The sequence below is a fragment of the Lederbergia citri genome (assembly GCF_018343625.1).
Classification (GTDB): domain Bacteria; phylum Bacillota; class Bacilli; order Bacillales; family Bacillaceae_C; genus Lederbergia; species Lederbergia citri.
The window spans coordinates 1,428,754-1,520,220 of sequence record NZ_JAGYPG010000001.1 but is presented as its reverse complement, the minus strand read 5'-3'; the positions used below and the strand labels follow the sequence as shown (position 1 = coordinate 1,520,220).

At 35.7% G+C, this 91,467-nt stretch carries 78 protein-coding genes, 1 pseudogene, 1 riboswitch and 1 other annotated feature (1 of these 81 only partly in view); of the genes and pseudogenes, 60 read left to right on the top strand and 19 right to left on the bottom strand.

The genetic code is table 11. From position 1 onward, the window contains the following. The first annotated feature begins 52 nt into the window (after positions 1 to 52). Positions 53 to 1,392 (top strand): IS3 family transposase gene (locus KHA97_RS07655; protein WP_213124094.1). Its coding sequence is split into 2 segments (ribosomal slippage): positions 53 to 512 and positions 512 to 1,392, totalling 1,341 coding nucleotides; the frame shifts between segments, so codons are not numbered across the junction. Between the two features lie 72 nt (positions 1,393 to 1,464). On the opposite strand, the gene KHA97_RS07650 is transcribed toward KHA97_RS07655, so the two are convergent. Continuing rightward, entirely contained in the window at positions 1,465 to 1,854 is a 390-nt protein-coding gene (locus KHA97_RS07650; RefSeq protein WP_213124093.1) for a sigma-w pathway protein ysdB, read from the bottom strand. A 94-nt stretch (positions 1,855 to 1,948) separates the two neighbouring features. On the opposite strand from KHA97_RS07650, the gene KHA97_RS07645 reads away from it, so the two are divergent. The 3 genes from KHA97_RS07645 to KHA97_RS07635 all read left to right on the top strand — a co-directional run bounded on the left by KHA97_RS07645 (position 1,949) and on the right by KHA97_RS07635 (position 4,510). Beyond that, a complete protein-coding gene (locus tag KHA97_RS07645; RefSeq protein WP_213124092.1) occupies positions 1,949 to 2,440 on the top strand; it encodes a dUTP diphosphatase in 492 nt (163 codons plus the stop codon). Positions 2,441 to 2,468: 28 nt separating this feature from the next. Continuing rightward, entirely contained in the window at positions 2,469 to 3,554 is a 1,086-nt protein-coding gene (locus tag KHA97_RS07640; protein ID WP_213124091.1) for a M42 family metallopeptidase, read from the top strand. A 113-nt stretch (positions 3,555 to 3,667) separates the two neighbouring features. Next, complete coding sequence (locus KHA97_RS07635) at positions 3,668 to 4,510, top strand: aminoglycoside 6-adenylyltransferase (protein ID WP_213124090.1); 843 nt, start codon at positions 3,668 to 3,670, stop codon at positions 4,508 to 4,510. A 57-nt stretch (positions 4,511 to 4,567) separates the two neighbouring features. On the opposite strand, the gene sspI is transcribed toward KHA97_RS07635, so the two are convergent. Then, the gene (sspI, locus tag KHA97_RS07630; protein ID WP_213124089.1) at positions 4,568 to 4,774 is read right to left on the bottom strand and encodes a small acid-soluble spore protein SspI; all 207 of its coding nucleotides are present in this window, start codon (positions 4,772 to 4,774) and stop codon (positions 4,568 to 4,570) included. Positions 4,775 to 4,872: 98 nt separating this feature from the next. Between sspI and KHA97_RS07625 the strand changes: the two genes are divergently transcribed. The 5 genes from KHA97_RS07625 to KHA97_RS07605 all read left to right on the top strand — a co-directional run bounded on the left by KHA97_RS07625 (position 4,873) and on the right by KHA97_RS07605 (position 11,078). After that, positions 4,873 to 5,628 (top strand): TrmH family RNA methyltransferase, encoded by a 756-nt coding sequence (locus KHA97_RS07625; protein WP_213124088.1) that lies wholly within the window; start codon positions 4,873 to 4,875, stop codon positions 5,626 to 5,628. A gap of 52 nt (positions 5,629 to 5,680) precedes the next feature. After that, positions 5,681 to 5,935 (top strand) — a binding site (T-box leader). Between the two features lie 49 nt (positions 5,936 to 5,984). Beyond that, positions 5,985 to 7,022: a phenylalanine--tRNA ligase subunit alpha gene (gene pheS / locus KHA97_RS07620; RefSeq protein WP_213124087.1), complete on the top strand. Its 1,038-nt coding sequence runs from the start codon at positions 5,985 to 5,987 to the stop codon at positions 7,020 to 7,022. 17 nt (positions 7,023 to 7,039) lie between these two features. After that, positions 7,040 to 9,457 (top strand): phenylalanine--tRNA ligase subunit beta, encoded by a 2,418-nt coding sequence (pheT, locus tag KHA97_RS07615; RefSeq protein WP_213124086.1) that lies wholly within the window; start codon positions 7,040 to 7,042, stop codon positions 9,455 to 9,457. Positions 9,458 to 9,958: 501 nt separating this feature from the next. Then, entirely contained in the window at positions 9,959 to 10,135 is a 177-nt protein-coding gene (locus KHA97_RS07610; RefSeq protein WP_213124085.1) for a hypothetical protein, read from the top strand. A 190-nt stretch (positions 10,136 to 10,325) separates the two neighbouring features. Continuing rightward, positions 10,326 to 11,078, top strand: coding sequence for a YheC/YheD family protein (locus KHA97_RS07605; RefSeq protein ID WP_213124084.1), 753 nt, complete (start codon positions 10,326 to 10,328; stop codon positions 11,076 to 11,078). Between the two features lie 428 nt (positions 11,079 to 11,506). Here KHA97_RS07605 and sat read toward each other — a convergent pair whose 3' ends face one another. Then, positions 11,507 to 12,646, bottom strand: a complete 1,140-nt coding sequence (gene sat, locus KHA97_RS07600) for a sulfate adenylyltransferase (protein WP_213124083.1) — start codon at positions 12,644 to 12,646, stop codon at positions 11,507 to 11,509. 197 nt (positions 12,647 to 12,843) lie between these two features. Continuing rightward, positions 12,844 to 13,476, bottom strand: a complete 633-nt coding sequence (gene cysC, locus KHA97_RS07595) for an adenylyl-sulfate kinase (RefSeq protein WP_213124082.1) — start codon at positions 13,474 to 13,476, stop codon at positions 12,844 to 12,846. Positions 13,477 to 13,883: 407 nt separating this feature from the next. Here cysC and KHA97_RS07590 point away from each other — a divergent pair, with 407 nt between their 5' ends. From KHA97_RS07590 to KHA97_RS07565, 6 genes are all read left to right on the top strand, one after another. Beyond that, positions 13,884 to 14,651 carry a sulfite exporter TauE/SafE family protein gene (locus KHA97_RS07590; protein ID WP_213124081.1) on the top strand — a complete coding sequence of 256 codons (768 nt, stop codon included), beginning with the start codon at positions 13,884 to 13,886 and terminating at the stop codon, positions 14,649 to 14,651. Between the two features lie 187 nt (positions 14,652 to 14,838). Continuing rightward, a complete protein-coding gene (locus KHA97_RS07585) occupies positions 14,839 to 15,510 on the top strand; it encodes a glycosyltransferase (RefSeq protein ID WP_213124080.1) in 672 nt (223 codons plus the stop codon). Between the two features lie 175 nt (positions 15,511 to 15,685). Beyond that, positions 15,686 to 16,456 (top strand): sulfotransferase, encoded by a 771-nt coding sequence (locus KHA97_RS07580; RefSeq protein WP_213124079.1) that lies wholly within the window; start codon positions 15,686 to 15,688, stop codon positions 16,454 to 16,456. A gap of 165 nt (positions 16,457 to 16,621) precedes the next feature. Further along, positions 16,622 to 18,946 (top strand): YheC/YheD family endospore coat-associated protein, encoded by a 2,325-nt coding sequence (locus KHA97_RS07575; RefSeq protein WP_213124078.1) that lies wholly within the window; start codon positions 16,622 to 16,624, stop codon positions 18,944 to 18,946. Beyond that, positions 18,912 to 20,252: a YheC/YheD family endospore coat-associated protein gene (locus KHA97_RS07570; protein WP_213124077.1), complete on the top strand. Its 1,341-nt coding sequence runs from the start codon at positions 18,912 to 18,914 to the stop codon at positions 20,250 to 20,252. Before KHA97_RS07575 ends, KHA97_RS07570 begins: the two co-directional genes overlap by 35 nt. Beyond that, positions 20,249 to 21,565, top strand: coding sequence for a YheC/YheD family endospore coat-associated protein (locus tag KHA97_RS07565; RefSeq protein WP_213124076.1), 1,317 nt, complete (start codon positions 20,249 to 20,251; stop codon positions 21,563 to 21,565). The genes KHA97_RS07570 and KHA97_RS07565 overlap by 4 nt, the downstream gene beginning before the upstream one ends. A 295-nt stretch (positions 21,566 to 21,860) precedes the next feature. Here the strand turns inward: KHA97_RS07565 and KHA97_RS07560 are convergent, their stop codons facing one another. Continuing rightward, complete coding sequence (locus tag KHA97_RS07560; RefSeq protein ID WP_213124075.1) at positions 21,861 to 22,262, bottom strand: hypothetical protein; 402 nt, start codon at positions 22,260 to 22,262, stop codon at positions 21,861 to 21,863. A 224-nt stretch (positions 22,263 to 22,486) separates the two neighbouring features. On the opposite strand from KHA97_RS07560, the gene KHA97_RS07555 reads away from it, so the two are divergent. Further along, complete coding sequence (locus tag KHA97_RS07555; protein WP_213124074.1) at positions 22,487 to 23,227, top strand: YheC/YheD family protein; 741 nt, start codon at positions 22,487 to 22,489, stop codon at positions 23,225 to 23,227. 89 nt (positions 23,228 to 23,316) lie between these two features. Here KHA97_RS07555 and KHA97_RS07550 read toward each other — a convergent pair whose 3' ends face one another. Further along, complete coding sequence (locus KHA97_RS07550) at positions 23,317 to 24,030, bottom strand: glycosyltransferase (RefSeq protein ID WP_213124073.1); 714 nt, start codon at positions 24,028 to 24,030, stop codon at positions 23,317 to 23,319. Positions 24,031 to 24,271: 241 nt separating this feature from the next. On the opposite strand from KHA97_RS07550, the gene rfbA reads away from it, so the two are divergent. The 10 genes and pseudogenes from rfbA (at position 24,272) to KHA97_RS07505 (ending at position 35,128) form a co-directional block, all read left to right on the top strand. Beyond that, positions 24,272 to 25,141 (top strand): glucose-1-phosphate thymidylyltransferase RfbA, encoded by an 870-nt coding sequence (gene rfbA / locus KHA97_RS07545; RefSeq protein ID WP_213124072.1) that lies wholly within the window; start codon positions 24,272 to 24,274, stop codon positions 25,139 to 25,141. Between the two features lie 27 nt (positions 25,142 to 25,168). Beyond that, positions 25,169 to 25,885: a putative nucleotide-diphospho-sugar transferase gene (locus KHA97_RS07540; RefSeq protein WP_213124071.1), complete on the top strand. Its 717-nt coding sequence runs from the start codon at positions 25,169 to 25,171 to the stop codon at positions 25,883 to 25,885. A gap of 102 nt (positions 25,886 to 25,987) precedes the next feature. Then, a pseudogene (locus KHA97_RS23925) lies at positions 25,988 to 27,280 on the top strand (UDP-glucose dehydrogenase family protein); the annotation flags it as partial. Between the two features lie 42 nt (positions 27,281 to 27,322). Beyond that, the gene (locus tag KHA97_RS23920; protein WP_233713415.1) at positions 27,323 to 28,057 is read left to right on the top strand and encodes a YheC/YheD family protein; all 735 of its coding nucleotides are present in this window, start codon (positions 27,323 to 27,325) and stop codon (positions 28,055 to 28,057) included. Positions 28,058 to 28,203: 146 nt separating this feature from the next. After that, the gene (locus KHA97_RS07530) at positions 28,204 to 29,061 is read left to right on the top strand and encodes a hypothetical protein (protein ID WP_213124069.1); all 858 of its coding nucleotides are present in this window, start codon (positions 28,204 to 28,206) and stop codon (positions 29,059 to 29,061) included. 574 nt (positions 29,062 to 29,635) lie between these two features. After that, on the top strand, positions 29,636 to 30,727 hold the full coding sequence (locus tag KHA97_RS07525; RefSeq protein WP_213124068.1) for a YheC/YheD family endospore coat-associated protein: 1,092 nt from the start codon (positions 29,636 to 29,638) through the stop codon (positions 30,725 to 30,727). An 11-nt stretch (positions 30,728 to 30,738) separates the two neighbouring features. Further along, entirely contained in the window at positions 30,739 to 32,127 is a 1,389-nt protein-coding gene (locus tag KHA97_RS07520; protein WP_213124067.1) for a Mur ligase family protein, read from the top strand. 59 nt (positions 32,128 to 32,186) lie between these two features. Then, the gene (locus KHA97_RS07515) at positions 32,187 to 33,302 is read left to right on the top strand and encodes a YheC/YheD family protein (protein WP_213124066.1); all 1,116 of its coding nucleotides are present in this window, start codon (positions 32,187 to 32,189) and stop codon (positions 33,300 to 33,302) included. Positions 33,303 to 33,525: 223 nt separating this feature from the next. Beyond that, positions 33,526 to 34,071, top strand: a complete 546-nt coding sequence (locus tag KHA97_RS07510; RefSeq protein ID WP_213124065.1) for a hypothetical protein — start codon at positions 33,526 to 33,528, stop codon at positions 34,069 to 34,071. Further along, positions 34,037 to 35,128, top strand: coding sequence for a PQQ-dependent sugar dehydrogenase (locus KHA97_RS07505; RefSeq protein ID WP_213124349.1), 1,092 nt, complete (start codon positions 34,037 to 34,039; stop codon positions 35,126 to 35,128). Before KHA97_RS07510 ends, KHA97_RS07505 begins: the two co-directional genes overlap by 35 nt. 24 nt (positions 35,129 to 35,152) lie before the next feature. Here the strand turns inward: KHA97_RS07505 and rnhC are convergent, their stop codons facing one another. Beyond that, positions 35,153 to 36,085 carry a ribonuclease HIII gene (gene rnhC / locus KHA97_RS07500; protein ID WP_213124064.1) on the bottom strand — a complete coding sequence of 311 codons (933 nt, stop codon included), beginning with the start codon at positions 36,083 to 36,085 and terminating at the stop codon, positions 35,153 to 35,155. 262 nt (positions 36,086 to 36,347) lie between these two features. Here rnhC and zapA point away from each other — a divergent pair, with 262 nt between their 5' ends. The 5 genes from zapA to KHA97_RS07475 all read left to right on the top strand — a co-directional run bounded on the left by zapA (position 36,348) and on the right by KHA97_RS07475 (position 41,876). Then, positions 36,348 to 36,608: a cell division protein ZapA gene (gene zapA, locus KHA97_RS07495; protein WP_213124063.1), complete on the top strand. Its 261-nt coding sequence runs from the start codon at positions 36,348 to 36,350 to the stop codon at positions 36,606 to 36,608. A gap of 7 nt (positions 36,609 to 36,615) precedes the next feature. Beyond that, positions 36,616 to 37,158: a CvpA family protein gene (locus KHA97_RS07490; RefSeq protein ID WP_213124062.1), complete on the top strand. Its 543-nt coding sequence runs from the start codon at positions 36,616 to 36,618 to the stop codon at positions 37,156 to 37,158. Between the two features lie 113 nt (positions 37,159 to 37,271). Next, positions 37,272 to 38,990, top strand: coding sequence for a DNA polymerase/3'-5' exonuclease PolX (gene polX, locus KHA97_RS07485; RefSeq protein ID WP_213124061.1), 1,719 nt, complete (start codon positions 37,272 to 37,274; stop codon positions 38,988 to 38,990). A gap of 17 nt (positions 38,991 to 39,007) precedes the next feature. Further along, positions 39,008 to 41,365: an endonuclease MutS2 gene (locus KHA97_RS07480; protein ID WP_213124060.1), complete on the top strand. Its 2,358-nt coding sequence runs from the start codon at positions 39,008 to 39,010 to the stop codon at positions 41,363 to 41,365. 103 nt (positions 41,366 to 41,468) lie between these two features. Then, complete coding sequence (locus KHA97_RS07475; protein WP_213124059.1) at positions 41,469 to 41,876, top strand: DUF350 domain-containing protein; 408 nt, start codon at positions 41,469 to 41,471, stop codon at positions 41,874 to 41,876. A gap of 324 nt (positions 41,877 to 42,200) precedes the next feature. Here the strand turns inward: KHA97_RS07475 and KHA97_RS07470 are convergent, their stop codons facing one another. Continuing rightward, a complete protein-coding gene (locus KHA97_RS07470) occupies positions 42,201 to 43,103 on the bottom strand; it encodes a Gfo/Idh/MocA family protein (protein ID WP_213124058.1) in 903 nt (300 codons plus the stop codon). A 173-nt stretch (positions 43,104 to 43,276) separates the two neighbouring features. On the opposite strand from KHA97_RS07470, the gene KHA97_RS07465 reads away from it, so the two are divergent. The 8 genes from KHA97_RS07465 (at position 43,277) to KHA97_RS07430 (ending at position 52,412) form a co-directional block, all read left to right on the top strand. Beyond that, the gene (locus KHA97_RS07465; protein ID WP_213124057.1) at positions 43,277 to 44,974 is read left to right on the top strand and encodes an AMP-binding protein; all 1,698 of its coding nucleotides are present in this window, start codon (positions 43,277 to 43,279) and stop codon (positions 44,972 to 44,974) included. Between the two features lie 171 nt (positions 44,975 to 45,145). Continuing rightward, positions 45,146 to 45,730, top strand: coding sequence for a TetR/AcrR family transcriptional regulator (locus KHA97_RS07460; RefSeq protein WP_213124056.1), 585 nt, complete (start codon positions 45,146 to 45,148; stop codon positions 45,728 to 45,730). 22 nt (positions 45,731 to 45,752) lie between these two features. Beyond that, the gene (locus tag KHA97_RS07455; protein WP_213124055.1) at positions 45,753 to 46,526 is read left to right on the top strand and encodes an enoyl-CoA hydratase; all 774 of its coding nucleotides are present in this window, start codon (positions 45,753 to 45,755) and stop codon (positions 46,524 to 46,526) included. Positions 46,527 to 46,564: 38 nt separating this feature from the next. Continuing rightward, entirely contained in the window at positions 46,565 to 47,329 is a 765-nt protein-coding gene (locus KHA97_RS07450) for an electron transfer flavoprotein subunit beta/FixA family protein (protein WP_213124054.1), read from the top strand. A gap of 13 nt (positions 47,330 to 47,342) precedes the next feature. Then, the gene (locus KHA97_RS07445; protein WP_213124053.1) at positions 47,343 to 48,326 is read left to right on the top strand and encodes an electron transfer flavoprotein subunit alpha/FixB family protein; all 984 of its coding nucleotides are present in this window, start codon (positions 47,343 to 47,345) and stop codon (positions 48,324 to 48,326) included. A 77-nt stretch (positions 48,327 to 48,403) separates the two neighbouring features. Next, positions 48,404 to 48,718 carry a thioredoxin gene (gene trxA / locus KHA97_RS07440; RefSeq protein ID WP_213124052.1) on the top strand — a complete coding sequence of 105 codons (315 nt, stop codon included), beginning with the start codon at positions 48,404 to 48,406 and terminating at the stop codon, positions 48,716 to 48,718. Positions 48,719 to 48,923: 205 nt separating this feature from the next. Further along, the gene (gene uvrC / locus KHA97_RS07435) at positions 48,924 to 50,696 is read left to right on the top strand and encodes an excinuclease ABC subunit UvrC (RefSeq protein ID WP_213124051.1); all 1,773 of its coding nucleotides are present in this window, start codon (positions 48,924 to 48,926) and stop codon (positions 50,694 to 50,696) included. A 46-nt stretch (positions 50,697 to 50,742) separates the two neighbouring features. Then, a riboswitch (Lysine riboswitch) is annotated at positions 50,743 to 50,929 on the top strand. Between the two features lie 253 nt (positions 50,930 to 51,182). Continuing rightward, a complete protein-coding gene (locus tag KHA97_RS07430) occupies positions 51,183 to 52,412 on the top strand; it encodes an aspartate kinase (protein WP_213124050.1) in 1,230 nt (409 codons plus the stop codon). A gap of 193 nt (positions 52,413 to 52,605) precedes the next feature. On the opposite strand, the gene KHA97_RS07425 is transcribed toward KHA97_RS07430, so the two are convergent. After that, positions 52,606 to 53,067 (bottom strand): YslB family protein, encoded by a 462-nt coding sequence (locus KHA97_RS07425; RefSeq protein WP_325167420.1) that lies wholly within the window; start codon positions 53,065 to 53,067, stop codon positions 52,606 to 52,608. A gap of 266 nt (positions 53,068 to 53,333) precedes the next feature. On the opposite strand from KHA97_RS07425, the gene KHA97_RS07420 reads away from it, so the two are divergent. The 5 genes from KHA97_RS07420 (at position 53,334) to KHA97_RS07400 (ending at position 59,204) form a co-directional block, all read left to right on the top strand. Further along, a complete protein-coding gene (locus KHA97_RS07420) occupies positions 53,334 to 53,966 on the top strand; it encodes a succinate dehydrogenase cytochrome b558 subunit (RefSeq protein WP_213124049.1) in 633 nt (210 codons plus the stop codon). 45 nt (positions 53,967 to 54,011) lie between these two features. After that, entirely contained in the window at positions 54,012 to 55,772 is a 1,761-nt protein-coding gene (gene sdhA, locus KHA97_RS07415; protein ID WP_213124048.1) for a succinate dehydrogenase flavoprotein subunit, read from the top strand. A gap of 2 nt (positions 55,773 to 55,774) precedes the next feature. Then, positions 55,775 to 56,542, top strand: a complete 768-nt coding sequence (sdhB, locus tag KHA97_RS07410) for a succinate dehydrogenase iron-sulfur subunit (protein WP_213124047.1) — start codon at positions 55,775 to 55,777, stop codon at positions 56,540 to 56,542. Positions 56,543 to 56,985: 443 nt separating this feature from the next. Continuing rightward, complete coding sequence (locus KHA97_RS07405) at positions 56,986 to 57,210, top strand: helix-turn-helix domain-containing protein (RefSeq protein ID WP_213110530.1); 225 nt, start codon at positions 56,986 to 56,988, stop codon at positions 57,208 to 57,210. A gap of 488 nt (positions 57,211 to 57,698) precedes the next feature. Beyond that, positions 57,699 to 59,204 (top strand): C40 family peptidase, encoded by a 1,506-nt coding sequence (locus tag KHA97_RS07400; RefSeq protein ID WP_213124046.1) that lies wholly within the window; start codon positions 57,699 to 57,701, stop codon positions 59,202 to 59,204. Between the two features lie 122 nt (positions 59,205 to 59,326). Here KHA97_RS07400 and KHA97_RS07395 read toward each other — a convergent pair whose 3' ends face one another. The 4 genes from KHA97_RS07395 to KHA97_RS07380 all read right to left on the bottom strand — a co-directional run bounded on the left by KHA97_RS07395 (position 59,327) and on the right by KHA97_RS07380 (position 63,609). After that, entirely contained in the window at positions 59,327 to 60,715 is a 1,389-nt protein-coding gene (locus KHA97_RS07395) for a Mur ligase family protein (RefSeq protein WP_213124045.1), read from the bottom strand. Between the two features lie 43 nt (positions 60,716 to 60,758). After that, positions 60,759 to 60,983: a hypothetical protein gene (locus KHA97_RS07390; protein WP_213124044.1), complete on the bottom strand. Its 225-nt coding sequence runs from the start codon at positions 60,981 to 60,983 to the stop codon at positions 60,759 to 60,761. Between the two features lie 331 nt (positions 60,984 to 61,314). Further along, positions 61,315 to 62,115, bottom strand: coding sequence for a YheC/YheD family protein (locus KHA97_RS07385; RefSeq protein ID WP_213124043.1), 801 nt, complete (start codon positions 62,113 to 62,115; stop codon positions 61,315 to 61,317). Positions 62,116 to 62,835: 720 nt separating this feature from the next. Further along, positions 62,836 to 63,609: a YheC/YheD family protein gene (locus tag KHA97_RS07380; RefSeq protein ID WP_213124042.1), complete on the bottom strand. Its 774-nt coding sequence runs from the start codon at positions 63,607 to 63,609 to the stop codon at positions 62,836 to 62,838. A gap of 931 nt (positions 63,610 to 64,540) precedes the next feature. On the opposite strand from KHA97_RS07380, the gene KHA97_RS07375 reads away from it, so the two are divergent. Continuing rightward, complete coding sequence (locus KHA97_RS07375) at positions 64,541 to 65,875, top strand: YheC/YheD family endospore coat-associated protein (RefSeq protein ID WP_213124041.1); 1,335 nt, start codon at positions 64,541 to 64,543, stop codon at positions 65,873 to 65,875. 1 nt (position 65,876) lies between these two features. Then, positions 65,877 to 66,578, top strand: coding sequence for a cysteate racemase (gene cuyB, locus KHA97_RS07370; RefSeq protein WP_213124040.1), 702 nt, complete (start codon positions 65,877 to 65,879; stop codon positions 66,576 to 66,578). A 559-nt stretch (positions 66,579 to 67,137) separates the two neighbouring features. Here cuyB and KHA97_RS07365 read toward each other — a convergent pair. Next, positions 67,138 to 68,583: a Mur ligase family protein gene (locus KHA97_RS07365; RefSeq protein ID WP_213124039.1), complete on the bottom strand. Its 1,446-nt coding sequence runs from the start codon at positions 68,581 to 68,583 to the stop codon at positions 67,138 to 67,140. A gap of 216 nt (positions 68,584 to 68,799) precedes the next feature. On the opposite strand from KHA97_RS07365, the gene KHA97_RS07360 reads away from it, so the two are divergent. Next, positions 68,800 to 70,020: an ATP-grasp domain-containing protein gene (locus KHA97_RS07360; protein ID WP_233713330.1), complete on the top strand. Its 1,221-nt coding sequence runs from the start codon at positions 68,800 to 68,802 to the stop codon at positions 70,018 to 70,020. A 24-nt stretch (positions 70,021 to 70,044) separates the two neighbouring features. Here KHA97_RS07360 and KHA97_RS07355 read toward each other — a convergent pair whose 3' ends face one another. From KHA97_RS07355 to KHA97_RS07345, 3 genes are all read right to left on the bottom strand, one after another. Then, positions 70,045 to 72,249: a YheC/YheD family protein gene (locus tag KHA97_RS07355; protein ID WP_213124037.1), complete on the bottom strand. Its 2,205-nt coding sequence runs from the start codon at positions 72,247 to 72,249 to the stop codon at positions 70,045 to 70,047. 148 nt (positions 72,250 to 72,397) lie between these two features. Beyond that, complete coding sequence (locus KHA97_RS07350) at positions 72,398 to 72,823, bottom strand: CotY/CotZ family spore coat protein (protein WP_213124036.1); 426 nt, start codon at positions 72,821 to 72,823, stop codon at positions 72,398 to 72,400. A 102-nt stretch (positions 72,824 to 72,925) separates the two neighbouring features. Further along, positions 72,926 to 74,125 (bottom strand): ATP-grasp domain-containing protein, encoded by a 1,200-nt coding sequence (locus KHA97_RS07345; protein ID WP_213124035.1) that lies wholly within the window; start codon positions 74,123 to 74,125, stop codon positions 72,926 to 72,928. Positions 74,126 to 74,289: 164 nt separating this feature from the next. Between KHA97_RS07345 and KHA97_RS07340 the strand changes: the two genes are divergently transcribed. The 3 genes from KHA97_RS07340 to KHA97_RS07330 all read left to right on the top strand — a co-directional run bounded on the left by KHA97_RS07340 (position 74,290) and on the right by KHA97_RS07330 (position 77,184). Further along, positions 74,290 to 75,258, top strand: coding sequence for an ROK family protein (locus KHA97_RS07340; protein ID WP_213124034.1), 969 nt, complete (start codon positions 74,290 to 74,292; stop codon positions 75,256 to 75,258). Positions 75,259 to 75,397: 139 nt separating this feature from the next. Beyond that, positions 75,398 to 76,546 carry a galactonate dehydratase gene (gene dgoD / locus KHA97_RS07335; protein WP_213124033.1) on the top strand — a complete coding sequence of 383 codons (1,149 nt, stop codon included), beginning with the start codon at positions 75,398 to 75,400 and terminating at the stop codon, positions 76,544 to 76,546. Then, positions 76,540 to 77,184 carry a bifunctional 4-hydroxy-2-oxoglutarate aldolase/2-dehydro-3-deoxy-phosphogluconate aldolase gene (locus KHA97_RS07330; protein WP_233713329.1) on the top strand — a complete coding sequence of 215 codons (645 nt, stop codon included), beginning with the start codon at positions 76,540 to 76,542 and terminating at the stop codon, positions 77,182 to 77,184. Before dgoD ends, KHA97_RS07330 begins: the two co-directional genes overlap by 7 nt. A gap of 50 nt (positions 77,185 to 77,234) precedes the next feature. Here KHA97_RS07330 and KHA97_RS07325 read toward each other — a convergent pair whose 3' ends face one another. After that, positions 77,235 to 78,221, bottom strand: a complete 987-nt coding sequence (locus KHA97_RS07325; RefSeq protein ID WP_213124032.1) for a LacI family DNA-binding transcriptional regulator — start codon at positions 78,219 to 78,221, stop codon at positions 77,235 to 77,237. Positions 78,222 to 78,679: 458 nt separating this feature from the next. On the opposite strand from KHA97_RS07325, the gene KHA97_RS07320 reads away from it, so the two are divergent. From KHA97_RS07320 to KHA97_RS07305, 4 genes are all read left to right on the top strand, one after another. Further along, the gene (locus KHA97_RS07320) at positions 78,680 to 79,447 is read left to right on the top strand and encodes a sugar phosphate isomerase/epimerase family protein (RefSeq protein WP_213124031.1); all 768 of its coding nucleotides are present in this window, start codon (positions 78,680 to 78,682) and stop codon (positions 79,445 to 79,447) included. 154 nt (positions 79,448 to 79,601) lie between these two features. Next, positions 79,602 to 80,558 (top strand): ABC transporter permease, encoded by a 957-nt coding sequence (locus KHA97_RS07315; RefSeq protein WP_213124030.1) that lies wholly within the window; start codon positions 79,602 to 79,604, stop codon positions 80,556 to 80,558. A gap of 28 nt (positions 80,559 to 80,586) precedes the next feature. Beyond that, positions 80,587 to 81,483, top strand: coding sequence for a carbohydrate ABC transporter permease (locus KHA97_RS07310; RefSeq protein WP_213124029.1), 897 nt, complete (start codon positions 80,587 to 80,589; stop codon positions 81,481 to 81,483). Positions 81,484 to 81,545: 62 nt separating this feature from the next. Then, positions 81,546 to 83,204 (top strand): extracellular solute-binding protein, encoded by a 1,659-nt coding sequence (locus KHA97_RS07305; RefSeq protein WP_213124028.1) that lies wholly within the window; start codon positions 81,546 to 81,548, stop codon positions 83,202 to 83,204. A gap of 197 nt (positions 83,205 to 83,401) precedes the next feature. Here the strand turns inward: KHA97_RS07305 and KHA97_RS07300 are convergent, their stop codons facing one another. Beyond that, positions 83,402 to 84,229 (bottom strand): sugar phosphate isomerase/epimerase family protein, encoded by an 828-nt coding sequence (locus tag KHA97_RS07300; protein WP_213124027.1) that lies wholly within the window; start codon positions 84,227 to 84,229, stop codon positions 83,402 to 83,404. 170 nt (positions 84,230 to 84,399) lie between these two features. Here KHA97_RS07300 and KHA97_RS07295 point away from each other — a divergent pair, with 170 nt between their 5' ends. The 6 genes from KHA97_RS07295 to KHA97_RS07270 form a co-directional block, all read left to right on the top strand. Further along, positions 84,400 to 85,479, top strand: coding sequence for an undecaprenyldiphospho-muramoylpentapeptide beta-N-acetylglucosaminyltransferase (locus tag KHA97_RS07295; RefSeq protein ID WP_213124026.1), 1,080 nt, complete (start codon positions 84,400 to 84,402; stop codon positions 85,477 to 85,479). After that, on the top strand, positions 85,466 to 87,853 hold the full coding sequence (locus KHA97_RS07290) for an alpha-L-rhamnosidase-related protein (protein WP_213124025.1): 2,388 nt from the start codon (positions 85,466 to 85,468) through the stop codon (positions 87,851 to 87,853). Before KHA97_RS07295 ends, KHA97_RS07290 begins: the two co-directional genes overlap by 14 nt. Next, positions 87,843 to 89,048 (top strand): Gfo/Idh/MocA family protein, encoded by a 1,206-nt coding sequence (locus KHA97_RS07285; RefSeq protein WP_213124346.1) that lies wholly within the window; start codon positions 87,843 to 87,845, stop codon positions 89,046 to 89,048. Before KHA97_RS07290 ends, KHA97_RS07285 begins: the two co-directional genes overlap by 11 nt. Positions 89,049 to 89,176: 128 nt before the next feature. Further along, complete coding sequence (locus KHA97_RS07280) at positions 89,177 to 90,001, top strand: sugar phosphate isomerase/epimerase family protein (protein ID WP_213124024.1); 825 nt, start codon at positions 89,177 to 89,179, stop codon at positions 89,999 to 90,001. 19 nt (positions 90,002 to 90,020) lie between these two features. Then, the gene (locus KHA97_RS07275) at positions 90,021 to 90,824 is read left to right on the top strand and encodes a sugar phosphate isomerase/epimerase family protein (RefSeq protein WP_213124023.1); all 804 of its coding nucleotides are present in this window, start codon (positions 90,021 to 90,023) and stop codon (positions 90,822 to 90,824) included. A gap of 27 nt (positions 90,825 to 90,851) precedes the next feature. Next, on the top strand, positions 90,852 to 91,467 hold the 5' portion of the coding sequence (locus tag KHA97_RS07270; protein WP_213124022.1) for a sugar kinase. Its footprint extends 341 nt past the window's final position; 616 of the gene's 957 nt are visible here — the first part of the coding sequence; its start codon is at positions 90,852 to 90,854; the stop codon falls past the right edge of the window.

The window sequence follows — 91,467 nt, the reverse complement described above, 5'->3', positions numbered from 1 at the left end:
TGAACTGCCCCGTAAATGTTAGACACTAAACTAACATTTACGGGGTGTTTTTATGTCAAAGTATACAATGGAAATAAAATTAGACGCAGTGAAACGTTATTTAAGTGGAGCTGATAGTTATAAAGATATTGCAGAAAGTATTGGTTCAACTAAGTCTCAAGTTATCAACTGGGTAAAGTTATTTGAGGCACAAGGAATCAAAGGTTTTGAAAAAGACTATACAGCTTACTCTATTCAGTTTAAACTAGACGTACTTAATTTTATGAACGAAACAGGCGCTTCTCTTCGAGAAACAGCGAGTAAGTTTAATATATCTTCTCCAAGTACTATTTATCATTGGGAGCAGATATTAAAAAAACAAGGGCTGGATGCGCTAGAACCAAGGAAAAAGGGGCGTCCATCCATGAAGAAGGAAACCAATAAAAACGAATTAAATAAATTGGCACCAGGTGAAGACTCAGTAGAAGCGTTACAAGCGAAAATCAAGCGTTTAGAAATGGAGAATGCTTACTTAAAAAAGTTGAATGCTTTAGTTCAGATGCAGGAAAAATTACAAACAAAATCAAAGCGCAAGTAATTTTTGAACTAAAGGATCAGTATGAAGTTGTGGATTTAGTTGAAGTCGCAGGCATTCCACGTAGCACGTACTATTATTGGGAAAAACGTTTAGATCAAGCAGATAAATATGGACAAGTAAAAGAAACAATCAAGATAATTTACCACGAACATAAAGGCCGTTATGGTTATCGCCGTGTCGCAAAAGAGTTGAGGAAACACGGTTATTCACACGATCCTAAAACAATTAATCGTCTAATGAATGAGATGGGCTTAAAATGTATGGTCCGCATGAAGAAGTATCGTTCTTATAAAGGGAACGTGGGTAAAATCGCGCCGAACGTGTTACAACGTGATTTTAACGCAGATAAAATGAATCAAAAATGGGTAACAGACGTGACCGAATTCCATCTATTTGGGGAAAAACGTTATTTGTCTCCTGTTCTCGATTTGTGCAATGGCGAAATTATTGCATATAAAGTCATGAATCGACCGGTCTATCAACTGGTGAGTGATATGTTAGATGAAGCGATTAAACGTATCCAACCAGAAGATAAAGTCATTCTTCATTCTGATCAAGGATGGCATTATCAAATGAAGAAGTATCAGAAAACATTACAAGAGCACCAGATTACACAAAGTATGTCCCGTAAGGGCAACTGCTTGGATAATGCCGTTATGGAGAATTTCTTCGGTTTATTAAAATCTGAACTACTGTATCTGCAAGAATTTGAAAGTATGGCGCACTTTGAAAAAGAATTAGAAGAATATATTAGGTATTACAATTACAAACGAATGAAGGCAAAATTAAAAGACTTGAGCCCAGTAGAATACTGAACTCAAGTCTTAGAAGTTGCCTAAAATTATTTGTCTAACTTTATTGGGTCAGATCATAAACAGGGGTTTTCATTACGACTTCTTTTTAGCCAACAATTCTTTAATAGGACTTTTCCAGTCAATTTCACTAACAGGATATCTAAGTTTAACCTCATTTTCGATATAGACAAAATCCTCATAGGACAAGCCTTTAAGCAGATCGGCATTGTGAGGCCATATAAAAATTGATACAACTTCAAATGAATCATCAGTCGTTCCTAAGTACTTTTCTCCCTCAAACATGACACCATTATATGTGATAAGAAAATTTTTTCTAATATTATCAGGAATATCATAGAAAAAATATTTTTTTTGTTCATGGGCACTTTCAAGTTTTCTCTTTGGATCGACGATAAACTTGACTATTTTATAAATGAGGTAAATAATAAATGCAAAAATTACGAGTCTCAGCAAGTAAATCATGAAGAGGCCTCCATTCAAGTAATCTTATCCACCTATACGTCTAATAAGTGAAAAGGTTTCAATTTCTGTTATAATTTTTTTGGAGGGATAAAAAATGAGATTAGAAGAATTGTTTTCTATGCAAGCTCAGTTAGATGAATACATTGAAAAAGAACATGGACTAGAGAATCATCAATTATTGGAAGAAAAAATTCTAGCCTTGCTCGTTGAAATTGGCGAACTAGCGAATGAAACAAGATGTTTTAAATTTTGGAGTAAAAAGCCTGCATCTGATAGTCATGTAATATTAGAAGAATTTGTAGATGGGATTCATTTTATTCTTTCAATTGGGTTGGAACTTGGATATTCCAACGAGCCTATATCAATCGTATCTGCTGATGGAAATGAGGATTTAGTACGCAGCTTTTTAAAAGTATTTTCCCTCGTAGATGATCTAAGACAAAAAAGAACGTTTGATATTTATGAAGAATTATTGCGTCAATATTTTATTCTAGGACAATCTTTAGGTTTTACGATTGATGATGTTCACAATGCGTACATAGCTAAAAATGAAGTAAACTACAAAAGGCAGCAAGAAGGGTATTAATTAAATTTTTATATATGGAGGTTTCAACATGCAAAAATTAGATGAAACATTAAAGATGTTAAAAGAGTTGACAGACGCAAAAGGCATTCCTGGAAATGAACATGAACCAAGAGAAGTCATGAAAAATTACATAACACCTTACGCAGATGAAATTGAAACAGATGGTCTTGGAAGCTTAATTGCCAAAAAAACTGGTGATGAAAACGGTCCGAAAATTATGATCGCAGGGCATTTGGATGAGGTCGGCTTCATGATTACGCAAATCGATAAAAATGGTTTTTTACGTTTTCAAACCGTCGGTGGCTGGTGGTCTCAGGTCATGCTTGCACAGCGGGTGACGATTGTAACAGATAATGGCGATATTACAGGTGTTATTGGTTCAAAACCTCCACATATTCTATCTGCAGAAGCACGAAAAAAACCAATAGACATTAAGGATATGTTCATCGATATTGGTGCTTCTAGCCGTGAAGAAGCAATTGAATGGGGAGTTCGCCCAGGAGACATGGCAGTACCGTATTTTGAATTTACGGTAATGAATAATGAAAAACATCTCCTCGCCAAAGCGTGGGATAACCGAATTGGCTGTGCCATTGCGATTGATGTATTAAAGAATTTAAAAAATGAAAACCATCCAAATGTCGTATACGGCGTTGGAACAGTACAAGAGGAAGTTGGATTAAGAGGTGCAAAAACAGCAGGAAACAAAGTGCAGCCTGATATTTCTATTGCAGTTGATGTTGGAATTGCAGGAGATACACCAGGAGTAAGTGAAAAAGAAGCAATGGGTAAGATGGGAGACGGACCACAAATTATTTTATATGATGCATCTATGGTTTCCCACAAAGGACTTCGTGATCTAGTAACAAAGACTGCAGATGAGCTCGGAATTCCATATCAGTTCGATGCGATTCCTGGCGGAGGAACAGATGCTGGTTCCACTCACTTAGTACATGAAGGAGCGCCTTCTCTTGCCATTACAATTGCTACTCGTTATATCCATACACATGCCGGAATTCTTCATCGTGATGACTATGAAAATGCGGTTAAGCTAATAACAGAAGTAGTAAAGCGTTTAGATAAGAAAACAGTTGATAAAATTACATTTGAATAAGGAGGAAATCCATGAAAAAGCAATTTTGCAAGCTATAACCTAGGCCACAAGCTCGTTCTCCTCCTCATAAATAAATAATAAAATTTATTAAATATTAAATGGAGGGGAAATTATTGAGAACTGAGCAGGAAATGATGTCTATAATCCTTTCAATTGCTAAAAATGATGAAAGAATCAGAGCAGTATTGATGAATGGTTCTAGAGTAAATCCAAATGTAAAGAAAGATCGTTATCAAGATTTTGATATCGTTTATTACGTACAGGAATTAAACTCTTTTTTAGCAGATCATTCGTGGGTCAATGCATTCGGTGAACGAATTATTATGCAAATGCCGGATACAATGTCCTTATTTCCATCAGATTGGCCGGGCTTTAGTTATTTAATGCAATTTGCTGATGGTAACCGCATTGATTTAACGTTGCTTCCATTAGAAGAGTTAGAAAAACAATCAACTTTCGATAGTTTAAGTGTGATACTCTTAGATAAAGATAAGCTTTTACCCCCTTTGCCGAAACCTAACGAATTTGACTATATTACGAAAAAACCAACGACAGAAGAATTTTTGGACTGCCAAAATGAATTTTGGTGGGTGGCAACATATGTTGCGAAAGGGTTAAAGCGCTTTGAACTTCCATATGCCAAATCGATGATGGAAGGTCCAGTGCGTAAAATGCTGGTGCTTATTCTTGATTGGTATATAGGAAGTAACCATTCATTTATGATTAACACTGGTAAAGATGGTAAATGGCTAGAAAATTATTTAGATAAGAAGTTGTGGGAAAAATTTGTTTCCACGTATTCTAACGGAGATTATCAAGATATTTGGAGAGGTCTTCACACAATGTGCTCACTATTTGAAGAAATAAGTGAAACTGTCGCTAAAAAAATGGGTTATCCGATTTTTTCTGATTATCCAAAAGTAATGGAGTATATAAATTTGCTTGAAAAACAATAAAAAAACATACTTTCTTACTTCAGAAACAAAGGCGCATGACTGTTCATGCGCCTGGTTTTATTTCAAACCTTGTTCCAATGTGTCCAGCATCGTTTTTTGCTCTTGTTCATCCGCATTTTGCCAAATTACTTCAAATAATACTCCTAGTCCAGGGAGAAGCTTTTCCTCGCCTCGCTGGATTGCATCTACGATCGTATCTCTCAATTGGTCTTGCGTATTTCCTGAAACATTGTGTATAACGGCGTTTCTTATATTAATATCCATAAATGTAAACCCCTTTCGTTTTAAGTTCAACTTAGTTTTTCGCAAATTCACAGGAATATGTATAATGGTATAAAGAAGAAATTGAAAGGACTTAACGAATGGAACATATTCAATCAACAAAAAATTCTCGAGTAAAAGAATGGAAAAAACTACTATCAAAAAAGGATCGAGATTTGACAGGGAAATATATTATTGAAGGTGAGCATCTTATTGAAGAGGCATTGAGGACAAATGATGTTATTGAAATAATGATTCAAGAAAACATTCAGATGCCAGACACTTGGATTATGAAAAATTCACCTTCAGTAACGATGATAACCGCTGATATTAGCAAAATCATTTCAGATACGAAAACTCCCCAAGGAGTATTTGCTGTATGCCGTAAAAATGAGCCAATCATCGATCTAACCAAACAAATAAAATTTTTATTACTAGATGGCGTTCAAGATCCGGGAAACATTGGTACAATGATTCGTACAGCAGATGCGGCGGGTATAGATGTTGTCATTATGGGAGAAGGATCAGGTGATATATACAACCCTAAAGTGATCCGTTCTGCACAAGGGAGCCATTTTCATTTGCCTATCGTAACAGGAGACTTACATACATGGATAGAAACATTTAAAAAATCCGGTATCCCAGTCTTTGGAACGTCTTTGGAAGGAGCGGTTTCCTACAAGGAAGTTTCGCCAACCGATTCTTTTGCCCTAATCGTCGGAAATGAAGGTGCGGGGGTAGCCCGAGAAATTCTTAACAAAACAGATAAAAATCTATTTATCCCGATCTTTGGGAAGAGCGAATCCTTAAATGTCGCTGTAGCAGCTGGCATTCTTTTATATTATTTAAGAAAATAGGTTTGAAATTGCGGAGCATACCATCTATAATGGATTGTATATCTAAATAAGGATAATGACTGTGACGGAGAAAAGTAACCGAGAGAAAGCTTTCAGGAAGAAAATGCCTTGACTGTGAGCATTTTCAGTGGAATCTAGGTGAAGTTCACCTCTTGAGTCGGTATCGGGACCGAAAATTCGTAAAGATACCCCGGCGATTGCCGTTATAACAATGAAGTGAACATGATTTGAAAAGCAGATGCGCTGAGTGCATAAGCTAGAAATATGTTTATAAGGGTGGTACCGCGACCTAAGCCTCGTCCCTTTCTGGGATTGGGGCTTTTTTGTATTCAGTTATATTGAAGGAGGAAATGATTGTGGAAGAAAAGCTAAAACAATTAGAAGCTGAAGCTTTGGCTAAAATCAATGAGGCTCATGATTTAAAAGCATTGAATGAAGTCCGTGTTGCCTATTTAGGAAAAAAAGGTCCGATTACGGAAGTTCTTCGAGGTATGGGGAAATTATCTGCAGAAGAACGTCCGAAAATGGGTGCTCTCGTTAATGTCGTGAGAGAAACTATCACAAATGAAATTGCGAAAAAGCAGCAAGAATTAGAAGAAGCTGCTGTTCGTAAACAGTTAGATGCTGAAACAATCGACATTACTCTCCCTGGAAGGCCAGTTAAAACGGGAAGCCGCCATCCACTAACCCAAATCATAGAGGAAATTGAAGATCTATTCATTGGTATGGGGTATAAAGTGGCGGAAGGTCCTGAAGTCGAAAAAGATTACTATAATTTTGAAGCGTTGAACTTGCCAAAAGGACATCCTGCTCGCGATATGCAAGATTCTTTTTACATTACAGAAGAAATTTTACTTCGCACACATACTTCCCCTGTTCAAGCAAGAACAATGGAAAAACATGAAGGCAAAGGACCTGTAAAAATCATTTGTCCGGGGAAAGTATATCGCCGCGATAATGATGATGCGACTCATTCACATCAATTTACTCAAATTGAAGGGTTAGTCGTTGATGAAAATATTACGATGGGTGATTTGAAAGGGACTCTGGAAGTATTTGCGAAAAAGATATTCGGAGAAGATCGCGAAATTCGTTTACGTCCAAGTTTCTTCCCATTCACAGAACCGTCCGTCGAAATGGACATCTCTTGTAAAATCTGTGGTGGAGATGGCTGCCGTGTTTGTAAGCAAACAGGCTGGATTGAAATTTTAGGTGCTGGAATGGTTCATCCAAATGTTCTAGAAATGGCCGGCTTTGATTCCAAAAAATATACAGGATTTGCTTTCGGAATGGGCCCTGAAAGAATTGCGATGTTGAAATATGGTGTAGATGATATTCGCCATTTTTACACGAACGACATTCGCTTTTTAAAACAATTTGATGTGGAAGAATAATTACGGGAGGGTAAAACATGCTTGTTTCATATAAATGGCTAAAAGATTACGTTGATCTTGATGGAGTAACAGCACGTGAATTAGCCGAAAAAATTACTAGAAGTGGTATAGAAGTAGATGGCGTAGAACAATTAAGTGCTGGAATAAAGGATGTAGTAGTAGGTCACGTACTTGAATGTGAAAAACATCCTGAAGCAGATAAATTAAATAAATGTCTAGTTGACATTGGTGAAGATGCACCTGTTCAAATCATTTGCGGTGCACCGAATGTAGCAAAAGGTCAAAAAGTTGCAGTTGCAAAGGTAGGTGCTGTCCTGCCTGGAAATTTCAAAATTAAAAAAGCAAAGCTTCGTGGCGAAGAGTCGAATGGAATGATTTGCTCACTTCAGGAGCTAGGAATTGAAGGGAAACTAGTTGTAAAGGAATTTGCAGAGGGGATTTATGTATTTCCGGAAAATACGGAAGTTGGTGCAGACGCTCTACAGCTTTTAAATCTAGATGATGAAGTATTGGAGCTTGATTTAACGCCAAATCGTGCAGACGCACTCAGTATGATTGGTGTGGCATACGAAACAGCAGCTATTTTAAATAAAGAAGTACAATTGCCGGAAATGACAGCAAAAGCATCGAATGAAAAAGCAGAAGATTATATTTCTGTAAGAGTTGATGCAAAAGAAGAAAATCCACTGTACACAGCAAAAATAATTAAAAATGTAAAAATTACTCCTTCGCCGCTTTGGCTGCAAACGCGTCTTATGTCAGCTGGAATTAGACCACATAATAATGTCGTAGATGTGACGAACTATATTTTACTTGAATACGGTCAGCCACTTCATGCATTCGATTATGACCGTTTTGGCTCTAAAGAAGTGGTAGTTCGTTTGGCAAATGAAGGGGAAAAAATAGTCACACTTGATGATACAGAGCGTACCTTAACTGCTGATCAGCTTGTTATTACAAACGGAACAGAACCCGTAGCACTTGCTGGTGTGATGGGAGGTGCAAATTCTGAAGTCGGGAATGATACAACGACCATTCTTCTGGAATCTGCTTATTTTACAGGCGGGTCTATTCGAAGTACGTCTAAACATCATGGATTACGCAGTGAGGCGAGCAGCCGTTACGAAAAAGGTGTTGATCCAGAAAGAGTTCGTCCAGCAGCTGAACGGGCAGCACAACTGATTGCGGAGCTTGCAGGTGGCGAAGTTCTGGAAGGAATGATTGAAGCTAATCATTTACGAATCGAACCAGCTATCGTATCTATTACGTTAGAAAAAATAAATCGTGTGCTTGGAACGAATATTAACAAAGAAACGGTCATGGAAATCTTCAATCGCTTAAAGTTCGAGGTTGCCGTCGAGGATGAAACGTTTATCGTTACTGTTCCAACTCGACGCGGAGATATTACGATTGAGGAAGATTTAGTAGAAGAAGTGGCACGACTTTACGGATATGATGATATCCCTAAAACATTGCCGAAAAGTGCTTCTTTACCTGGAGGACTAAACAAGGTTCAATCAAGAAGGAGAGCAGTAAGAGCTTTTCTTGAAGGGGCTGGCCTCTACCAGGCTATTACGTACTCTTTAACGAGTGAGGATAAGGCGACACGATTTGCGATTGAAACACGAGATCCTATAAAATTAGCAATGCCTATGAGTGAAGAGAGAAGTAGACTAAGACTGAGTATCGTCCCTCAGCTTTTAGAATCAGTATCTTATAACTTAGCTCGTCAACATGATTCCATTGCCTTATATGAAATTGGTTCTGTCTTTTTAAATAATGGGCAAGGCAATCAACCTGAGGAACGTGAACATATCGCTGGTGCCATAACGGGCCTTTGGGTAGAAAACGAATGGCAAGGTGAAAAAAAGCCAGTTGATTTCTTTGTAGCTAAAGGAATTTTAGAAGGCTTATTTAATAAACTTGGTGTATCAGAGAATATTGAATGGCGAAGAGCGGAACTTGATGGGATGCATCCTGGAAGAACAGCAGAAATTCTTCTATCAGGAGAATTCATCGGCTTTGTTGGTCAAGTGCATCCACATTTACAAAAAGCATTGGATTTAAAAAATACGTACGTATTCGAGATTAAAGCAGGACCCCTTTTCAATTATGAATTGCCGCCTCTCGTATACACACCGATTCCGCGATTCCCATCCATCAATAGGGATATTGCGTTAGTGGTAGATAAAGCTGTTAGTGCTGGAACATTGTCAGCTATTATTAAGGACGCCGGTAAAAAGTTATTAAAATCTGTCCGCGTGTTCGATCTTTATGAAGGCGAACATATGGAGGAAGGTAAAAAATCGATTGCCTTCTCCCTAACATATTCTGATCCTGAAAGAACATTGACTGACGAAGAAGTGGTAAAAGCCCATAATAAAGTTCTAACTGAATTAAAGGATAAAGCAGGAGCTGAATTAAGAGGTCAATGATAAAAACGCGAGCTAATTATGCTCGCGTTTTTGCATGTTGCGTAACTAGCAAGTCGATAATTTCTAGTTGATGAAAATCCCAGATGCTTGTTAAGGGATTTTGTCCTATAATTAGGGATTGCCTCCATATCCTAGTTGATTGTTCAAGAAAAGCTTTACCATTAATGTTGAAAATGATTATTTTCATGGCAGTGGTTCCCGCTGAAGGAGCTTTACTATTTTGTATGTAAATAGATTTATCTTGCTTAGGTAGACGTAGAAAGAGAGAGGAATTTTTCTCTCTTTTTCGTTAAAATTTCTTTCATATAATAACGGCACTGGTTATGTGGAATTGTCCACTTAACAGCCATTCCTTTAATACCAAGTAGTTTCTAATAAATTAACCCTGTCAATTTATGATTTTCTTTCATATGGTAATAAAGCTAGAAGAGAAAGGTGGGGGGATCTTGTAGAAAATGAAAAGTTGAAAAATTCGATAAATGCCAGCAATACCGAATTCTGATGGAAGCTTATAACGGATTTTCCGCAAAATTTGTGGAGAAAGTCAACGGAGAAACACGGCCCCTCGGATCGATTGAAGAATTTTACAGAAAAATAATAGCGATGATAGATAAGCAAGAAGTAGATTTTATTGTTATAGCTAGAGTTGGTGCTTTTATTGCAGGCTGGGGATATTAAGATGCACTTAAACGTACAGGAGTTTACAAGCAGGCAGGTGTCGCTTGCAATACTAATGCACAGAAAAAGTCTGGTTTTCAGGCATTTATCGGGTCCAACCTTGGTGACCTTAACAAGGATGATATTGAGGGATTTTAACTTTAGTGGAAAAATATCATAAGATCCATTCTAAAAAAGGAATTGATGGATAATGGCATATTTTGTTAACAATAAATGGAAAAAATACTCAATTCTGAAGGAAAATGAAGCATTACACAGTCATCTGCCAGATACACGTAAATTTTCGGAAAGTACCTTATGGGATATTGTCGATAAGGAAAGTAAAGTGATTTTAAAACCGTCTGGTGGGTTCAAGGGAAGAAACATTTACAAACTATCTTCACTGGGTGACGATAAGTACGAAATCCATTATAAAGATAGAAAGGACCTATTTATAGGAAGAGATCAAACTTACGCCTATTTAGAGGAGAAGATGGGGTCCCGTAATTATTTAATACAAAGTTACATTTCCCTACTAAAAATAAACCAATCCCCACTCGATATACGCGTTATTGTCCAGAAGTGCGAAGATTCGGGTTTATGGATAGTGACCGGGAAGGTGGCAAAATTGGCAGGGGATGGTTTCTTTGTGACCAATAATGGACTAAGTGGCGGTACTACACTCCCTATTGAAAAAGCGATACATGAGTCCCTCCTAGTTATTCCAGATAATAATCTTAATTCCTTGCTTTCCGAAATCGATCGAATAACCTTACTTGCAACCGATAGTCTAGGGCGCTACTACAAAAAGCAGCGTATTTTCGGATTCGATATTGGTTTAGACACACATGGTCATATTTGGATTATAGAGGCAAATTTACGTCCGTCTATGAGTCATTTTTATAAATTAAAAGATAAAACTATGTATTGGAAAATTAAAAACTTTCACAAAAATAAGAAGTAGCAATATTTAATAAAAATGGAAGAACAGAAATCATAATAGGGAATGATCCAAAGCGTCTAAGGAAGGAGTTTAGCTATTCCGCGACGCTTTAATTTGTTTTTCAAATTAACAATAGAATGCTTCGTGGCTTTTAAATATATACATATTCATAACTATTAAAAGAATCTACCATGTTTCGTTTCTGGAATACTATTGGCTGTTAAGGGATTTTGACGCAACAGAAAACTTTGATTCCCTTTTCCTAGTGGATTGTTCAATAAAAAATACCTCATTAATAATAAAGAGCGTAGGATTGGGTGGATTCGAATTCAAAAAAAAGAGCTGATTCAAAAAGAAAACAGTTCTTTTTTCATGGTTAGCTTATTATTAATTTCTGATTTGTTGATTATTTTTGACTAAGTTATTTCCATCCAATTACACTTTTGTTCTTATGAATTTTTTAAACCTTTTATTAAGATTTCAACCACTTCGGGACGACTAAATTCAGGAGGTGGGGTAATCCCAGTTCGAAGCATTTCTCGAACCTTTGTTCCTGAAAGGTGTATATGGTCTTTTTTGTCATGTGGGCACGTTTTACTTGAAGCCATATTTTTACACTTTGTACAATAAAAACTATGTTCAAAGGAGAGTATCATAATCCCAATCTCTTCCAAGCCGAATTGAGTAAAGATTTTTTGTGCGTCATAAGTACCATAATAATCACCGACTCCAGCATGATCTCTTCCAACGATAAAATGTGTACAGCCATAATTTTTTCGGACAAGGGCATGGAATATAGCTTCTTTTGGTCCGGCGTATCTCATGGACGCAATAAATACGCTTAAAAATACCCGGTCTTTTGGATAATAGTTTTTTAATAATGCTTCGTAACTATCCATTCGAATATTTGCTGGTATATCATCTGCTTTTGTTTCACCAACTAAGGGGTTTAAGAACAAGCCATCAACTATTTCTAATGCTGTCTTTTGAATATACTCATGGGCTCTATGAACTGGATTTCTTGTTTGGAATCCGACTACCTTATTCCAATGTTTTCTTTCAAATTCCTTTCTTGTTTCCGATGGAGTTTTGTAGTAGTGATTATAAATAGGATTTTTTGGTGGGATTTTTATTAATAATATAGGTCCTGCTGCATATACACTTGGACGTTCAAATAGTTTTTTGACACCAGGGTGATTGGGATCTGTTGTTTGATACACTTTTTCAGCTTCTAATGTTTTATTGGCTACATAAAGTTCTTGTAGTTCTAATACACCGTAAGTTTCATTATTATACACTAGCTTTACCATTTCACCTATCCTTAGTTTCTGTGCATCCTCTTCAGAAACGGGAAGGGTAATCGGGATACTCCAAACAACCCCATTTGCTAATCTAATGTTCTCTATTACAGATTCATAGTCTTCTTTTCCTAGAAAGCCAACAAGTGGACTATATGCTCCATTCGCAATTAATTCTAAGTCTGAAAGGGCCATTGAATCTATTTCAATTTCACTAGAAAGGGCAGAAGTATTGTAATCTAAATCTATTTGATTAACTAACGTTCCGCCATGAGGAACACTTAATGTCAAAATCAATCACTCCCTTGTATTTAGCGCAAGCATACCTATCGCAGATTATAGGGCAGTAACCCATTCTCAAGCAGTTATGGAACTGAAGGAGTAAATGTGTAAGGACCGTCAGTAAAGGATCGAACTTAGGGATATAGACTAAGGGAGCTACGTCATGGTGTCGTTGACTATGTGCTACTTCTCGTAAGCCCCTATTATCACTTAATAGACCCCACAATGTGAAGTTTCACTTTATCGAAAAGGTAAGATGAGAGGATTTCTACAGATTCATCAATCGATAATTCATTTGTATCAATGACGATTTCTGGATTTTGCGGTTCTTCATAAGGCTGATCGATTCCAGTGAAATTTTTTATTTCGCCTTTTCTTGCCTTTTTGTATAGTCCTTTTGGATCCCTGTTTTCACATTCCAGCAGTGAACACTTTATATAAACCTCAATAAATTCATCTGGTTTAAATAGTCTTCGTGCATTTAACCGCTCTTTTTCAAATGGAGATATAAGTGCAGCAAGTACGACAACTCCAGCATCTACAAACAATTTACCTATTTCTGCTGTTCTCCTCATATTTTCTTGTCTATCCTTAGCAGTGAATGAGAGATCTTTATTAATGCCATAACGGAGATTATCCCCATCCAATAAATAAGCATTGATGTTTTTTTCGAATAATTTATGCTGAAGAGCATTGGCTACGGTTGACTTTCCGGAACCTGATAGTCCAGTAAACCAAATCATTATACTTTTATGGTTATGTTGTTTTTCTCGATCTTCTTTTTTTATCGATGATTGATGCCAGACAACGTTACTCTCGGATTCCCCATCATTATTCAAGATACCATCCTCCTTTCAAATATGTTTTCCACATATTCAACTATAAAAATAGTAGTATACCGAATTTAATTTATGATTGGATTGTTGTAGTGGCAACGGCAAAAATAGAAAACAAGCATAAGCACAGGTATATAAGTATTAAAATTATTTTTTATTTCCGGGTTAAATTAATAAATCTTATAGAATTAGTAAATAACACGTATCTGATCAATGATTCATTATTATGGATAGTACTTTTGCGAATGGAGGCCGTTTTTCAGCAAATTAACTAGTCCAACTTAAATTCATTTTACATACTCTGTAAAAAGATAAATCACTAATAGCAAGACATGTTTTAAACGTTATTTACAATCTGTAAACATATTTAATCCGATGAGTCTGATAAGAACTCGATTGGGGAAGTGAAAATGGAAATAGGAATTATTGTTATGGGATTGGTTGTTGGATTTTTAGTTGGTTTGACTGGAGTAGGGGGAGCATCACTGTTAACTCCAACATTAATGCTAATAGGGATAAACCCTGTCGTAGCTGTTGGAACCGACCTTTTATATAATTCCGTAACAAAATTGTTTGGAACAATCCAACATTGGAGACAGAAGACTATCAAAGGTAGGTTGGTTTTGTATTTGTCTTTCGGAAGTATTCCTGGTGCGATAATTGCTATCGTATTACTAAAGTTTTTTGATTTTTATTTTCAAAATCAGGAACAGATTATCAAGCATTCTATTGGGTATGTTCTCGTTTTCGTTGCAGCTGCAATGATTTTTCAAAACTTTTTTAGTAATCACTTTAAAACTGAAATTAGGGAGTCAGATCCAATAAAAGGAAAAAAAAGGCTAACCATAGTGGTTGGTTTCTTATTAGGGTTTATCGTTGGACTTACATCGATTGGGTCAGGATCTTTATTTGCACTTGCATTTGTGTACATTTATCGAATAAGAGCATCGAAAGTCGTTGGAACAGATATTGCTCATGCATTTGCATTAGTCACTGTTGCAGGTTTACTACATGCAGGTCTTGGAAATGTAGATTATCTGTTGGCGGCTAATCTTTTAATAGGATCAATACCCGGAGTTATACTAGGAAGTAAACTTTCAACAAAAGTACCTGCAAAACCACTTAGAATTATTATAGGAGTGATTATATTCATAAGCGGTATAAAACTTATATTCTAGTAAAAATAGCTGAATATTTTGCGTAAAAGGGATAGCAAGCTATTCTTGCTACTGAAAATGTGAGCTTTTATACTGTCACCTTGCTCAACACGATAATATATTGGAAACGTCAAAAAAAAGTACACTTTTCTGATAAAACAATAAATTCAAGAAGGGCAAAAAAATTAGTTGAAAGGAGAATTGCAGTTTGGTTTCTATTGTTACCTGTACGAATAAACCGTTACTAATGGATAATATATTTAAAAATTATTCACGCCAAGATTGGGATAACAAGGAACTGATCATTATTCTCAACCGAGATGACCTGGAAATTAAAGAATGGGAACAGAAGGCCAATGAGTATTCTGATGTTTCTGTGTTTCAACTTCCTGAGAAAGTTACTTTAGGACAATGTTTGAATTTTGCAGTTAATCAAGCAAAATATGATATTATTGCAAAATTTGATGATGATGATTATTATTCTCCGTACTATTTAGCCCAAGCAATGCAAGTATTTCAGGATAAACAGGCTGATATCGTAGGTAAATCAAAAATTTTTACTTATTTTCCAATGAATAAAACTCTGTGTATCCGAAAAGCTGGCATGCTAATTGGTGGGGGGACCATTATTTTTAAAAAAAGAGTCTTTGAAACCGTTCAGTTTCCAGCAAAAAATACGGGAGAAGACTCGAATTTTTTAAGAAATGCAAAAAAAAATGGTTTTATTATCCATTCAACAAATCCATATAATTATACCTATTTAAGAAAGGACGTTAATGACCATACATGGAAAGTAACTGAAAAAAAACTTCTAAAAAAGTGTTCTAATTTAATGAAAACGGATAATTATGTACCTCATGTTATTCAAGCTCCCAATTGAGTATTTTATTATCGTGGGGTATATCAAAAGGAGATATTCTAACAAAAAAATGAATAAAAAAACTAGAAATATATTAGTAGATTACTATAGATCATATTACCTTCTCTAGAAAAGTTTGAAAAAATTTTTTTTGGGATCAATAGATTTTCAAACCTTAGAAAGTGGAGTGAAATAGATGGATGTTTTGATTTCTGCAGCTAATCATCGTTCAGGATCTACGCTGTTACAGCGAATATTTAATGTCAGAAAGAAAACATTAATTTGGGGAGAGCATAATGGAGTTTTAACAGATTTTTGTAAAATTCAAAAGAAGCTAAGCAATTTTTCAAGCAAGTATGAAAAACAAAGAAAATATTATTTTAATGAAAATGAAAATCCATCTAATTGGATTGCTTGTATGTCCCCATCCAATAAATTTATTAAAAATGCCGTTCATCATTCAGTGAAAGCTTTTTTAGATAATCTATATGAGGAACATAGTAAAACCCATGATATCATCGGGTTTAAAGAAGTAAGATACGGTCCAGCTGAACTGAAATTATTTAGAGAATGCTATCCTAAAACTAAAATTATATTACTTGTTCGTGATCCTAGAGACGTATGGAAAAGCCATTCCAAGAATTTAAGAAAGGAAATGTATAATAATTCCATAGATGAGTTTACACAGAAATGGATAGATCATGTAACATATTATATTGATTTTGCAAAAAAGGATCCTGAAACGTACTTTCTAAAGTATGAAGACATTATCGAGAAAAAACCGGAAGCTGTAAATATGCTCTTAGATGTAGCTGATATCACTATAGAAGAATTGAATAGTGTACTAAATGTTAAAATAAGTGGTGGTATTAAAAAGGGAACGACTGATCCAAATACTCTACATCATATTGGAATAAAATGTTGGAATGTTATGGAACAACTAAATTACCCTTTGGATAAAATTTGAAAAAAGGTGACAGCTGGTTTTCTAAGTTAGCTGTCATCTTTTTTCAAAAATATATAGATATTTACATCATGAAGTAATACAGGCTTTGCCTATACACTTTCTAAAGGGAATGAATATATATTTTATGATTAGGGACATAATAATTCACTCTAGGAGGCTCAGGAAATGCAAAAGGAATCCGTCGGGATCTTACTTTCCAAGCGGGAATGGAGACGGTTAATCCGCAATACTGGAAAGAGGGATGGATATATTTATCAATACGCTAAAAAAGGTGAAGAACTCAAGCTTAATATATTATTTTTTACAATACAAAATGTTTCTATAAATGACTTTAGGGCAGAATCGATTAAAATCGATGGAGATTCAGTATTCAAAGTTGGAAAGGTGGATCTTCCGGAAATCATCTATAGTACAAAGAAATATAACAAAAAAGAAAACATAAAAAAAATAAGGAAGCTTTCCCAGCATCAAGATTTACACATCATAAATGAACATCATTTAATAAAAAAGGAAGATCTATATGAATTAATTAAATCGTATTCAGTATTCGATAAATATATGGTAGAGGATGATACTAAGGAAACTTCTTCATCTACTATTTATTTATTGGGACAAAAATTATCAGATGGGAATTGGCAAATACCGGTTCTATTCGGCAAGGATGTAAATAATCAGAAATATTCGTTTTTGAAAGCAATGGAAATCGCAGTAGGAGAGAATAAGGTTCAGGAAGAATCGGAGGAAGAATTAAGGAAGGTTGCACAAGAAATATTAAGGATCATTCAATATTATTATCCAGGGATTTATGAAATAGGGCTTGAATTTATCATCACTAAGTCTGGAGAATTTCAATTAAATTCACTTTGTACCGTGAGAAGCATAATAAATGACCTTTCTGATTGGAATCCTGAATTATGTAAAAAAATTATAGAATGGCCAATCGAGCTGGCAAAGGACCTCATTATGAAAAATCGTGAAACGGTAGAGAATGAAATAGAACCAACCCCCTATGAGTATTCATTGCTTCCCGAAACAGACAGTGAACATTCAAAGGATTTAGATGAACAATCGGTTAATATCTGGGTAAAATTAAAAACATTTGATCATGATGAGATGATCATTAAGCTGCCAAAGGGGATTATCTCCTCTGTCCGGAATAATGATTTAATGACCATATTATTCGGAGTTAAAGAAGAAACATGTCGTCTTAAAATAAATGAAGAGTCGGTTGTTTTACGTAATAACTCTTTTAATTTTCCCGTTGAAATCTATTTATCTACTTCAGCTGTAAAAAAAATGCACATTCCTACTGATTTAGTGTATCAATTTAAAATTTCTAATGGGAAAATCGTTTTAGGACCTTCAATTGGCTTCCTATTAGGTGAAAAAAATCAGAATTATAACCTTGAATATATGAGAAAATATGAAGACCGCTTTGGAGAGTATGAAAGATATGGAGGATTAGTCATTGCTTTTTCCCCGCGCTCTATAGACTGGGATGAGAATATTGCTTATGGCATGGTCTATGATCCAGTCGCAAAAAGTTGGAGATATGATTCAGCTCCAATTCCATCTACATTATTCCGCAGAAATTTCCATCAAAAACAAGAGCGGATTAAACGGTTAGTTGAAATAACTAATAATAAATTGTTCAATTCCCACCACTTTAAGAAATCCGACCTTTATTTATTAAGGGAAGAACCAGAAATAAAAAAACATTTGCCTACCACTCATTTATTAAAAGATAAAAATGACATCTTGAAACTAATAGATTTTGTAAAAGTAAAACAAAAAATCATTATTAAGCCTGTTCACTTATCCCGTGGCCGTGGAATTTATATTCTTGAATATGAAAATAACAACCTAGAGAGGTTTATATTATCTGATTTTAGTAAAAGTATTCGAGTTCGACATTTTTTTAATGAGGCTAAATCGTTAGAAGAATTATTGAATCGGTTAGATGTAGTCAGCCCAAACTATTTGTATCAAACTTTTATCCCGCTGATTAAGGTAGAAGACAGGCCATTTGATGTTCGGGTAGTCATGCAAAAATATGATCCACAAAACTGGAGATGTTCTGGTATAGAGTGCAGAGTAGCTGGTGAGAATCAGGATCTGACCAATATTGCCCGTGGTGGAAAAGCAATGACCTTGGAAGAAGTGATCCAAGAGTCAGGTAAAGATTTTTCGTATACAAAGATTCAAAAAAATATAGTAGAGCTTTGCCGAAGATTTTGTCAATTAATGGACAAAAAAGAAGGTCATTTTGCTGAGTTTGGTTTAGATATTGCATTGGATGAAGAAGGGTTCCCGTGGATACTCGAGGCAAATATTTATCCGAGTTTCAAAGGGTTTAAAGCGATGGACTATAACATGTATTTAAAAATACGATACCAGCCTCTTTTTTATGCTGTTTGTTTACAGGGATTTAAATTGTTAAAGGAGGAAGGTATAGATGAAGTTTACAATCATAACCAATTATACATCTAGCCATTCTATCGCCCTTCATTCTAAAGTTTTGGATAAGTTATCCGTCTCTGAGTTTCAGTTGATTAACGTAAAGTTTGGAGTGATAGAAAAAAATGCAGTAACCCTGCTCAAGCATCAGGAAGAAGAATCGGTCATTCATATCTCAGCTGATCTTTTTACCGGTTTTTTACTTCCAGAATTTCTTGAATATGAAGTAACAATCGAGGAAGAAGCTTTATTAATCGGTCCTATAATTGGTCTCTTCATTTTAGGAAAGTTCGATGAAATGACGAGGCAAAGAATGAGAATCTATAAAAAATATTTAATTGATTACGAGCATTTAAACGGCCTTATTCTCTTGGTAACATCTGATGGAATTAACCAAGAGAACAAAATCGTAAATGGTTTTGCTTATAATCCAATTGAAGAAGAATGGATGAAAGGGACTTTTCCCTTTCCTTCAGTTATCTATTGTAGGAAGACAGTGAATAAAGTTGAAAGATTGATCTTAGAAAATCTAATTGGTAATAAATATTTTAACTCTCATGTTTTTAATAAATGGGAAATGTGGCAGTGGCTCTCTACAAATGCTGAATTAAGAAAATACTTGCCGGAGACCGGTTTAGCAGTGAATCTCCAAGAAGTAAAGAAACTATTAGACGAAAGTGGATGCATCTTCTTGAAGCCTATTTCAGGCATGAAGGGATCGGGAATTTATCAGTTGACGAAAAGCAGTCAAGAATATACGTTACAGTATCGGTTAAGCGGATTAAACATGCTCACAGTGTTAGATAACTGGGAAGCAGTAAAATATTATTTGGAAACAGAATTAAATCTAAAAAAATATATTTTTCAAAAAGGAATCCAATTACTGAAATATGATGATCGAGTTATCGATTTTCGAGCAATTGTCATTAAAGACCGCAATGGGTCCTGGGCTGTCCCTGGCATGGTAGCTAAGTATGGCGAAAAAAAAAGTATCGTCAGCAACATATCGAGTGGAGGATCTGCAGAAAAGTCATGGGAAACTTTAAGTGAAATGTATGGTGGAGATTTCAAAGAGGCCTATAAAAAATATAAAGAAATGGAGCAAATCTCCATTTTGTGCTGTAGATTATTGGAGAAAAGAGGGATCCATTTGGCCTATATTGGAATTGATATTGGTATGGATGAAGATAAAAATCTCTGGATTATTGAAATCAATAATCGGTCTCCGGATATGACCATTGCCCTTGATGCAAATGATTCCCAGCTTTATTACCAAACAAAAGCAGCACCGTTACACTATTCAAAATGGGTGGCAGGCTTTAGGGGTGAATTGAAATGACGCTTTATAATATCATACTAGGAAACTCAAATGAGCCTAATATATGTTTGGATGAAAACACGGCGAAAACGTTTGGAATCGTAGATAACGAAAGGATATTTATTTCATATGGAAAGAGAAAGACTGAAGCGGTTGTAAATATCAAAACATTAAGCGACCGATATACAATTCAACTTAGTGATTGTATTATACAAAAGCTGTTGGTTGATACGATAGTAAAATATGAAATTTTGTTTAAAAACAAAGAACTTATTATTGGTCCTTTAATCGGAATCCTTTTAGGAAAGCATGAACGAAAATTAAAAGAAAACTTGGAGCGATATCTAGTTTATACTTTAGCTTACAAACAAATTAACGGCGTTCTTTTTGTTTTTAGTGAAGACCAAATGGATTTTACTAATGATAAAATAACAGGTTATGTGTTTGATCCTGAAACTCATAATAATTGGAGAAGAGTTGTATTGCCTTTTCCTGGTGCGATTTTCAGAAGGATTGAACTTTCAAGAACTACTTTTCAAGCTCTTTCTTCAAAAATGGGTAAAAGTTTCTTTAATTCTAGTTATTTTGATAAATGGGAGTTTTGGAACTTGCTTTCCCAAAATAAAGAGTTAAGGGGTTATTTGCCTGAAACAACGAAGAAAATAAATAAAGAGTCTTTGGATACTTTCCTAAAAAAGTATAATGGGGTTTATTTAAAACCAAAAAGTGGTTCAAGGGGAAAAGGAATTCACTATATCGAGAAAAAGGATCATTATTATCAAATGATTAAGAATTATGACGACGAAATACGGTGTATGTCTGAAACTGAAATGATAAAATTTCTTTCAAATCACTCATATTATTTGTTGCAGCAGCCTATTAGACTACATGCCTTTGAAGATAGAAAGGTGGACTACCGGGTTATTTTGCAGAAAAATGAAACTGGGTTCTGGCAGTGTACAGGAATGATCGCAAGGTTTGGAAAAACACATGCCATTTCCTCAAACTTTAAAGCAAGCGGTTTTGCAAAAGAGGCGGTAGAAGCACTGAAAATGCAATTTGGTTATGATGAATTAAAGGCCTTTCAAAAATATCAAGAAATCATACGTGTATGCTGTAAACTCGCTTTCCATATTGAAAAGGATGTAGGTGCCTATGCAGATTTTGGTATAGACATTGGGATTGATGAACAGGAGAAAATTTGGATAATCGAGATCAACAAAAGACATGATCATGACTTTCCGCTGATGATAAAGGATCGAAAAATGTATTATCATGTTAAGTCAAATCCAATATTATATGCAAAGCATGTTGCAATGAGTTCCCTTTCTTAATTGCTAATCGGCTTAGAAGGAGATTTGCAACATTTTAATTTAAGTCAAAAAGAAAGCTCTAACTTAAGGAAAGTTAGAGCCATTTTTTTTATAAACAAAGTATAAGTTTATTAGCAGTCTTATTGATAGAACTAAGATTTTAATGAATAGCCAGCCGCCATCGGCTCGAGGTCCAATGGTTTTAAAAGCCAAAGTCATAAAGTAGACTTTTTCCTTCTCATAAAATATACCTGTCGCCAATAGGCGGGCGTCTTGCGGTTTTCTTTAGAGCTACCGATCCGATATTAGTTAGATGTTATGTGTTTATAACTGCTCCTGCAAAATCTCCTGTGCTAAATGTAAATTTTGTATTCGCATTAGGTCCAACTCCTGTCGCTTGAAGTTGGTAGGTATGAATCCCTGTAAGAGGCGCCTTATCACAACAAGTAAAAGCAGTAGTGAAAGTATCTACGCTAGCAGGATGATCGGTTGCAGTGCAGATTACTTTTCCATCATCACGTACAAAACTGAACTTAACGTCGTTAGAGGTATTTGAAGCAGACCAAGTTGCATAAGCTGTTAACCAAACTGTGTTACTACTCGATTCAACATTTAGGGTTACAGTCGCAAGTGTTACAGTCTGATGGCCAGTTAGAGAATTTGGTAGAACCTCATTACAATCAAAACCAATTAGTAAGCCAGGTTGAAAAATCCCCATTATTTCCCCTCCTTTCGTTTCATTCATAATATGTATATTAAAATGACGAAAAGTCGGACTAGGTGTATTCCTGTTATTTGCTAAAATAGTCAATTACATATATTATCTTAAATCAAGCAATAGGGGAAAGGTACAAGAAAATGCCCCCTCGTTTAAATAGGATAGTAACAACGATAGAGGTATATGTTTTTAAAGCTTCTTAATATACAAAAAGGGGAAATGAAATGAGCGTTTCTGTTGGGAAATGGACAAAACATAAACTGATGACACGAGAAGAGGAACTTTCTAGGCACTTGCCTGATACAAAGTTATTAACTGAAGAGTCGTTATGGAAAATGTTAGATCAATACGGCCAAATCATGATTAAGCCTTGTATTGGGTATCAAGGGAGAGGGGTTATCCAACTATCTTCTTTGCCAGATGAGAAAATTGAGATTCATAGCGGATATCAAAAAACTATCTTAAATGGAAAGAGGGAAACTTATCATTTCTTGAAGGAGAACCACATTTCAAAAAAAAAGCGCTATGTCGTACAGCAAAGAATCCCTTTGGCAACTATCGGGGAATCTCCATTTGATATTCGTGTAATGGTGCAACGAAAAAAAGATTCTCCCGAATGGAACGTCACGGGTAAACTTGTGAAAGTTGCTGCAAATGGCTTTGTTATTACAAATGCCGTTAAAGCTGTTTTGACTGTGGAAGAAGCGTTAGAGAAATCAACACTAAGCAATGACCAAATTGAGGGACTATTAGTGAAATTAGATCAGCTATCCTTAAAAGCGGTTAAAAAACTTACAAATGATTATCCAAAAAGGCTAACGTTTGGCATTGATATTGGGGTTGATCAAGCAGGTAAAATATGGATTATCGAAGTGAATCTGGCACCGAATATTTCTATGTTTAAAAAGCTGGCTAATGGTGATTATGAACGGATAAGAAGTTATAGAAAAGTGAAGGTTCAATAACTCAGACTAAATGATTATTAAAAATACCATAAAGGCTCTAACTTTTCATACAGTTAGAGCCTTTATGGTACACACATCGTTTTTAAAGTTTATGAATCGTTATTACTTCCAAAAGCTTTCGTAATAACAGGAATATAATCACTTATTTTTCCTATTATTTGGCTTTTTTGTTTTAATGTTTTGTTAGAGCGCTTATAAGTGTGAAAATTATTATTTGCCCTTCTTATATACACATAGTTATATCTGCTCGTTGTATGGATTTTGACGTTATTTCTTTTGCACATAACAACGAATTTGCTATCTTCACCAGAGCCTTTTATTGAAGGAAATTTTATTTTTGGATAGATTTCCTTCCTGAAAATGAGTGTTCCACCTTTAAGCCCACTCTTGCCTGCTTTATTTTCACTTCCTAAAATACGCAATGTTAATAGGTTATCTTTTTCAAAATACATAAAGGATATTCCTTTACCTACTAATTGAGCATTTGTTGTTGTAAATATTTCCATAGCTTCAGTTAAATAATACGGAGAATAGTAGTCATCATCATCAAATTTTGCGACAATATCATATTGAGCCATTTCGATTCCAAAGTTTAAGCAATCCCCTAAAGTCTTTTCTTCAGAAAGCTGGTAGATAGAAACATTTTCATAACACTTTGAGCGTTTCTGCCACTTCTCAATTTCCATATCATCTTTATTTAAAATTATGATTAGCTCTTTTTTTTCCCATTTTTGTCTTTCAAAATTCTCAAATATGTTGTTCATCATATTGTCCCTAATGGTACACGCAATTAAAGAAACCATCTCGATTCCTCCTAATCCTCATATTTTTATATTATGAGGTCTTGGGTGTGACGTGATTCATTTTGTAAATCTGTATTCTACCCTAAATTTAAGGAAGAATGATAGAAACCTATCCATAAAATTTGTAATTGAATACTATGTAGGACAACAGATGTCGGATCGATTGAATATGATTTTTTGCTATGTTATTGGGAAAATACCGCAGAACAAAAGAGGGTGAAAGGAAGAAAGGAGGGGCAATTTGAAAGGGATTATTGTTGCTGGAGGAACTGGGACAAGACTTAGTCCTTTAACTAGGGTAATTTCCAAGACATTGCTGCCTGTTTATGATAAACCGATGATTTATTACCCGCTTTCTGTATTAATGCAAGCGGATATAAATGAAATTTTAATCATTACCACACCAAATGATAAGCCTAAATTTATAGAGTTATTAGGAGATGGTTCACAATTAGGGCTTACTTTAAGCTATGAAGCAGAACCATCACCCAAAGGTATTGCCCAAGCTTTTATTATAGGAGAAAAGTTTATAGGTAACGATAATGTTGCCTTAATACTAGGTGACAATATTTTTTGTGGGTATGATCTGCCTTCATTAATAAGTAATGCTTTGAAAAGGAAAACAGGTGCAACTATTTTTGGTTATTTTGTTCGTGATCCTGAGCGTTTTGGAGTAGTAGAGTTTAATGATGCTGGAAAAGTAATTTCCATCGAAGAAAAACCAATAAATCCGAAATCAAACTATGCAGTTCCAGGGTTATATTTTTATGATCATCGTGTTGTTGAAATCGCAAAAAAACTTACGCCCTCTGAACGAGGGGAATTAGAAATAACTGATGTAAACAAGGCCTATCTAAATATGGACGAATTACATGTTGTGCTTATAGAGGAAGGACATTCTTGGTTTGATATGGGTACACATTGTTCCCTATTTGAGTCGGCACATTATGTAAAAGAAATCGAAAAACATCATAACTTGAAATTAGGATGCATAGAAGAAATTGCGTACAAAAAAGGGCATATCTCAAGAGAGCAATTAGAATTATTAGCTAAGCCCTTATTAAAAAGTGATTATGGAAAATACTTAATGAACTTAGTGAATACGAAATAAATTCGTTCAACTTAAAGGAGAGATGGAATGATTCCCTCGTATGAATTTTCTCTTACACCTAACAGTAATATGGTGATATGTTGTTTAGCAACAGGTAAGAATCATGAGGATTCACTTGATATTATGAAACCAACCGTCGAATATTACGGAAAGCTTCATAAGATTGATACTTTATTTTTTAAAGAAAAGCTGCTTCCAAACGAAACGGCTAAAAAACATAAAATAATATTATTATATAACTTATTAAAATTCTATGAAATTGTAATGTGGATGGATTCTGATACCATCTTTGTAGATCCAAGAGTAGATATTCGTAATGAACTAAATACCGATCATGTAGTCTATATGACAAGTTATTTTGGAAGGGTGCCGCTTTTTCCAAACTCTGGTGTTATCGTTGCGAAAAGGGACCCGAGAACACTAGAAATATTAGAGGAAGTTTGGAAATTTAAGAGAAAACATCGTCGTGGATGGTGGGATCAACAAGCTTTTTTAGAACTACTCGGTTTTAAAAATAATTATGTTCGTATTCTCTCCTATGATGGTCCTACGAAATATTCATCGCTTATCGGAGAGTTGCCTCTTAAATGGAATAGCCGACCAAATCGAAAAGATGTCGCTAAAAATCCACTTATTATGCACCATTGCGGGTTGGATTGGGGGTTACGGTTAAAAAGAATGAAAAGAAGCTATCGACAATTTTTAGAAAATATTAGGGGGAATAAAGCTGATAGTGGAAAATGAGTGCCATTATATTTGGAGGCACCATCGATATTCGGTTAATAAGTAAATCATATGAATGAAGGGAGCTAACTTTCATCCAAGTTTGTGAGGGGATCGATCAACATGAGGAATGTTGCCATAGTAGGCACGGGATATGTGGGTTTAGTTACCGGTGTATGTCTCTCAGAAATCGGGCACAATGTGATTTGTATAGACATAGACCAAGAAAAAGTAAAGAAATTAAAAGCTGGAAAGTTATCTATCTTCGAGCCAAATTTAGAAGAATTAATGATAACTAATATTGAAAGGGGACGTTTAAGCTTTACATCTGATCACGCGGAAGGCTTTAAGGATTCGGAAGTCATCTATATAGCAGTTGGAACTCCACAAAAGACAGATGGATCTGCAGATCTAACTCATATTGAACAAGTTGCAGTACAGATCGCTCTTCATGCAAAACGTGATGTCATTGTAGTGACAAAGAGCACGGTTCCAGTTGGTACAAATGAAAGAATTAAGGAAATAATCCATGAATATTTAGTATCCGATATAAAAATAGATATTGTTTCAAATCCTGAATTTCTGAGAGAAGGTTCAGCTATACATGATACTTTCAATGGGGACCGAATAGTTATCGGGGCAGAGTGTGAACACGCCGCTACCATCATTGAAGAAATCAACAAACCTTTTCAAATACCAGTTTATAAAACCGACATTCGCAGTGCCGAAATGATTAAATATGCATCAAATGCATTTTTAGCAACAAAAATAAGTTTTATTAATGAAATTGCAACTATATGTGAACATGTAGGTGCGAACGTTGAAGATGTCGCAATTGGTATGGGGCAAGATTCACGCATTGGTACTAAGTTTCTGAAAGCAGGAATTGGTTACGGGGGATCTTGCTTCCCAAAAGACACGAATGCCCTTTATCAAATAGCGGGGCATAAGGATTATTCATTCCACTTATTAAAAACAGTCATTGACGTGAATAACAAGCAGCAAACTCTTCTTGTTGATAAAGCGAAGAAACGATTTGGTTTTTTAAAAGGTAAAAAGATAGCCGTATTGGGTTTAGCATTTAAACCAAACACAGATGATATCCGTGAGGCAGCATCGATCTTCATTATAAATAGATTGATAGCGGAAGGAGCGGGGGTAACTGCTTATGATCCAATCGCAGTTAAAAAAGCAGAGAGAGTATTGCGGCCTGAGGTTCAATTTATGAGCAATATCGAGAAAGCCATTCATGGAACAGATGCAGTATTCATTGTTACTGAATGGAGAGAAATTATTGATTTTCCATTAAAAAAATATGTAGAGCTAATGAATCGTCCTATTATTTTTGATGGTAGGAATTGCTATTCGTTAAATGAAATGAAGAAGTTTCCAATTGAGTACTATTCGATTGGAAGGCCGATTATCAATGGAAAAACAACTAATAAGGGAGATACACATATGAGCGTTTCCGTTGGGAAGTGGACTAAATATAAGTTGATTTTAGAAAACGAAAATCTTGCACCTTATCTTCCTGAAACTAAATTATTTTCAGAAGGATCACTCTGGAAAATGATGGATCTGCATAGTGAAATTATGATTAAACCAAGCTTTGGTCACAAAGGAAAGGGAGTTATTCAAGTAACCTCATCCGATGAGGAAAAATTTGAGATTCAAGCTGGACTAAACAAAACTACTATTTACGGAAAAAAGCCATTGTTTAAATATTTAAGGGAGAATCATTGCTCTCCTAAAAGGCAGTATATCATACAGAGATGGATTTCATTGGCTAAAATTGATGATAGTCCTATTGATATTCGGGTAATTGTGCAACGTAAAAGAAATTCTTCAGAATGGATTGTTACTGGTAAACTTGCAAAAATTGCAAGGGACGGTTTTATCATAACAAGTGCGGCAAAAGAGCTTGTACCTGTAGAAGAAGCTATTGAAAGATCATCTTTAAACTCTCAGCTTATACAAAAATTAATATTTGAATTGGATCAGGTTTCTTTAAATACAGCTAGACAATTAGAAAAATATTATACGAAAAGCCGCCTTATAGGGCTTGATATGGGAATTGACCAAGAAGGTAAAATATGGATTATTGAAGCAAACTTGACGCCGAATATTGCTATGTTTAATAAGGTTGAGGACAAAAGTGACTATGAAACAATAAAAAGTTATAGAAAGGGTTAAAACAATTAGAGTTAAGCTCTCCGAATAGGAATGGTAGGTTAGCATAAAAATGAAGGCAAGAATAATAACAGATTTAAAAATCAGTCGCATCGGAAAGTTAATTAAAAAAGCTTTTCCTTAGCCAATCGATTCTAAAGGAGGTAAAAATGTCTAACTCACTTAGCTCTTTAAAAGAACAGTTAGACCAAGTTGAAGAATTTTTTCAGGAAACTGCTCATGAAACTCGAATAAATTCGGAAAGTGATAAGCAAAAGCCAGAAATAGCATTTGCTATTTCTTTTAAGAGTAAGAAGGTTTCCCATGATTGGCAAAAAGTTCAAGACAACTTGGGCTTGACATTAAGATCATTATTAAACAACACAGACCAAAATTTTCGTATTATCATTGCCGGACATGAAAAGCCAAATATTGAGGAACTAAATGATAAAAGGATTACATGGTTATCTGTAAAATTCCCTCCCCCATTAAATGCCAGAAGGGCAACTAGGGATAAACTTCGCAAACGCATGGTAATTGGTGCATTTTTAAGAAAAAATGGGTTTTCTGGCTACTTCATGCCTTTGGATGCGGATGATTGGATACACTATCGGTTCGTGGAATATATACGATCACTTCCTATTTCTAATGCATTGATAATAAATAAAGGATTTATGGTGAATGTATTACAAAGTGAGATTTGGAAACAGGATCAATTTTATAAATATTGTGGAAGTAGCACAGTATTTAACTTTTCCAATGGAGATTTTCCAAAGTCATCTAAAAGGTCAGATATAAATAAAACGGCTTTTAAATGGGCTACTAAAAATCATGTTAAAGTTCGGGAATTCGTGAAAAACCATACTTTGGTTGATTATCCGTTCGTTACCTATATTCTAGCGCATGGAGACAACCTTAGCATTATTCAAGGATTAAGAGATAATCGGGCATCTGCGGAACATCATAATGGTGTTGGGGAAGAACTTGGAGATTGGATTTATGAATATTTTAAAGTCTGGAAAGAATGAAGAAATACAGGAAGGTAAGCTTCTATGGAGCTTACCTTCTTTCACGTTTTCATAGGAAATTATAAATTTAAAACGTTGTGGGTAACTTCATGAAGATAATTTCTGTCTAGCGCAAGCAGCCAGAGACTAGCAAACTTTGGATGTCTGTTTGCGTAAGTCAACATCGGCTCGCCTTTTAGGCCTTCCTTTATCTACTCAGAACGCTAAAAAGTTTATACGTCGCTAATCAGGCACTTCTGCTTTTATTCATAATCCTGTGTAATAAATTTAATAGTAAAAGTCATTCGCCGTTACAAAGTATCATTACTCAGCATTTAATAGAATAAGGAACGAGCTTATTTATCACAGATTAACGGGGACCATACGAAGGTTCAAGGAATCGAAGAAACTTATGTGGGGAGTAAGGCAGCTAAGAACGCCATATCCTCAAAAAAGAAAATATTTTCCTTCGTGCAAGACCTTGCTACCGAAGCTTTCCTTATCCCAATGTTTAGTCTAAACTAGTACGTCCTGAACGTCAGTTCCCCCCACTGATTAAAGTTTCACTTGCTTTTATCGAACTGGAGGTTTTGAAATGGGTAATTCAAATATTGGAATCTTAGTAGATGGATTGATATTTAGTGGGATTAAGTATGGGCGTTCATATTTTGAACGGATTTCATTTTATGAAGAAGCATGTGAACAATATGGTTTGGTTCCATGTTTTTTTAGGTTACGTGACATCAATTTGAAAACTAAACAAATCATAGCATTTGTAAAAGAAACAAACGGAAATTATGTAAAAAGAGAAATTCCAATACCATCGGTCATTCATAATCGAGGTCTTTTTTTTACAAAGGGGGCAAAAGAAAAAATTAAAAGTCTTCAAGAAGCTGGAGTAATCGTTTTTAATGAAAGGAATCGCTATGGAAAGATGAAAGTTTATGAAACATTAATGCAAAATGAAGACTTGCGGCCTCACTTGCCTGAAACAGTCAAAGCCAGCAAGGGAAATTTTCAGAAGATGCTCGAAAAGCATGATCAACTCATTATTAAACCTAATAGTGGAAGTCTTGGTAGTGGGATTATCAAGGTAGAACGAATAAAAGATCAACCAAAATGGGAAGTTTCCTTCAACGGGAAAAAGGGTGAACCAAGTATTCAAATCCCATTTACAAATGAATGGCCGGATATATTAAATAGGAAGATTTCCAACAGCTATTACATTATTCAGCAGCGCATTCCATTAGCTACTTACGGCGGGAGTCCCTTTGACATGCGCGTTTCAGTTCAAAAGAATGGTTTTGGTGAATGGCAAGTAACAGGAATTGTTGGAAAGGTAGCGAAATCTGGTGGATTTGTTACGAATGTTGCCAAAGGAGGGGATTGTAAGCCACTTGAGGAGTTATTAATGGATTCAAAGGAACTTAACTATGACGAAGTTTATAAAAATATTGAGGATTTTTCCATTAAAGCAGTAAGAGTATTAGCTGAGCAGTTCCCTAATCTTGCAGATGTAGGTTTTGATATTGGCATTACACAAAAAGGATTTCCAATGTTTATCGAATGTAATGGAAGGGATTTGCGAATTACTTTTGGAAGAGCGAACATGCATGATGTTTGGAAAGCTACTTATGCCACACCGATGAGTTATGCGTCATATCTATTAAATTCCAAGATCGAATAGGGGTAAGTTTTATGAAGGTACTTAGAGTATCCGAGGTTTTAACAGCTATTAATGGTCACTTGACTCATGGTGACAATAATTTAGAAATTCATAATGTTTGTAGACAATTAAGAAACTTAAAGGATCATTCATTGTATTTCCATTTGAGTAAAAAGCTTATCGACCCAAGCTTACTCATTGGAAAAAGCCATTATGTGATTGTGACGGAAGATAATCGTATGGAAAGATATTTAGATTCTTCTTCTTGCCTCGTTTTAGTGGAGAATAGCAAGAATGCATTCTTGGATTTTATCGATTATTATCGGGGACTTTTTACGATCCCTGTTATCGGAGTTACAGGAACTTGTGGAAAGACAACGACAAAAGAAATGATCAAACATATTTTGAAAAAGGATTATCGAGTCCATGGTACCTACTCTAGCCAAAATGGTTTACATTTAAATTTACAATATTTATTGGGGATGGATAAAAATACAGAAATTGCAGTATTTGAGATGGGGGTTGCTTACCCTGGAAACATTCGAATAAGCGGTAGATACTTTAAACCAACAATTGGTGTTATTACAAATATAGGAGAAGCTCATTTGGAAGGATGCGGGACTTTAGAGAAATATGTGAAAGCAAAAGGTGAAATGTTAGAAGTTTTATCAAATAATGGAACTCTTGTAATAAATGGAGATGATGAAAACATCAAGAAATTATCATTGGAATCGTTCAAAGGAAAGGTGCTATCATTCGGAATAAATGACCATTCAGATTTCCGCGCGTCCAATGTAAAATATGGAGCTCATGGAATGCAATATCGTTTACATTTCTCAAATGAAATGTATGAGGTTTTTATTCCAGGATACGGTGAACACAACGTTTATAACAGTCTCTCGGCAATCGCAGCAGCACAAATCATTGGCATACCTATTGAAATAGGAATCAACAGATTGCGAGATTTTAAAGGAATGGAACGGCATGTAAAGACCTATAATGGCTTTAATGGTAGCACAATTATTGATGACACTTGGAGCTGTAACCCTAGCTCTGTAAAATCAGCAATTGAAGTATTAAAAAATATTTCAAAAGGAAAAAAAGAGGTCCTCGTTTTAGGGAAAATGCAGAGGCTTGGAAATCGATTAAAAGAACAACACGAAAAAATGGGACAAACGATCATGAATTATGGTGGAGTCGATTATTTAATAGCCGTTGGTTCTTCGGCCGCCTTAACAGGAGAAAGGGGAATTACATTGGGCTTGAATCCATCAAATGTATTTTTCGTAAATGATGCGAATGAATTAGAATCAATTTTAGACGGGATCAGTAACGAGGACATGATTATTCTTTTTAAATTTTCACTTGGAAAAATGGATCCCTCCTATCGCAAGGTTGTTGAAAAGTATCGTTTAAGCTAATTATTTCCTCTGTCGCGAAGGAGATAAAAATTTTTTTTGAACCCTAAGGATGTGGTTTAATGGTTTCAATCGGAATGCTCCACTATCGAAAAAACCCCGAGGAAGTCAAAAAGGCGTATGCTTTTGCAGCTGTATCAAAAATGGAAGAAGTCGACTTTTCTTATTTTTCCTATGGATGTGTAGATTTTGAACAAAGAAAAATTAATGGATGGGTCCATGATAGCGGGAAGTGGGTACAGAAAGAAATAGAGTTTCCGGAAGTGATTATTAACATTAGTTCTCCAAGGACGAAAAGGCAATCAGCTATTAAAAATAAATTAAAAGATATAGCCATTTTTACAAGCTATCCTGTCGGAAATAAACTGTATGTATATAATAAGATTCTAAATGGGGAAAAATTCGCCGAGTATTTAATTCCTTCTACTCAAATAAATAGAGGCCAAGATGTCTTGCCCTTTTTTCAAGAATATCAAAAGCTAGTAATAAAACCCCTTTCTGGCAATCACGGAAACGGTGTCATGTTCATTGAGAAAATCTCCGATGATTCTTACCAATTGACTGATGGCACTGTAAAAAAAATCTACAAAGAAAAGCTATTAACTGTGTTTATTAATCGTCTTATTCGCGAGAGAAAATATTTACTGCAACCATTTATTGAATGTAAAACGAGAGCGGGATTAACGTATGACTTCCGGCTGCATGTTCAAAAAATTGGAAACGGGGAGTGGGAAATAAACTTGATTTACCCACGAATAAGCGGGAATTCAAAAATGATAAGTAACATTAATAGGGGGGGGTATCGCGGAGAACTTGTACCATTTTTAATTGAAGAATTTGGTAACGAACATCTCGAAATAAAAGAGCTGCTAGAACAGTTTGCCCTAGCGTTTTCAACTCATTTTGATACACTATATGATCATCGGTTTGACGAGCTAGGAATAGATGTAGGTATTGACAAAGATCGCAAACTGTGGATTTTTGAAGTGAATTGGAGACCAGGCTCTAAGCACAGAGAATTTGAGGTTGCGAAACGGCTCATTCCTTATTGTATTTATCTCGCAAATAGGAGATCGGATCCAAGTAACAAGGGAAAATCACCTCCAAAGTTATTCCCTTTTCTAAAGTATCTCTTATCCTTTAAATCTTTGATCTATAACTATACAAAAAAATATTAGCATTGCATGATTCATTTAACCTCACTAATTTTCTGCTCTTTCAATTCTATAGAGGAGCCTTTTATTACGCTAATCCAAAAATTGATGGATGAAGCTTTAAAGGAGGTCAATACTTACCCGGTATGTCCTTAAAGAAAAACGTTCACTTTTGTTCATGGCACTTAACAAAGAGATCTAAATTCTATACAATCATTAATATAATAATGATAAGAGGACGGAAGACATGAAGAAAAGACGTTTGCTAATATATTTATTCTTATTTTTTGCTATAGTTGCAGTTATGACTGTTTATGGGAAACAATCATCCCAACAATATAATCCTGATAAAGTTACAGGTTATATTAATGGAATGCGAATGGGAATACAAGATTTATATAAAAAAGTTCCTATTAATACGATAAGGGAAAACAATACGGTTACAGAGAAACAACTTGATTATTTAATAGGCGGGATAGACCGAGTTTATTCAAGTTATTTAGAATTACAAACGATGGGGATTAATTTTCATTTTATAAAAGAAGAGGAAATAAAGAAAACTGACGTTGTTTTAGAAAATATCCTTTCTTCACTCCAAGAGTTAAAAACATCTACTAAAAGTGATATCACCCTCACAAAAAATCAATTGGAAGCTATCGAAGAGCTATACATATTTTTATGGGATATATATGAACTTGATCTGTATGATAAAGAATTAGGTGAAATTTTACTAAACTTGGAGGACGTGAGTGGAAGCCATGAAATCTTGGGGAAAGTTAATTTTCAGCCGTAGTTTGTGGATGTTGATGGTGGTTATATTGCTTTCTGCATGTTCGGAAAATAAAAATGACAAGAAAACACTCCCTAAGAAAGAAGAACAGCCTGCATTTGGAAATAAAACAGAAATAGAGCTTGCTAACCACTTAGAAATACCATGGTCCATAACTAAGAAAGATAACCTATTTTATATAAGTGAAAGGCATGGGACCATTACCTCTATCGATGAACATACAGGTGAGAAGAAGCAACTTCCTGTTATTCTGCGAAAACACCTTTACGCTGGGGGAGAAGGGGGATTTTTAGGCTTAGAGCTCATCCCTAATACCGATTTAGAAGCATTTGCGTATCATACATACGAAGAAGATGGGAAGATTTTAAATCGTGTCATCCGAATCGTTAAAGATAGTAATGCTTGGCGAGAAACAGAAGTACTTTTAGAAAAAATACCTGGGGCACAAATTCATAATGGCGGAAGAATTAAAATAGGTCCTGATAACAAGATTTACGTAACTGCCGGTGATGCAGCAGTTCCTGAGTCGGCACAAAATACATATAGCCTATCTGGGAAAATAATGCGATTAGAATTTGATGGATCAATTCCTAAAGATAATCCGATTAAAGACTCTCCAATTTATTCCTATGGGCATCGAAATCCTCAAGGACTTGCATGGACAGAAAATGATCAATTTTATGAAACGGAGCATGGTCAGAGTGCTTATGATGAAATCAACATGATAAGTCCAGGGAAAAATTACGGTTGGCCCGATATTCAAGGGGACGAACAAAAACCTGGTATGGAATCTCCGATTTTTCATACAAATAGGGACACATGGGCGCCGAGTGGAACGGTGTATCATAAAGGAAAATTATATATTGCTTCTTTAAGGGGAGAGGCAGTAAGGGTCTATGATTTTAAAAAAATTGATGCAAGTGAATTGATCGAAGGATACGGTCGGATACGAGATGTGTTGATTGATGGAGACTTCTTGTATTTTATAACAAACAATACTGATGGCAGGGGAACCCCAGCAGAAAATGATGATCGTCTTATTAAAATAGATTTAAAATAAGGTTGGGCGTATTTTGGCCCAACCTTATTTTAATCCAGCTATTTTTTTCGCTTTGTTTGTGTTTGCAAAGTGTAATTTTGTAAATTGATGTAATGCAGATATTCCTTTTGCCTTGATTAATCTAGCAGCGTCTTGATCGACTTTAGGCCCAGCACCTTTTGTTAATGGAAAACCCGCTTTTTCACTTAAATCGTCAAAGGCTTTTAAAAAAGCATATCTTGCTAAAATCGAAGCGGCAGCGACCGAAAGGTGAATACTTTCCGCTTTTGTACTAAAGTAAACATTCTCCTGCAAGATTTTTTTCTGCCCTTGAAGATGGCGAAAATATATAGATGCTTCTGCAAACTGATCAATAAGGATTGCTTCAGGTTTTTCGGGTTCGATTTTTGTCAGTAAATGGTTTAAAGCTTGGTTATGTAAAATAGCTGTAATTTTACCTTGGGTCATTCCTGATGCTTGTAATTGGTTATATTTTTCATTTGGCAATTTTAATAAACTGTATGGCAGAAACGTAATTAAATCTTTGGCGATTGTAATGATTTGCGAATCCGTTAAATTCTTTGAATCTTTTACTCCAAGCTCCTTTAATAGTAACATCTGATCGTTTTTTACATATGCTGCCACAACCGTCATCGGTCCGAAATAATCGCCTTTTCCTACTTCATCTGATCCGATTGCAGACATGGAGGAAATGTTAGGTGGAAGCGGGGATCCTGATGTCTTTCTAGAAATAGGTTTTTCAATTTTTTCACCAGATTGACTCCAATTTTGTGCTTCTGCTTCATTCCCAGCTCCCTGGAACATTACTTTTCCAGAACGATAGGCAGTAATGGTACAGCCATTTTTTTTCGCAATAAAAATAGCCCCGGGAGGTGTCTTGCCAGTTTTATAATCTTTATAATATGAGTCCATTTTTTCAATATGTGATAGGGGTAATTGAATGACGATATTAGCCAAATGAACACTTCCTTTCTGTTCAAATAAAAAATATTATTACTTTGTAAGTTGAGTTTTATTGCATGCGCTAGCTTTCGGGCAGTGCTACCATTAATGAAAGTGGGTTCTCATACTCAACATAGACTATATATCATATAGAAATTCACTTATCTTTCTTTAAAATCCTCTATCATTTGTACCACACATTTAGACAAGATATTCCCATCTATTTTCATTCGTGATATGATATGGAATAGGATTCTAGCGATTGGAGGCTATTGGTTTGACGGAAAATGAAAAGATTCGGACCATGGTCATGATTTATGGAGAACAGTATACCATTTCCGGAACTGAAACGACAGAGCATATGCAGCAAGTGGCATCGCTTGTCGATACAAAAATGAGAGAAATACATTCGGTGAACCCTAATCTTAATACTAGTTCTCTTGCTGTGTTGACAGCCGTTAATACTATCCATGAATATATTAAACTACAAGAAAAATATGATAAACTTGTTGAAGAATTTAAACAATTAAAGGACTGAACTTTTTATGCTTGACCTTATTTTATTAGGCTTACTTGTTTTTGGCTTTCTAATTGGATTGAGAAGAGGCTTTATTTTACAACTTATTCACATGATAGGATTCGTTGTTTCCTTGATTATTGCTTACACTTATTATGATGATCTTGCACCATTGCTTAAGCTTTGGATCCCTTACCCTGATTTAAGCAGTAATGCTACTTTTAAAATGGTACTGGATGGAATAAGTTTCGATGTTGCGTTTTACCGAGTGATTGCCTTTGCGATTATTTTCTTTGCTGTAAGAATAGTACTTGGTATCATTGGTTCTGCACTTGATATCGTTGCAAGCCTTCCGGTTATTAAGGTGATTAATATTTGGGCTGGAGGTATTCTTGGCGTAATTGAAATGTATTTATTACTTTTTATTCTTTTATACATTGCGGCACTTGTACCGATTGCTTCAATTCAAACGGCACTATCCGACTCAACAATATCTGAAATAATATTAAAAAATACACCTTATTTTTCGGAAGTAGTTAATAAATGGTGGCTCGATTATATTCAACAATAAGTGGCCGTCCCTACGAAAAGCGGAATTCCAAAAAGGAACCCGCAAACTTTCATAGGGCGGCCTCTTTTGTTAATATATGTTCAGGGAGAAATAATGAACGGCTGGTGAAAAATATGAAAATAAATAAAAAGGACATCATACGTTTACTTGAACAAATTGCGATATATATGGAACTAAAAGGGGAAAATCCATTTAAAATTGCGGCTTTCCGAAAGGCCGCTGGTGCATTGGAAACAGATGATCGCAGTCTAACGGAAATCACTGTGTTTACAGATATTCCTGGAATAGGAAAAGGGACAGGAGCTGTCATTGAGGAATATGTAAAAGAAGGAACCTCCTCCGTATTGGAGGAATTAAAGGAAGAAGTGCCGAAAGGGTTAATCCCATTATTGCAGCTACCTGGTCTTGGCGGCAAGAAAATCTCTAGGCTGTATCAAGAGCTTGGTGTGGAAGATGTCGAGTCTTTAAAAGAAGCTTGTGAAAATAATCGTGTGGCAGGCTTAAAAGGATTTGGGAAAAAAACACAAGAAAAAATTCTTTCTTCCATTGCTCAATTCGGTTCTCAACCAACACGCCTTCCCATTGCATATATGCTGCCAGTAGCAAATCATATTGAATCATATTTAAATGAAATTAAAGAAATAACTGCTTTTTCCAGAGCAGGAAGTTTACGGCGGACGAAAGAAACGATAAAAGATCTTGATTTTATTATTGCAACAAAATCACCATCAGCTGTAAAAGAAAAACTTCTTTCGATTGATGGTTTAAAGGAAGCGACTTCAAGTGGGGAAACGAAAATAACAATTGTCATGGACGGAAGGTACGAAGTTTCGGTTGATTTTAGATTAGTAGCTCCTAATGAATTTGCGACAGCTTTACATCATTTTACGGGTTCAAAAGATCATAATGTCAGGATGCGTCAGCTTGCAAAGGAAAGAGGAGAAAAAATAAGTGAGTATGGTGTGGAAAATATAGAAACTGGAGAAGTGCTGACATTCAATAGTGAACAAGACTTTTTTCACCACTTCGATTTGCCATTTATTCCACCTGAAATAAGAGAAGATGGAAAAGAAATTGATCTCTACACAGCTACTACTGGTTTAATCACATTGGAGGACATTAAAGGTGATCTTCATATGCATACGACATGGTCTGATGGAGCTTATTCCTTGGAAGAAATGGTAGAAGCATGCAGAGAAAAAGGCTATAAATATATGGCAATTACCGATCATTCGGAATTTTTGCGGGTTGCGAATGGTCTATCGGTTGAACGTATAAAGCAGCAAAATGAAGAGATTCGAGCACTAAAGGAAAAATACGATGATATATTAATTTTATCTGGAATCGAAATGGATATCCTGCCGGATGGAAGCTTAAATTACTCTGATGACATCTTAGCAGAACTTGATTTTGTCATTGCATCTATTCATTCCAGCTTCTCGCAACCGAGAGAAAAAATTATGGAACGACTTTACAATGCTTTAATAAATCCCCACGTTGATATGATTGCCCATCCAACGGGACGCTTAATCGGGAGACGCGACGGATATGATGTAGATATCGATTTATTAATTAAGCTTGCGAAAGAGACGAACACGGCGCTCGAATTAAATGCAAATCCGGAAAGGCTTGATTTAAGTACTGAGTATTTGGTAAAAGCAATGGATGCTGGTGTAATAGTAGCTATTAATACAGATGCGCACAATATTCGTAGTCTAGACTTTATGAAAATCGGTGTTTCTGCCGCTAAAAGAGGTTGGGTGAAAAAAACATCAGTCATCAATGCGATGGAACGGGACGAATTACTGCAATTTTTGAAGAGAAATGATTAGGGACGGAGTTTTTAACAATGCATATGAAAATATTAAAAACCCTTGAATTTAATAAAATCCTCGCTCAGTTAGAGGAATTCGCTTCTTCTGTATTAGGTGTAGAAAAAATTCAAAACCTAGTGCCTTCTTCTTCCTTGGATGAAGTAAAGGAGATGCAAAATGAAACAGATGAGGCCGCTCATGTGCTCAGATTAAAGGGACATGCTCCGCTAAGTGGAATTCATAATATTAAGCCTCATGTGAAAAGAGCAGAAATTGGCGGGATCTTGAATTCTGTGGAGCTTATGCAGACGGCAAGCACAATTTATGCTGGGCGTTCCATGAAGCGCTTTATTGAAGGATTGTTGGAAAATGAAGTGGATATTCCCATACTCGAAGACAAAGCAAGTCAAATTGTTGTTTTAATGGACCTGGAAAAACAAATTAAAAATGCCATTGATGAGAGCGGAGAGATTCTAGATTCTGCTAGCGAAGCTCTCAGGAGTATTAGGCAACAGGCAAGAAGAAGTGAAGGAAAAATTAGAGAAAAGCTAGAAGGCTTAATCCGAAATCGAAACGCCCAAAAAATGCTTTCCGATGCCATCATCACGATAAGAAATGAACGTTACGTCATTCCAGTTAAACAAGAATATCGTGCACATTATGGTGGAATTGTTCATGACCAATCTTCCTCAGGTCAAACGCTTTTTATTGAGCCGCAAGCGATTGTTGATTTGAATAATGCTTTAAGGGAACTGCAATTAAAGGAAAAGCAGGAAATTGACAGGATTCTAGCAGAACTTTCTGCTAATGTAGCCGAATCAGCTGCAGATTTGAATCATCTAGTAGGAGTATTGACAGAGCTTGATTTTATATTTGCAAAAGCTCGTTTTGGAAAAGAAATGAATGCGACAAAGCCAAAAATAAACGATGAGGGTATCGTCCGTTTGTTAAAAGCGCGTCATCCTCTCTTACCTATTGATGAAGCGATTGCCAATGATATCACTCTTGGTGAAGAATATACAACTATGGTTATCACTGGACCGAATACGGGTGGAAAAACCATTACCTTAAAAACAGTTGGTCTTTTGACAATAATGGGACAGGCAGGGTTGCAAATACCTGCCGCCGAAGGATCTGAAATTGCTGTATTTAAAGAAGTTTTTGCTGATATCGGTGACGAACAATCAATTGAGCAATCTTTAAGTACATTCTCTTCTCATATGGTTAATATAGTCGATATTTTAAAGAAAGTGGACCATGAAAGTCTTGTACTTTTCGATGAGCTTGGTGCCGGAACGGATCCACAGGAAGGTGCTGCCCTTGCTATTTCCATTTTAGATGAGGTGTATCAAAGAGGAGCTCATGTCGTTGCAACCACTCATTATCCGGAACTTAAAGCATATGGTTACAATCGGCCTGGAGTTATAAACGCAAGTGTGGAATTTGATGTAGAGACGTTACGCCCAACTTATAAATTATTGATTGGGATTCCGGGGAGAAGTAATGCCTTTGAGATTTCAAAAAGGCTTGGACTTTCAGAAACTGTTATTTCCTCTGCGCGTTCAATGATTGATACAGAAAGTAACGAAGTAGAAAATATGATTGCATCTCTCGAAAAAAGTAGAAGAGAAGCGGAACAGGAATATAAAGAGGCACATGACTACTTAATAAATTCGGAAAAACTTCTTCAGGATATTCAAAAACAAATGATCGAATTTTATGAGCGTAAACAAAAAATGTATGACGATGCTGAGGCAAAAGCTGCGAAAGTCATTGAAAAAGCAAAGGCAGAAGCGGAAGAAGTAATGGCTGAGCTGCGTCAAATGAGACTTGAAGGCGGAACCCTTGTCAAAGAACATGAGTTAATTGAAGCAAGGCGAAAGCTAGACGAAGCTTTGCCGAAACTCGATAAAGGTGTCGATCCATCAAAAGAGAAAAAGCAAAAGCGTGAGTTTCAGCCGGGAGATGAAGTAACTGTAACAACCTTTGGTCAAAAGGGACATCTTGTTGAGAAAATTGGGGCAGACGAATGGCAAGTCCAAATTGGAATAATGAAAATGAAGGTACGCGAGAAAAATTTAGTTTTCATTAAGGCAGAAGAGAAAAAAGAGACGAAACCACTCGCAACAATAAAGGGCAGAGACTACCATGTGAAATTAGAATTAGACTTGCGTGGAGAACGCTATGAAGATGCACTATTAAAAGTTGAAAAGTATATTGATGATGCTTTATTAGCGAACTATCCACGTGTTTCCATCATTCATGGAAAAGGAACTGGTGCACTTCGGACGGGAGTTACAGAATTTTTGAAACATCATCGCTCCGTCAAACGTATAAGATTAGGAGAAGCGGGTGAAGGTGGAAGTGGTGTAACTGTAGTAGAGTTCAAATGATGCTAATATTTACCTCTCAAAAGAAAAGCTGAACCACCTGAATTAAGTAGTATAGAATAAAAAAAGATTATGTTCTTTTGCTTTGAACGAAGGGGGATAAGGGATGGACTCTTTTTGGGAAAATGCATTTATTCAGACAGCAGGCTATTATAGTGTAACAGTCCTATGTATTGTTTTATTTTTATTTATTTTTGAGGTAGTTACGAAATACAATAACTGGGAAGAAATCAAAAAAGGAAATATTTCTGTTGCAATGGCGACGGGAGGAAAAATTTTTGGAATTGCTAATGTGTTTAGGCATTCAATTTTGAATCATGACACCCTTTTTGTCATGATTGGTTGGGGAATATTTGGCTTTTTTCTACTGCTCACAGGATATTTTATTTTTGAATTTTTAACCCCAAAATTTAAGATTGACGAAGAAATAGAAAAGGATAATCGTGCAGTAGGTTTTATTTCGCTCGTGATATCAGTCGGACTTTCCTATGTTATAGGCGCGGGCATTCCGTAAAAAAAGTGAAAGCACCTATTATCGATGACAGGCCCGACAGGATGTAAGTCCATCAACTATGGTATAGAGACGTTTCTTTTTAACCTTCGACTGAAACACGCAAAGCTGGAGAAGTGATAGGTGCCTTCATAAGTAGAATGAGCTTGGCCATCTTACGAAAATGACAAAAAGTGAATAAGTCTATAGTTGCTGAAGCTAGATAAGGAGTAGAATGTAGTGGAAAAACTGGCAAAAGTAATGCTTGTATTATGCGGCATTTTTCTTCTCATTGGAATCATTTATTTAATAAATGCATAAAAGAAGAGGATCTTTCCTCTTCTTTTATCATTTCATTACATATTGAACAATTTTCTCAGCAAGTAAATGTGTATTCAAATCTTTATCATAGCCATTGTATAGTTGAGTGTCTTTTTGAATTATTTCTAGAAATTGAGCAACTATGTGATGAAAGCCTCTTTTTTCAAGAGTCGGCTGCCAGTCGTCACTTCCATAATGTAGAATTTTTTTATCCTTGTGTGACGTAACTTCACTTACATTGAAAACTTTTCGTGTTTCTTCTGAGCTCATTACTTCGACAATTTCTTCTGTAGTGCCTGAATCCCGATTCATTATGCCAATGGCTGTTCCTTCACTCGATTCAATTTGCAATGTAACATGATGAAGTTCCCCATTTTTCTTCTTTCCACGTATTATTACTTCCTCGTATGAATATGGATATAAATAGAGCAGTGTGTCGATAACATGAATAAAATCATCAAAAATAAAAGTCCGTATATCTGCGGGGTGATGACTCCGATTTTTTTGCATCACAATCATATTAGGCTTAGTGATTTCTTTTAGTTCTTTGTACGGTGGTGCGTATCTACGATTAAAGCCAACCATTAGGACAAGCCCTTTTTCCTTAGCTTTTTCAATCAGTCTTTTGGATGAATCTCCAAAATATGTTATCGGTTTATCGATATACACATGGATTCCAAGATCCAATAGCTTATCAATTATTTCCTCGTGGGAATTAGTTGCAGAGTGGACAAATGCAGCCTGGATGCCACTTGCTATCAGTTCATCCAAATTACGATAAGTATGCTTAATCTGGTATTTTGCAGCTATGTCTAAAAGAGTCTCTTCATTTCTTGTGCAAATATGCAGTTCAATACCTTTTGTTTGTGTTAGTACGGGTAAATAAGCCTTTTTAGCTATATCCCCAATCCCAATCATCCCTATTTTCATTTTAATCACCTTATCTTCATATTTTCACCTTACTAGCATTATCCTTTATTAAAGAGTAAAAGTGAATTAGATTTCTTTGATGATGTATAATTGAATGAAATAAACTCTTATCATATAATATAGGAGAGAAGTTCTAATTTTCAAATTGTTCATTTAAAACGAGGGGGGATTGTGTGGAAAGGAAACCTTGGCTGAAATTGTATCCAGACTCAATACCGACAACGTTAGAATATGAACCCAAAACTGTCCAATCTTATTTATCAGAAGCAGCAAAAGACTACCCCGATAAAGCAGCAGTCCATTTTATGGGGAAAGAAATGACTTTCAAGGAAATTTATGACTGTGCTTTAAAGCTGTCTAATTATCTTCGTGGTATCGGCATAGAAAAAGGTGATCGGGTTGCTATTATGCTTCCTAATTGCCCACAAGCTGTCATTAGTTACTATGGAATTCTGTATGCTGGAGGAGTTGTCGTACAAACGAATCCTCTATACACAGAAAGAGAGCTAGAGTACCAAATGAAGGATTCAAGAGCAAAGGCTATTATAGCGCTAGATATTTTATATCCTCGTATTACAAAAGTGATGAAAAATACAAAACTGGAACATATTATTGTAACCGCTATCAAGGATTACTTGCCATTTCCAAAAAACATCATCTATCCTTTTATACAAAAAAGAGATACTGGGATTGTTGTTAACGTACAACATGAAGGCAATCAACATCTTTTCAAAAATATTATGGTTGAATCAAAAGCAATCATGAATGAATATGAATTCGATTTTGACAATGATTTAGCCATACTTCAATACACTGGTGGTACAACTGGCTACCCGAAAGGCGTTATGCTTACTCATAAAAATCTAATTGCCAATGCTACTGCCTGTGGTGCGTGGCTTCATGAGGCAAAAAAAGGTGAAGAAACAATTCTTGGCTTACTACCGTTTTTCCATGTATATGGAATGACCACAGTTTTAATAATAGCAGTCATGCAAGGATATAAAATGATACTGCTGCCAAAGTTTAATGTGGAAACAACATTAAAGACCATTCATAAACAACGACCAACCATTTTTCCTGGTGCCCCAACGATTTATATTGGAATTTTAAACCATCCCGATTTGAGCAAATATGATCTTTCTTCTATTGAAGCTTGTTTAAGTGGATCTGCTCCACTTCCAGTTGAAGTTCAGCAAAAGTTTGAGGAACTGACAGGTGGTAAACTAGTTGAAGGATATGGATTAACGGAGTCCTCACCTGTAACACATGCGAATTTTATTTATGGTCAGAAAAGAGTAAAAGGAAGTATTGGTGTTCCTTGGCCTGACACCGAGGCCGCAATCATTTCCGCAGAAACAGGAGAGCATGCTCCACCTCATGAAATAGGTGAAATCGCTGTTAAAGGACCTCAAATTATGAAAGGATATTGGAATAGGCCGGAAGATACCGCTGCCACTCTAAAAGATGGATGGTTATTAACAGGCGATATGGGTTATATGGATGAAGAAGGTTATTTCTATGTAGTCGATAGGAAAAAAGACATGATTATCGCTGGTGGGTTTAATATTTATCCTCGAGAAATTGAGGAAGTGCTATATGAACATCCGGCCATTCAAGAATTGGTTGTGGCAGGCGTCCCAGATGCGTATCGTGGTGAAACAGTAAAGGCATATATTGTGTTGAAAGAAGGCGCTACTGTAACGGAAGAAGAACTTGATGCTTATGCTCGCAAATATTTAGCAGCTTACAAGGTCCCAAGAATATATGAATTTCGTAAAGAGTTGCCTAAAACAGCAGTTGGTAAAATTCTTCGGCGTGTTTTGGTCGATGAAGAAAGAAATAAATTACAGCATGATGAAAAACTCGGTTAATAAAATGGATATTTATGAGCCGACGTGGCTCTTTTTTTATTGTGTTACTTGACATAAAATTAAGGACTCTTTATGATTGAGATATGAATGAATGGTCATTCATTTTTATAACAAAGCTCAACTGTTTTGATTTAAGTATACAACTATGAGCTTTAAGAGCAGGTGAAAGTATTGAAAAGGAATAAACCTAAGTACAAACAAATTATCGATGCGGCAGTGATTGTTATCGCTGAAAATGGATACCATCAAGCTCAAGTTTCAAAAATAGCGAAACAGGCTGGAGTAGCGGATGGAACAATCTATCTTTATTTTGAAAATAAAGAGGATATATTAATATCCGTTTTCCATGAAAAAATGGGGTATTTCGTTGAAAAAATGAAGGAAGTAATTGCAGAAAAAGAAACAGCTGCAGAGAAATTATTAGTTATGATTGAAAATCATTTTAAAATTCTTTCAAAAGATCGGAATTTAGCGATTGTCACCCAGCTTGAGTTAAGGCAATCAAATAAAGAATTAAGAATGAAAATAAATGAAGTATTAAAAGAATATTTACACGTCATGGACGATATTTTACATTATGGTCAAGAACGTGATGAATTTCTTAAAGATATAGATATTAGGCTTGCTAGACAAATGATTTTTGGAACGATTGATGAAACCGTTACAACGTGGGTCATTAATGAACAAAAGTACGATTTAGTTTCATTAGCGCCTGCTGTTCACAAGCTGCTTTTACGTGGCTGTGCACTTAGATAAAACTGTTAAGGAGGTTAAGGGAATGGCATACTTATCTCATATCAAAGAGGGGAATGCGGCGATTATTACAATTAATCGACCACCTGCGAACGCTTTATCTTTTGAACTAATTCAGGAAATTGGGAATCTACTTGATCAGATTGAGCAAGACACGGAAGTGCGGGCCATACTAATTCATGGTGAAGGGCGATTTTTTTCAGCAGGGGCTGATATAAAAGAATTTACCGAGATTGATAATGGAGAGGAATTTTCAAGGCTGGCGGAAAATGGGCAAGATGTTTTTGAAAAAGTTGAAAATTTTCCTAAGCCTATTATTGCTGCTATTCATGGAGCGGCTCTTGGGGGCGGTCTTGAGCTTGCGATGTCATGCCATATTAGACTTGTAAGTGAAAATGCGAAACTAGGGCTTCCAGAATTACAGTTAGGGTTAATACCAGGGTTTGCGGGAACGCAGAGACTTCCTCGGTTAGTCGGAACAGCTAAAGCAGCCGAGATGTTATTTACTAGTGATCCTTTATCAGGCCATGATGCTGTTAAATGGGGATTGGCAAATCAAGCATTTCCTGAGGAACAGCTATTAGAAAAAGCAAAGGAAATGGTTCAAAAAATAGCTGCGAAAAGTCCCATAGCACTAAAAGCTGCTATTGAATTGCTCCAATTTAGTAAGACGCCTCATTTTTATGAAGGAGTTAGACAGGAAGCTAAAAAATTCGGTTTTGTTTTTGATTCTGAAGATGGCAAGGAAGGGATTAATGCCTTTCTCGAAAAGCGAAAGCCTAATTTTACAGGTAAATAATATATTTTAATAGATTCCTATATTAGGAGGGGCGATATATGAATATTTTTGTAATCACGAAAAGAACCTTTGATACGGAGGAGAGAATTTTTGTTTCAAACAGAAATATTAGCGATGACGGGGCAGAATATATAATAAATCCGTACGATGAATATGCGATTGAAGAAGCCATTCGGGTCCGCGATGAACTTGGTGGAGAAGTGACAGTTATGACAGTGGACGGAGAAGAAGCAGAAAAACAGCTTAGAACAGCATTGGCAATGGGAGCAGATAAAGCTGTATTAATCAATATTGAAGATGATGTGGAAGATAGTGATCAATTTACCATCTCTACTATTATCGGAGAATATTTAAAAGATAAAGAAGTAGATTTAATTCTTGCAGGAAATGTTGCCATTGATGGCGGCTCCGGACAAATAGGTCCAAGAGTTGCGCATATATTAGGAATTCCATACGTCACGACGATAACTAAGCTGGAAATTACGGGAGATAAAGTATTATTGACTAAGGACGTAGAAGGTGATTCCGAAATTATCGAGACATCATTGCCACTTTTAGTTACAGCACAGCAAGGTTTAAACGATCCGCGTTATCCATCTCTTCCTGGCATTATGAAAGCACGTAAAAAACCTTTGGAAGCGCTTGAATTGGATGATCTAGACTTGGATGAAGATGATGTGAAAGCCAAAACGGAGACTGTTGACATTTTTCTTCCTCCTGCTAAAAGTGCTGGAAGAATTTTGGAAGGCGATATTGAAGATCAAGTTAAGGAACTTGCCGGTCTACTAAATAAGTTAGTTTAAGGAGGGATTGAGAATGGCAAAAAAAGTACTTGTGCTTGGCGAATTGCGAGAGGGTTCTTTGAGAAACGTTTCATTTGAAGCGATTGCAGCTGGGAAACAAATAGCAAATGGTGGAGAAGTAATTGGTGTTTTAGTTGGAGATAAAATTAATGATCAAGCAAAAGAAATGCTTCAATATGGAGCTGATCGTGTTCTAACAGTCGAGGATGAGAAATTAAAACATTACACTTCAGATGGTTACTCTCAGGCTCTCCTTAAAGTAATTGAGCAAGAAAATCCAGAGGGGATTGTGTTTGGCCACACAGCACTTGGAAAAGATCTTTCTCCAAAAATTGCTGGTAAATTAAATATTGGTCTTATTTCGGATGTGACGGGTATTGAAGAAAATGAAGGAGAAAGTATTTTTACAAGACCGATTTTCTCTGGTAAAGCTTTTGAAAAGAAAAAAATGATAGAAGGTATTGAATTTATTACGATACGCCCAAACAATATTGAGCCTTTAAATAAAGATGAGAATAAAACCGGTGAAATACAATCCGTATCGGTTGAAATAAAAGATTTACGAACAATCATTAAAGAGGTAGTAAAAAAAGCAAGTGATGGAGTTGATTTATCCGAAGCGAAAGTAATTGTTGCAGGGGGTCGTGGAGTAAAAAGTGCAGAAGGATTTGAACCACTTCAAGAATTGGCAGATGTCTTAGGGGGTGCTGTCGGAGCTTCTCGTGGAGCTTGTGATGCCGATTATTGTGATTATTCCTTGCAAATAGGGCAAACTGGTAAAGTAGTAACTCCAGATTTATATATCGCTTGTGGAATTTCAGGGGCTATTCAACATTTGGCCGGGATGTCCAATTCTAAAGTCATAGTTGCTATTAATAAAGATCCTGAGGCAAATATATTCAATGTTGCAGATTATGGTATAGTTGGCGACCTTTTTGAAGTTGTCCCACTTTTGACAGAAGAATTTCACAAATTGAAGGAAGGAGCTCAAAGTTGAGCAAAAAATTAGCGCGTTTTAATCGATGATGTTATACTTGCGCTAGGTTTTGAATGTATATTTAGGAGGTATGACATATGGCAATTACGCATGCAACAGATGAAAACTTTTCAGCTGAAACAAGCGAAGGTGTTGTATTAGTAGATTTTTGGGCACCATGGTGTGGTCCTTGTAAAATGATTGCTCCTGTTTTGGAGGAATTAGATGCAGAACTTGGCGAGAAATTAAAAATTGTCAAAGTAGACGTTGACGACAACCAAGAAACTGCAGGTAAGTATGGCATCATGAGTATCCCTACTTTGATAGTCTTAAAAAATGGGGAACTTGTTGATAAAACAGTTGGCTTTCAGCCAAAAGAAGCATTAGCTGAATTAGTAAATAAGCATCTTTAAGTTAAAAAATCCGGGCTTTATAGCTCGGATTTTTTTCTATAAATCATAATTCATTCGTAAATTTATAAAGCATTTTTTAATTTTGATTTACATTGACTAACTCCAGCGCCTTCCCTCTTTTTTCGAGATCCTTTATGTCAATTGAATGCCCTGCAAGATACTTGCGCTTTTGTAGTATAATGGTTAGGTAGATAGGGGTGATATTGTGAACGAAAGAATTAAACATAAGTTAGAAATTTTACCTGATCAACCTGGCTGTTATGTAATGAAGGATCGCCAAGGTACTATTATTTATATTGGTAAAGCCAAAATATTAAAAAATAGGGTTCGTTCTTATTTTTCGGGTACACATGATACGAAAACACAAAGGCTTGTCAATGAAATCGAAGACTTTGAATATATTGTGACGGCATCAGACATTGAAGCCCTCATATTAGAAATGAATTTGATAAAAAAGCATAGTCCAAAATATAATATAATGCTCAAGGATGATAAGAGCTATCCATACATTAAATTAACGAATGAAAGGCATCCGAGACTGATCATTACTCGGAAGGTAAAAAAGGATAAAAGTAAATATTTTGGGCCTTATCCGAACGCGCAGGCTGCAAATGAAACGAAGAAGCTTTTAGACCGCATTTATCCCCTTAGAAAATGCCAAACACTCCCCGATCGGGTTTGTCTTTACTATCATCTTGGTCAATGCTTAGCACCTTGTGTAAACGAAGTTTCTTCAGAAACGTACAAACAAATGACCGATGAAATAACGAAATTTTTGAATGGCGGCTATACGTCTATAAAAAAAGACTTGGAAAAAAAGATGCAAGTAGCTGCTGAAAATCTTGAGTTTGAAAGAGCGAAGGAATTTCGTGATCAAATTACTCATATAGAGACAACGATGGAAAAGCAAACGATGATGTCATCCGATTTTACTGATCGCGATGTGTTTGGATTTGCCTTGGACAAGGGCTGGATGTGTGTTCAAGTATTTTTTATTCGGCAAGGTAAGTTAATAGAAAGGGATGTTTCCCTCTTCCCTGTATATAGTGAACACGAGGAAGAATTTCTCACTTTTCTAGGACAATTTTATTCTCAAACAAATCATTTTAAGCCAAAAGAAATTCTCATTCCTGAATCAGCCAATCAACAATTAGCAGAACAATTATTAGATGTAAAAGTGTTACAGCCAAAAAAGGGGCAAAAAAAAGAACTCGTTAATTTGGCTACTAAAAATGCACAAATCGCTTTAAAGGAAAAATTTGCTCTAATTGAAAGGGACGAAGAGCGGACAATACATGCAATCGTTAAGCTAGGAGAAGCTTTACAAATCTATACTCCCCATCGTATCGAGGCTTTTGATAACTCCAATATACAAGGAGCAGATCCTGTATCAGCACTTGTGGTGTTCATAGATGGAAAACCTGATAAGAGAGAATATCGTAAATATAAGATCAAGACCGTGAAAGGTCCAGATGATTACGAATCTATGAGAGAAGTTGTTAGGAGAAGATATGCGAGAGTGTTGCGAGAAAATCTTCCATTACCTGATTTAATCATTATTGATGGTGGAAAAGGTCAAATTGATGCCGCGAAAGATATTTTGGAAAACGAACTTAATTTGCATGTACCCGTTGCGGGCCTTGCAAAGGACGAAAAACATCGGACTTCACAATTGCTTTTCGGCGAACCACTTGAAATTGTACCGTTGGAACGGAATAGTCAAGAGTTTTATTTATTGCAAAGAATTCAAGATGAAGTTCACAGATTTGCCATAACATTTCATAGACAATTGCGTGGGAAATCTGCATTTCAATCAGCGCTTGATGATATAGAAGGGATCGGTCCTGTCCGGAAAAAGGCTCTATTACGCCATTTCGGATCATTGAAAAAAATGAAGGAAGCGACTATTGAAGAAATTATTCAGTTAGGAATACCGAAAAATATTGCTGATAGTTTAAAAGAACATTTGGATAAATAGCTATTGAGTAATTATGATCTCAATGTTATAATTGTTCCAATTTCATTATTCTGATAGAGGTTGCAAGTTTTCAATAGTAAAAACCATGAGAAGAAGGGCTTCCATGATTGGTTTTGAAAGGGAACGCTTGCCGAAGTAGATAAGAAGCTCCTTATTCTTTTCTGCTGGTCCTGCGTTTAAGAAATGTAGGATTGTCAAAATGGATTGTATCCTTTTGGAGAGCTATCTCATGTTGTGATAATTTTTATGTGTGTTCACAAGCAATGAGTATACTGCTCATTGCTTTTTTCTTTAGGCTATTTTACTTTTATTGTGGCTTTCGGAGAACATTAAACAGCTGGAGTATTCGATAGTTTAGTTGCAACCTTTTTCTTTGTAGACATAACAAAATCGAACAAACCAATAGCGAAAAATAAAATATTCTATCCAAAAGCAATACAATTTTAAAAAAGAGCCTTATATTACTTTTAGAAGGAAGGCAGAATCATGGGTTTAATTGTCATCAAGTTTGGAGGCTCTTCGCTGAGCACTACCGATAAGATTAAAAATGCCGCAAAACGTATTATTTCATTGAAAAATGAAGGTAAACAGGTTGTAGTTGTGGTATCAGCAATGGGAAAAACAACCGACCAGCTTCTCGAACTTGCCGGTCAAATAACAGACAGTCCTGAAAAACGTGAAATGGATATGCTATTGGCTACTGGGGAACAAGTATCTATCTCGCTTTTATCGATGGCCTTATCAGAAATGGGGGCACCTGCAGTATCTTTTACAGGTTGGCAAGCAGGAATCGTCACTGAAAAAATCCATTCCAATGCCCGCATTGTAGATGTAAAGATTGATCAGCTTAGAGAAAGATTAAATGAAGGAAAAATCATCGTTGCAGCAGGTTTCCAAGGAGTTACGGAAGATGGAGAAATCACAACATTGGGAAGAGGAGGTTCTGATACAACTGCTGTAGCTTTAGCGGCAGCACTTGGAGCTGAACGTTGTCTCATTTGTACAGATGTAACAGGTGTATTTACATCCGACCCTCGATACGTGCCACAAGCAAGGAAGCTCCCGTCGATTTCATACGATGAAATGCTTGAACTTGCAAATCTTGGTGCAGGTGTTTTACATCCACGTGCTGTTGAATTTGCGAAAAATTATCGAGTGCCGCTTGAAGTAAGATCTAGTACAGAAAATGAAGAAGGAACTGTCATAGAGGAGGAAGCATCCATGGAGAAAAACCTCGTAGTTAGAGGAGTAGCATTTGAAAAAGATATGACAAGATTAACGATTTTTGGATTGAAAAATGAAATGACAGGTTTGTCTGCTGTTTTTTCAGAACTGGCCAATAATCAAATTGACGTTGACATTATTATACAAAGTCAAACCGATGGAAATAAAACTAATTTATCTTTTTCAATAAAAAATAAAGATCGGCAAGCTGCTGTAAAAGTGCTCGAAAACCAAAAAGATACAATTGGGTTTGATAGCATTGAATATGAAGCGGGCCTTGCCAAAGTTTCCATTGTTGGATCAGGGATGATTTCTAATCCAGGGGTTGCAGCGCAAATGTTCCAAGTACTTGCCGATAAAAATATACAAATTAAAATGGTAAGTACTTCAGAAATAAAAGTGTCAGCAGTCATCAATGAAGATAAGATGACAGAAGCTGCCCAGATTCTTCACGAAGCCTTTAATTTGGGCGCAGTAGTAGAAAATTTTTAATGAAAAAATGGGCGGTTTAATCTTATTAAAAGATTGAACAGCCCCAATTTTTTTAAAAAGTTAAGAAAGCAAAAAATGTTATACAATCTTTAGGCTCGAGGTCAAATAACCTGATACGCTAAAAGTCGAATACGGACTCTTTTCGTATCAGAACATTTGCTTGTGGCCTAAGGCTACGCGCCTTGCACTTTTCTTACTTTATTGGATCTTTGCGGTCCCAACGAACTGTAAAAATAACGTGATTTTTCTTTTTATTTAATTCAGGAAATGCCTCGGATATAAATTGTTTTTGATTTTGTATTTGTTCAGCAATAAATCCAGCTTCTAGAGTAAAGCAAGGTTCGGAGTTCATTTGTACTCTTCTCTCAACTATATTTCCTTTAAGTTCGAACTTCATCTCATTTTTATTTTCATCCATTAAATCTAACTCACCCCAAGAAGCTTCTTGGAAGAAGGAAGTGATTTCTTGGATAGAGAGAAGTGGAAATTTACGGGCGAGGTGTTTTCCAGCCCAGTAAGAGATTTCATGGGTATCCTTGCCGAGAATTCCCGGAACTAAGATATCCCGAACCAACTCATATCCAAAGATTGGAATATCCATTTGGCTGTGGGTTTCAGGTGAATTATGAGGTCCTTGTTTCGTTGTTGATTGCACTGTAATCCCCTCTTTCTCTATGACCTATTATATACAAAAAGGAACTGTTTTGAAAAAATATTTTACAATTGGACAGAATTAATATATGAAGAGGTATAGTTTTACAGAATGGAAATCGTCAAGCCGTTGCCTTGACGCTTCCGGTAGTCGGGAGTAGAATGGATATGTCACATAATTGTTATAAACATTTTGTGTTGTTTGGCTTGCGTATTTTCGGACACACATTGTCTACAGCACAGATTCTTAACTACTAAGGGGGGTAAATTGTGGCAGGTAAAAACGAGTTTTATTGGCGTAGGCTGCATTCTTTATTGGGTGTTATACCAGTTGGAATCTTTGTGGTGCAGCATTTAATAGTAAACCATTTTGCTACGCAAGGTGAGGAAGCTTTTAATAAAGCTTCAGAATTTATGGGAAATCTTCCATTTGTCATTTTCCTAGAATTCATAGTTATTTACATACCTATTCTTTTTCATGGAATTCTTGGACTTTATATTGCGTTCGCGGCAAATAATAATCCAACTAAACTAAGCTTTTTTCGAAATTGGATGTTCACCATACAGCGAATCACTGGCGTTATATTATTAGCTTTTATTGCATGGCACGTGTGGGAAACCCGAATTCAAAAAGCCTTTTTTGACGTTGAAGTGAATTATGATATGATGGCGAATATTTTATCAAATCCAGTTGCACTTGTTCTTTACTTTATTGGAATTCTTTCTGCTACATTCCATCTTTCCAACGGGTTATGGTCATTTCTTGTTAGATGGGGAATTACACAATCGCCTACCTCTCAACGAATTTCTTCTTGGGTAATGGCTGTAATTTTTGTAGTAATTTCAATAATTGGAATTCGTGCAGCATTAGCATTCGTATATCCAGAATTATTTGTGGGGTAAGGGTTCCCTTGGAATGAACAACTGTGAAAAGGAGTGAGTCATACGATGAGTAATGGGAAAATCATCGTAGTCGGTGGTGGATTAGCCGGCTTGATGGCAACGATAAAGATAGCAGAAGAAGGTAAACAAGTAGATCTTTTTTCTCTTGTGCCAGTAAAACGTTCCCACTCTGTATGTGCACAGGGTGGAATTAATGGAGCGGTAAATACGAAAGGTGAAGGGGACTCTCCTTGGATCCATTTTGATGATACAGTATATGGTGGAGACTTTTTAGCCAATCAACCGCCAGTTAAGGCAATGTGTGAGGCAGCTCCTGGGATTATCAATTTATTCGATAGAATGGGTGTTATGTTTAATAGGACGCCAGAAGGGTTACTTGATTTCCGTCGATTTGGCGGTACTCAGCATCATCGTACAGCATTTGCTGGAGCTACAACAGGTCAGCAATTGTTGTATGCATTGGACGAGCAAGTTCGTCGACATGAAGTAGCTGGCCTCGTAAATAAATATGAAGGCTGGGATTTTCTGGGGATCATCCAAGATGATGCGGGTGTTTGTCGAGGCATCGTAGCCCAAAATATGACCTCTATGGAAATCAAGTCATTCCCTGCAGATGCCGTTATTATGGCAACTGGAGGACCAGGAATTATTTTTGGTAAATCTACAAACTCTGTTATTAATACAGGTTCAGCTGCTTCTATTGTGTATCAGCAAGGTGCAGCTTATGCAAATGGTGAATTTATCCAAATCCATCCAACAGCTATTCCTGGAGATGATAAACTTCGCTTAATGAGTGAATCTGCTCGTGGAGAAGGCGGAAGAATTTGGACTTATAAAGATGGAAAACCATGGTACTTCTTAGAAGAAAAATATCCAGCATATGGAAATCTTGTACCTCGTGATATTGCAACACGGGAAATTTTCCATGTTTGCGTAGATGAGAAACTTGGAATTAACGGGGAAAACATGGTATACCTTGATCTTTCTCATAAAGATCCACACGAACTAGATGTTAAGCTCGGCGGTATCATTGAAATATATGAGAAATTTACTGGAGAAGATCCTCATAAAGTTCCGATGAAAATTTTCCCTGCTGTTCATTATTCTATGGGTGGTCTATGGGTTGACTATAATCAGCATACTAATATTGAGGGCTTATTTGCGGCAGGGGAATGTGATTATTCACAACATGGTGCGAACCGTCTTGGCGCGAACTCTTTATTATCAGCAGTTTATGGTGGAATGGTAGCGGGGCCGGAAGCAGTTAAGTATATTAAAGGTCTAGAAAAAAGCTCTGATTCTTTCTCATCTTCATTATTTGAAAGTGCTGCAAAGCATGAGCAAGAAAAATATACTAATATTTTGTCCATGGATGGTACTGAAAATGCTTATGTCATTCATAAGGAACTTGGAGAATGGATGACAAACAATGTTACAGTTGTTCGTTACAATGATAAATTGCAAGAAACTGATAATAAAATTCTTGAATTAATGGAACGTTGGAAAAACATTAATATTAACGATACGAAAAACTGGAGTAATCAAGGAGCATTATTTACTAGACAATTGTGGAATATGCTTCAACTTTCACGTGTCATTACAATCGGTGCATTAAACCGTAATGAAAGCCGTGGTGCACATTACAAACCAGATTTCCCAGATCGTAATGATGATGAATGGTTAAAAACTACCATTGCAAATTATAATGCAAGTACAAATAATCCTGAATTTAGCTATGAGGATGTGGATGTTTCTCTCATTAAACCTCGTAAACGCGACTATTCAAAACAGAAAGAAGTGAAATAATGATGAGTGAAAATAAAAAGGTCACCTTTATCATAACTCGTCAAGATAATCCTGAATCACAACCTTACGAGGAAAAGTTTGTGTTGGATTATCGTCCAAACATGAATGTAATTTCAGCATTAATGGAGATACGTCGAAATCCGGTTAATGCTGAAGGCAATAAAACAACTCCTGTTGCTTGGGATATGAACTGTTTGGAAGAGGTGTGTGGAGCCTGTTCTATGGTGATTAATGGACAGCCCCGACAATCATGTACCGCGCTTGTCGATAAGCTTGAACAACCAATTAGATTAGCACCTATGAGCACATTCCCGGTAGTACGTGACCTTGTTATTGACAGAAGCAGGATGTTTGATTCATTAAAGAAAATTAAAGCGTGGATTCCGATTGATGGAACATATGATCTTGGTCCTGGACCACGTATGCCAGAACGTAGACGTCAGTGGGCATATGAATTATCTAAATGCATGACTTGTGGTGTCTGCTTGGAGGCATGTCCAAATGTTAATAGCAAAACTGACTTTATTGGACCAGCATTCCTTTCACTCGTTCGTTTATATAATGCACATCCAACTGGTGCAATGAACAAGGATGAGCGTTTAGAGGCATTAATGGACGAAGGCGGAATTTCACAATGTGGAAACTCACAAAACTGTGTTGAAGTATGTCCAAAAGGGATTCCTTTGACTACATCGATTGCAGCTATGAACCGTGCTACTAACATTCAAATGTTCAAAAACTTCTTCGGAAGCGACCATATGGTAGATTAATTAATGCAGGGATTATCCTTTTATAGGGTAATCCCTGTTTATTTGTTTAAGCCAAAGGTTTTCCTGCATGTACCTGTGCTTTATTTACAAGGAATCTTGCAGTTTCTGCTCCAATCAATTCAGTGACAAAATCAACAGTAGATTTTTAAAAAACTATTGAAAAAATTATTCTAAATATAAAAGATTGCACATCTTTTAGACATTTGCATTATATGAAGTAGGCGATATTTATGAAGAGCATGTAAGACAGCTATCGGCAATGATGCGACAAGTAGTTCCAAACTGATATAAGTAAAAAAAATGGGTGCTTTTTTCGCCTATTTCGCTATTTCTTGCCTTCATGATGTCACTCACAATATTTCCTTCACATATGATATGGTGACAATCAAAAAATACCCATCCCCGCGGTTTAAAGCTGGCGAAGGCAAGGAGGGTTACAATAGTTGAAGGAGAATGAATTCACACACAAACCGCTGCTGACAAAGAGAGAAAGAGAAGTCTTCGAACTGTTAGTTCAAGATAAAACAACTAAAGAAATAGCAAAAGAACTATTTATCAGTGAAAAAACGGTTCGAAACCATATATCCAACGCCATGCAAAAGCTCGGAGTAAAGGGCCGATCCCAAGCTGTCGTGGAACTCTTGCGCATGGGAGAACTAAAGTTATAAAAGCAAAACCGGCTGTCCATTAGGGAGCCGGTTTTGTTTATTAATACATGTATTTTTCATTTGGGATTTCCACATTTTTAAATTCTGGACAAGCTTCTGCCGTTCCTCAGCCAATAAATACCTTCTCTAATTTTTGACTGATGCGCTTAAGGCTATATTCACCAATTAAACTATATTCCACGTTACCTCCAAGAAACAAAAGTTCAATCCCCATTTTTTTTCATTCCATAAATAACAATATATTTTAGGTACATATAAAAATGAGATTAAACTCAGTAGTGTCAAGTTTTTGACACATATTGTCTATCTAGTATTAATTTTTGATGACAGCTGTTACTAAACTGTAAAAATGAGTAGAAAAACCAATAGGTACAAGGGCTGAGGCCTTATCACACATAAGGTTGGAAGGTTTTCCCACTAGTTGTAATCGTTCATTATGATAGAATTCATTTTGCAAGAGATAAAAAGAAAACATCAGGAGGTTACCTATGAAAAAGGTATTAATTTCAACTACTCTAACACTAACATTAGGACTCAGTACAATGGCTGTACCTACAATTCAGCCAACTACAGTTTCAGCTGCTACTTTAAACCCTTATAATAATCAAGTGGCAGTTAATGCAAAAGCAGATCAATTAATTAAGACAGCAAAAAGTTTAATAGGAAAAGCTACTTACAGTACGAAAGAATATAAATCTACTTACCCTTATAAATTCTCATGCGCAACATTCATAGATTATGTGTTTAAACAAAATGGTGTAGACCTTGCTACATATAATGAAGATTATATGATGGAACAAGGTTATTACGTTCCAAGAAGCGAATTGCAAAAAGGAGATCTTGTTTTATTTAGAAGTAATAAGAAGACAGGTACTTTACCAGATCATGTAGGTATGTATATAGGCGATAATAAAATTATTCATATGGCGGATTCAAAACAAAACATTGTCATCTCAGATATGAACAGTAAGCCATATTATACAGAGAGTTATCTTACAGCTAGAAGAGTATTGCCTAGCTTATTACCAGCCAATCCAGCAACTAAAGGAGATAATATTGTCTCACAAGCTTATGGTTTAATGAATAAAGTAACGATGAGCAGTACGAACAATGAGCAGTCCATGAAATTTAATGGTCCAGGGTTTGTAAACTATGTATATAAGAATAATGGTGTAAATCTTGGAACAACAGACATTAAACAACTAATGAATAAAGGAACGACCGTATCTAAAGCAAATCTAAAGAAAGGCGATTTAATTTTCTTTGGATCCAATAATCCAAGTATGGTTGCGATTTACGCAGGTGATCATAGAATTATTATTCCAAGCTCTTCCAAGATTCAAACGAGAGTGTTATTTGTAGATTACTATAAGCAGAATTATATTACTGCAAAACGCGTGTTCACCGAAAAAGCAGTAAAAGATATAACAACAAATGTAAGTACTCCAAAAGCCAGTGAGAGTACGCCAAAAGTAAATGAAAGTACTTCAAAAGCAGATCAAGGTACGCCAAAATCGAATGAAAGTACTCCAAAAGCAAATGAGAGTACACCAAAAGTAAATGAAAGTACACCAAAAGCTGATCAAAATACTCCAAAAGCAAATGAAAATACAACAAAAGCAGATGCAATTGTAAATTTTGCTTCCAATCTTATGGGAAAAGCTAAATTTGGCTATACTTACAACGAAAGCAATCTTACATTTACTGGTGGCGGTTTTACGTACTATGTATTTAAACAACACGGTATTGATTTAAAAAGTAAAATGACTGCTCAACAAGCGCTAGAAGGTAAAAAAGTCTTAAAATCTAATCTACAAAAGGGAGACCTTATTTACTTCTCAACAAATAATAAGGGTACCAAAATAACTCAATCTGGAATTTATATTGGTAGCAACCAATATATTATGTTATCAACGAATGGACAAGTTGTAAAAGATAGTTTAAGTTCTACATGGTCTGTTAAAAATTACGTAACAGCACGTCGTGCGCTTTAATTTTGATAAAGAAAATGGTTGACTACCTATACGGTGATTGTAGCGGAGATGTATATCACTAATAGAGCCAACCAAACAAAGAAGCATTTGTTGTTGTAAACGAACAACAAATGCTTCTTTAATTAATTATTACCTTTAATACTATTCGCAAAATCAATCATTGATCTGCTCGACATGGGGCCTTTAATAAGGACGACAGCATTACGATTTAGCAAGGGGATTACTACTTCTGAAACGCCTCTAATATCATTAAATATATGGACATTCGCTTTAGTGTTATCTCGAATGGCTTGCTTAGCAATTTCTTCGGCCTTTTTCCCAATTGTAATTAGAGTGTGAACATTTCTTTTTGCTATATTACTTCCAATTTCACGGTGATATTTTTTTTCATAATTTCCTAATCTATTAATATCACCTAAGAGTACAATAACATTTTTACCTTTACCAATTTCGTCAAGAACGTTTAAGGCTGCCTCAACAGAAGTGGGATTAATTGTCCAAGTATCATCAATAATAGTACATCCACCAATTCCTTTTGAGAACTCTAGGTGTCTTGCCATATTTTTAAACGATGCTAAACGTGGGATTGCTTCTTCAAGATTCATCCCAACCTCAGTTGTGGCAGCGAGTGCTGCAAGAGCATTATATACTTGATGTTCTCCGTACCCAGGCACAAAAGCTTCATAAGATTTGTTAGAGTGATGAAGAATAAAATTCATTCCATTATGTCCAAATTTAATGCTGGATGCACGAAATTCCGATTTTGCACTGCACCCAAAATAAAGTATTTTACCATGAAAGGATTGCAATGATATTTTTTTGATGTTTTCATCATCGGCGTTTAATATTAATGTACCGCCCTTTCTGACACCTTCTACAATTTCTGCTTTCGCTCTAATATAACCATCTAAATTTTTGGTTCCATCTAAATGGTGAACTCCAATGGTTGTAATGATTCCAATAGTTGGTTGGTAAATCATACATTGATGTTTTATATTTCCGGAATTTCCAAGTCCATGTTCAAAAACTGCCGCATCTGTATTATTATTGATACCCATTAAATACGGGAGTGAACGACGAGGTTCATTTTTACTGCTTTCGGATGCCTGGACATTTAGTTTTTTACTTAAAATATGTTTTATCATGTCTTTCGTTGTTGTTTTACCACATGTCCCCGTAATGGTGATAACAGGCAGATTAAAAAGGTTACGGTAATAATCAAGAAATTTCCAGTATGATTGGATAAGACTTCTAACTCTTATTACAGTTGTCCCTGGCAACGCATTTTTTAATTCCGAAGTGCTCTTGTCAGAAATAACTAAGGATGGAGCTTTACTATTTATTTCATCCCAATTCACATGATCGTTTCTATTAAGAAACATAAGTGTATGCCGCCTAGTTAGATCGTGGCGGTTATAATATATAGCATCCCTTACCCTCCAGTCCTCTGTTCCGCTTATTAATTCACCTTCAAGTAATCTTCGAATATCTTTAACTAGTAGAGATTGCAAACAAAATCCTCCTCTCCTCAAAATAAACTATGAGAACCTGTCTTCAACTGTATGGGTATTGAGGAATTATTTTATTACACATTGCTTTCATTCTGCATTTTGCGATTTCCACAATTCTTCTCCAAATAGTATTATTTGCAATGCCTGCGAAAGTACCTATGCCTGGTGTTGTGTTCACTTCGATACATGTTTCGGGAATTTTATTTGCGGTAAGAGGATGTTGTGATAGTAGTTTGCTTTGTTCCCATTTTCCAAGTGAAGAGCTCAAGAAAACACCTCTTTTTAGTGTAAGTTATCAAACGCTATCGTATAATAAGCTATTCGCTTAAGGAAAAATTTCTTGGATTACTTGGCAAATAGAGTTGATAAGGATTGATAAAAACTCTCAGCATAGTTGCTGAGCCCAACGCATAATCTCCGTGTCCTCTCTAAAAGGTTTATTCTATACATAGGCTTATAGACATACATTGCTTAGGCAAATCTCGGATTATAATAATTGCTTTTCTTACTTTTCAGTGCGCTGAACTACTATTAATTTACTTTGAAGAAATCTCCATTTGTCTAACAAGTAGAGACTTTACTAAACCGTTACAAAACATTCATGTCTTTTTTTGTAATTTCCGAATTTCAATAATTCGTTTCCATGGTGCTTTATTTTCAATTAGGGCAAATCCGTTGATTCCCGGAGTTGTATTCACTTCATATAACACGGGTTTTCCTTTGGGATCCAATCCAAAGTCAATGCCATATTCCCTATTAGGGAACTGTCGTGCTATCACTATAGCTGCTGAGATTGCAACTTTTTGTAAATTTTTTATCACTTCCGTCTTCCTTGCATCATTCATTTTCAAATGTTCTGACAACAATTCATCCATTGATATGACTTCAGCACCTCGAGTGAAATTAAGAATGCCACTCTCGATTGTTGCTGGCGACCCAATCTTTGCATACATCCCGCCTACTAGCCATTTTCCTTTAAGATTTTGAACATGAACCCGAATGCCCAACGGCAGTCCATTAAGAGTAAAACTTTGGATGCCTTCCTGAATAATATAGTTTTCAAGTCTCCCAAGATTCTTATATGGATGCAAGACTTGGTGAACATCTTCAATAGCTGCTACACAAGTATTGATAGATTTACCTTGAAAGGAAAAACCGTTAAAACAATATCGTCCGTCTTTTCTCTTGTAAACTTTAAAAATTCCTCTTCCTTGTCCGGAATTGTTGTGTTTAATATAAACATCATCATAACGATTTAAAAAATCTAATAGGTTTTCAGGGCTGTATTTGATTGTTTCCGGAATACTATTAGCTGTTATGGAATTTTGTGACAGTAATAATTTTTGCTCCCATTTTCCTAGATTATTGCTCATGAAATACACCTCTTTACTGGCCGTCAAGTCGCTGCCTCCTTTGTTCGTAATTTATTATATTCCGCAGATAAAATTCTTCTTGGATAATACGGTAATTTAAACTGACGTTAAAAAAACCCTCGGCATTGAGTGCCGGGAGTTCCATGACTTTTATTTACAGTTTCAAAAGCAAATTGTACTCACTAATCATATTTCTGAGATCAAATGGCTCGGATTCTCCTTTCGTAATTGGGATTACGAAGTGAAAGAATCGTTTATACCTATCTTCGGGTCAAACATATTATGGATAATTGGAACTTTTGAGGTGAACATTTGAGCCATATTTTTAAAGTAGTATCCACTAGCAACCAAAATACATGAACTTATAGTCCATCCTAATGAAAGTAAATTAATAGACAAAACACCGACTATTCCATTCGGATTTCAAAAAAAGAAGGTTACTTGCAAAATACGTTGAAGAAAATGAAATCGGGTTAGGTCTATATAGACAAACTATAGCCTTTAGAAGCTGAATAGAACTATCTTGTTAAAATTAAACTCTTCGCAAAATCAATCATTTCATTGTTGTTTTACCGCACGTCTCCGTTATCGTAACGACAGGTATATAAAAAAGGTCTCGGTAATACTCGATGAATTTCCAGTATTCTTGCACGATTATTCGTTATTGTAACAGTCATATCTGACATGGTTTTTTTTTAGTTCTGATGGAGCATTTTAAATTAACAAGTGATGGTCCCTTTCTGCAAATCAGCCCTTCTTTTCTAATCTTCGAATTTTCATAATTCGTTTCAAGAGAACTTTATTTTCAATCTCCGCAAATGCTGCAACTCCTGGATTTCTATTCACTTCATATAAGAATGGTTTTCCTTTTGGATTTATGCCAAAGTCAATGCCGTACTCCTTGTCAGGAGAATGTAAGTCCATCATTTTAGCTGCCGAGATAGAAAGCTTCTCTAAATCAGCAATTACTTTTTTCTTCTTAATATCTTCCAGTTTTAAATGTATTGACAAAAGTTCATCAATCGAAATGACTTTAGCACCTCTTGAGAAATTAAGAATACCACTATGGATGGTTGCTCGCGTTCCAATCTTTGCAATCATCCCACTAACTAGCCATTTTCCTTTATGTTTTTGTACATGAACCCGAATGCCAAACGGCAGTCCATTACGAGTAACACTTTGAATGCCTTCCTGAATAATATATTTCCCTAACCTCCCGAATTTCTCGTACGGGCGCAAGATTCTGTGAAAATCCTTAATTCTATCAACACATTGTTTGATTGGCTTTCCTGAGATTGAAAAGCCACTAAAACAATATTTTCCATTTTTTTCTACATAAGCTTTGAAAACCCCTCTTCCTTGTCCAGATGAATCGTGTTTAACATAGACATTATCAAAACGACTGAGGAGATCTAATAGATTTTCAATGCTGTATTTTTTCGTTTTTGGAATACTATTTGCTGTTACGGGATTTTGCTTCAATAGTAAATATTGTTGCCATTTTCCTAGATCAATGTTCATTAAATACACCTCGTTTCGGTTTGTTAAATATTGTAAAATGGGGGATGTTATTGCATTCAAAACTCCAGATGTCTCTCCAATGTCAAAGTCTATTTTATTTATTTCTGAATTGTTTTCTTCAGTCGTCTAGCAACAAGAAAAACAAATCCCATCTATTTTCGCTTCAAGTGTATCAACATTCAAATGTGAATCTGTTGAGTCTATAATGGTATTCTCAAGTGTAAAAAGCTTCTGGGATTATTCATTATATTTGTTAAGAAAATTATAAATAGTGACTTTCGTAAGTAAATCAGTATCTGGAACAAAGGATACAATAGTATGATTTTAAGTCAGCGTATGATATTGTTTCCAATCGCTTACGAAAATTTGTAGAAATGTATTTTGACCCCATAATCCTTTAGGTAATTCTTGATTTCAATCACAATTGTATGGAAATTAAGAAAGGATTCCCCAAGCTTGGAGTTAGTATTCGGCTATAGTGCATGGCATCCAAAAGCGGTTAGAGTCTTGGGGAACAGGAGCTGTTCCGTTTTGGTCATAAAAATCAGTGATGACAAACTTTTGAATGTTATCTTTTGCTGCTGAAGCAATTTGATCTCTAAATACAGCTTTGTTACCTTTAACTGTTCCAATCTTGCCTGTAAATTTGACATTCTTATTCTCCAAGACAGCATTGACAAGGACTCCGCAGGGACAAAGAACTCCTATTTATTATTATTCCTTTCAATGGGACTACTTAAAATATATTGCTCTAATTAGCAATGTGGCACTGTGATTGTCCTATATAAATGCATATTTCTACAATTTACCCAACTTTTATAAGAAGTGACGGGTCTATTTTCGAAAATTGGGATTAAGCTAAGGGGAAAACGTTTATACCTATCTTTTTTTAAAACGTATTATGAACAATAGCTATGTAGGGGGTGAACGTTTGAGAAATGTTTTTAAAGTGGTAACGATAAATAATCAAAGCCATTGTCTTTTTGTCCATGCTAATCAAAGTAAATTAATAGACAAAACAACGACTATTCACTTCGGTTTTCAAAAAATGAAGGTTGATTCCAAACAGTTAGATACGTTAAAAGAAAATGAAATCGGGTTATCCAAGACGGTTATAGACAAACTACAGCTTCCTTTAGAAGCTGAATACGAACTATCCTTGGAAAACAATCGAATCATCATAGGGCCATTTATTGGACTGTTAATAGCAAACTACCAATCTGAAATTCGAGAAAAATTAAAATATCTTAAGTTTATCATTCGACAATATCCGTTAGTGAGGGGAGTTATAGCAGCATTTTCGTTGGAAGGTATGGATGAAAAAAATGCTGAGATTAACGGTTATATTTACAACCCAAGTTCAAGAAGTTGGGAAAAAGGAACTTTCCCCTTTCCTGCTGTGGTCGTAAAACGAATGCTTTTGCCCACAAAAAGTCAACATAATTTAAAAAAACTTTATGGTTCACGTTTTTTCAATTCAGCTTACATTAATAAATGGAAAATGTATCAATTGCTTAGCTCAAATAAAGACTTGCTCCCCCATTTACCCAAAACATACCTATATAAAAAGCCAGAAGATATTTTACATTATCTGAAAAATTTTCAAACCATTTATGTAAAGTCATTATCTGGATTAAAGGGAACGGGTGTTACAAAGTTTATAGCAGAACCAAAAAAATATATTGTTAAATTTCGAAGCAATAAAGAAAATAAGACAATCGATTTTTTCTCTGAAAACGAACTTCTTAATTATGTTAGAGGTAAATTTAAAAGTGGCAATTATGTTATACAGCAGGAAATAGATTTAGAAATTGAAAAAAAACACCTCATTGATTTTCGAATTGTTCTTATAAAAAACCAAAACGGACAATGGGAAGATGTGGGTATGGTAGGTAGAAAGGGCGTTAAAGGAAGTATCGTTAGCAACCGTTCAAGTGGAGGAAATGTGGAACGAGGAGAAACGTTACTTTTAGAATCTTTTAATCTATCCAAACCCGAAATGCTAAGTTATCGCAGAAAAATGTCTGGAATTGCGATTAAAGCTGCCGAACAGTTGGATAAATATGAAAGCATCTATAAATATGGGGTTGATATCGGCATTGACAGCCATCATCACATTTGGTTAATAGAAGTAAACAACCATAACCCGAATGATAATATTTTTTCACATGTTGGAGATTATGATACAGGTTCTAAAATCAAAGATTCAAGTATGCTATATGCAAAATATTTGGCCGGGTTCCCCAAAAATAGGGGTTCACAATAAAGTGGAGAAAACCATAGGAATTCTTGGCGGAATGGGCCCTTATGCAACGATAGATTTATTTCATAAAATAGTTTCCAATACCCCTGCCAATATTGACCAAGATCACCATAAAATCATTATTTATAACAACCCAAAAATTCCTTCTAGAATGGAAGCTTTCAACAAAGGAGCTAAAAGCCCGTTACAAGAATTAATCCAATCAGCATTAGTGTTAGAACGTGCGGGGGCCGATTTTATTATTATTGCCTGCAATTCAGCACATATATGGTTAGATGAACTTAGAAGAAATGTCAACATTCCAATTTATAGTATGATTGAAAATACTGTTCAACATTTATTGGGCTGTAAATCGAGTATAAATGAAAAAATACTCCTTTTTGCTACTGAATCCACTATTCATCATCAATTGTATCAAAATGCATTTAAAGGCAGCCCATATAAGATTGTTGTTCCGAATAAAGAGGAACAAAAGGTAGTTAACAGGGCAATTTATGATGTGAAAACAGGGAAAGTTAAAGGAAACGTTTATATTAAAAAATTAAATCAAATGATAGAAACATATCAAACAGAAGGTGTTTCAATGATTATTGGCGGTTGCACCGAGATTCCTCTTCTTTTTCCTTACTTTGCTACAGACATAAAGCTCGTTGATCCAACTTTATTGTTAGCAAAGTTGGCAATCAAAAAAGCGATGAATATATAAGAAAAGCGCAAGCCCCTTGCACATCGAAGTACAGGCCCACAGGATGTGGGTCCGTCGACGAAAACATAAGGAAATGCCGGTTTTAGTCGACGTTCTTCATTCGACCTTCGACTAAGATAAAGGAATCACGATGAGTCATGAAAAGCGGAAGGCGACAGAATAAAGAGGGAAGGCTAAGGGCGCAACGTCCTGTTGCAGGCTCAGGTAGCTCCGTCCTGTCGCTTCGCCTGCACTAGTACATCCATGTACGTCGCAACGCCTTCCTGACCGGGCATCCTGCGGTCCTCCGACAGTAGATGTTCTTAGGCAAAAAAAGTACCTCTATGACTTTTATTGACGCGGGTTTATGACCTAGAAGGGCTGGCGCCTTCAGCCGGAGCAAAAAGCCGTATCGAAGTTGACTTATCGTAGGGAGAAGGACAATAAGTTAACTAGCCGGTAGGCGCTGAAGCTAGACACTAATGGCCTTAGTTCAAAAATACAGACCCTATAAAAAAGATATACTTTCTTTCCTTAAAATAATAAACCACAAACCATTCTTAGGGAATGGTTTGTGGTTTTAGCTATTTTGAGATGTATCGTTATTGGCAATGTTTTTGACCATAGTAGACGGTCCATTTTTAGTAGATTGTATTTTCCTAATTTTAGCCGCTAAGTCGATGATCGTTTGACTATACATATCACCTTTAATAAGTATAATGGTATTTTTATCTACTATTTTTCTTAACAAATTGTAAACGAGAATACTATTGTTAAATGAATAAACCTTAGACTTAAAACCACATTCAACTGCATGTTCCGCTATTATTTTTGCATGCATACCGATTGTAATAAGTATATCGACATTATGATTATTTACTATTTCTCCTGCTTGTTTATGAATAACATATCCCCATGGGCCAAGATCGGTAATTGTTCCTAATATGGCTATCTTTTTTTTTCCTTTTCCAATTTCATCTAAAACTTGGAGAGCTGCTTCCAAAGAGGTAGTTGTAATGCTCCAAGTGTCATCTATAATGGTAGAACCCTTTAATCCTTCCAATACTTGAAGCTGCTTTTTAAATTTACGATACGTTTTAAGGCGAAGAGCTGCTTCTGTTGGATCGATTCCAATTTGATGAACTGCCGCGATGGCGGCAAGAGCATTGTATACTTGATGCTCTCCAAATCCAGGGACGAAAATCGGATATTCTTTTTGTTGATAAACTAAAATGAATTCCATTCCATCATTCTTATATTTGATATCTTTTGCTTTATAGTGACTGGAAGAACTTTTTCCAACTTTGATTATTTGACCTTTGAAATTTTTTAAATCGATCTTTTTACTATTTTCATCTTCTGCATTGAGTATTAAGACACCATTGCGATCAAGTGCAGCAGCCATTTCGCCTTTTGCTTTAATATAATCTTCAGGTGTTTTACAAAAATTCAAATGATGTGCACCAATATTCGTAATGATTCCTATAGAAGGCTTGAAATATTCACTCGCATTTAACACATCGCCTGGAGCACCGACAGCTGTTTCAAAAACAGCTGCTTCCGTATCATCATCGATACTTAAAAGGTATTGCAAATGTGCGGTACGAGAATTACCAGTACTTATTGTAGCTGCGATCTTTTTATCAAAAGAAAGGATATGCTTAATCATTTCTTTCGTCGTAGTTTTTCCTGATGTCCCAGTAACAGCTATGACAGGTAATTGAAAAAGACTTCGGTAATAATGTACAAACTGCCAATATGCCTTATCTAAATCTGTTACTTTGATAACAGTTAAACCATCTATTTGCATAGTTTTGTCAAGCTTTCGATCTGTTACAAGTACTAAGGGAAGAAAGTCTTTTAAACGCTCTATACTAAAAGGATCTATTTTTGCAAAAAAGATAGTATGTTTCTTTTTAATTTGTTTTATACGATATGCACCATGATGGACGACGGTTTCATCTGATCCGTGAATCAATTTCCCGGAAAGGATGGTTCTAATTTGCCTAACCTCAAGGGGTTTCATTATGAAAATACACTCCTTTCACGTTAGACATAATATGAATGATTTATAGAAACGCTTGTACGGATATCCTATTTTTTTATCTTCTTCACTTAATACATAAAAAGACTAATTTTCGTATTCATCGGCCTCTCATGATAGGTAACTATACATAAAACGGTTTGTTTCATAAATATATAGCGAGTTATTTTTATTGAAGCTTATTAGGGAGTGGGCCGTTTGAAAACAATAATCTTTATAGGTACAAATAAATCTGGATCAAGTAGGGAGGCAATTAAAGCTGCGGAACAATTAGGGTACTTTACTGTACTTTTTACGAAAAATGAGAGACAGATTCAACAAAGAGAAGAGTATAATGATGTTCATGAAATGATTTATGTTGACACTGGTAATTTCTCTGAGATGAAAAGTGTAATTAACAAATTGAAGCAAAAGGGACATGATATCAAAACGATTGTAAGTTTTCTTGATTCTACTGTTCGTATCGCTTCACTGCTTTGTGAGGAATTTTGTCAAAATTGTACATCCTCAAAAGCTATTCAGATTATGGAAAATAAAGAAGAAACAAGGTCGTTTCTAAAAGAAAAATCTTATACACCGAAATTTTTTATTATAAAACCGGGGGAATCGATAGATACGATCAATGAAAAAATGAATTATCCGCTTATTGTGAAGTTCCCGAAATCAACTGGTTCCAAGGATGTAATATACGCTGCGAATAAATCAGAGTTGAATAAGCATACAGTAAGCTTGCAAGAGAAAAATCCTGGTGAGCCAATGATTGTTGAAGAGTATGTTGAAGGAAAACAATATTTAGTTGAGGCAATTGTCCATAACAATAAGATCATGATAGCCGGGATTATCGAACAGGATATTATTAGAGGGCGAAGATTTATCATTACGGGGTACGGGGTTCTAGTAGAACCTCCAGTTCATTTAAAGAATCGTATTGAGAAGCTGTTGGATTCTGTCGTCTCAAAATTCAACATTAAGAATGGTGTTCTCCATCTTGAGTTTAGAAATACAAGTAAAGGATTAAAGTTAATTGAGATTAACCCGCGAATATCCGGAGGAGCCATGAATAGCATGCTAAAGGCAGCGTTTGGTTATAATCTGGTAGAGGAAACACTGAAATTATTTTTAGGAGAAACTCCGTCCTTGGAGAGGAAGGAAAAAAATCATGTTTATACTCAGTACTTAATTGTTACTAAAAAAGGAATATTAGAAAAGGTTACTGGGAGAAATAGAGCCCAAAAATCAGAAGGAGTAGTGGAAGTATATATTAAGCCAAGAAAAGGGGCCAGGCTTACACCTCCATTATCCTTAGGACATCGATACGCATATGTGATTGCTAAAGGGAAAAGTATAGATGAAGCAAAAAGACATGCTAAAAATGCTGCAAACGAAATTACATTTCATTTAAAAGAGGACACCAATTAAAAGGTGTCCTTTGTTCTTTCTGTTTTAGCCATACGTTTTATCTAAAAACTTTACCGTTTCAAACATGTTTGTTTTACTTGCACCTTTTACTAATATCGTATCATTTTTCCTAATGATTTTCGGTAATAGATCATGTAATTTGTCTTTATCGGTAAAATGATAAACTCTTTCCGACGGGAATCCTTTTGCTTTTGCATGGTTGCTAATTTCATCTGTTCTAAAACCGTATGTGATTAAATAGTCTATCTTCTTGTTCGTAACATACTCGCCAACTTTACGATATTCCGCTTCTCTTAAGTCGCCCAATTCCCTCATTTGTCCGATAATAGCGATGGTGCGATGTTTACCAACATTGGATAGGACATCAATAGCGGCACGTACACCTTGTGGGTGGGAATGAACAGTATCATCAATAACGGTAATATTATTTTTGCAATTATAGATTGTCAATCTTCTTGGTGGTTTTTTGAAGACTAAGCCTGCTTTTATATCCATAGGTGAAAATCCTAGCTGGTCTGCCACAGCAATGGCATTAAGGGCATTATAAACATGATGTTCCCCTAAAATTGGTATAAATAGTTGTAATACTTTGCCATGCAGTTTTATTTTAAATTGCATGCCCTCTTTAGCATATCTTACGTCATATGCTCTATAGTCTGCTGGAGATTTTATCCCAACAGTAAGGATTTTTCCTTTAAATCTATGAGTCTCCAAATATCTAGAATTTGCATCATCTTTATTTACGACTAGCAATCCAGTTTTATCCATACCGTGGATTAGCTCTGACTTTGCGTGAGCTACTCCTCGTATATCACTATTAAAGTTTCCTACATGAGCCAAGCCTATATTTGTCACAATACTAATGTTTGGTTTAATAATTCTACAATGCTCAGTAATAACTCCAGGATAGGCCATTCCATATTCTAAAACAACCGCGTCATGAGTGGAGTTGATAAGCTCCTTATGTTGTTTTGTATGTTCTGTCGTATTCCAATAATCTTTTGATTCAAACACATTCCATTTTTTCGATAAAATAGACGCAAGGAAGGCTTTTGATGTTGTTTTTCCAGCACTTCCTGTAATAGCAATAATAGGAATTTTCCCTTTTTTATCCGATGTTGCCACTTTAGGAGCTTTTGCCACCATTGATTCATTCCTTTCCCTCTTTATTTGCCCCATTTTAGCTTTTAATGGTTTTTGATTATTAGCTAAGTACATTGCATATCCAATCGTATTCTTGACAACATCCAACTCCAAATAAAAAGCAGGTGGACAGCCTGGACGCCAATTCACTTCATAGATCCATATTTTATTGTTTTTATCTAACCCGACATCTATGCCGATTTCGTCAATAACTTCGCCGTATTGTGTCATTTGAATTTGATCCAAGTGTCTGGCAAGAGATAGGGAAAAATGTTCAAGCTTTCGTTTAATATTAAATGCTTCTTCTTTAAATTCTTGTTCTAAAAATGGATCTAAATAATTTGTATAGCCACCATTATTGATATTTGCAATAATTGATCCCTTTGGTGCAATTCGTGGATATATGGTGGTGATCACCCATTTTCCTTCTCCATTTTTTTGAACATGAAGTCTAAAATCATATACTTGCCCTGACTTCGTTACTGAAGTTATATACGGCTGTAATATGTGAATACCGGTTGTTAATTTTTGCTTAATTAGAGCGTTAAGTTGTTGAGTCGTATATAATTTACTGTTTGAATTAGTTTGTACTTGGAAACCATTTGCTTTTTTAGTGATGAATAAGATACCTTTTCCTTTGCGCCCGTCAATGGGTTTAAATACTACTTTATCGTATGCAGCAATGAATTTAAAAAAGCTATCAGCAGATTTAATGATTTCTGAAGGAATCAGATAATTAGCAAATTCCTTAGCCTCTTTAAGTCGTTGTTGCACATTCCATTTATTTCCGATCGAATGAGTAGTAAAAGGAATTTTTTCTTTTAATTTTTGTATAATTTCTTTTGATCTTGCTAATTTTTCTGGACTTCCTGCATTATAAATAACATCCGGGAAAGGCATAGTTCGCTCTATCCACTTCCCGTTTTCGTACACTTGTCCCCGTATTGTATTATTAGCAAAATTGACTTTGCCAGGGGAGAAATAGAAGAATTTCGCTCCTTCCGCTTTGGCCACAGCCGCAAATGCATACGACTTAATGACCGTATTTGGATCTTTCCGATGATGTAACATTCCTATCAATGTCATTGCATAATCTCCTTTTATAATTCTTGAATCCTTGTATATTAGATTCATTTCCTTTTAATTTTGAAACTGACAGACGTTTAGTTTTGGGTATGATTGAAGCGAGAAATAAAAAAATCACCCTATTAGTTTGCAAGGGTGAAATTAGCGATTAATATTTTGGTTCAACAATGACTTTTCTTTTTACATAATCTACATCTAATGGTTGGATACCATGAATATTGGATAAATCAATAGTTGTAAATGTGTTAGTTTTTTTTAGTTTTATGAGATCAATTATCGAAAGTGTATCTTTTCCTTTTATGTCTAAGGGACGTAGTAAAGAAACTTGCACCTCATATCTTTTTTGATCGATTGATTCGATGCGAAAAAAATTTGTTACAAAGGTTTCTTCATCCTTAGTTTTATCCTTACCCATCCGATTTAACACCCCTTCATTTGTATACATTATGAAAGGGATTGTATCTACACCTACTAAATCAGAAAGCTTGCTCCCAAAATATTTCGATGAGGATTCTGTTAATAAGTCCTGTAATGATTTTAATTCGATAAGTGCGTTGCATATAATTTGCTTCATATTATGTCAGCTCCCCTCGTTGGTCCTTTGTAATATCATATTGTACGGAGAAGGGATGGTGAGATTGAAATCGGAATATAGACCTAGGCTTTATTCCTATTTTTAAAATGGGTCTAGATAAAATTGTATTTCTTTTGAAGCATTTATGGCATTTTTTTTTGCAGCTTCCATTGATTCGCCAACAGCTATTACACATGCATAACGATTTCCCATAGAGTAAGGCTCGGTTAACACATCTCCTTCATTAGGCTTGATATAAACATGTTTTACTCCTATATGTTTCAAAGCTTTTTCTTTTCCTACAACTTTAAGGAGTGTACCTCTTGATTTGATCGTTACATATCGTGAGTATACATTGTCTTTTTTAGTATGAACAAGAGATGGATGTTCACCCAAATTCATTTTAATGATTTCTTTTATGAGATGTATGCCAGTTCCTAATTCAATCATTGAATTGATATATCCTCCAGACATTCTTGGATTAATCTCTACTAATTTCCAATTATCTTGCATATATTTCATTTCTAAGTGACATGCACCATTTGTGAATCCGAGTTCTTCAATAATTTTCTCTATCGTTTTGACTAACTTTTCTTCTATTTCTTTTTTTAGTCCGGACGGATATTGATAGCCAACTACGATAATTTTTCCTCCGTTTGCAACTTCTTGTTTAATGATGGCTGCGATTGATATTTCACTATTGTATACGATAATTTCAATTAAATATTGTGTCCCATGTAAATATTCTTCTACTAATATAGGGGAAGAACAATCCTTTTTTTGTAAAATTTGAATACCCTCTTTTAAATTTTCGATGCAATCTACGAAAATAACATCCTTGGATCCATTCGAGATAGGGCTTTTTACAATCAGCGGAAAGTTCATGTAGTTGATTTCATTTAATGGAGTATATGGATCAACGATTGAGTAGGAAGGGGAGGATGGAAGATTTTTTAGTTTTTCCCTAAACATTATTTTATTTTCCATTAAGGAAAGGGAGTCTATCGATAGATGCACCAATCCGAGTTTCTTAGAAAGATTCGCAGCATATGAGACAAAGGGATCAATAAAACTTAAGCAAGCACGAATATGTTTTCCTTGCTCTTCCAATTTTGTAATCTCATCAAAAATTATTCTTTCATTAAATAGATCCTCTGTATAAATGATGTTATCAACATCAGAAAACTGAAGATTTTTTCTGTTAGTAAATAACACTATACAATAGCCCATCTCTTTTGCAGTCGTCAACGCCTCCTTGCTCGTTCCCGTTTTGTTGCTGCCAATAAAAATGATTGTTTCCAATTTTTCATTCAGTCCCTTTTTGTACATTTATTTTTTATTTTATGTAAACGTTGTTTGCAAAGGGAAATAAAATTTTTAGAATCAAAAGAGTTCATTGCACGATCTATTACAGCCATGATAAAATCCATCTTAATAAGAAATATATTTTGCAGAGGGGCGATCGTATGGGCAAGGGAGTAATCGGAATTGATATCGGGGGGACTAATACAGTTATTGGAATCTTTAACGATGATTTGGAATTGCTTGAAAAAGTGAGTATTCCTACGCTTAAGCCATATTTTCCAGAAAAGACAAATAATCCAGAAGAATTTTTTGATTTAATTGCCGACAAAGTTAACAAACTCGTCAAAAACAATGGCTATGAAAATAAAGTAGCATGTGTCGGAATTGGCGTTCCTGGAAAAGTAAATCCTAATACTGGCATAGTGATAAGGGCAGTCAATTTAGGTTACGAGGAAGTCCCGTTTGCATTAGAAATGGAGAAAAGATTGGGCGTACCAGTATTTATCGATAATGATGTACGCAACTATACGCGGGGAGAAGCATTGGCAGGAAGTGGTAAAGGTGCTGAAAATATAATTTGTATCACGTTGGGGACAGGGATGGCCGCTGGAGTGATGGTAAACGGGCAGATGGTGACAGGCTCCGATTTTTATGCTGGAGAATTAGGACATGATCAGGTTTCAGGGGTAAATTATCTTTGCAATTGTGGAAAAGTAGGCTGCCTAGAAACGATTGCATCTGCCAGTGGGATTAGCAGGTTAGCTCAAGAAGCAGTCCAAGCTGAGAAAGAAACGATTTTAAAAGCAAACGATGGTACGATTTCTTCAAAGGATGTATATATGGCTTGTTTACAAAATGATTCAGTTGCGATTGAAATATTTGAATTTGTCGGTAAAACTTTGGCTAATAAACTTTTAACTGCAACGTTTTTGTTAAATCCTGAAGCCATCATTATTGGTGGAGGAGCTGCCTCTGCTGGGGAGTTTATATTAGATCCAATCCAAAAGGTTTTTGAAAATCATTATGCAAATAGTGAGCTGCCAAATTTGGTGATTGGTAGTCTAGGGGATTCTGCAGGTTTGATTGGTTCAGCACATCTAGCGATGGCTAAATGTAAAATTAAGGATTAAGCTATTGGACCATATAAATGGATTGAAAGAAAGGGGTCTATAAGGCTTCAATCTAATTGAAAGCGCAAACAATTGGAGCGGGTAAGAAATATAAAAGAATGCAATGTTTACAATTCGTGAAAGAAAAGGTGGAAATAAAGTGAAGATTACTAGTTTTGAACTTTTCCAAGTTCCCCCTAGATGGCTTTTCTTGAAAATTGAAACAGATGAAGGAATTGTTGGATGGGGAGAGCCAATTGTTGAAGGAAGAGCGGCAACTGTAAAGACGTGTGTGGAAGAATTAATGGGATACTTAATTGGAAAAGATCCTTTGCGAATTGAAGATCACTGGAATGTTATGTATAGATCTGGTTTTTACCGCGGAGGTCCCATTATTATGAGCGCAATTGCTGGAATTGACCAGGCGCTTTGGGACATAAAAGGTAAATTTCTACATGCGCCAATATATCAATTGTTAGGGGGAGCATGTAGGGAATCGATTCGTGTATATTCGTGGATAGGAGGGGATAGGCCAGTAGATGTTGGAATGGCAGCTCGAGCGGCAGTTGATAATGGTTTTACCGCCGTAAAGATGAACGGAACAGAGGAACTTCAATACATTGATTCCTACAAAAAGATTGATGAAGCTGTCGAGAGAATTGCAGCTGTACGAGATGCCGCTGGTGGTGAATTAGGAATCGGAATTGATTTTCATGGTAGAATACATAAACCGATGGCAAAAATATTAGCAAAAGAATTAGAGCCATTTCGCCCGATGTTTATAGAAGAGCCAGTTTTGCCTGAAAATAATGAAGCACTTAGAGATATTGCAAGTTCGACAAATATTCCAATCGCAACAGGTGAAAGAATGTTTTCTCGCTGGGATTTCAAACATTTACTACATGATGGATATGTAGATATTATTCAGCCAGATCTTTCGCATGCAGGTGGTATTACAGAATGTAAGAAAATTTTTTCAATGGCGGAAGCGTATGATATTGCAGTAGCACCTCATTGCCCGCTTGGTCCAATAGCACTTGCTGCATGTTTACAAGTGGATGCGACGGCACACAATGCATTTATCCAAGAACAAAGCTTAGGCATCCATTATAATCAAGGAAATGATTTATTGGATTATATTAAAGATCGAACTGTATTTTCGTATAATGAAGGTCATGTTGCAATACCAGAAGGTCCAGGACTTGGAATTGAAGTGGATGAGGAATATGTCCGTAGGATGGCCGAAATTGGGCATGACTGGAAAAATCCTGTATGGCGGCATCGAGACGGGAGTATAGCAGAATGGTAGAGTTACCTATGAGTATAATAAAAAATGTAGAAAAAGAGAAAATAATCGTTATAGCTAGAGGGATAAAAGAAGAAGACAGCCTTCCGATTGCCGAAGCTTTAGTAGAGGGAGGAATCCGTTTTATAGAGGTAACAATGAATACAGAAGGGGCATTGAAGATTATTGACAAATGGCGAAATTATTTTAAACATGATGACGTTTTTATTGGTGCAGGAACAGTATTAAATACTGAAATGGCATCCAATGCGATACAGGCAGGGGCTCAATATATCGTTACGCCGAATCTTGATGAAGAAGTAGTCGAACGGGCTTGTGAACATGGAATAGAAATATTCCCTGGAGTAATGACTCCAACTGAAATAATGAAGGCGTTAAAAGCGGGAGCCAAAGCAGTGAAACTATTCCCGATGGAATCCCTTGGTTTAAATTATTTAAAGGAAATTAGAGCACCTTTATCTGATGTAAAAATGATTGCTACAGGTGGAGTAAATCTAAGCAACATTCGAAATTATTTTGAGCTTGGTGTTATTGGGGTAGGGATTGGAAGTAATATTATAGATAAAGCTATGATCGAACAGCGAAATTTTACAGGGTTAACGGAATTAGCAAAGAAATATTTAGAAGCGATTAATGGATAGATCAAAATGGATGATGGACAAGGTACGTATTTTCATCCTTGTCCATCATTTTAGCTTAATGCTTCTTTTTTTACTTCATTTACAGAGCCGCCTTTAATTAGTGAAACTGGTATTATTTCCTTTGCTACCTTTTGATTGGAAAGTAATTTTAACAAATTCTTAGCAGCTAATGCACCCCATTTACGTTTAGAATAATCGACGGTAGCTAGCTTTGGAGTAACGTACTGGGATAGTTCAGTATGATCGAATCCAATTATATGGAAATGCTCACCTACACGAAAATTTGTTTTTGAAAGATAATCATACATACCTATCGCCATATTGTCGTTTAAACAAAAAACCGCAGCTGGTTCATTATATTCCTGAACCATTTTTTCCGCAGCTAGTTCCCCGGATTGCTTGTCAAATGTACCTTCAATTTCATAATACTCAATATTTTTATGAAGCTTTAGTTCTTCTCTTACAGCTAGAAGGCGCTCATTGGCATCATAGGCATCTGAGTGCCCTTTTACGATGTACAATTTTTTATGTCCATTTTCAAGTAAATAGTCAATTGCTAATTTTGCCCCGTTACTATTATCAAGCAATATTTGATTAATATTAGGATGATCGATTTCTCGATCCAATACGACAATTTTATGACCTTGATTGGCATGTTTAATCAATTCTTCGCTAGAAAAGCCCGCGTCAAGAATAATCGCCCCATCAATAACCTGTTCTGGTAAAAAACGGTGTGAATTTTCTCCATAACAAACAATCACTTCATAATCAGTATTAGAAAGTGTTTCATAAATCCCTTGTAAAATGGGACCGAAAAAGCTCCCACTATAATCAAGAATAAAAAATATACCAATTATTTTTGTCTCTTGTTTCTTTAATGAACGTGCTGCTGCATTTGGAACATAATGTAATTCGTTTGCAATCTCCAGAATCTTTTTTTTAGTAGCTTCTGGAATTTTAGTACTTCCATTAAGTGCATAGGAAACAGTCGCGATGGAGACGCCTGCTTTTTTAGCAATGTCTTTCATACCTATCACGATTTTCCACCCCCAAATAAAATAATATGATACCGCTTTCATGATAATAACTATTTTACAATAATATGAGAAATAAGTTAATCGTTTAAAATAAATTTTTTAAAAATAGTAGATATATGTCGAAATATCTGTATAATATCAATTATTAGAAATATAATTTCGACAAAAAAGGATAAGAAAGAGAAAAATATGTATTGAAAGAAAGAAAAATTTGGTATACAATTACATCAGTTGAAACGATTAACCAAAATTAAATATTTTTCAATTTGAAAACGTTTAATAGAATGAATTTTTTCAACAGGTTTTGATTGCAGATTTTCAAAATAAGTAGATTTAAAATAAAATATCATTTCTTTTTTAAATATTTTAAAATAATAAATCTTCTTATTATCACCATAGAATTTAAGAGATGTCAAAAAGTCTGCATTATGCACAAACAATAGAAATGGGGATGTAAAATGAGAACGATTCCAGTTGCTGTTCAAATGTACACTTTGCGTGATGAAAGCGCTCAAGATTTTGCTGGGACGCTGAAAAAAGTTGCTGATTTAGGTTTTGATGGTGTGGAATTTGCAGGGTATGGTGGGTTAGAAGTGAAAGAAGTAAGAGCACTGCTTGACGAGTATGGGCTTAAAGCTGCTTCAAGTCACGTTTCCCTTGACGCTTTAGAAAGCGATTTAGCGGCAGTCATTGAAGATCAAAAAATCCTTGGCAGTAACTATATTGTATGCCCTTTCCTTATGCCAGACCGTAGAAGTGAAAAAGATTATAAAGAACTTATTTCATTCTTGGAAAAAGCGGGGGAAGAATGCCGCAAAGAAGGCATAACACTTTGCTATCATAACCATGATTTTGAACTTGAGCGTTTGTCAGACGGAAGAACTGCGCTTGAAAGTATATTTGAAGATGTAAGTTCTGAAAATTTAGAAACAGAATTAGATATTTATTGGTTAACAAAAGCTGGTGAAAATCCTGTTGAATGGATTAAAAAATATCAAAACAGAACTCCATTAGTTCATTTAAAAGACATGACAACTGATGAAGAAAAGTTTTTTGCTGAGCTTGGTACAGGTGGAGTAGATATTGAAGCAGTATTAAATATTGGCGAAGAAGCAAATGTGAAGTGGTGGGTAGTAGAGCAAGATGCGAGTCGCAAAACCCCGTTTGAAAGCATTGAAATTAGTATTAACTACTTAAAAGAAAAACTGCCGTATCTATCTAAGTAAGAATTTCTTATAAGATTAGATACTTCCATAGTAAGAAAATGGATCTTATATCAAAACTTGTTAGTTAAATAGAATTAGAGAAATTAACAATAAGTTAGATATTTTTGATAAAACAAAATTTATTATATCTTCTAAGGGTAAATGGGGGGACAATATGGAAAAGGCAGTTGCAAATAAAGATGTCTTGATAGTGCCAAAAAAGAAATCGGTCTTCTTAAGACTATTGAATCAATGGGAACTCCAATTAATGGTTATTCCGGCGATCATTTTCATCTTTATTTTTAGTTACATTCCGATGTACGGAATTATTATGGCATTTAAGGATTACAACATATTCAAGGGGATTGCAGAAAGTCCTTGGGCTGGTATGAAACATTTCAACATGTTTTTTTCAGCTCCAGAATTTGGGCAAGTAATGAGAAATACGCTAGTGATCAGCTTTCTGAAATTTTTCATTGGATTTCCGGCACCGATCATTTTGGCCTTAATGTTAAACGAAGTAAGGAATATGGTCTTTAAGCGTGTTGTTCAAACCGTGAGCTATCTACCTCATTTCATATCCTGGGTTATCGTGTCAGGATTTGTTATGTCATTATTGTCGACAGATAACGGAAGTCTTAATATCGCCTTGGAAAAGATTGGAGCTGTTAACGAACCAATCAGTTTCCTAAGCATTCCGAAATATTTTTGGGCAATCTTAGTTACGACGAATGTATGGAAAGATATCGGTTTTGGATCGATCGTTTACTTGGCCGCTATTGCGGGTGTCGATCAGCAGCTTTATGAAGCCGCAGCCCTTGACGGTGCAAGCAGATTCAAACAAATATATTTAATTACCATTCCTTCTATCTTGCCAGTTATCTTAATTTTCATGATTTTGGCAATTGGAAACTTATTGAATGCTGGTTTTGAGGACATTCTCCTATTAGGCTCTAACCCAGTTGTAAGGGATGTATCCGATGTTCTGGATACGTACGTTTACCGACGTGGTATTCAGCACTCGTTATTTTCCTATGCAACCGCTGTCGGATTATTTAAAGCCATCATCAGCGTAGGCTTGCTCACATTGGCAAACTTCTTGTCAAGAAGAGCAGGAAGCAGCCTGTGGTAAAAAAAGGGAAAGGGGAGGAGGAGTCCACATGTTAAAAATGACAACTGGCGATCGAGTGATGTCGATTACCATATATATCATGCTTACAATATTAGCTTTTGTTACCTTTTATCCGTTCTGGAACGCGTTGGTCATCTCGTTTAACAGCGGAGTCGATACGATGAAAGGTGGAGTTACCTTTTGGCCAAGGGAGTTTTCTTTGGACAATTACGGTGTCGTCTTCCAGGATTCTCGTCTCCTGAATGGATTTTTAATCTCTATTCTTCGTACCGTAATCGGAACGGCAACAGCTGTTATGTTTACTGCGATTTTCGCATACGGAATGTCGAGAAGAGAATTGATTGGTAGAAACTACTATATGATTTTCTGTGTCGTCACGATGTTTTTCAGTGGTGGTTTGATTCCTACGTTCCTATTGATTAGAGGATTAGGACTTTTCAATACATTTTGGGTCATGATTATTCCAGGCTTAATCAGCGTATGGAATATGATCATCTTCCGGACCTTCTTCCAAGGCTTGCCTGCAGGGCTTGAAGAATCGGCTAAAGTTGATGGATGTGGATATTGGGGAACATTCTTCAGAATCATCCTTCCGCTTTCCGGTCCAGTAATCGCAACATTATCTTTATTTACAGCTGTTTATCATTGGAATGATTGGTTCTCTCCAAGCATCTATATTTCAGATCAAAAATTATTGCCAATCCAAACGATGTTACAGCAAATCCTTAGCTCTAATATTATGACGGAGCAAATGGCTCAGGCTGATTCAACTGCTGCAGCTCATATGCAGAAACTAAAATCAGTTTCTACAAAATCCCTATCGATGGCGACCATGATGGTTGCAACGATACCGATCATTTGTGTATACCCATTTGTTCAGAAGTACTTCGTTAAAGGGGTATTGGTCGGCTCTTTGAAAGGGTAATCAACTTGATTTAAAGTGCAAGCTTTAAATATATAAAAAGATAAATACAAGGGGGAAAAGAAATGAGAAACAAGATGAAGTTTTTGACTTTATCTCTAGTTGCTCTACTCATGGCCTTTAGTGTACTTTCCGGATGTTCAAAAGGTAGCTCCGGCGACAATGAAGGCAATGATAAAGGGGGATCAAATTCCGGCACAAAGGGTGAAGGATTTGTTCTAGGAGAAGACGAATTAGAATATACAATGTATGGTCACTATGACTGGTATACAATGCCTACTTGGGGCGAAGACTTAGCCACAAAGTGGATTAAAGAAAACAAAAAAGTTAATGTAAAGGCAGTTAGCTCTGGTGGTAATGCTGCACAAAAATTCAATACAATGATTGTTGGTAACGACCTTCCAGATGTTATGTGGTTAGATCGCAATGCAGATTTGGACAGACTTCGTGAAGCAGATATGCTCGTTCCGCTTGATGAGTATATCGATAAATATCCAAACATTAAAGAATGGGTTGGAGAATCTACACTTAATATGCTTCGTGCAGAAGATGGACATATTTATGCAATCCCTAACTGGTATACAACACAGCCAAATGGAAATACAGGTTATGTTGTAAATGATAAAATCTATAAAGAACTAGGTTCACCTAAATTAGAAACGACTGATGATTTATATGCATTCTTGAAGCAAGTTAAAGAAAAATATCCAGATGTTGTACCATTTGAAGCAGGACAAGGTGGAGGACTAGACGTTCTATATTCCGCATTTGGTGAAGAACATCCAAACCTTTTCATGAGTAATCATTTTGTTCCAGATGGTGATAAACTATCTTCTATCTTTACAGACCCTGTATTTAGAGAAGCTATGGTTTATATGAATAAACTGTATAGTGAAAGATTAATTTCACAAGATACTTTGACTCAAACTGCTGAGCAAGTAAAAGAAAAAATTGTTTCTGGTAAATTTGCAGTATTTGCAGATAGTTCACCAACTGAAAATGCTAACTTAGCTGATACTACATTAAAAGCTGAAGATCCAGATGCTGGATTAAAAATGATTTGGCCAATCCATAAAGAAGGATTGAACAAGGAAAAAATCACTCCAGGAACATGGAATCAGCTTGGCTGGAACGTAAGTGTCATTACGAAAGCTGCTAAAAACCCTGAAGCGATCTTTGCTTTCTATGATTGGATGGTAGGTCCAGAAGGTCAACGTACTATTTTCTGGGGACCAGAAGGCTTATATTGGGAAGGAACACAATCTATTAACGGCATTGAAGAAGCTCCGGTATTCACAGAAAAATATACAACTGATGTTGAAAATCGCGATAAATTAATGAACGTTACAAATAGCCTTCAATGGGTTGGTAACGTAGTTTATATCGACAAATCCAAAACAGCATACGAAATGACGTTGCCAGAAGACCAACAAAACTGGGCAACTAAATACCAAACGAGCATCACTTGGAAAACACAAGCAAATAGTACTGAGTTCTCTAACCTATCTCCACTTCCAGAAACGGAAGAAGGTATGGCAGAGCAACGTGTCAACGAAATATATGACGAAGCGAGAGCAAAAGCACTTCATGCTAAGAGTGAAGCTGATGTTCTAAAAATCTTAGATCAAGCTGAAAAAGATGCTCAAGCTGTCGGATATGGCAAATTATTAGAATACAAAACTAAAAAATGGCAAGATAACAAAGCAAAAATTGCTGGTAACTAATATTGTCATACAAAAAGGTCTCTTCCACTATTTTATAGTGGGGAGACCTTTCTATTAGTTAAATAAATTATTATAGTGTTGTAGAGAATTTTTTTTAGTCATTACATATGTAATACAAGTTAATATCTAATAGCAAACTTCTTGTCCTTTACATGACGGGACTGTCCGTCGCTGAACAAGCGCTTGCACTTTTCTCATTATAAATATGACTCTACTATTTTTCTAACTCTTTCAATTCCTTCCCACATATTTCCAGGACCATCATATATTATATTGATGGGGCCATTGTAGTTGGTTGCAACTAAAGGATCTAGACATTTATGAAATTCATTTTCATCTGGAATCCCCTCCGCATCCATCTCAGGCTTTGCATGGACGGATTGACTATAAGGGAGTATTTTTTTGATTTCATCATATTTAGTTTCACCTTTAAAATTTCCAAAATCAGCAATAAGTCCTAATTCTTCATTGCAATTTTCAACAAGTTTAATGCAGTTATCAGCAGTCGATGTAAGTGAATGGAAATTTTCGGTTATAATTTTCACTCCAAATTTATTGGCAAATTCTATAAGATTCGTTAAAATTTCTGATGATCGAACAAGTGCGGGATTATCTTCAGGTGAAGCATCACCAGCAATTATCCTAATTTGTCTTGCTCCGGCTTCACCAGCAATTTCAATCCAGTCTTTCATTAATTTTATATCCGCTTCTCTACGAATTTCATCCTCAGATGTTATATCTCCGTAATCCAATAAAAGAGTGTTGAACATTATACCTGCTTCATTGCAAGCTTTATTTAACTTTTGTAAATAGTCGGAGTCTGTCGTCGGAAAATGGAAATGGCATATCTCTATAGCTTTATATCCTTTAGATGCTAAAATAGCCGGTAATTCAAGAAGAGTAGTAATTTCAGGTTGGGGCTCTACTTGAACCACATGTTTCTGTTGCTCATCATCCCAGACTGTCCAATACAGTGGTCCGAGATTTCGATGTAAACTCCATGTACTTAATGATAAATATGGCATAGATAAACCACTCCTTTATATCAAAAAAATCAAAGATTATTAAATCTCATTACATAATAATTCTACTTCATTGATAAAATTCCCTTTAAAAAACGTTTTCATTTTTTATAGAACGTAAGGTTGTTTTCCCCTATACTAGAAGAAAGTATCTGTATATCCTAGGAGGCAATATGGAAAAAAGAAATATTGTATTTACCGGCGGGGGATCTGCGGGACATGTGACACCTAATATTGCAATTATTCGAGAGTTAAATAAAGAGGAATGGAATATTTTTTACATCGGGTCAAAAAGTGGAATTGAAAAAAACTTAATTGAAAATATAAACATCCGCTACTACGGTATTAGTAGTGGTAAGTTGAGAAGATATATATCCTTTGAAAATATTACTGATATATTTAGAGTATTTAAAGGTTGTGTAGAAGCAAGAACTGTATTGCGTAAGCTAAAACCAAATATTGTTTTCTCTAAGGGAGGTTTTGTCTCAGTTCCCGTTATCATTGCGGCAAAAGTATTGAAAATTCCAATTTATATTCACGAAAGTGATTTAACGCCAGGTCTCGCAAATAAAATATCAAAAAGATTTGCTACGAAAATCTTTACTTCCTTCGAAGAAACGGTTAAATATTTTCCCGAAAATAAAACTATGTTTATTGGATCGCCTATAAGAAGGGAAATCTTACTAGGTTCAGCAGAAAAGGGAAGAAAATATCTCGATTTCCATACAAAGCTTCCAATTTTGACCATTATGGGCGGCAGCTTAGGTGCTAAAAAAATTAATGAAACCGTTCACGCGGCTATTGAACAATTAACAAAGAAATATCAGATAGTCCATATATGTGGAAAGAATAATATCGATCCACATTTGACTGATATAAAAGGATATAAACAATTTGAATACATACATAATGAGCTTGCCGATATTTTGGCAGCCACAGATATTGTCATTACACGCGGAGGTTCAAATTCAATTTTTGAGTTTCTTGCACTAAAAATACCGATGATTATCATCCCATTATCCTTACAACAAAGCAGGGGTGACCAAATATTAAATGCAAAATTATTCGAGGAAAAAGGATATTCAATCACTTTAGAAGAAAAGGAACTTACCTCCCATAATTTATTAGCTTACTTAGAACTGGTCAAAGACAAAAGAAGAGAGATGAAAATATCGATGAATTCTTATTCAAAGAAAGACGCTCTATCATTTTTAATTAATGAAATAGGGAGAGAACATAATGGAAGAAAATAAGCGCTGGGTGGCGAAATGGATTTGGTCAGAGGACTCATTTCCACTTCAACATGAAATTGTCTATTTTAGACGAACATTCCATGTTGAAAATAATGACTGCCAACTAGTCGTAAATGTAAGTGCAGACAGCAGATACCGTCTTTTTCTCAACGGACAATCTATTTGTGTTGGTCCTTTAAAAGGTGATAATTATAGCCACTATTATGAAACTGTAAATCTTTCAGCTTATTTGAATGTAGGGAAAAATGTATTAGCTGTTAAGGTAGTTCATTACTCCTCTAATAGTTCACACCCTAGCCCCGAATCAATTTGGCATTCGCCAAATGGTGGGTTCCTTTTGGAAGGAAGCTTGAAAACGAGTAAAGGAGAGATAGTCGAAACTCTTCATACTGATAATAAATGGAAATGTTTTAAAGACATCGCTATTCATTATGAAGCCGAATCTTGGATTTCATCCACTTGGCTTGGTGGAGTAGAAAGAGTAAATGGAGTTGATCTTCCCCATGGTTGGGAAAAAATTGATTACGACGATAGTAATTGGAGTGAGGCAGTTCCATTTCTGGATCCTCAGTTAGATCATGGATTACTGACACCTTGGCAATTAACAAGCCGCAGTGTTCCCTTTTTATATGAAGATGAAAAATTATTTCTCAGAATCATGCGTACTGAAGGAGATGCTATCTCAAAAAAAGATTTTACAAATAAAGATCACTCTCTATTTATCGACCGAAACTCTCGATTTATAGTAGAACTTGACGCGGGTGAATTGACAACCGGTTATCTAAATATTAAGGTCTCAGGTGGAAAAGGAGCGAAACTCAGTATATTATCTTCCGAGTGTTATGAAAAAGAAGATCCAGAAACAGGAAGAAGAATAAAAAGAGTACGTGATGATTTTTCAAAAGGAAGTAAGCTTCTAGGTGATTCTGATATATATATCGTGAGTGGGAGTGGTACAAAGGAAAGACAGGAAGTGTATGAACCATTTTGGTGGCGGACTTTTCGATTTGTGAAACTAGAAATTGAAGCAGGAGATCAACCCATTACAATCCATTCTTTTTCTTATAGGGAGACGGGATATCCATTAGATGTGAAAGCAGATTTTCAAAGCTCTGATCCTTCATTAACCCCTCTTTGGGATGTAAGCGTTCGAACATTAAAACGTTGCATGCATGAAACATATGAAGATTGTCCGTACTATGAGCAATTACAATATGCAATGGATACAAGATTACAAATTTTATTTACATACGCTATTAGCGGCGATGATAGATTAGCCCGTAAAGCAATTTTTGATTTCCATAGTTCTTTGTTGCCTTCAGGCATGTTGCAAAGTAGATATCCATCTGTTTTGCCTCAAGTCATCCCGGGCTTTTCAATATATTGGATTCTTATGCTGCACGACCACTATATGTATTTTGGTGATGTAGATTTAGTGAAACGATACCGCCCTACGATGGATGCAGTATTAGATTGGTTTGAGCGAAAGGTAGGCTCAGAAGGGCTTGTTGATAATCTTTCAAGTTCCTATTGGAATTTTGTTGATTGGGTAGAGGAATGGCCATTCGGAATTCCAGGAGCAGTAGCAAACGGCCCTTTAACTATTTATAATTTAATGTATGCGGTTGCCTTACAAAAAGGAGCAGAACTAAATGAATGGACAGGACGGCAGGATGTGGCTAGAGAATATCAAGAAAGAGCGGAAAAGCTTAAGCACGCAATTCTTCTGCATTGTTGGTCAGAAGAAAAGCAGCTTTTTCGTGATGGACCAAATGTTGAGGAATATAGTCAGCATGTCCAAATTTGGAGTGTTCTATCCAATGTGATCGGGGATGAAAAAGCAGTCAATGTTATGGAGAAAGTGCTTAATGACAAGACTCTTTCACAGGTTTCATATGCTATGGCGTTCTTCCTTTTTAGAGCATTATCTAAGACTTCTCTTTATGATCGATCATTTGATTTATGGGATATTTGGCGTAATATGGTCGAGTTAAACTTAACAACATGGGTAGAGGATCCGGTTATCCAAAGAAGTGATTGCCATGCTTGGGGGGCAGCTCCGTTATATGAATTTACATCTGAAATATTAGGAGTCCAACCTGATTTACCTGGATTTGAAAGAATTTTGGTTCAGCCTAAACTAGGAAATCTTTTATCGGCAAAAGGTTCGGTAGCTACTCCATACGGCTTAGTATATGTAGAGTGGAGAATAAATGAGAAACAATTCAGCATTATGGTAAATGGACCGAAAGATATACCATTGAATATGAAGCTACCTAATGGGAAAACTTTCTTTTTTGACAGTTCAAGTAATATAAATCATAAATGTTTAATTGATCATAAAGAAAGAGCTGATAACAGTGATGGAAAATGATGTGAAAGTTGTATTAGTCGGCATTGGAGGCTATGGAAATATTTATGTGGAAAAGCTTCTTAATAATGGATATAAATTGAAGGCTAGTATTGTAGGCATAGTAGATCCAAATCCAGAACGAAGTGGGAATTACGAAAGAATTAAACAACATAATATCCCGGTCTTTTCTACACTCGAAGAATTTTATGTTAACAATAAAGCAGATCTTGCCATCTTATCTACTCCAATCCATATTCACGCAACACAAACTTGTTACGCGCTTCTTCATGGGAGTAACGTGCTTTGTGAAAAGCCAATGTGTGCAACTCCTCAAGAGGCTAAACAGATAATAGAAATGCGGAATAGGACAGGAAAATTTGTAGCAATCGGTTTTAACTGGTCTTTCACAGAATCTGTCCAAAATTTGAAACAAGATATTTTGAAAGGAAGGTTTGGCAAGCCAAAGCGTCTAAAAGCAATAGTAAATTGGCCACGAGACGCTGCATATTTTAACAGGAATAATTGGGCAGGACGGTTGTACAGCAACGATGGAGCACCTATTTTAGATAGTGTTGCAAATAATGCAACTTCGCATTATCTACATCATATGTTTTATTTATTAGGCCCAAAAACAGATGCAAGTGTTCAATTAAAAAACTTAATGGCAGAGCTGTACCGTGCCAATCCAATTGAAAGCTTTGATACATGTGCTGTAAGAATTCTAACTAGAGATGATGTGGAAATTCTTTATTATGCAACTCATGCAGTAAAAGATTCATTTGGACCACATTCTTTATATGAATTTGAAAAGGCAACCATTTATAGATCAGAAGGTAAAGATGACAACCGAGTAGTTGTACGCTTTAAAGATGGTACGGAGAAAGTATACTTTGATCCGGAAAGGGACCATTTGCAAAAATTAAGCACTTGTATCAATGCTGTTGCGACAGGGGATCACAATATCCTTTGTGGACCGGAAGCAGCAACACCACATGTACAAGCCATTGCTGCAATGCACGAATCAGTTCCTGATATTCCTTCATTTCCTGAAAGTTTTATAAGACTAGATAAAGAAAGAGATGTTACTTGGGTGAAAGGGTTAGATGAAAAGCTTATCCAATGCTATGAACAATGGGCATTGCCAAGTGAAATAAATGTACCATGGGCTAAAAGAGGGAAAACGATAAATATAAGACATATAGAAGATATCTTATGATGATAGTATTGGCGGATTTATCCCGTCTTTTTAAATGACAGTTAATAATACAAGGAAAAAAAGAATCTTTATAGAATATATTATTGGTGGTTTTCTTTACAACATGAATTGTTGAGGGGGGATAAGAATTGTTCAAATATAGCCTAACCCAATGGATTTTTGGCAATGAAAGTTTAGAAGAGAATTTAATAAGATTAAAAAAATATGAATATGATGGTGTGGAACTGGCTGGGGAGCCTGAATTAATAGATATTCCTAAAGCTAGAGAGCTAATGGATAAATATGGTATGGAATGCAGCTCCATATGTGGTATTTATAACGAGGAGAGAGATCTTTCTTCTCAAAATATTGAAATAAGAAATAATGCAATCGATTACGTTAAGAAGTGTATAGACATGGCACAAGCTTTAGATGCTTCTATTGTTATTGTCGTACCTACATATGTTGGGAAAATTAATTCGGAAAATGAAGGTGAATGGGACTATGCAATAGCAAGTGTTCGGGAAGTGGGAGAATATGCTAAGCAGCAAAATATCATTCTTGCTATTGAAGCTATTAACCGTTATGAAACCTACTTAGTTACGAATCTACATACTGCAAAAAAATTTGTAGAAGAAGTAAAGTTAGAAAACGTAAAGATGATGGCGGACTTTTTTCATATGAACATCGAAGAACAAGATATGATCAAAGCATTGACATCTATTTCAGATCATCTCGTTCACGTTCATATTGCAGATAATACGAGAGAGGCAGCTGGTTTAGGACAAACGGATTTTCAACCTATTATGTCTTTTTTAAAGAATATGAATTATTCAGGCTATGTCAGTATGGAATTTTTACCATCAGTACCGAATCCTTATTTAGTTTCAGAGCAACGAACTGAATCAAGTGTGTATGATCACTATACGAAACAATCAATCGACCACATTAAAAGTATTGTAAATAGTTTATAAGAATTTGGAGGAAATACAAATGGAATGGGCATTTATGACCGCTAACTTTGTAGCAAAAGAATTAAATTATCAAAATAGCGATGACTGGGGGAAATGCCATCAAGCAACTTTTGAAGCTTTTCATGGACCGCAGTTTTCTTCTAAGTTTGAAGAATTGATTTCAATGACTAAGGATATGGGATTTGATGCAATTGAATTATGGATTGCTCATTTAGATCCAATCCATGCTACACCTGAAATGATTGAACAAGCCGTGCGCATTTTAAAACAATACGAAATGACTGTTGTATCTTATACTGCTGGTTTTGGCTCTCCTGGCATTACATCTGAAGAATCTTTGAAAATATTCGAAACATCAAAAGCAATCGGGACTCCAGTTTTAGCACAAGGATTCCACCCTGCAAATGGTCCAATTGTTATGCCTTTAGCCGAAAAATATGGAATTCGAGTTGGCTTGGAAAACCATCCTGAAAAAACACCACAAGAGGTAATTGATAAAGTAGGGCCATTTTCTCCGTGGATAGGCGCAGCCGTTGATACAGGTTGGTTCGGCACTCATGGCTACGATAATGTACTAGCAATTCGTGAATTGAAAGATAATCTTGTACATGTGCATCTAAAAGACATTAAAGAAGCAGGGGCTCATGAATCATGTACACTAGGAGATGGGATTGTAGATATTAAAGGTGCTCTATCAGTCTTAAAAGAAATTCAATATGAAGGTGCTATAACGATTGAACATGAACCTCACCACCATGACCCTACTGAAGATGTAAAAGAAAGTTTAAAAAGAGTAAAAGCATGGTGGGAAGAATTACAGTAAACGACTTTTTGACAGAGGTGATGAAATATGGACAGACAATTTCCTGAAGTTGTTACATTTGGAGAGTCAATGGTTTTAATGACTCCTATGAATACGAAAGGAATTGAATATAATAGTGAATTTATCAAATCATTTGGAGGGGCGGAAAGTAATTTTGCTATTGCCCTAGCCCGATTAGGACAAAAAGCTGGCTGGTTTAGTCGTTTAGGAAATGATCCATTCGGGAGATATATTTTAAAAGCAATCAGAGGTGAAGGAGTAGATGTGTCAAGAGCAGAATTGACCGATCAAGCTCCGACTGGTTTCATGCTTAGAGAAACAGTAGCTGGAAAAACATCAGTCTATTATTATAGAAGTGGATCGGCGGCCAGTAAACTAAGTCCAAAACAAATAGAAGAGGAATACATAAAAAAGTCTAAAATTTTGCATATAACAGGAATTACATGCGCCATTAGTGAATCTGCCAGAAATGCCGTTTATGAAGCAGTTCAAATGGCAAAAAAACACGGTGTTAAAATATGTTTTGACCCAAATCTTAGGTTAAAGCTTTGGAGTTTAGATGAAGCTAGAGAAACTTTACTTCCTTTGGCTGAGCAAGCTAACTATTTTTTGCCTGGATTGGATGAATTAAAGTTACTTTATG

What these genes read in the sequence shown, in the direction of transcription:
- KHA97_RS07650 (WP_213124093.1), bottom strand. Translation starts at nt 1,854, where the DNA reads ATGATTTACTTGCTGAGACTCGTAATTTTTGCATTTATTATTTACCTC.
- KHA97_RS07645 (WP_213124092.1), top strand. Translation starts at nt 1,949, where the DNA reads ATGAGATTAGAAGAATTGTTTTCTATGCAAGCTCAGTTAGATGAATAC.
- KHA97_RS07640 (WP_213124091.1), top strand. Translation starts at nt 2,469, where the DNA reads ATGCAAAAATTAGATGAAACATTAAAGATGTTAAAAGAGTTGACAGAC.
- sspI (WP_213124089.1), bottom strand. Translation starts at nt 4,774, where the DNA reads ATGGATATTAATATAAGAAACGCCGTTATACACAATGTTTCAGGAAAT.
- KHA97_RS07625 (WP_213124088.1), top strand. Translation starts at nt 4,873, where the DNA reads ATGGAACATATTCAATCAACAAAAAATTCTCGAGTAAAAGAATGGAAA.
- pheT (WP_213124086.1), top strand. Translation starts at nt 7,040, where the DNA reads ATGCTTGTTTCATATAAATGGCTAAAAGATTACGTTGATCTTGATGGA.
- KHA97_RS07610 (WP_213124085.1), top strand. Translation starts at nt 9,959, where the DNA reads ATGGAAGCTTATAACGGATTTTCCGCAAAATTTGTGGAGAAAGTCAAC.
- KHA97_RS07605 (WP_213124084.1), top strand. Translation starts at nt 10,326, where the DNA reads ATGGCATATTTTGTTAACAATAAATGGAAAAAATACTCAATTCTGAAG.
- KHA97_RS07590 (WP_213124081.1), top strand. Translation starts at nt 13,884, where the DNA reads ATGGAAATAGGAATTATTGTTATGGGATTGGTTGTTGGATTTTTAGTT.
- KHA97_RS07580 (WP_213124079.1), top strand. Translation starts at nt 15,686, where the DNA reads ATGGATGTTTTGATTTCTGCAGCTAATCATCGTTCAGGATCTACGCTG.
- KHA97_RS07575 (WP_213124078.1), top strand. Translation starts at nt 16,622, where the DNA reads ATGCAAAAGGAATCCGTCGGGATCTTACTTTCCAAGCGGGAATGGAGA.
- KHA97_RS07570 (WP_213124077.1), top strand. Translation starts at nt 18,912, where the DNA reads ATGAAGTTTACAATCATAACCAATTATACATCTAGCCATTCTATCGCC.
- KHA97_RS07565 (WP_213124076.1), top strand. Translation starts at nt 20,249, where the DNA reads ATGACGCTTTATAATATCATACTAGGAAACTCAAATGAGCCTAATATA.
- KHA97_RS07560 (WP_213124075.1), bottom strand. Translation starts at nt 22,262, where the DNA reads ATGGGGATTTTTCAACCTGGCTTACTAATTGGTTTTGATTGTAATGAG.
- KHA97_RS07555 (WP_213124074.1), top strand. Translation starts at nt 22,487, where the DNA reads ATGAGCGTTTCTGTTGGGAAATGGACAAAACATAAACTGATGACACGA.
- KHA97_RS07550 (WP_213124073.1), bottom strand. Translation starts at nt 24,030, where the DNA reads ATGGTTTCTTTAATTGCGTGTACCATTAGGGACAATATGATGAACAAC.
- KHA97_RS07540 (WP_213124071.1), top strand. Translation starts at nt 25,169, where the DNA reads ATGATTCCCTCGTATGAATTTTCTCTTACACCTAACAGTAATATGGTG.
- KHA97_RS23920 (WP_233713415.1), top strand. Translation starts at nt 27,323, where the DNA reads ATGAGCGTTTCCGTTGGGAAGTGGACTAAATATAAGTTGATTTTAGAA.
- KHA97_RS07530 (WP_213124069.1), top strand. Translation starts at nt 28,204, where the DNA reads ATGTCTAACTCACTTAGCTCTTTAAAAGAACAGTTAGACCAAGTTGAA.
- KHA97_RS07525 (WP_213124068.1), top strand. Translation starts at nt 29,636, where the DNA reads ATGGGTAATTCAAATATTGGAATCTTAGTAGATGGATTGATATTTAGT.
- KHA97_RS07520 (WP_213124067.1), top strand. Translation starts at nt 30,739, where the DNA reads ATGAAGGTACTTAGAGTATCCGAGGTTTTAACAGCTATTAATGGTCAC.
- KHA97_RS07515 (WP_213124066.1), top strand. Translation starts at nt 32,187, where the DNA reads ATGGTTTCAATCGGAATGCTCCACTATCGAAAAAACCCCGAGGAAGTC.
- KHA97_RS07510 (WP_213124065.1), top strand. Translation starts at nt 33,526, where the DNA reads ATGAAGAAAAGACGTTTGCTAATATATTTATTCTTATTTTTTGCTATA.
- KHA97_RS07505 (WP_213124349.1), top strand. Translation starts at nt 34,037, where the DNA reads ATGAAATCTTGGGGAAAGTTAATTTTCAGCCGTAGTTTGTGGATGTTG.
- KHA97_RS07490 (WP_213124062.1), top strand. Translation starts at nt 36,616, where the DNA reads ATGCTTGACCTTATTTTATTAGGCTTACTTGTTTTTGGCTTTCTAATT.
- polX (WP_213124061.1), top strand. Translation starts at nt 37,272, where the DNA reads ATGAAAATAAATAAAAAGGACATCATACGTTTACTTGAACAAATTGCG.
- KHA97_RS07480 (WP_213124060.1), top strand. Translation starts at nt 39,008, where the DNA reads ATGCATATGAAAATATTAAAAACCCTTGAATTTAATAAAATCCTCGCT.
- KHA97_RS07475 (WP_213124059.1), top strand. Translation starts at nt 41,469, where the DNA reads ATGGACTCTTTTTGGGAAAATGCATTTATTCAGACAGCAGGCTATTAT.
- KHA97_RS07470 (WP_213124058.1), bottom strand. Translation starts at nt 43,103, where the DNA reads ATGAAAATAGGGATGATTGGGATTGGGGATATAGCTAAAAAGGCTTAT.
- KHA97_RS07455 (WP_213124055.1), top strand. Translation starts at nt 45,753, where the DNA reads ATGGCATACTTATCTCATATCAAAGAGGGGAATGCGGCGATTATTACA.
- KHA97_RS07450 (WP_213124054.1), top strand. Translation starts at nt 46,565, where the DNA reads ATGAATATTTTTGTAATCACGAAAAGAACCTTTGATACGGAGGAGAGA.
- KHA97_RS07445 (WP_213124053.1), top strand. Translation starts at nt 47,343, where the DNA reads ATGGCAAAAAAAGTACTTGTGCTTGGCGAATTGCGAGAGGGTTCTTTG.
- trxA (WP_213124052.1), top strand. Translation starts at nt 48,404, where the DNA reads ATGGCAATTACGCATGCAACAGATGAAAACTTTTCAGCTGAAACAAGC.
- KHA97_RS07430 (WP_213124050.1), top strand. Translation starts at nt 51,183, where the DNA reads ATGGGTTTAATTGTCATCAAGTTTGGAGGCTCTTCGCTGAGCACTACC.
- sdhA (WP_213124048.1), top strand. Translation starts at nt 54,012, where the DNA reads ATGAGTAATGGGAAAATCATCGTAGTCGGTGGTGGATTAGCCGGCTTG.
- sdhB (WP_213124047.1), top strand. Translation starts at nt 55,775, where the DNA reads ATGAGTGAAAATAAAAAGGTCACCTTTATCATAACTCGTCAAGATAAT.
- KHA97_RS07400 (WP_213124046.1), top strand. Translation starts at nt 57,699, where the DNA reads ATGAAAAAGGTATTAATTTCAACTACTCTAACACTAACATTAGGACTC.
- KHA97_RS07380 (WP_213124042.1), bottom strand. Translation starts at nt 63,609, where the DNA reads ATGAACATTGATCTAGGAAAATGGCAACAATATTTACTATTGAAGCAA.
- KHA97_RS07365 (WP_213124039.1), bottom strand. Translation starts at nt 68,583, where the DNA reads ATGAAACCCCTTGAGGTTAGGCAAATTAGAACCATCCTTTCCGGGAAA.
- KHA97_RS07355 (WP_213124037.1), bottom strand. Translation starts at nt 72,249, where the DNA reads ATGACATTGATAGGAATGTTACATCATCGGAAAGATCCAAATACGGTC.
- KHA97_RS07350 (WP_213124036.1), bottom strand. Translation starts at nt 72,823, where the DNA reads ATGAAGCAAATTATATGCAACGCACTTATCGAATTAAAATCATTACAG.
- KHA97_RS07340 (WP_213124034.1), top strand. Translation starts at nt 74,290, where the DNA reads ATGGGCAAGGGAGTAATCGGAATTGATATCGGGGGGACTAATACAGTT.
- KHA97_RS07330 (WP_233713329.1), top strand. Translation starts at nt 76,540, where the DNA reads ATGGTAGAGTTACCTATGAGTATAATAAAAAATGTAGAAAAAGAGAAA.
- KHA97_RS07320 (WP_213124031.1), top strand. Translation starts at nt 78,680, where the DNA reads ATGAGAACGATTCCAGTTGCTGTTCAAATGTACACTTTGCGTGATGAA.
- KHA97_RS07315 (WP_213124030.1), top strand. Translation starts at nt 79,602, where the DNA reads ATGGAAAAGGCAGTTGCAAATAAAGATGTCTTGATAGTGCCAAAAAAG.
- KHA97_RS07310 (WP_213124029.1), top strand. Translation starts at nt 80,587, where the DNA reads ATGTTAAAAATGACAACTGGCGATCGAGTGATGTCGATTACCATATAT.
- KHA97_RS07305 (WP_213124028.1), top strand. Translation starts at nt 81,546, where the DNA reads ATGAGAAACAAGATGAAGTTTTTGACTTTATCTCTAGTTGCTCTACTC.
- KHA97_RS07300 (WP_213124027.1), bottom strand. Translation starts at nt 84,229, where the DNA reads ATGCCATATTTATCATTAAGTACATGGAGTTTACATCGAAATCTCGGA.
- KHA97_RS07295 (WP_213124026.1), top strand. Translation starts at nt 84,400, where the DNA reads ATGGAAAAAAGAAATATTGTATTTACCGGCGGGGGATCTGCGGGACAT.
- KHA97_RS07290 (WP_213124025.1), top strand. Translation starts at nt 85,466, where the DNA reads ATGGAAGAAAATAAGCGCTGGGTGGCGAAATGGATTTGGTCAGAGGAC.
- KHA97_RS07285 (WP_213124346.1), top strand. Translation starts at nt 87,843, where the DNA reads ATGGAAAATGATGTGAAAGTTGTATTAGTCGGCATTGGAGGCTATGGA.
- KHA97_RS07275 (WP_213124023.1), top strand. Translation starts at nt 90,021, where the DNA reads ATGGAATGGGCATTTATGACCGCTAACTTTGTAGCAAAAGAATTAAAT.